Origin of the sequence: Eudoraea chungangensis (genome assembly GCF_029360665.1) — a bacterium.
Lineage (GTDB): Bacteria > Bacteroidota > Bacteroidia > Flavobacteriales > Flavobacteriaceae > Eudoraea > Eudoraea chungangensis.
Map to the genome: position 1 here is coordinate 403698 of NZ_JARDUB010000001.1, position 115343 is coordinate 519040.

The window sequence follows — 115343 nt, forward strand, 5'->3', positions numbered from 1 at the left end:
TAAAGAGATCCTGAAAAAAACACTAATCCAGTAATCATAAGCCAGTAAACTTTCGTTAATGACCTTGCGTCTATTTTTTTTACCATGGATAGACAAAGAAAAAAAAAGGCATGATACATCTGATATGTGTTCGCTGTTTTAAAAGTATCCAAAGACTGATCATTTAAGAGGTCTTTAAGTGAATGAGCCCCGAATGCTCCAATCATAACAGCGGTACCTCCCAGCACAATTCCTGTTAAGAAAATTGTTTTGTTCATAACTTAAACAGTCATATTTAATGTAAATGTAACAATTTGATACCTTAGCCACCATAAATTGGTTTAATTAAATAATTCGAATGCGGAGAAATATATTGGTCATTGGAGCAGGGAAATCTACTTCCTACCTACAGGACTACCTGCTTAACAAAGCTTCTGAAGAAAATCTAGAAGTAACTATTGGAGATTTAAAGCCTGATTCTATTCCAAGCAAAACAAAAAATCATCCGGCATGCAAAGTAATTACTTTAGATATCAATAATGATTCACAGCGAGAAGTAGCAATTCAAAATGCTCATATCGTAATATCTATGCTCCCTGCCAGGTTTCATTCTAAAGTGGCGCATGACTGTCTTCGATACAACAAAAATCTCGTCACAGCTTCTTATATAAGTAGCGAGATGAGATCTCTAGACAAAGAGGTTCGTGAAAAAGGGCTTATTTTCATGAATGAAATTGGTCTAGACCCGGGGATAGACCATATGAGTGCGATGCAGATAATCAATAACATTAGGAGTCAGGGTGGTAAAATGTTGTTGTTCGAGTCCTTTACTGGAGGTTTAGTAGCCCCTGAATCTGACAATAATCTCTGGAATTATAAATTTACCTGGAATCCCAGAAATGTTGTCTTAGCCGGACAAGGTGGCGCCGCTAAATTTATTCAGGAAGGTTCGTATAAATATATTCCCTATCAGAAGTTGTTTAGAAGGACGGAGTTTATGGATATAGATGGTTATGGCGTATTCGAGGCTTATGCCAATAGAGATTCTCTAAATTATAAAGAAGCATATGGTTTAAACGATGCGTTAACTCTATACAGAGGCACGATGAGGAGGGTTGGTTTTTCGAAAGCATGGAATATGTTTGTGCAATTGGGGATGACGGATGACAGTTATACTATCGAAAATTCAGAAAATATGTCATATAGAGAGTATATCAATTTGTTTTTGCCATACTCTCCAACAGATTCTGTAGAATTGAAACTTCGACATTATTTAAAGATTGATCAGGATGATATAATGTGGGGTAAATTATTAGAATTAAATCTATTTGATTCAACAAAAACAATTCCTCTAAAAAGCGCAACTCCGGCCCAAATGTTACAGTATATTTTAGAAGACAGCTGGACTATGGCCGCTGATGATAAGGATATGATTGTTATGTATCACAAACTGGGATACGAAGTTAACGGGGTTCAAAAACAAATAGACTCAAACATGGTGGTCATTGGTGAAAACCAAAATTATACAGCCATGGCCAAAACCGTTGGGTTACCTGTAGCCATTGCAACCTTGCTAATTCTCAATAAGAAAATAACCACGGCTGGTGTGCAAATACCAATTGCGGAGGAGGTCTATAAGCCAATTTTAAGGGAACTGGCAAATAATGGTATCATCTTTAAAGAATATGAAGTACCCTATCTTGGTTATAATCCCGATTCGGTAGCTGGCTAAAGGGCTATTATTGGTATCTTTAGCTTTAATCTTAATTAATACCATGAAATCTTCCAAACAAAATGTGAAAATTGACGGAATCGATAAAAAGATTTTACGCTATTTGATTCAAGATGCCAGAAGACCAATTCTAGAGATAGCAAGAAACATAGGTATTTCTGGAGCCGCAATTCACCAGCGATTGAGAAAATTAGAAAAATCTGGCTTGCTTGTTGGTTCTAATTTTGTGATAAACCCAAAGGTCTTGGGGTATACTACTATGGCATATATAGGGATCTTTTTGGATAAAGCCATGAGTAACCCGTCTGCTGTTAAGCAATTAGAAAAAATTCCAGAAATTTTGGAATGTCATTATACCACCGGTAATTGGTCTATTCTGATAAAGGTTCTTTGCAAGGATAACGAACACCTTATGTTTTTGTTGAATAAAAAAATACAACAAATAGAAGGGGTATCCAGAACAGAAACATTTATCTCTTTAGAACAACAAATAAACAGACAAATATCAATTTAAAGACCTTAAAGAGTAGCAAAGGTGCTTAGTCTCTGCCTCCAAATACTTGCAAGCCCCAGTAAACAAGAGTAGCCAAAGAACCAATAGCTGCAACTAAATAAGTTCTCGCAGCCCATTTTAAAGAGTCTTCTGAACCTGCATATTCTTCTTGGGTAACTATGCTTTTTGCCTTGAGCCATTTTAATGCCCTGTTACTAGCATCATACTCTACAGGAAGTGTAATAAAACTAAATAAGGTAGCAAAACCCATCATTACCAGACCTGCAATTGCTACATAATATCCAAAGCCAACCCCCGCGGCGGCACCTAACATTAGCCCTCCAAATACGATCCAGGTAGACATGCCTGAAGTAATACTAACTACCGGAACTAATTTAGACCTCAGACTTAACCATTCATAAGCTTGCGCATGTTGTACAGCGTGCCCACACTCATGTGCCGCTACTGCAGCAGAAGCTGCATTTCTCTGACTATATACTCCTTCACTAAGGTTTACCGTTTTATTTTTAGGATTATAGTGGTCGGTTAGCATTCCTGCAGTGGAGACAACCTTTACATCACGAATTCCATGATCGGCCAACATCTTTTCTGCAATCTCTGCTCCACTCATCCCATTACTCAAATGAACTTTGGAATAGTACTTAAACTTACTTTTTAACTTATTGCTTACAAACCAGCTAACCAAAGCAATCGCTCCAATTAGAACATAATACGTCATCATAATATTTATACTTTTACTAACAATATAGCAAAAATTCGGCCAACTTTTTCTGACGATATATAACTGACAAAAAAGTGTTTTTTTGGCTATAAGGTCTTAAAAGCTTCCCGTATTTCTTTATAAACCACCTTCCCCTTAACAATATTAAGTCCTTTATTAAGGGAATCATCTATTTCACAAGCCTTTTCCCACCCCAGGTTTGCGAGTTTTAGAATATATGGCAGGGTTACATTGGTCAGGGCCATTGTAGAAGTATGTGGCACCGCTCCCGGCATATTGGTTACACAATAGTGAACCACGTCATTTATTATAAAAATAGGATCTTCATGTGTAGTAGGTCTTGTGGTTTCTATACAACCTCCCTGATCTACTGCTACGTCTACTATAACCGTCCCAGAACGCATATCCTTCAACATATCTCTGCTTATGAGCTTTGGGGCCTTCGAGCCTTTAAGTAAAACCCCCCCGATTATTAAATCGTGTGATTTGATATGTCTGCGAATATTATACTCGTTAGAATATTCCGTGACAACATGACTTGGCAATACGTCATTAATATGACGAAGGCGTTTCATATTAATATCCAATATGGTGACATGCGCGCCTAAACCAGCTGCCATTTTTGCAGCCTGCGTCCCTACCACGCCTGCTCCCAAAACCAAAACCCTACCAGGAGCAACTCCGGGAACACCTCCTAATAATACTCCCCGACCTTTTACTGGTTTCTCTAAAAATTTTGCTCCTTGTTGTATTGCCATTCTACCTGCAACTTCGGACATTGGGGTTAAAAGGGGTAAGGTTCCGTCTGCATCTTCCACCGTTTCGTATGCAATACAGACAGCCTTACTGGCTAGCATTGCTTGGGTTAGTTCTTCACTTGAAGCAAAATGAAAATAAGTAAAGATTAGCTGGTCTTTTTGAACATAGTTGTATTCTTCTCTAATTGGTTCCTTGACCTTTACAATCATCTCGGACATGGCATAGACCTGACCAATTGTATCCAAAATGACAGCACCGACAATCTTATAATCATTATCAGAAAACCCACTGCCTTCTCCGGCTCCAGTTTGTATATAGACGGTATGACCAAATTTTGTTAGTTCAAAGACTCCCGCGGGAGTCATCCCAACCCTACTTTCATTATTCTTTATTTCTTTTGGAACTCCGATAATCATTTGTTGAAACTTTAGCAATTAAAGCCAAAATTGTCACTAAAATTAGAGCCGACAAAAAAATCAGACTAAAAATTAAAAATCAATAAGAAATAAAATGATAAATAGCAGCTTTCTATGTTTTATTACCCTACTATGTTTACAATTTTACCAGGAACAACAATGACTCTTTTTGGAACTCGACCTTGTAACTGATCTATGGTTTTTTGATGCTTCATTACAGCGTCCTCAATTTGCTCTTTATTCATACTTAAGGGTAACTCAATAACAAAGCGCATTTTACCATTAAAGGATACTGGGTACTGTTTATTGTCCTCTACTAAATGTGAGGCTATAAATTCTGGAAAAGAGGCATATGCTATAGATTCTTGATGTCCCAATTTATTCCATAATTCCTCGGCCAAATGAGGAGCATAGGGAGAAATTAAGATGCTCAGAGGCTCCAGAATACTTCTATGACATATTTTCAGAGAAGAGAGTTCATTTACACAGATCATAAAAGTTGAAACTGAGGTGTTAAAAGAAAAATGTTCAATGTCTTCTTCTATTTTCTTAATGGTCTTATGCAAAGTTTTTAGAGCTTCCTTAGGGGGTTCATCATCAGAGACATAAAACTGCCCATCCGAGCCAGAATGAAATAGTCTCCATAATTTTTTCAAAAAAGAATATACTCCAGAGATACCAGCTGTATTCCAAGGTTTGGCTTGCTCTATAGGGCCTAAGAACATTTCATATAGTCTTAGGGCATCTGCACCATATTCTTCACAAATTTCGTCTGGGTTGACCACATTATATTTTGATTTAGACATTTTTTCGACTTCTCTGCCAACGATATATTTCCCATTTTCTAATTCTATTTCAGCTTTAGCAAATTCAGGTCTCCAATTTCTAAATGCTTCTACGTTAAGCTCGTCAGAAGAATTTACAAAAGACACATCCACATGAATTGGAATAACCTCCTTATCCTTTACTAGCCCTTTAGACAAAAATTTATTTGTATTAACTTCCCGGTAAACGAAGGCACTTGTACCTAGAATCATTCCTTGATTTATAAGCTTTACAGCGTATTCTTTGTGCGGAACAATGCCCAGATCAAACAAAAACTTCTGCCAGAAACGCGAATACAATAAATGCCCTGTTGCATGTTCAACACCTCCAATATATAGGTCTACTTGCTGCCAGTACGCAATGGCTTCCTTTGAAAAAATAGCATCATTATTCTTAGGATCCATATATCGATTAAAATACTGCGAACTCCCCGCCCATCCCGGCATGGTATTTAGTTCTAATGGGAAGATAGTCTCTTCATCAATGAGCTTATTGTCCACAACCGTTTCTGTACTTGTATTCCAAGCCCAAACTGTTGCATTCCCTAAAGGAGGCTCCCCTGTTTCTGTAGGCAAATACTTCTCCACTTCCGGTAATTCAATAGGAAGACAATCTTCGGGAACCATATTTGGCATTCCATTTACATAGTAAACCGGAAAAGGTTCTCCCCAGTATCGCTGTCTGCTAAAAACTGCGTCTCTAAGTCGATAATTTACTTTTCCTTTTCCCTGCTCGATGGCCTCTAATTCCTCAATTACTTTTTTAGTTGCCTGCTTAAAGGCTAATCCATCTAAGAAAGAAGAATTTACTAAGGTAGTTTTGCCCTTTTCTGCATAGGCTTCTTCAGAAATATCTACTTCGTTGAAAATATTGGGGATAGGAATATCAAAGTTCTTTGCAAACTCAAAATCTCTTTGATCACCACATGGCACAGACATAACTGCCCCAGTTCCATAACCTGCAAGCACATAATCTCCAATCCAGATAGGAATACATTCCTTGGTAAAAGGATGAATGGCATATGCTCCGGTAAAAACCCCACTAATTCTTTTTACATCAGACATTCTATCCCGTTCGGATCTTTTGGCGCTGACGGCAATATACTCTCTAACCTCTTCTTCCCGATCGGCAGTGGTTAGTTGAAGAACCAAATCGTGTTCTGGAGCCAAAGTCATAAAGCTCACACCAAATATCGTATCTGGGCGAGTAGTAAATACGTTAATGGGCAAAGATTGTGTTTGTTTCGCAGTTGGTTTTGTATAAAAGGTGACTGATGCTCCCACAGATCTTCCTATCCAATTAGTCTGTGCGTCTTTTAAGGATTGGGGCCAATCTACTAAAGATAAATCATCGAGCAATCGCTGCGCAAAAGCAGTAATTCGCATGCTCCATTGAGTCATTTTTTTTCGAACCACCGGAAAACCTCCACGCTCGGAAACCCCATTTATTATTTCATCATTAGCTAAAACTGTTCCTAGCTTGGGACACCAATTAACCTCTGTGTCTGCCAGATAAGTTAAACGATATTTGAGTAATAATTGCTGCTGTTGCTGCGAACTCATTTCCTTCCAGGTTTTGGCAGATATAATTGGTGTATTCTCGTCGGAACAGGCATTTACCATACTGTTTCCTTCTTCTTTAAAGACATCTATCAACTCTTGTATAGGTCTAGCAGAATCTTTGTCTTTATCATACCAAGAGTTAAAAAGTTGAATAAAAATCCATTGGGTCCATTTATAGTACTGTGGGTTTGAAGTTCTTACTTCTCTGTCCCAATCAAAGGAAAATCCCAGTTTGTCTAATTGCTCTCTATATCTTTTAATGTTGGTTTCCGTAGTAATGGCAGGATGCTGTCCTGTCTGAATTGCATATTGTTCAGCAGGCAGACCAAAAGAATCATAACCCATAGGATGTAATACATTAAAGCCCTTGTGCCTTTTATATCTGGCGTAAATGTCACTGGCTATATAACCCAGAGGGTGACCAACATGTAAACCTGCACCAGAGGGATAAGGAAACATATCTAGGACATAAAACTTAGATTTTTCTGAACCGGTAACAGCTTTAAAAGTGCCTTTTTCTGCCCAATACGCATGCCATTTTGATTCAATTTCCTTAAAATTGTAATTCATTGTTTTTGTTTAAAATCCATGTGGCGCAAAAATAAGTTTATTCAATTTACTTTCCTATTTTTACGCATCCTTATACCGATATGAGCAAGTCTTTTGAAAGATATCAGAAAAGAAAACTAATTACCTCCTATTTCTCAGTGGTACTTAGTATTAGCTTGGTTCTTTTTTTGTTAGGTGTTTTAGGCATGTTAGTCTTAAACACCAAAAAATTAGCCGATCATTTTAAAGAGCAAATAAGAATATCAGTGTTTTTAAAAGACAACGCCAAGCAAGTAGAGGTAGATCAGTTACAAAATAGTCTGTTACTTTCAGACTATACTAAGTCTGCTGAGTATGTATCTAAAGATGAGGCAGCACAAATTCACAGCGAAGAAATTGGGGAAAACTTTTTAGACTTTTTAGGATATAACCCTCTAAAAAATTCTATAGACATTTCTCTAAAGGCCGATTTTGTTTCTTCGGAAAAGGTAGAAGAAATAGCGTTGGAATTGCAAAGCAGAGATTATGTTGAAGAAGTAAGTTATGATAAACCACTTATTTCCCTTCTCACTAAAAATGTTAAACGTATTTCGTTTTGGATTTTGACTGCCAGTGCCATTTTCACTCTTATTGCTGTTCTATTAATTAACAGTTCTATTCGTCTGTCTATCTACTCTAAGCGATTTATCATTAAAACCATGCAAATGGTAGGAGCTACAAAAAGGTTTATTCGCGGGCCTTTTATTTGGACTAATATTAAGCTAGGAATTCTAGGTGCTTTTTTTGCGCTAATTGCTCTGGGGGTGTTTTTATACTATCTAAATCTTAATTTCCCTGAATTAAATATTTTCCAAGACCAAGTGGTTTTAGCCATTATTTTCGCTGGTGTTTTAGCCTTAGGCGTTCTAATTTCATTTATTAGCACCTATTTTGCAACACAGAGATTCCTGAATCTTAGAACAGACGATTTATATTATTAAATTTGCATATGAGTTTAAAACAAAAAAATAAAAATTCTAAGCAATCACAAGCCGAATTTATTTTTCAAAAAAAGAATTACCTCTTTATGTTTATTGGCCTTGGCTTAATAGCTCTCGGCTTTATTTTAATGAGCGGAGGAGGAAGTGATGACCCTAATGTTTTTAATCCAGACATTTATAACTTTCGAAGAATTCGCCTGGCACCTACCTTAGTACTAATTGGTTTGGCGGTTGAAGTTTATGCCATCTTGTTAAACCCACATAAGAAAGAGAACAGTTAATTGGAAATAATTGACGCCATTATATTGGGAATTATACAAGGGCTCACTGAATTCCTGCCGGTTTCATCCAGCGGTCATTTGGAATTGGGAAAGGCCATCTTAGGTGACCAGTCTATTCCTGAAGAGAGTTTGTTGTTTACCGTGGTTTTACACTTTGCTACCGCCCTAAGTACAATAGTGGTATTTCGAAAAGATGTCAAAGAAATTTTGGTTGGCCTTTTTCAGTTTAAATGGAATGAACAGACGAAATTTAGTTTAAAGATTGTTATATCGATGATTCCCGCGGCATTGGTTGGTCTGATATTCGAAAAAGAACTGGAAAGTTTCTTTGGTGGAAATGTAGCCTTCGTTGGCTATATGCTATTAATTACTGCCCTCTTACTTTATTTAGCAGACAAGGCCAAAGAAACACAAAAAAGTGTGAGTTATTTAAATGCCTTTGTTATAGGTGTTTCTCAGGCCATTGCCATTTTACCCGGTATTTCCCGGAGCGGCGCAACGATTTCTACATCAGTACTTCTAGGAGTAGACAAAACTAAGGCAGCCAGGTTTTCCTTTTTAATGGTTGTTCCTTTGATTATTGGAAAGATGGCTAAAGATATATTAGGAGGAGAAATACATTTCCAATCAGATCAGTCTATTGCCATGGGAGCCGGTTTTCTTTCTGCCTTTTTTGCAGGTTTAGTGGCATGTACCTGGATGATTCAGCTGGTAAAAAAGAGTAAATTAAGCTATTTCGCTATCTATTGTTTTATCGTTGGTTGCATTGCTATCGGATTTGGCCTGTGGGCATAGATATTACGTACTAAATAATTTAAAATGGCTCCATACAGCCAAGAAGAAATCTTAAACGGCCAATTACTTTTAATTGATAAGCCTTTACAATGGACTTCCTTTCAGGCAGTAAACTCAATTAAATGGGCCATTCGCAAAAAGTTTGATTTAAAAAAAGTTAAAATTGGCCACGCCGGAACCCTTGATCCACTAGCCTCTGGGTTATTATTGGTATGTGTTGGGAAATACACTAAGAGAATAAGTGAGTTTCAAGGGCTCCCCAAGGAATATACCGGTACAATTACCCTAGGTGGCACAACACCATCCTATGACCTGGAAACTGAAGTAAACGAAGTCTTCAGAACCGATCATATAACCCAAGACTTAATAATCAAGACCACGGAACATTTTATTGGCGTTATCACACAAAAACCTCCCATCTATTCTGCATTAAAAAAAGATGGAAAACGCCTGTATGAATATGCCAGAAAAGGAGAGACAGCCGACATTTCATTAAGGAAGGTCCAAATATTTGAATTTGAAATCATTAAGGTTGAACTTCCTAATATTGATTTTCGAATTCGCTGCAGCAAGGGAACTTATATTAGAACAATAGCACATGATTTTGGAATTGCCCTAGAGTCTGGCGCACATTTGTCGGCCCTAAGAAGAACCAAAATAGGTGATTATAACGTAAATAAAGCCATGGCACCTAGTGTGTTTAATGAACTTTTATAAAAATCAACTTATGGTCTAAGTTAGTTTTTTATAATATTTAGCAAAATTCAAGGTTATAAGCATATGCAACTAAATAGAAGTCAATTGTCTTTTATAATAACTTTCTTCTCCCTGTCTATTGTGGTGCTCCTATTGTATAGTATACAGTTAGGTTCTGAAGAGAAAGAAGAATATGTTATTGAAATGAGTTTGGCGGACGAAGATCTTCAAAAGATTTTAGAAGAGTTAGATAAGCAAGAGGAGTTGGCAAATGCAGACCCAATTAAGAGTCATATGGCCTTCAATGAAACAGCCAAGTCTCAATTAGAAGAGCCTGAGCCATTAAAAACCTTAGAAGAGCTTTTAGAAGAAAAAGAACAGTCACTTAGTGAGGAAGACTTTCAGGAGTACTTAAACTCTGAATCCGGATATGCAGCCAGTTTAAAAGAGTTAGCACAGAAAAGGGAAGAAAAGAAACAGCTTCTGGAAGAAATAGAATCTAACAAAAAAGAGTTTACAAATCACTTGGAAAAACGTAAAACTTCTATCTCTTTTTCTTTAATAAACCGACGCAACTACCAGTTGCCCCCTCCAATATATACTTGTATTGAAGGAGGTAAAGTGGTTATAAACATCCAGGTAAATAGTTCGGGAAATGTGGTTAATGCAGATTTCAATGCAAAAAGTTCAAATACATCCAATGGATGCCTTGTAGAAAATGCAATTACGTATGCCTACAAAGCCAAATTTAGCTCAGACATAAAAAGCAATCAAAAAGGAACTATAACCTATTTATTTCAAGGAAAGTAGATTTTCAAGATCACACCAAATATTCTGTCCTTTATCCTTATTATACCATAGCTGTAATTCTTCCTTAAATTCCGCAGTTAAACTTCCGTTAGATAATTTGAATGTACGCGCCATTTCTGTAGCCTTGCTAGGTCGTGGACCCCAAGTACCTAAAACATCCATATTCGACGGATTAAGCATTATTAGCTTTGGGATAGAGTGAGCCCCGTCGGTATGGAAATATTTCATGAGTCTTTCGTTTTCGTCTCTTAGAACAATTTTTAAACTAATATTATCATTATTCTCAGCAAGTTTGTTCATAATAGGTAGACTGGGCGCCGCGTCTCCACACCAACTTTCCGTAATTACCAAAAATAGAACAGAGTGCTCTGCGTTAAAAAGGGCCTTATCTGCATCTACTGGAGTTTTAAAGGTCTTATCCCAACGCTTCATTCTCCTGCTATTTAAACGTGTATATTCTACCAAGCTGGGTTTTTGTTCCGGGCCAGTTGTTTTTCCTTGGGTTGCTAAATTGTGCACCAGACTACTATAATCACCATAGTTATAAGAATTCTTCAAGGCATCGGATATAATAGCTTTTTGAATAGTTTCTTCTTTGATATTTTTCATAAATCTTATGTCGGAAAAGAATAGATAAACATACAACTGCACTAAAAATTGAAAATATAAGAAGGTATATTCGCTATATAGTCCTTTTTTTAATCATTCCACCTCTGGTATCATTAATACTATTCATCACTACAAAGGCATTCGAATCTATTTTTGCTAATTCATTATTTAGCTTACTAATTTCCAGACGGGTAATAACCGTATAAATAACTTCGTATTTATTATGCTTTCCTAGATTTGAATAGCCGCCACGCGCATCGTAAATTGTAAGACCCCTCCCGAGCTTCTCTGTTATCATAACCCTGATATCTTCACTCTTTTCTGAAATAATGGTTACCCCTGTATACTCTTCTATTCCGTCTACCACAAAATCGAGTGTTTTAGAAGCCGCCAGATAGGTGAGCATAGAGTATAAGGCTGCCTCAATAGAGAGCATATAAGCCGCAGCCAAAAAGATTAGAATATTAATAATAATAATAACATCCCCTATTTTGGATCCGATTCTTTTACTAAGAAAAATTGCAAGCACCTCGGTACCATCTAAGACGCCGCCACCTCTAATGGAAAGACCAATACCCGCACCTAAGAAGAACCCTCCAAATACAGCAACTAAAAGTTTATCCTGAGTGATTTCAGGAAATTCTATCAGTGCCAAGGTAAGAGCGAGTGCCAAGATTGCGAGGGTAGCTTTGATTGTAAAAACTCTGCCAATAACTCTATATCCCAAAATTAAAAACGGAATATTAACCAGTATTATCAGAGCGTATAATGGCAGGTTAGATGTTTCGGTTATTAGGAGGGAAATTCCTGTTACTCCCCCATCAATAAACCTATTTGGCAGCAAGAAACTCTCTAGCCCGAATGCAGCTGAAAAAACACCTATGATTAAAAAGAATAGGTCTCTAAACCAAAACTTTAAATATACTTTACCTGTTTCTTCATCTTTCATTATACCAGACTATTGTATTATTGCTATAGATTTTCAGGATTAATAGCGAGGCTTCGGAATAGTTTTGCCTTAGCTGCTAAGAATTTATTCTGTACTTCATTTTGTTTCAATTCACTATCAATTAATTTACTTTCTCTACTAATTATTAAGAATAAAGAACTTTCCCCAAAATCAAATTTTCTCTCCTCTGCAGCTAGGAGGGTATTATAGTCGCTAACTATATCTTTAATTAAAGAGTTTTGCACCTGATAGGAGTCTAATGCCGAGTATATTGCCAGAACCTTATTCCTGATTTCAATTTGTGCATTGTCCAATTCAAATTGGGTATCGTTTAGTTTAAACTTTGCGAGTTTTAGGTCTCCGCGTTCCTTTCGCAAAAAGAGTGGAAATCGAAAGTTTATTCCCCCTTTATACTGGTTAGTTTCATACGAATTGATGAATTCCGGGGTCTCGGTTAGAAAATTATATTCTAAATCAATCCTCGGGAGCAATTTATTGGCTTTTAGTTTTTTATCGACTTCTAATCCCGCCAGTTTAAAACCAAGGGATTTTATTTTAGGATGATTCTCTAAAGAAAAACTGTCCAGTGGTTTGCCCATTATTTCTAAAGTAATATCTACTTCTTTGTTAATCCTAATATTAGGAATAACATTGGGCTGAAGCTCTACAGGGATATTATCTTCCATCCATAAAAAACTAGAAAGCTCCAACGCCTTGTTAGTTAAGTCTACCTTAGCTTGTTCGTAACTCAATTGCCTATCTTGGAAAGCAATTTTTGCTTCCACAACATCAATGGAAGCTATATCTCCAGCTTCGGCACTTCGTCTGATTCCTTCCAACCTATTATTTGCATTGTCTACAAAACTCTCATATACTTTCTTGTTTCGATAGGCCTGTAACCAATCGAAATAGGCCACAGAAGCATTAAAAAGGATTTCATTCACCAGCAAGTCTCTGTCCGCGATAGTCTGCTCTTTAAAGTATTTTGCTCGTTTTAAAGTCGCCATTCTCTCATTAATCCAAATTCCTTGTAAGACCGAAACAGAAACACCTGCACTAAATAAGCCGTCTTCTGGTAAAAACTGATCCGGATTTAGAAATTCTCCTTCATTCTGTTCAAAACTACCTTTCAGTTCAATTCCATACCAGGTAGGTATTTTAAAGGTGGCATTTAGGCGATCGTAATATTCAATCCCTTTAAATTGCTTCCTGTCGTAGTCTACTTCAATCTTAGGATCGAACCCCCCTCTTGATCGCATGAGATTTGCTTGTCCTATGCCAATTTGCAACTCCGCCTGCCGGGCAATGGGATGGTACTTTTTTACATATCCCAAAAACTCATTAAAACTTAAAACCAAGGTATCATTTACCTGAGCACTCAAGGAAATAGCACAAAAAAGAATAAGTAAGAAGCAGGATCTTTTCATATTACTTTTTCTTAGATTTTGCCATATCAGCATTGGGTTGGTAGTAGTTCGGAGGGAATCCGTTTAGTTGTCGCCAAAGCTCAAACCAAATAGGAACGTCTTCCAATAAAGCTATGGTATATGCACCGGAACCCACCCTTAAGTCTTTTGGCCATTGGTGATCATTTGCATCAGGAGCTAAGAGTATCCTGTACTTTCCATTATCACTTATAAACGTTTCAATTGCTACCACCTTGCCCCCATACGTTCCATAAGACACGTTTGGCCATCCACTAAAAACAATAGCGGGCCAACCGTCAAACTGTATTCTAACTTCTTCCCCCAAATGCATAAGGGGCAAATCAATTGGTCTTACAAAAGTTTCTACCGCCATCTCATAATCGGCAGGCATAATTCCCACAAGCTGCTCTCCTTCTTTAAAAGTTTCACCAACGCCAGTTTTGATTGCTTTGTTTATAAAACCATTTTGAGGCGCCTTGATGTAATACATATCATTCCGCATCGAATAGTTAGTGAACTCGTTTTCGAGCTTGGTTACCTGGGCTTCAGAATCAAATTGATTGGATTGAGCCGTAAACATATCACTTTCTGCTTTTGAGATTTTGTCTGTATACTCTGCACGAACCCTGTTAATTTCTACTTCGGCATTGATTACTTCATTCCTCGCTGCCAAGAGTTTATTTTCTTGTGAAATGAGTTTCGCCTGGGTCTCTTGAAGTTTTAATCTTTTCCCTTCTACATCTGTAACAGATTTTAGACCTTCATTTTCTAGTTGCAATACACGTCTGTATTGTCTCTGAGCGATCGTAATATTCGTTTTTGCAGCCTCCAGATCTATACTGTCACTCTCTACTTTTAAATGGGCCTGTAGTAACTTATTTCTTGCCTGCTCTAACTTCAAGGTCCTCTCTGTACCTAAAGCCTGTATTTGGTTATTAAGTGCTTTTACCTTTCCCTCATAGGAGGTTACCGCGCTAGATTTGGCCCTGATTTGTTGCCCCGTTCTCTCCACTAAGTTGGGATCGAAGTACTCATTCTTTATTTCTGAAATAAAAAGTATCGTATCCCCCTTACTCACGTAATCGCCCTCTTTTACATACCATTTTTCTATTCTTCCGGGGATAGGAGATTGTATGGTTTGAGGTCTTTGATCGGGTTTTAAAGTAGTTAAAAATCCACTCCCTGAGACATTTTGAGTCCATGGCAAAAAGAGTACAATAAAACCTATAATTGCAAAAATCAAAAGAAACCGATTAAAGTGTTTATAATACTTCGTATGAAAAACCTTCTCGGACGAACTAAAACCACTCAGATCAACTTTCTGATTTAGTTTATTGGGTGAAATGTTTAGCATGACTTCTAACTTTGATTTTTTATTTTGCCTTTCTCCATGGTTAAAATAGTAGTACATTTTTGCTCCCACAACGGATTCTGACTCACAACTACCAGTGCCCAGGGATTATTTCTATCGGCCAAGAACTCCATTATTTCTTTGATTTCTCCTGAATTGAAATGATCCAAAGGGTCTTTGAGAATTAACATTTTGGGCTTTTTTACAATACTCCGCGCCAAAACAATTTTTTTAGAAACCACATAAGGGATTTGCTGCCCCTCAGGATATAGCATGGTATTTAATCCATTTGGCTGGTTCTTAACAAAGTCGATCAGACCCGTTTTCTCCAAAGCCCAGTAAACCTCCTCTTCCTTAATGGTTTTATCGCCGAAAGTAATGTTCTCTAATATACTTCCTTCAAAAGGAGATTCCTCCAGAAGAGACTTTCCTATATGCGAGCGGTAATAATTTAAATTAATGGTTTTTAGGGATACATTGTTCACATAGATATTTCCCTTGTCCGGTTCAATAATACCCGCAATTAATCTTAATAGAGTTGATTTTCCAGATCCAGAACTTCCTTGGATTAATATGGTACATCCGGGTGTAATGGTTAGAGATAACTCATCTATAATCTGCTTTTCTCTTCCTGGGACATTATAGCTCACCTCGTCTAACTCCACGGTAAATGCTTCATCAGATTTAAAAGGCCTTTCTCCATCCTGGGGTTCTAATTCCTTGTCTACCACCTGTCCTAACTTTTCCAAAGAAGTTAACAAATCATAGAAGGTTTCCAGTCCAAGTATTAACTTCTCAACAGAACTTATTACCAATAGGATAATGATCTCTGCAGCCACAAACTGCCCAATATTCATTTCCTGATTCAGGACCAATATTCCGCCAATGAGTAAAAGACCTACTGTAACCAAAACCTTAAATCCAATCATTTGGATAAACTGAATGACTAAAATTTTAAAATGACTTTCCCGTGCGTCAAGGTATTTGGCCACAAGTACATCATTCTTGCTCATGGCCAGATTAGATTTGCCAGAGAGTTTAAAACTTACAATGGACCTGGCGATTTCTTGAATCCAATGGGCTACCTTATATTTATTTTTAGACTCTTCGAGGCTAGTCTCAAGCCCTCGTTGTGCTGTAAACTTAAAAACAATGTATATTAGGAGTAAGAGTAAAATACCATAAATAATAAAAAAAGGATGGTAAAAAGACAGAAGCAGTAGTCCTAGAATAATTTGTAAAAGCGCTGCAGGAAAATCAATCAATATTTTTGATAGACCTTTTTGAACATTTAGAGTGTCAAAAAAGCGATTGGCCAATTCTGGCGGGTAATAGTTCAGTAGCTCACCCATCTTAATTTTAGGAAATCTATAAACAAATTCAAAAGAAGATCGGGTAAATATTTTTTGCTGAACATTCTCGATAATTCGAATTTGCATAAGCTGCAGTATTCCCCCAAAAGCTACTCCTAGAGTAACTAAGACAACCAGTATAATCCATGAAGTACTTACCTGTGCTCCTTGAATCAGATTTATAATAGCCTGAATTCCCAAAGGAAGGGAGAGGTTAACTACTCCAGCAAAAATAGCGTAGTAAAAGACCTGCAATATGTCTTTTTTGTCCAGCTTTAGTAGGCCCAGTAAACGTTGCCAGGCAGTAAGTATGTTTTTCGACATAGGTTTTAGTCTTTTAAAGCATGAAATACCAAGTGCTTGAAATATTCTGTAGGAGTATTCTTGGCGGTGCAGTTGGTTAAAGAATTAAAGTGGTCCATTAAGAAGTACTGATGCAGGGCCCCTTCCAAGAGACTACTTGCAAGACTCGATGGGTAAGGATAAGACGGATTTACGTCTGTCATCATGGTGCTCATCCGGTTAACAAGTCTTTTGTAAATCACAAAATAACCATCTTTGTTTTCCTGATCCACTTCTTTTGTTAAATAAGATTTGGAATATTCGTTAATCACAATTTTGTTTAACATCACCTCGTCTATGTGCGTGAAGGCAGTGTCAATTTCAGTGGCTCTGGTCATTATTTCAATAGCCCTATCCAGTTTTGCACTGGGATCAGGAATACTGTTGGTGGCAAATACAAGTTGATACTCTAGCCATCCCCAATACCATGAAGCCAAATAAAGCAAGAGCTTATGCTTATTTTCGAAATATCTGTATATGGAACTTTCGTTGCTTCCTATCTCTGTCCCCAGTTTTTTGAAAGTAAAACTTTCGAAACCAATTTCATGGATCATGATTATACTTTCTTTGATAATTCTCTTCCCAAGATTAGAGGATTCGGGATCTTTAACATAGAGTTTATCATTTATTGATATTCTGACCGATTGCAATAATTTCTCCATAGGTTGATTCTTAAAATTTGTCAAATATAATAGTATTACTATCATATAATAATAGTTTAACTTTATTTTAACGATGTTTTACTACTTTTTATGCGCTACAATCTTATATTTGTTGAAAGTGATGCACAAAAGATCTCTTAAACATGAAAAGATTAGGTATGATATTAACGTTTATTCTGCTAAGCTTCTCCATCAAAGGGCAGCAAAGTATCGTAGCCGTTAGCACCTATGATTTTGGGTATTTACAACCATTACAGGTTATGCATAATGATGTTGCGTTGAAAAATATGCCTCGTATCAAAAACATTACACTTCCAAACGATTTATTTACTTCTATTTATAGAAAAGGAAGTGTTGAGCGAACTATAAATATATATGGTCAATCTTTGATTATTGAAAGCGCAGAAGTACAAAACAATGGAAGAATACATTTGATTCTAAGAAGAGAAGATGGCCGGGATTTCTATAATTTATATCCAATGGTTAAAGCGGAACTTATACGGGAAAATATTAATAATACTAAACCAATTCCCAGCCTTTGAAAAAGAAAATAAAATAAGCTCATACACGGCACCGACAACTCTTAATCTGACTTCTTTAAGTGTTTACTGTTCTCATTTGTCGGTGCCTTCTTCTTTAAATCCCCTGGCTTATGATTGTACTCCATATTATTTCAGAGCAAGAGAAACAGGCCCAAAGTATCATAGAAATACTCTTAACTAAAAGCTTACTTCTAGATGCAATGCTTTCCAAAAAAGAAATCTATACACTCAATAAGTTTACCAAAAAAATCACCGCCAATCAATACTTTTTGATTGTAGGACAGACTAAAGCTTTGCTTTTCAATGAAATTAATGAGGTACTCAAAACTAACTTCACAAGTTCCATGCCTGTGTTTTATGCCATGCCCATTATCTATATGGATGATAATCAGATTAAAAACATCAAGAAAAATATACAGTTTGTCTAAGAAATTTTCAATATTTAAACATATCCTTATCTTTAGTTAAATATGAAAAATGAATAGGGTGTTGAAGCGCTGCGGATGGTCTGAAGGTGACCCGCTATATGAAGCTTATCATGACAAAGAATGGGGGGTACCAGTAAAAGAGGACTCCATCTTATTTGAATTCTTAATTCTCGAAACATTTCAGGCTGGCCTGAGTTGGATAACCATTCTTAAAAAACGAGAGAATTTTAGAACTGCTTTTGACCGTTTTGACTACCATAAAATTGCCCGATATGAAGATGAAAAAATTAAAGAATTACTTCAAAATGCGGGAATAGTTAGAAATAAATTAAAAATACGAGCCACTATATCTAATGCACAAGCTTTTTTAAAGGTTCAAGAAGAGTTTGGGAGTTTTAGTAATTACATATGGGGCTTTGTAAATAATAATCCTGTGAAAAATGCCATCAGTAATTATAAAGAAGGACCCTCAAAAACAATTCTTTCCGATACAGTAAGTAAGGATCTTAAAAAAAGAGGTTTCAAATTTGTAGGGAGCACAGTTATTTATGCCTATATGCAGGCTACTGGGATGGTAAATGACCATGAAACAAGTTGTTTTAGATATGAAGAAGTATAAGTTATTGACCGTAATCCTGACCCTTGCACTATCAACAAATATTGCTAATGGGCAATATCAGTATGAACGTGAACATCGAATAAAGAAATGCCAATTCCCTTCAAATGCACATACATTTCTAGAAGATAAGCTGAAAGGTCCAAAAAATATGCGTTTCTATGGAGAAAAGGACAGTCTAAAGGTAAGTTATGAAGCCAAATTCAAAATAGACAAGCTGAACTACAGTATCGAATTTGATGAAAAAGGAGAACCAGAAGATATAGAGATTCTCATAAAAGAGGTAGACGTTCCTAATGACTCCTGGTCCAATATTACTAGTTATTTAGAGCAGGAAGACTTCGAGAAGTACAAAGTAAAAATAATTCAACAGCAGTATGTATCCATGACTCAAGAGTCTGTAGACAAAACCCTCAATGATGCCTTTCAAAATCTCTTACTACCCACGGTTAATTACAAATTAATGGTTCGTGGGAAAAAGGAAAATGGCAACGAAGATTATAATTACTGGTTCTCGGCAGATGGTAATTTTATTGAGTCGAAAAAGTCTTTACCATTTAACTATGCCCACGTTTTATACTAAAGTTAATGTTGATTAAATTAAGGAGTTTTATTCTCTAAAACCCTTATAAATTCTGCTCTAGAAATTTCTTCTGCCCCGAGACTCTCTAAATGCGCACTGTGTTGCTGACAATCTATAAAACTATATTGCTTGTCTTCTAACTCCTGAGCCAACTTTATCAATGCAAATTTCGACGCATTTGATTTAATTGAAAACATACTTTCACCACAAAATACATTACCCAAGTCTACCCCATATAGACCACCTACAAGAGCTTCATTTTCCCATACCTCGTAGCTTTTTGCATAACCCGTTTCATGCAATTTATAATATGCCTTTTCTATTCCCGTAGTAATCCAACTTCCTTCCTGCCCTTTTCTCTTAATTGAGGCACAGGCCCTTACTACTTCCTTAAAAGCAGTGTTAAAGCTAAGTCTAAACCTATTTTGTGACAAAAGCTTTCGCATACTTTTAGATATTCTTATTTTCTCTGGAAATAAAACGGTTCTTGGATCTGGGCTCCACCATAAGATAAAAGAGTCGTCATTAAACCACGGGAAAATCCCCAACTTATAAGCCAATAGAATGCGTTCCGGCGATAAGTCGCCCCCAACTGCAAGCAACCCGTCTTTAGTTGCCTGACTTATTGGTGGAAACACTAACTCTTCGGTTAGCAAGGTGATTTTACTTCCGTTATTGTCCAAATACAAAAAGCTTAATCTTAATAAAAAGAGGCTTAGAACTTATCTAGTTAGTCCTTAAAAGGGCAAATCGTCATGATCCTCCTCATTAATGTCATCTGCAGGAGCAAATGCTTCCATAGGTGGTACAGGCGGCATTTGCCCTACAGTTGTGTCTCCTTGTATCGCCTCAATACGCCAGCCCTGAATAGAGTTGAAATACTTCACTTCCCCTTGGGGATTAGTCCATTCTCGACCACGAAGATTAATACTAATTTTAACCTCCTGCCCAACAGAATAATTGTTTAATAAGTCGCACTTATCCTGTACAAACTCTACCATGATATGTTGAGGATATTGTTCTTCTGTAGTTACTACCACTTCTCGCTTTCTGAAACCGTTGTTGCCAAATGTTTTAGTCTCATCTATTAATTTAATCTTTCCTTGAATTTCCATCTATTCGTCTATTTAGTAAAAGTACAATCCACGCGGAATGTACATCATTATTATTTAAAAATTCTCTCGCCTTTAATACGATCTTCTCAGTATTTCCCTTTTGTAATAAAAGAGCTAGTTCAGCATCTAGCTGTACAAAATTTTCTAACTCCTCCTCAGCAGGGATTTTAGCAATATTACCCAATTTACCTAAATCATTGCCATCTAACAACTCTAAAGTTTTAATATCTTCAGGAATAGTATCAATTCCTATTCCCAGCTTAGAATTGGGCTTAGGCACTTCAAACATGGCCTCTTTTGCCCTGCAATACCAATTTGCCCCCATTCGGGCCACTTGGTCTATTCTAGCTAAATCCAAGCCGCTTTCTTCATCAAGTACAGCTTTATGTATATGGAATTTAACAACTTCAGCAAATACCAAATTTCCTGCACCTCCATCTTTTCCCAAAGCCTCCACCTTAGTGACAACACACTCAAACTGTACCGGGGATTCTGCCACCCTAAATGGTTTTACCATATCCGAAGCTAACATTGTTAATCCTGCTTTTTCAAACTCATTTACTCCAGTTTCATACTCCGTACTTGCCAAGGACATTTGTTGTACCATGGCATAATTAACAATATTTATTACAACTTCTTTAACCTCAAAAACGTTCTCCAAAGTGTCTTTGGTTGTATTGTTTCGAACCCTTCGCGCCGGAGAAAAAATTAATATCGGAGGATTAGCGCTAAAAACATTAAAAAAACTAAATGGGGCAAGATTTGGTTTACCATTAATATCAATAGTACTTGCAAAGGCAATAGGCCTGGGAGCAACAGTCCCCAATAGATACGAATGCAAGACTGCCGTTGGCATATCTTTAGGACTAAAGGTTTGCGTTTTAGACATTAAACAAAGGTAACTAAAATGCATTCTATTTAAAACAATTAGCATCCCATTCAACACAACATTTTCGTGCTAATTCTGTTATCTTTAATGCCAATTAAAGAAGGAATGAACTTAAATTCCCAAAAAAAGACAACTAATTTTATTTTATTGATAGCATCTTTCGTTATCGTAAGTCTAATTCTGTGGAATACTAATAGTTTTTTTAAGAATTTTAAGGAAGAAGAGAGACACAAAATGGAAATTTGGGCTACAGCCCAATCGGAACTACTTCAATCTTCGGAAGACAGAGATCTGGGCAATCTTCATGTAAAAATATTTCAGAATAACACTTCCACTCCCATGATTCTGGAGAACATAGATGGCTCCTTAAGAACCAATAATTTCCCTGAGGATAAAGTTTCTGATAGTCTTTATATACTTAAGCAAATAGAGGTATTTAAAAGAGAAAACACCCCAATCAATATAGACTACAAGGGAGAACATTTAGCCACCCTGTATTATGGGAATTCCGAGGTGCTAAATAAGTTAAAATATTATCCTATTGCCTTATTACTTATTATATTTCTTTTTGCAGCGGTTATTTTCTTTTTCTTTAAAACTAACAAAGCCTCTGAGCAAAACAAACTTTGGGCAGGCATGGCTAAGGAAACAGCACATCAGATTGGAACGCCATTAACATCTCTGTTGGGGTGGAATGAATTATTAAAAGCAGAAAATATAAATTCTGAAATTACAAAGGAGATTGAAAAGGATATAAATAGATTACAAAATATAACGGATAGATTTTCTAAAATTGGGTCTCTCCCAAAATTAGAAGAGCAAGACATAGTACAAGAAACCCGAAATGCCTTTGAATATCTTAAACTGAGAAGTTCTCAACTAATCAATTTTAGTTTTACCTCTCATATAAACGAATTACCTGTTCAGCTTAATAGTTCTTTATACAATTGGACCATAGAAAATCTCGTGAAAAACGGTATCGATGCAATGAAAGGAAAAGGAAATATAGCTATAGAAATTATTCCTGACGGTAAATATGTAAATATTTTGGTGGCGGATACAGGACATGGGATAGCAAGAAGCGATTTCAATTCTATTTTTAATCCTGGTGTCACTTCGAAAAAGCGAGGTTGGGGCTTGGGTCTGTCATTAGTTCGAAGAATAATTGAAGAATATCACAAAGGGAAAATAAAGGTGCTTTCTTCAACAAAGGAGGGAACCATAATGCAAATAACCCTAAAAAAGAGCGATTAGTTATGTCTGAGGAAAAGCTTATTAAAATTAAGGAAGCCGAAATCACTAATAACTGCCCTGAGTGTTTTAATCAGGATATGACGCTGTCCTTTTTTCAAAAACACCTTTATACCACTTTTTATCACAAAATAACGAATGATATTAGTCATCAGCTACTTTGTAATACTTGCAATAGTCTCATATATCCAGTAAATTGGACGGAAGACATTGAGAGGATTTTTGAATATTATCAGAAAATGCTTAGTCCGGAACCTAAAAAAACAGTTTATTCTTGGGTATTCTACCTACTATTGTTTATCCCAATTGTCCTAATAGGGATATTGGCTTATCTACTTAATGCGGGAATTATATAAACTCTGCTTTAATCTTATTTGCGATTTCTGTAAACTCCTTTTCCTGCAAAGCAACTTTATTTTGAAAAGTAGCATTCGCCATAGAGTTTAAGGGAATAAGATGAACGTGTACATGGGGTACTTCCAAACCAATAACACTAAAACCAATCCTTTTACAGCTAACTGCTTTCTCTAATGCAAGGGCTACTCTGCGAGAAAATGCCATTAGCCTCAGATAGAGGGACTCATCCATATCCGTAATTTTGTCAATTTCTAACTTGGGAATACAAAGCGTATGTCCTTTAGCATTGGGATTAATATCTAGAAATGCCAGGAAATCTTGATCTTCCGCAACTACATAAGCAGGTATATCACCAGAAATAATCTTACTAAAAATGGTTGCCATAATATCTTGAATAAAAAAATCCCATCAATAAGACAGGATTAAATATACAAATATTCATATTCTTTATCTGCTTATCTCTAGAATGTCGAATTTCAGAGTGCCGTTAGGAACGCTTATTTCTGCAACATCTCCCACCTCTTTTCCTAACAAACCTTTACCAATAGGAGAAGTAACAGAGATTTTACCAGATTTTAAATCTGCCTCACTTTCGGCTACCAAGGTGTAGGTCATTGTCATGCCATTCTTTTGGTTTTTAAGCTTTACGGTCGATAAAACCAAAACCTTTGTATCGTCTAATTGAGACTCATCTATCAATCTGGCATTTGCAAGTGTTTCTTCTAACTTTGCAATTTTAAGTTCTAACAAACCTTGTGCTTCTTTAGCTGCATCGTATTCAGCATTTTCCGACAAATCTCCCTTATCTCTAGCCTCTGCTATTGCCTGTGAAGCATTTGGTCTTTCTATATCTCTCAACTGATTGAGTTCCTCTTTTAATCTTTGGAGTCCATCTTTGGTATAATACGAAACCTTACTCATAATGATATACTTTTTAGATCGATCTTTACTTTCTTTACTTTCTTTACTCTTAAACAATTAATCCCACCAAAGGTGGGATTAGTATAAACATCCATTCTGATTTAACTAGCTTATTATTAGAACATTAAATAGGATACTATCTCAAAATGAGGTTTAACTAATAGGAAAATCCCCTTTTTTAAAGAGGATTTAACGCAAAGATACATAAATTTTGTTCAATTTTGTCATTGTAATTCAATGACTAGATTGGAATGAAAAGACTTTTATACGCCTTCAGCCTAATATTAATCCTGGCATGCAGTAATGACGAAGGCAATAGAAACCCGTATATACAGGAGGTAGGATTTCGTTTTGAGATGAACTTAAATTTGCCCCTATATAGCCCCCTGACAAATATCGGCAACGCCATATATGTAGGCAACCAAGGAGTAGGCGTTCGTGGTGCTTTTGTTATGAAATCTGGCTTTGATCAATATATTGCATGGGAAGCGAGCTGCCCAAACCATCCACCTAATAATTGCTCAACAATGGATCTAAACGGACAAACCGTTACCTGTTCATGTGAGGGTTATGAATACAATTTATTTAACGGGCAACAGGCCAACAGACCAGATGATGGCCAACAGTACTATGATTTACTGTTTTACCAAACCTCCTTTAACAACAATACTGTGGTAATATCTAACTAAGATTTACCTCTGTTTCCATTAGTTTTCACTCTTAAAAGTTAAGCGTAGCTCCCAACAAAAAATTAATTGTAGCCTGGGGGTAATAACCTGCTCCTTCTATGGTAACTATATTTCCGGGATTGGTAAAGTCATCATCATAGGTAAAAAAGTAACCATTAGATACATATTTAGCATTGAAAATATTATTTACTAGTCCGTTAATTACTATACTTTTTATAAATGAGTTGGTTTCAATCACGTACTGAATATTAAAATCGGTTTGCGTATAGTCTTCCAGCAATGATCCTTCTGAATCAATATTCCCCATATATTGCTCTCCTACATATTTAGTCAATAATGACATACTTAACTCCCTAAAAGGTTTAAACGTAAACCTATTGCCAAATACAATTTCTGGAGAAAAAGAAATGTTTGTATTTCCTAGGTCTTGCAATACGCCGTCTCTCTGAAATACAAAATCTATATTTTTGTTACTACTAAGGGCAATATTCGGTTGAAGTTCAAATTTCTGCCCCAAACTTATCTGAGCATCAATTTCTAGTCCCAGACGAAAGCTATCTCCGACATTTGCGCGTAATGGAGCACCAACATCATTTAGTTCTCCTGTTAGCACCAACTGATCTTTGTATCGCATATAATACAAATTAGAATTTAATTGTACCGAAGGACTTATATACCTCCAGCCCAACTCAAAATCGTATAGTGTTTCTGGTTTAGGACTACCGTTTTCATAGTCATTTCGATTGGGCTCCCTGTTGGCAACAGCAAAAGAAAAGTACAAATTGTTATTCGTGTTAAGATCGTATGTGACCCCCATTTTTGGATTAAAAAAGTTAAAGGTGTCATCTACTATTCCCGTTTCCTCTCCATTGGCTGTATAACCCACATTTCTATATTGAAGATCTCCGAATAGTCTCCATTTTGCAGTTAAATCATAATATAGTTTTCCGAAAAAATTAAAATCTGTCTTTCTCGAATTATCGTCATAATATCTATCACGTATCATACTATTAGAAGCGTAACGGGCCCAAATAACCTCTCCAAAATGATCTCCTTCATAAATATTATACCCACCGCCTAGAATAACTTTAAATGCGTCTTTTTCATAGTTCGCCGAGAATACCGTCCCATAAAATTCATTATCGAGCCATCTTCTTCTAATTAGATCTGTAGTGTTTATCAGTTCTCCATTAACAATTAGAGGAGTAAATCCATAGGTCTCAAAATCGTCATCTTCTCTAAACTGTTCAAAATAACCCCTTCCCTTGGTATAGTGCAAAGAAAGGCTAGTTCGCCAATTTGGCGTCAGCGTCTCATTCCAATGTAACTGAAAATGATTCTGTTTATAGTTGTCTTCCTCTCTATCATAAAACTGAACATTGCCGGCCTCATCGGTATATTGACCAGCTGGGTTGAAGGTTCTATCCGAAGCTAAAGTTTCCGCATCAATCCCAAACCAAGATTGATAGGTTATCTCGTGACCCCCAAATATAATTGCTTTGATTAAGGTATTATCATCTACATAACTTCCTTGAAGAAAGTAAGAGTCTAACTCTGAACTAGCCCTGTCTATATAACCGTCGGAGGTAATCCTAGAGAGTCTACCGGAAATTTCAACATGGTCATTCAACAGACCAGTACTAAATTTAAGATTAGATCTAAAGGTATTAAAACTCCCAAAAGAACTTGCAATTTGCCCATAGGCCTCTTCAGAAGTAGCATCCGTTAAAATATTTAAACTGGCACCAAAAGCTCCAGCACCATTTGTAGATGTTCCTACTCCTCTTTGCAATTGAAGGTCCTCTGTGGAAGAAGCAAAATCTGGTAGATTTACCCAAAAGGTTCCATGAGATTCTGAGTCATTGTAAGGAATCCCGTTTATCGTAACATTTACTCTAGTTGCGTCGCTACCTCTTACCCTTATTCCGGTATAGCCTATTCCTGCTCCCGCATCTGAGGTAGAAACAACGGCCGGCAAGAAATTAAGCAATACAGGAATGTCCTGACCCAAATTCCTTGGCTGCAATTCTTCCTTGGTAAGATTAGAAAAAGTGACAGGCGATTCCTGGGTTACCCTTACGGCTGAGACAAGAACTTCATCCAAGACAATTTTTTTTGCTGTAGTAGTGTCTTGCTCCTTGTTCTGGGCCATTACTGAAAAATTCAAAAGCAAGGCAAATACAATTATAAAATACTTCATTCGTAAAGTGTTTACGAATAAAAGGGGCCCTATTCATATAAAAATTGAAAATGCATTTCCTAAGTCACGGAAATTCCAAATGGTGACTTTCACCTCCCTTGGCAGCATTACCTGCCCAGGTTCCTTGGGTATAATCTCAGCTTTTTCTTCCTGATAAACCTTGTTACTAGGAAGATCCAGCACCCCTTTGAGACAAGACAAAATTACAATAGCCTAAGAACAAATCATAGCAAATACGAAAAAAAAACTAAGTCGTTGCCTGATGAGCCGGTTTAAGCAAATCGTTCACTGTTTTTACAGGATTAAAGGTAATGAGTGGTACCTCAATAAAAATAGTATTCCAAAATGCCATTGCACCATTCCACAGTCCTGGTAATTCTAGTGCCTTGAGGTCCTTACCGTCTTTTGTTTTTTGTGTTATAAAACCCTGTTTTGTATCTACAAAATTTAATAAATTATACTTTTCTCCTTTGTAATTCTTTATCCCACAAACCAAATCTACCGGATTAAAGTGGGTTGCTCCCTTAAAAATAGACAACTGGTTCTCATTCTCTAAATTTACTTGCGCAGATTCTACGATTTGAAGAGAAATATGGTCATGTGTATCCTTAATCCAAAAAGGTCCGCCTCCAGGTTCACCTTCATTTTTGACCATTCCACAGACCCTGATAGGTCTATTGATTTTGTCTTTTAAAATTTCAATCTGATCTGACAAGGTAAAACCGGAGAAATTTTCCACAAAGCAAACATTTAATTTATTTTCTAGAAAGTTCATAATTTCTACTAAATCATCTCCATTAATATTGCCTTCCTCTAAAAGTGCTGCAAATTTAAAAGCCTGCTGCTGAAGCTTTAAAAGCAACCCTCCTAATACTTTCTTACTTCTACTAATCTCAGAAGCGAAACGAGAAACAACAACATTATCTACATTTTTAATAAAAACAATGTCCGCATCCAATTCATTTAAATTTTCAATGAGTGCCCCATGGCCACCAGGTCTAAAAAGCATGGAATTATCATCATTTCTAAAAAATTCATTTTCCAGGGTAACGGCAACCGTATCAGTAGATGATTTTTGAAAGGAATAAGAGACCTTAAACTGTGTTCCAGTCTTCTCCGAAACTTTTGGAGCTATTTCTCTAATTGCATTTTCAAATAGCGAAACATGTTGTTCGGAAATTGTAAAATGCAATATGGCATTATTACCCACTTCAACATAGTCAGAAGCTTCTTTTAAATGCTCTTCAAAAGGGGTGGCGCTATGATCCGAATACTGGTGAAAAGGCAACATTCCCTTTGGATAAAAACCATAATTCAATCCTTGAGGATAAAGCATTTCACTCACAAAGGCATATAATTTAGCGCCCTCGGATAATCCGGAAGTATACTTTTCTCCAAGCCTGTCTAGAACAAGCTTATAAAAAGGAAACCTTTCGGCACCTGCGTGAAACTTAGAAATCTCACTATTTTCAGGTTTTTCAAGATATGTGGAAAGATCCTCCTCCTCGGGCTTATAATCTTCTAAAAAATTAAAAAGTGCTTTGAACATTCTAGAGGCGGCACCAGAAGCAGGCACAAATTTTATAATATTTAGACGTTCTTTAAAGGAATCATAATAATCAATCACGGCTGCCTCATAATCCGCATCGGCTTTGACTATACCATCAGAAATAACTGCTGGTCTTTTCAGCGTAACAAAGGGAATCCCCTCTTTGAACATCTCCGTTTGTTTTTTTATCTTTTCAATTGAAATCTTCTTTTCTTCTAAAAGGAGTATGTCATTTTCGGTTAAATGGATCATCTTTTCAATAATTTATCAATTGCTGTAATAGCTGTTTTTCTTCTTTTTTCTTTATTTCCTTGTAGTATTAGATATTCTTTACCGTTCTCTTCTAAGGAATTCCTAAAATGTTGAAACATTTTTTCTCTTTCCAAGGGTTTGTCACGAAGGTCATCCTTTTCCCATGGAATATCAATAGATGTTAATAAATAAAGGTCATATGAATTTAACAAAGCGTACTTTTCCAAAAGGGGATCACAAAATCCCAGGTAATAGGCCTCAGAATATACTTTAGTTTCTAAAAGATCGGTGTCACAAATTAGTAATTCTTTAGAGGATTCAGTAAGGATGTTTTCAGAATCAATCTGCCCTATAGCAATAGGAATTAGGTCATGAGGTTCACATGGTTTTGCCTCCTTATCCCATTTATCTTGCAGGTAGGTTCTGGCATATTCGGGAACCCAGTTGGTATTATAATAAGCAGCTAACTCTTTTGAAAGCGTAGTTTTCCCAGTAGATTCTGGTCCAAATAAAACTACCTTAACAAGCTTACTGGGCTTTTGTCTAAGTTTTTCTTCCATTCCATATAACCATAAATAGCGATTATTGTAAACAAAAAGTATTGCAAAGAACTGAAAACTAATCCTTTGTACAAATATAAGGGAACGGAGATAATATCTCCAATAATCCAGAAAACCCAATTCTCTAACTTCTTCTTGGCCATCAACCACATTCCAACGAAAAATATTGCCGTGGTAATAGTATCTACATAGGCTGTCCAACTATTGAATTTGTCAAAAACAAAATAGACAAATCCCACAAAGAAAAGCGTGCCAACAAACAACAGCATTCCCCAGTTTTGCTCTTTAGCACTGCAAGTGGTAATAGGTATATAATGTTTTTTGTCTACTTTTCTAGTCCAATAATACCACCCTACAATACTCATAATAAAGTAGTAAGCATTGATAAGCATGTCTCCCAATAAACCAAAAAGCCAGAGAATATAAACAAAAATACCCGTGCTAATAATTCCTGTAGGGAAGACTAGTATATTTTCTTTTTTAGCGTACCAAACACTTAAAAATCCAAAGAAGACTGCGATTAACTCCAGTATAATCAAATACGTTTCCGTATCCTGGTATTGCGCAAAAATCCAATCAAAAATGTGGCTCATAATCACTGCGATCGGTTTTAACTATTTTCATATACAATAAACCTGCTTCCATTAATTCCAGAGATTCTTTTATTTCTCCTTGTAATAGATTCATAACCTCATCATATTCTCCAAAGATTTGTGTACTCAGCGGGTTTTCTAAAACTTCAAAACCAGAAGACCTTAATTTCTTTATAAAATTTATAATATGAGGTTCGTAATCTTTCTGAAGTGGGGTAAGGGTTAATTCAACGGATATATTCATAGGAATAGTTTTTTTAGAGTTTTTTTATTTAGCAGATTTTCAAAACTTTGTAAGGCATAAACACAGGTAAATCCATCAAACTCAAAAAAATAAATAAAATAAGAGGCTTGGTTTTTACCATACTTTATATAAGCCGTAGTGTCTTTCTTTTGCTCCATGTTAAAGTCGGCAATAAATATGTTCTTTAAAAAACTCAATCCCGACGTAGCGTAAATTTTATAAAGTGACTCTTTAGCACCCCATAATATGGTAAGCTTCCTAACAAAATTCTGCTCATTGGGTATTTTTCCTTGAACAGTAAAAGTTGTAAACTTATGTGCAATTCTTAGAATTTTTGATCTTTGTTTTTCAATATCAATTCCTACCTCTTGTTTATAACTTACAATAATCCCAGTATACTGAAAAGAATGGCTGATAGATATATGCCCCCCATCCCGAAGGTGTGGTTTTCCTGAAGAATCATAAAAAAGATCCCCATCGGAGTACCCTGCTAAGGCCAGCAAATGTCTTATACTCAGGTAGGCTCTTCTATGCATTTCCGATTTCATCCCTTTTAGTCTATGATCCGAGCCGATTGAAAGTACCAAGTCTTTCTTCAGCTCGAATTCCGCCTCATCGACCTTCCAAACATATAATTTGACCTGGGGAGTTACTGTTATAGTTTTGTAAAGAGGCATGGGATTTATAGAGTTATATGTACCTTTGCACTTTGTAAGATGCCTTTGTTATACTTGAGGCGAAAGTAAAAATAAAAAGTTATGGGAACCAATACAATAGCATACATTCCTTATAAAGTTAAAGATATTACACTTGCGGCTTGGGGAAGAAAAGAAATAGAGCTTGCCGAAGCAGAAATGCCAGGATTGATGGCATTACGTGAAGAATATAAAGAAGAGCAGCCCTTAAAGGGAGCGCGGATAGCAGGTTGTCTTCATATGACAATTCAAACCGCCGTTTTAATAGAGACTCTTACAGCCCTTGGAGCCCAGGTTACTTGGAGTTCCTGTAATATATTTTCAACACAAGATCATGCCGCTGCCGCAATTGCTGCAACAGGAGTCCCTGTATATGCTTGGAAGGGTATGAATGAAGAAGAGTTTAATTGGTGTATTGAACAGACACTATTTTTTGGAGAAGAGCGCGAACCGCTGAATATGATTTTAGATGATGGTGGGGATCTGACCAATATGGTTTTAGACAACTATTCTGAGTTGACCGCTGAAATAAAAGGTTTATCTGAAGAAACTACTACAGGGGTACACAGACTTTACGAGCGTTTTAAGAATGGTGTTCTTCCAATGCCTGCAATTAACGTTAACGATTCCGTGACAAAGTCAAAGTTCGATAACAAATACGGTTGCAAAGAAAGTGCTGTAGATGCGATTCGAAGAGCAACAGACACCATGTTAGCTGGAAAAAGAGTAGTTGTTGCCGGCTATGGAGATGTAGGCAAAGGTACCGCAGCTTCTTTTAGAGGTGCCGGCGCCATTGTTACGGTAACTGAAATAGATCCAATTTGTGCACTACAGGCGTGTATGGATGGTTATGAGGTAAAAAAACTAGAAACAGTAGTGGGTAAGGCAGATATAATCATAACAGCTACAGGGAATAAGGATATTATTAGAGCTGAACACTTTAAAGCAATGAAAGACAAGGCCATTGTCTGCAATATTGGCCACTTCGACAATGAAATTGATATGGCGTGGTTAAATGACAATTTCGGAAATTCGAAAGATGAAATTAAACCTCAGGTAGATAAGTATACTGTAAACGGCAAGGATCTCATTGTCTTGGCGGAAGGAAGGCTGGTTAATTTAGGCTGCGCCACTGGTCACCCAAGTTTTGTGATGAGTAATTCTTTTACTAATCAGACCCTAGCACAAATAGAGCTATGGAACAATAGTGCTAACTATGAAAACAAAGTATATATGTTACCTAAGCATTTAGATGAAAAAGTGGCTAAGCTGCATTTATCTAGATTAGGAGCGGAGTTAACCGACTTAAAAGAGGATCAGGCTTCTTATATTGGTGTTGAAGTAAACGGCCCCTATAAACCGGAGTATTACCGATACTAGCGCTTAATTAATAAAATAATAAAAGCCCATTATGTAGAACATAATGGGCTTTTTAATTCTTGTAAGTATTTCGGTTCTCTATGCCTCAAAAGGCTCGATAGAAACATAAGACTTTCCACCGGCTTTCTTTTGAAACTTAACTAAACCATCAACTTTGGCATGTAATGTATGATCTTTACCTATGTATACATTATTTCCAGGGTTGTGTTTAGTACCACGTTGTCTAACGATTATATTTCCAGCAATAGCCGCTTGTCCACCAAAAATCTTAACTCCTAATCGTTTCGATTCTGATTCTCTACCGTTTTTAGAACTACCTACACCTTTCTTATGTGCCATGATATTATATTTTAATGAGGATAAACTCTCATTGTTAGTATTCTACTATTTGTTAAGTGCTTCTATAAGATCTGCTTTTTTCATTGAGGAAATTCCTGTAATTCCTTTCTCTTTAGCTAGGTCTTTTAATTCAGCTACTGTCTTTTTACTTAAATCAACAGAGGCCTTTGCTACTTCTTTCTTTACTTCTACTTTAGCTTTAGGAGCTTCTTTTACAGCAGGAGTCTCTTTTACTTTGGCAGCTTCTTTTTTGGCTGGCTTTTCTGTTTTCTTTTTAGCTCCTTTGGCAACAATATTTTCAATAACCAATTCAGTTAAATACTGTCTGTGACCATTTTTCTTTCTGTAGCCTTTACGTCTTTTTTTCTTAAAAACAATGACTTTATCTCCCTTGAGATGTTTAACGACTTTAGCCTCTACAGCGGCTCCGTCGATAGCTGGGGCGCCAATAGTTACATTACCCCCATCTTCTAATAAAAGAACATTAGGAAAAGATACTTTTTTTCCTTCATCTTCTTGAAGACGGTGAACATATACTTTTTGGTCTTTCGCAACCTTAAATTGCTGCCCTGCTATTTCTACAATTGCATACATAGCGTATCTGTTAATTAATTTTATTCCTTTTTATTGGATTATTTACCCCGAGACACTTTAGAGGTGGCTTAGGCGGGTGCAAATATACTGCTAAATTGCGAAAACACAAGTGTTTTTTTATGCAAACTAATTTTTATTGGAATGTTTTGAAGTCTTAAATAGTTGCATAAAAGTTAAGGTGAGCACCAGAGTTGTTGCAAAGCCCATTATGGCTACTGTAAAAAATACAATTCCCTCGAAACTTTTAGAGCCATTTGACCAGGTATAAGACAACTGGTTTAAGAAGTCTGTATTCAGCTCTGTGGCGTATAAGGCAAAGAAAAAGGTAAATATAAGTGTAGCAACACCACCAGTTATGAGTCCGGCCTTAAATCCAAGTCCATAATTAAAGGCAAACTTTTCTTGTAGGCGATAATACTTAATAGCCTCGTAAATACCAAAACCAGTGATAATTCCATTAAAGAGACTAAAGAAGATATTGGTATGTAAATTAAAAAGTGATAAAATTAAGAAATAAGCGATAAGACATCCGCTAGTGGCAATACCAAAACGTATGGGAAGTGCAAGAGGTTTCATACAAAAAAGTTTTTTTGGTGTTCTAATAAAATAAGAAATAATGCTTAAATATTGTATAAATTCTTGTTAAAGAATAAGACTTTTTCCTAGCAAAAGAGCAAAAAAAATTATCTTGACCCCATTACCAATTACCTTTAATGATATTTAATTTCAAAACCTTTTTTATGAAGAGAAAAATAGTATCACTCCTTTTGTTCCTATTAGCCGTTTTATCTATTAGGTCCCAACAAGTTGAGTATGAAGAGTACGATCTAGACAATGGCCTACATGTAATACTTCATCAGGACAATACGGCCCCAGTGGTAATTACTTCTGTCATGTATCATGTTGGTGGAAAAGACCGAACAGAAGGCAGAACCGGGTTTGCACACTTTTTTGAACACCTTCTTTTCGAAGGGACAGAAAATATAGGTAAAGGGAAATGGTTTGAAATTGTCTCCTCTCATGGCGGACAGGTAAATGCAAATACTAGTCAAGACAGAACTTATTATTATGAACTATTCCCTTCTAATAATCTGCAATTGGGATTATGGATGGAGTCTGAAAGAATGCTGCATCCTATCATAGATCAAATAGGGATTGACACACAACAAGAGGTGGTTAAAGAGGAAAAAAGACTTCGATATGACAACTCGCCATATGGTCAATTATGGCCTTCTCTTGGGAAAAGCCTTTTTAAAGTACACCCCTACAAAGATCCTAATATTGGTTATATGAAGGATTTGGATGCTGCCACTTTGGAAGACGTAACAGCCTACAATAAAAAATATTATGTGCCAAATAATGCCGTTTTAGTGGTGGCTGGAGATATAGATATTACTGAGGCTAAAAATTTGATTAAAGACTATTTTGGTCCAATTCCTAAAGGAGAAGATATAGTGAGAAACTATCCCAAAGAAACAGACATTAGCCTGGAAGAAAGGGCAACAGTCTATGATGCAAATATTCAAGTCCCCTTAGCGGGAATAGCCTATAGGATTCCAGGTTTCAGAGAAAGAGATGCTTATGTATTAGATATGATATCGACCTATTTAAGTGATGGGAAGAGCTCTAAATTATACAAAAAAATGGTGGATGATCAAAAACAGGCCCTACAAGTGGGCGCATATAATGTAGGACAAGAAGATTACGGCATGTACCTTGTTTTTGCTATTCCTGTTGGAGAAGTAACCGTGGATCAATTAATTGTTGAAATGGAAGAGGAAGTGAATAAAATGCGTACAGAGCTTATTACGGAAAAAGATTATCAAAAACTTCAAAATAAATTCGAGAACTCTTTTGTAAATGCCAACTCGAGTATCGCCGGTATTGCCAACTCCTTGGCTCGAAATTATCTTTTGTATCACGACACTTCTCTTATAAACAAGGAGATTGATATTTATAGATCCATAACAAGAGAAGAAATTCAATCTGTTGCAGAAAAGCATTTAAAATCTAATCAAAGAGTAATTCTTGAATATTTACCAAAAGAGAAATTAGACAACTAATTAAGATGAAAATATTTTATACAATAATTTTAAGCACATTTATACTTACTTCCCTAAGCGCACAAGTAAATAGGAGTATTATGCCTGCTCCAGGACCCAGTCCGGAAATTAATTTAGAAGAGCCACAACAATTTGTTTTAGACAACGGACTTAGAGTTATGGTAGTGGAAAATCATAAACTACCGCGTGTCTCCATGCAGCTTGCCATAGATAATCCTCCGATAGCAGAAGGAAATAAGGCCGGAGTTACGAGTTTAGCCGGAAGCCTCTTGGGCAATGGTTCTTTATCTATCCCCAAAGATGAATTTAACGAGGAAGTAGACTATTTAGGGGCAAGTATAAGCTTTAGTCTACGAGGTGCCTATGCCAGTACACTATCCAAATATTTCCCTCGGATATTAGAATTAATGGCAGATGCCGCGATTAATCCAAATTTCACGGAAGATGAATTTTCCAAGGAGAAGGCAAAGTTAATTACAAACTTAAAAGCACAAGAAAAAGACGTATCTGCCATTGCTTCGAGAGTTCAAAATGTATTGGCCTACGGGAAAGTGCACCCCTACGGCGAATATATAACAGAAGAAACTATTAACAATGTAACTTTCATAGATGCGAAACAATATTATACAGACCTGTTTGTACCTGAAAATGCATACTTGGTTATTATTGGAGATGTTGATTTTGACAATGTAAAAGCCTTGGTTAGTACCTATTTTAATGATTGGGTTAAAGCATCCCCACCTTCTTTAAGCTATTCCAGACCGCGAAATACGCAATATACCCAGATTGATTTTGTAGATGTTCCGAATGCGGTTCAGTCAGAAATCTATGTTCAGAATCTGGTGGATTTGGAAATGAAAGATCCCGATTATTTATCCGCAAAATTGGCAAATAGAATTCTTGGTGCTTCTGGGGCGGGAAGATTTCATCAAAATTTAAGAGAAGACAAAGCCTATACTTATGCCGCCTATTCTCAACTTAGTGACGACAAATATGCTCCGGGTAGATTTGGTGCCACCGCTAGTGTGCGTAATGTGGTAACAGATAGTGCCGTTGTAGAATTTTTAAAAGAGTTCAATAGAATTGTCAAGGAACCTGTAACTGAAAAAGAATTAGAAAATGTAAAGGCCGAATATATAGGTAGTTTTGTGATGGCTTTGGAAAAACCCTCCACAATTGCCCGTTATGCGCTAAATATTGAAACAGAAAATCTGCCTAAAGACTTTTATAAGACTTACTTGGAGCGCATAGATGCGATTACCATTGAGGACGTAGAAAAGGCTGCTAAGAAGTATTTTAAAGTAAATAACGCACGAATAGTAATTGTTGGAAAAGGCAGTGAAGTCGTGGAAAATCTTGAAAAGATTACCTATAACGGCAAGGCTTTGCCGGTAAATTACTATGACAAATACGGGAATCCTGTTGCCAAACCGAACTATGATGTAATTTTACCTGAGGGAGTAACTATTAAATCTGTGGTAGACCATTATTTAGAGGCTGTGGGGGGCAGGGAAGAAGTAGCAAATATTACTTCTTATTTGCTAAATGCTGAGGCCCAAACACAGGGTATGACCCTAGAACTAAATGTTAAAAAGACCAATAAGGATCAGTTTATGCAGGACATTAAAATGATGGGGAATTCTATGCAAAAGCAGGTGGTTAATGGGGATAAGGGTTATATGACAGCACAAGGACAACGTAAGGATCTAAGTACCGAAGAACTCGCTAAAATAAAAAGTGAGTCCTCTACTTTTCCAGAATTAAATTATACGGATCAAACGGTAAGTTTAGAAGGCATGGAAATGATTGAAGGCAAAAATGCCTATAAACTAAAAGTTTCTGACGAAAAAGTTTCATATTATGACGCTGAAAGTGGCCTAAAAGTTAAAGATGTAACGGTAGTGCAGACTCAAGGTCAAACTATTGAATCTACAGTAGAATATAAAGACTACAAGGAAGTCTCGGGAATACTTTTCCCTTTTCTTTTATTACAAAATGCAGGCCCACAAACTTTTGAATTTCTCGTTAAAGAGATTAAATTAAATGAAGGAGTTACAGATTCTGATTTTGAATAGACCGTTTAACTGAGAACAAAAAAACCCGCCAAATGGTGGGTTTTTTTGTTCCTGAGGTATACTTTTCTATCCTATTTTTCGGATGGTTGCTTCTCCTAAAACAAGGCCCTTATCTACATCAGGGTCTCCCTCGAACTCAATATCTGCCTCTCCGTAAGAAGTCACCTTTAATTTATCCGATACCCTTACCCTAAACTCACTTTCTCCAAAGGCGGTAATTTTAGTAAAGGAATTTTTCATCTGTAGAGTATTTACTTCGCTTTCCCCATAAGCCTTATATTTTTGTTGACTTACAGATCCGGATTCAATCTCCAAATAGCTCTCCCCGTAAATACTTACATCCAGGTTTTGTAAAGACATTTCATTGAAAAAAACATTCGATTCGCCATAAATAGTTAACTCAAATTCCTGTTGCTCTATTGGACTAACTCCTCTTATGGTTTCTTCGCCTCTAACGGATAACTTTCGTATATTCTTATAAGTGATACTGGCTCTTACCATGGTTCCAGAATATATATCATGTTTTCCAGACCATTCCTCATTATGTATTTTTTTAGACTTTGTATAGGTCTTAGCATCATCTAAATAGACCTTCAACGTGCCATTTACGACTTCCACATTTATTTTGTCTCTTGGAACTTCCGCATCTTCAATAATCACCATTTCTTCTTCTCCTTCTTGAAGCACTACTTCTATATGAGGGCTAATTATTATTTTGTTAAATGAAGCAACAGAGATAGTTGCCGACTGTGCTGATATTTGTATGACTCCTACAAAGAGCAGAGCTAATAATACTAGTGGTGTTTTCATTTTTTTCATATCATATACTATTATGGGTTATTTCTTCTTTCCTAAAGAGAAATACTTTTGCTGTTTGTTACAGTTGTCGACTTTATTTTAATCTATTCCTGTTAATTAGGTAAACTCCTAACAAAATTAAGAAAGCAGCCAGCAATTGTTTAAATACAAATTTCTCTCCGTCCAAAAGCCCCCAAAAAATTCCAACTAAGGGTATCAAATACGTCACTGAAACTGAAAAAACCGCTGAGGAGATTTGAATTAACTTGTTAAACATCACTTTGGCTAAACAGGTCCCGAGAGCAACAAGAATCAATACATAGCCCAACGAACTGACAAAAAAATCTCCTTGTATAACCTCTACCTGAAAAAAGCCAGAGAAAATTAACACAATTACAGCGGGAAGAAACATAACGGAAAAGTTCCCAACGGCTATAGTAAGAGGACTGAGTGTTTTGAGTTTTGTCTTAATAATGTTGGCATTAAAAGCATAGCCCACGGTGGCCAAAACTACCAAAAGGGCATACCAATAATTCTGAGATGGATTTATTGCTCCTCCTATTAAGATTAATAGTAAGGCTCCTAAAAGTCCGAATATTACCCCAAATATTTGCTTTTTAGAAAAGATGGTGTTGAAAAAAAGAAAACCCACGATAATAGTAAACAGTGGAACCAAAGAATTGAGAATGGAGGCTATACTACTATCAATTTCTGTTTGGGCAAAAGCAAATAAAAAGACGGGGATAAAACTTCCTATTAAGCCAGAGATGGCAACCCACTTCCATTCTTTCCTACCAATATTACGCAGCGTCTTACCTCCAATTATAAAAAATACTACTGCACTAAGTACCACACGGACCGCACCTAACTGGAAAGGTGTAAACCCATTGAGGCCTTTTTTAATAAGTATGTAAGAGCTTCCCCAAATAAGGGAAAGTAAAAGTAAATAGAACCACTTTCTTTGTACATCGCTCATAGAAATTTTCTTGGTGCAAAAGTCGCTTATTTAATGAATATATTTTTTAATTAACTAATTTTACCAATCCTATAAAAAACATACTATGCGTTTTATAATACCCTTATTAGCATTTTTACTAATATCTACCCTAAGTTGTAAAGATGAGGTTAAAAAAAATGAGGTGAATCTTCAAATGAAAGAAGTCATGGCAATCCATGATGAGGTGATGCCAAAAATGTCTGAATTATCAACTTTGGTTGCTACCTTAAAAAGAAAAGCAGACTCAACCGCCAATGGAAAAGAATACAAAGACGCAATGGAAGACCTGCAGGATGCGCACAAAGAAATGATGGACTGGATGAAAGAGTTTGGAGATCGCTTTAATTATGACGAAATTCTTAATGGAGCATCCTTGAGCTCAGAAAAGAAAAAATGGTTGAAAGAGGAAAAAAAGAAAATTAAGAAGGTTAAAAAAGATATTCTAAAAAGCATTGAAAAGGCTAAAAAATTGCTTGAGTAATATTAAAAAGGAAGTTTTTTTAAATCAACATTCCCTCCTGAAATTATAATTCCCACCTTCTTATTTTTAAAGAATTCTTTTTCTTTTATAACAGCTGCAAAAGCCACGGCACTGGAAGGCTCAACTACTATTTTTAGTCGCTCCCATACCAGATGCATCGCTTCAATGATTTCGTTTTCGGTAACCCTGATTATGTCCTTTACGAATTTTTGAATAATTGGAAATGTCTGATCCCCTAAAACAGTTTTTAAGCCATCCGCTATGGTATTGGAGGTTATGTTAGATTCGATTTTTCCACTATGAAAGGATCTATAAGCATCATCTACCTCAAAAGGTTCTCCTCCTATTAAATCACATGAATAGGCAAAATGATGAATAGCCATAGCACTGCCGGCGATTAGTCCTCCCCCACCAATCGGTGCCACCATAACATTTAAATCCGGATGGTCTTCTAGCAATTCCATGGCAGCGGTACCTTGGCCAGTAATTACATTTAAGTCATTCGAGGGATGAATAAAAACTGCAGCCTTGTCCTCGACTATCTTTTTAGCAGTACTGATTCTCGCTTCCATAGTTGGTTCACACAAAACAATGTTTCCTCCGTAATACGCAACGGCCTCTCGTTTTACTAAAGGAGCATTTGATGGCATCACTATATGGGCTTGCACCCCGTGGCTTTTGCCCGCCAGTGATAAGGCTTGTGCAAAATTACCTGATGAATGTGTAACTACTCCTTTCTTGCGCTCCGCATCAGAAAGCAACATAATGGCATTTGTTGCACCCCTGATTTTATAAGCGCCCATCTTTTGAAAGTTTTCACATTTAAAATAAAGATCGGCACCAATTAATTCGTTTAATATTTTAGAACTAAGTATTGGGGTTCTATGAATAAAGGGCTTTATTCTATTATGGCACAGTAACAATTCTTTTTTTTGCTTCAAAGGTAGAATAATGTTATTTAGTTGCTTCTTCTTGGTTCCAGCGCAGGGTTTCCATAATAGTCCGGATATCTTTCTGTAGATACACTGCTGCTGGATAAATGGAATCGTAATTTGGTTTTACTTGGAAATAAACAGAACCCGTCACAAAGTGAGAAATACTATCCGTAAGATAGAACTGAGCCTGTGACGCAGCATCACCTTCAACCTCATAGTACATTCCATAAACCTTGTTCTCCTTATTAATGAAAGGTTGCTCCGTTATATTATCAGCTTTTACGACATGTTCATAAGAGAGTTTTTGTGCATCACTGAGAAGTTCCGTCAAATTATCTCTCACTTCTTTATAGGTGATAAATATTGTTCCTTTTAACATTGGGTAGTCTAGGGTAAGACTAAGATTTTCAGCTTCAGTGGGTTTGGACAAGGCATTGTACCGAAAACTATACATTTGGGAATTGTAATCATCCTGAACTGCTGAAGGATATTCTAATCTGAGCATGGCCTTTGGCTTTGGCAAAGATTCTTCAGCACATGAAATAAAAAGAATAAGGCCAAAGAGAAAAAATAGAGAATTACGAATTTTCATGTGGCAAAGTAACTTTTATTTGTTTTAATCTTTTTTTGTCTAGGCTTTCCACGATAAACTGGTAGCCATTAAATGAGACTACCTCTCCTCTTTTCGGAAAGCTACCCGCAATTTCCAAGACAAAACCGGCTATAGTTTCGGATTCTCCTTTCTGTTGTTCAAAATCTTCCTCATCTTCAATTTTAGAAACCCTGTAGAATTCTTTAAGTGTAGTTTTTCCTTCGAAAACATAGGTATAATCGTCTAATTTTGAAAAAACGAGGTCCTCGTCATCAAACTCATCGCTTATATCACCAACAATTTCTTCTATCACATCTTCTAAGGTAACGATGCCCGAGGTACCGCCATACTCATCTACCACAATGGCCAGATGGTTTTTCTTATCTTGAAATTCTAACAATAAATCATCTAACTTCTTATTCTCCGGCACAAAGTAAGGTTCTCTAATTAAACTAAGCCAATTGAAAACCTTCCTTTCTATATATGGAAGAAGATCTTTAACATAGAGTACTCCTAATACATTGTCCATGTTTTCTGAGAATACCGGTATTCTTGAATAGCCATTTTTTTTGATCTCAGCAAGAACTTCTCCAAACTTCATTTCTTCACTTAATGCAAAAATATCTATTCTCGGACGCATTACCTGTTTGGTGTCTGTATTTCCAAAGGACACAATACCTTTTAATATTTTTTGCTCTTCTTTGGTTGTATCCCCTTCAGAGGTCAACTCTAATGCCTGGGATAAATGATCCACACTTAAATTAGATCTTTGTTTTCCTAGTTTATTGTATAAAAAAATAGTGACAGAACGCATTGGTCCGCTCAAAGGCGTAAAAATAAAATCTAGGAATTTCAGAGGATAAGCCATTAAAAGAGAAAATTGTAATCTATTCCTGTTGGCATAAATTTTTGGCAAAATCTCTCCAAACATTAAGATAAGAAATGTGGCTAACAAGACCTCTATTAAGAAACGAAGGGATACAAAACCAAAAATTAAATAATTTATATTGGAAAAAATAACATCCCCGATAGAATTAAAAAGTAATACAATCCCAATATTTATAGCATTATTAGCAATTAATATAGTAGCCAATAATTTTTTGGGTCTATCCAGTAAGCTAACCACTAGCTTCCCTTTGGAAATTTTTGAATCTTCTAATTCGTTCAATTCAGTTGTTGAGAGACCAAAAAAGGCCACCTCCGCACCAGAAATTAAAGCAGAACCTAAAAGTAAGAATAATAACAGTATGACTTTAACTATAAAAATGGCGTCTGTGGCCATTAAGCTAATAGACAAACTAAGGGGGTCAGGGTCCAAGGGTCAAACTTTACTTAATTAAATCAAAATGGCAAATCATCTTCCTGTTCCGAATTATCTGCTACCGTATTTTGAGTAGCTGCGGGTTTATCCGAATTGGCAACAGGATTTGTTGTTGGTTTAGACGGAGAGGCAGAACTAGACTGATTAGATTCATTTTTGGTAGAGAGAAATGTGAAATCCTGAACATGAACTTCTGTAGTATACTTCGTTATTCCATCTTCTCCCTGCCACTGTCTGTTTTTAAGCCTCCCTTCTACATATATCTTATCTCCTTTGCTCAAATATTTTTCACAAATTTCAGCCGCCTTATTTCTTAGGACGATATTGTGCCAATCCGTATTGGTTACTTTCTCTCCGGTCTGTCTGTTTGTGTAACTTTCATTGGTAGCTAAGGGAAACCTGCCAATACAGTTTCCTCCTTCAAAATAATGAAGTTTTACCTCATCCCCTAAATGCCCTATTAGCATTACTTTATTTAATGTTCCGCTCATAACTTCTTACTTAGGTCAAAAATACAAATTTTTAAACGTTTTTAGATAATCTCCGATTAAAACAGGTACTGGGTAAGTTTCTATTTCTTGCATAGAAATTCCATCCTTTAAGGGTTCGGATGAACGAACTACCCAAAACTTAGTGTTTAGGTTTTGATGGGATAATTTATGGATAATTGACTTATTCTTTTTTTCGTAAACTAACTCCGCTTCCTCCACTTTTAAAATATCCACTAATTTCTTACTTACTTCTGCACTTTCCAATTCTTTCTCAGACTCCAAAAGAGGAAATTCGTATAAATTTTGCCAAATATCTTTTTTGGTCCTTTTGTTTAAGAGAATATTTCTATTATCATCCATAACGACCAAATAGTTAAAATAACGCGTTCTGATTTTATTCTTTCTTATCTTTTTTGGGTAATCCAAAACTCTGTTGGTCTGGTAGGCCAAACAACTGTTTTGCAAAGGACAAGTACCACATTTGGGCTTTTTTGGCGCACAATGTAAGGCCCCGAACTCCATTATTCCTTGGTTGTAGTCTCTGACATCCGTTGTACTCATTAATTCCCTGGCCAAACCTTTATAAAGACCTAAGGCTTTAGAATCATTGATAGGCATATCAATCGCTCTAAATCGAGATAGCACCCTGTAGACATTGCCATCTACTACAGGTTCTGGCTTATTAAAGCTAATAGAAGCTATAGCACTTGCCGTATAATCTCCTATCCCTTTTAACTTAATAAGTCCCTCGTAATCTTCCGGAAACATCCCATCTAAATTATCTACAATGTATTGAGCTGTCCAGTGCAAGTTTCTCGCTCTAGAATAATAACCAAGTCCTTGCCATAACTTTAACACTTCCTGCTCCTCGGCGTTTGCCAAATCATATATAGAAGGAAAGCTTTCGACAAATTTTTCATAATAAGGAATTCCCTGTGCAACCTTTGTCTGTTGTAACATGATTTCAGACAACCATATTCGGTATGGATCATTGGTATTACGCCATGGTAGAGGTCTCTTGTTTTCAGAATACCACTGAAGAATTTTTTTTGAAAACAACATCTAAAAAATACTAAGTGCCAAAAGTAAGAGTTTATATACTTAAAATTAGCCCATTAAAGGGAAAGAATCAATTTAATTTATATATTTGCAAGCTTGAAAAACTTACAGAAAACTAAAATAGTAAAATGACGAAAGCGGATATTGTTTCGAAAATCTCAGAAAAACTGGGAATAGAAAAAGGAGATGTACAAGCAACTGTTGAGACTTTTATGGAAGAAGTAAAAACCTCATTGGAAAATGGAGATAATGTTTATCTAAGAGGTTTTGGCAGTTTTATAATTAAAACAAGAGCAGAAAAAACTGGTAGGAATATTTCCAAAAATACTACCATTAAAATTCCTGCCCATAACATTCCGGCATTTAAACCTGCGAAGGTTTTTGTTGAAGGAGTAAAGAGCAACGTTCAAGTAAAATAATAACATCAACAAAAAGTAGAATTTCATGCCGAGTGGTAAAAAAAGAAAAAGACATAAGGTAGCTACCCACAAAAGAAAGAAAAGAAGGAGAGCTAACCGCCATAAGAAAAAGTAGTTCTAGAACTACTTTTTCATTTTAAACGTTCATTGACATAGAAATTCATTATAAGAATTTCAACGGGTTTATACAACCTGTAAAGACTATTGTTTAATCAATCCATCTAAGGAATAGATGGATATAAATTCAATCAGGTGAATAAAGAATTAATCGTAAGATCCAATTCTGATGCCGTTGATTTTGCCTTATTAAATGATGGAAAACTCATAGAACTTCACAAAGAGGAAGGAGACAACAATTTTAACGTCGGTGATATATTGTACGCCAAGGTTAGAAAACCTGTCACTGGCTTAAATGCTGCTTTTGTGAATGTAGGATATGAAAAAGATGCATTTCTGCATTATCATGACCTTGGACCTCAACTATCAACCATGTTGAAGTTTATAAAACTTGTGAGTACTGGGAAACTAAGAGATTATTCCCTGAAAAATTTTCCATCAGAGAAAGACATTGATAAAAATGGCAGCATAAATAATGTTATCAAAGCAAATCAATCTCTTTTAGTGCAAATTGTTAAAGAGCCCATTTCTACTAAAGGTCCCCGAATTAGTTCCGAATTATCATTGGCAGGTCGCTATTTGGTAATGGTTCCATTTTCAGAGAGAGTGTCTGTTTCCCAAAAAATTGGGAGTAACGAAGAAAAAGACCGACTGAAAAGGTTAGTAAAAAGTATTAAACCCAAAGGGTTTGGGGTTATAATTAGGACAGTTGCAGAAGGCAAAAAAGTAGCGGAATTAGACAAAGATCTTCAAAACTTGCTGAACAAATGGACAGCAATGTGTAAGAAATTGTATAAAGCGCAGGCCCCATCGAAAGTCTTGGTGGAGCTAAACAGAGCGTCATCCATATTAAGAGATGTCTTTAACGACTCTTTTACAGGCATATTCGTAGACGACGAAACGCTTTATGAACAGATTAAAGACTATGTGCAAGAAATTGCACCCTCGAAAGAATCTATTGTTAAGTTGTATAACTCTAATGTCCCTATTTTTGAAAAATTTGGTATAGATAGGCAAATAAAAACGTCGTTTGGAAGAACGGCATCCATGAGTAAAGGAGCCTATCTCGTTATTGAACACACCGAAGCATTACATGTAATAGATGTAAACAGTGGTAATCGTTCTAATAAAGCTAAAAATCAAGAAGACACTGCACTCGAAGTTAACTTACTTGCCGCTTCAGAAATAGCACGGCAACTAAGGTTACGGGATATGGGAGGAATTATCGTAGTTGATTTTATCGATATGGTAAAAGCAGATCACAGGAGAAAACTTTTTGATCATCTAAGAGATGAGATGAAAGACGATAGAGCCAAACACAAAATATTACCTCCGAGTAAGTTTGGACTTATACAAATTACAAGACAGAGGGTTAGACCGGAAATGAATATTAAAACCACCGAAACTAACCCAAGTGGAAACGACAAAGAAGTTGAAGCTCCTATAGTTCTATTAGAGAAAATAAACGTAGATCTTGAGAGAATCCTGAAAAAGGCCTCAAAAGATAAAGGGATTGTTTTAAATACCCATCCATTTATCGCTGCGTATTTAACTAAAGGATTTCCATCCCAACGTTCTAAATGGTTTATGGAGCATAAAAAGTGGATTAAGATTCAACCAAGAGATGCCTATCAATATCTCGAATATCGTTTTAAAGATAAAGAGGGGAAAGCCCTTTAAGACAAAAAGCGACTTCTATATAGAAGTCGCTTTTTTTTTGCCCAATTTTTAGCATTAGGTTAAGACGGTATAGCAATGATACCGACTATAAAATTTCTTTTTTTAATATTTGTTATTTTAGCCTAGCTTTAAATTACCACTATTTATGTGTAGATATACTTTCTGGATATTAGGGGCATGTCTTATGCTTGTTTTATCTTGTAATACTTCAAAAGACAAAATAGACTTACAAAAAATTATTGATGGCTCTCCACGAATTGAAGGCAAAACGTCCTATTTAAACTCTCCTTACGTTAGCGCAGGTGACAGACTCTACATGGTAGGGCATCAAAATGGAACTTTTCCTGAAATTGGCTGGCATATCCAAGGTGAAATGGGAGGTATATGGAATCATCCGATTAAGCTTATGGATGGATTCGATGTGTCGCTCAGCTGGAACGATAAGACCATGGCTTTAGATAGCGCAACACAATTTATAAATTTCCCATTTGCAAACAAACATCTTTATCCAGGAATTGGTCCGGATAAACAACTTACCTTGGAAAGATTTCAATTTGTACCAGATAGTACGCAAGGGATAGCAGTACAATACAAAATTGAAAATAATTCTGAGGAACCTCAAGAATTTGAGTTTATTTTTGACGGACATACCGAGCTTATGCCTGTTTGGCTTGGCGAAAGAACGGGGATGATCAACGGTATTGATCTGGGGAGTTTTATACAAGAAGAATCTATATGGCATTTTAAAGATTCCCTCAATCAATGGCATGCCATTTTTGGTGCTAATAGAGCAAGTATAAGTAATGAGTTATTAGAAAGTCCTTATTCGGGGAAAGGAAAAACCGGAAGACTAGTTTATCGTTTTTATTTGGAGCCCAAAGAAGTAGATTACATTAATTTTACCATAGCTGGCTCCTATCATTCGCTAGAAAATGCCCAGCAAACCTTTAATAAAATTGCTAGTAAATCTGACACCCTGCTACTAGAAAAGAAAAGGCGATATAAAACGTTAGCAGATAGATCTAAGCTTACTATTCCCGATAAAAAACTACAAGAAACTTTCGAATGGTTAAAGTATAATTGTGATTGGCTTATTAGAGATGTTCCGGAAATAGGTAGGGCTATTGGTGCCGGCATACCGGACTATCCTTGGTGGTTTGGTGTAGATAGCGAATACGCATTACAGGGATATATGGCCATTGGGCAACGAGATGTTGTTTTAAGTACAATTCACCTAATCGATTCTGTCTCCATGGCAGTGAATGGCAATGGTAAAATACTTCACGAAATGTCTACCAATGGCATTGTTTTTAATCCCGGAAATATCAATGAGACTCCTCAATTTGCATCCCTTATTTGGAGTATATACCTATGGAATGGTGACAAAACCTTTTTGGAAAAGTATTTTCCAACGGTAAGGCAAGGGTTAGAGTGGCTGTTAAAAGAAAATGATGCAAATAAAAACCTTTTTCCCGATGGTTTTGGAATGATGGAAATTCATGGTTTAGATAGCGAAATGATTGATGTTGCGTCTTACAGCTACAAAGCATTTAGAGATGCCTCGGAAATGGCTAAAGAATTAAATGAACTAGAATTAGCACAGGAATATAGCAATCTAGCTACAATCTTGAGAGAACGAATAAATGCTTCTTTTTGGTCCCCAAAGTTTGCTTCATATGCAGATTTTTTAGGAACGGATAAGCAGGCACTTCATCTAATTGAAGATGCAATTATTAGAGCGGATACTCTAAATAAGCCATGGGCCATTTCGGAACTGTTGGAAACCAAAAAGACAATTCTTAATAATCCAAAAAAACAGCTAAGTCCTTTTGTAGTGCACCACAATTGGGTTGTAAATACTCCAATGGAAGTTGGACTTGCCGATAAAGAAAAGGCCCTAAAAGCACTCACAACTGCCGAAAAGTTTATTAATCCCTTTGGAGTTTTTGTTACTGGAATAGATAGAGATGAATCTGCCGGTTCAGATGAAGGAACTTTTAAAGGGAGTAAGGTTTTCTCCTATACCGGTGCTGTAATGACCTTACCAACAGGTGTTCTTGCAATAGCAGAAAATGAATATGGCAGACCAGACAGGGCCTTGAATTATTTGAATCGTATTACAAGAACCTTTAGTTATGCTCTGCCAGGCAGCATGTACGAAGTTTCTCCAGACTATGGTATGATAGCACAGGCTTGGAATATCTATAGTTATGCCATTCCCATTGTTAAACAATTTTTTGGCATATATCCAAAAGCTTCGGAAAAGAAAATACGTATAAAACCTCAAATGCCAAGCAGTTGGGAGAACGCCACATTAGAAAACGTGCAAATAGCCGACAATTCTATCTCTGTATATCATTTTTCAGACCTTAATTCAAAACACCTTAGGATAACCCAAACTAACAAGGATTGGACTTTGGAGATTATCCTTCCCAAAATAAAGGGTCGCTTATACAAATCGTCTGGAAGAGAGGATAAATGGTTAACAACCCCTGACGAAGTTATTCTAACTACAAAAAGTACCGAAGTTAAGATTGACTTTATTGAAGAATAGAACTTAATCTTATATTTAACTATGAAGGTGCAAACCAAATCCTACACCCTAGAAGAGGCGAAAAGAAATCTCGAACGTTATTGCGCGTATCAGGAACGTTGTCATCAGGAAGTTATCCAGAAACTTAAATCAATGGGGATGATTTCGGAGGTTATAGACGTTGTTACCGTTCATTTAATTGAGCACAATTTTTTAAATGAAGAACGTTTCGCCAGGAATTATACAAGAGGTAAATTCAAAATTAAAAATTGGGGTAGAATAAGGATTAAATCAGAACTCAAAAAAAGAAATATAGGAGACAGAATAATCAACCTGGCCCTAACAGAGATTACCGAAGAAGACTATTTAAGGAAACTCGAGGAAATCAGTAAAAAGAAGTTGCTCGGACTCTCAGAATACAATAAGCTTGTACGTAAAAAAAAGCTTCAAAACTTTTTAGTCTATCGCGGGTGGGAAAACGATTTAGTCTATTCTAGTATTAATAAACTCCTTGGTTGATAGCTAAAGAGTAAGAACATAATAATTCTAATTGTTGTGAATATTATACTATTTCGTAACTTTGCAACTGCAAAAACTGCTCTAAATGAAACCAAAAGTTACAACTGAATTTCAACATGGCAAGGCGCAAATTTTTAAAAATCCCTTTTTAGAAAGTCTTACAAAAACAAATCCTACACAAAATATTATTGTCTATGGTATCACCATAATTGGCATGCTTCTTTTGGCCAATTTTAAAATAGGTCTTTCTGTATTTATGATAGCAGGCCTCTTTGTTGGTGGAATGTTCTTTTGGACTTTCGCTGAGTATATGCTTCATCGATTTGTTTTTCACTGGGTGACCGAAGCAAAATGGTCACAGCGATTCCACTTTATAATGCATGGCTCGCATCATCATTATCCGCGAGATGAAGAACGCTTGTTGATGCCTCCTGTGCCAGGGTTAATAATGGCGAGCATTTTATTTCTGTTCTTCTTCGGCATCTTCTGGGTACTGGGTATTCCTGACTTAACCTTTGGTTTCTTTCCAGGATTTTTTACCGGTTATTTAATGTATTCTTTTGTTCATAGAGCAACGCATATTATGAGACCTCCAAAAAGGTTTAAAAATTTATGGCAGCACCATAGCCTGCATCACTACAGATACCCAGATAAGGCGTTTGGGGTATCGAATACTTTGTGGGATAGAGTTTTTGGCACTATGCCTCCAGCTAACAAAGCCAAGGGAAAAAAACAAGAAATAGCTTAATTCTAAGCCTGTTTTTTTTATTTAATAGCTTTCATTCTTTCAAAGGGTTTATCTCTGTCAAACAGATAGCGATAGGTTGTGTGAATTTTACATATTTCCCCACCTACTTGCTTAACAACAATAATCATTTTCCGATTGAAGTCTCCAATACCATTTATTTCTATAACCTCGTAGCGGTTAGACAGACTCTTGGCCATGTTATGAAAGGCATGAATAAGTCCTCCGTCTAATCCTTTCCCTTGATGTTCCGGTACCACGCCAAAAACAAATCCAAGCATTTTTTTATTCTTCTTTCTAAACTTATGCCACGCAAATTTTGCAATCCCAATGGCATTAAGCTTTCCGTTTACATGCTTAAACCACTGATTTACTTCTGGGATATTAATGTAAAATGCTACAGGCTCTCCCTTGTAATATGCAAACCAAATGATCTTTTCATCTAAAATTGGTTTAAGCTTATTCATTAAAGCATGCCCTTGTTCTCTAGTAATTGCTGTTACTCCTTCATGATTCACCCAAGCCCTATTATACATGTCAATAATGCTATTGGTCTGTTCCAAGAAACGGTCTTTTTTAAAGTGATCAAATGTGTAATCTGGATTGCGATTAATTAAATCTGCTTTACGCTGAAGCCTGGGATTAACATCATCTTTTATTGGTCTTAGAAAGGTATAGTACTCAAAGTATGTCTCAAAGCCGTATTTTTCAAAAAGTTTCTTATAATAAGGGAAGTTATAATTACACTGATAGTTTGGCTCCAAATCGTAGCCCTTTGTTAATAGACCCCACCATTTATCCCTAGCTCCAAAATTTACCGGGCCGTCCATATACGCTGCTCCCTTGGCATTTAACCACTTTTTACTGGAATCAAATAAGGCGTTAGCTGCTGCTTCTTCATCAATACATTCAAAAAACCCAATACCGCCGGAAGGATCCACCCCCGTATTCTTAGATTCTCTTAAAAGGACAAAGGCGGCAATACGGCCTATAACTTCATTATTTCTTACGAGCAACCACCTAATACAATCTCCTTTTTCATAAAAGCTATTTTTTTTTGGATCAAATATTTCCGCAATTTCTGTGTCTAATGGACGGATATAGTTTTTTTCCTTAGCATAAAGCTTCACTGGGAACTCTATAAATCGAACAGAATCTCGTTTATTTTTTACTTCTACAAGGGTCATCAAAAAATTCTTTTTGGTTGGGAACTAATATGACGTAATAAACGTCTGGTCTTACTGTTTTTGACTTAAAGTTGCCTGTTTGTTTGTATGATAGCTTTTTCGTTTTTCTTATCAATCCAGGCTTGCCCTTTTATCCTGCGCATTATATTATCAAAATGGCGCATAACAAAAACATTGTAAATGGCTTTGGATAGATTGACCGGATTTCTGGCAATTCCTCGAAGGCTCATCGAAAATCCAGGGCTAACATATTTCATATAGTGCCAATATCCTTCAGGAATATAAAGTACTTCTCCATGGCTGAGATGCGTCTTATATCCTTTTGCTTTCTTTAAAGCAGGCCATTTATTGTAATCTGGATTAGAGAAATCTATACTCTCATGCGTAATCAATGAGTGTGGGACTTTATAAATAAACTTTGTTTGATCCTGTGAAAAAAGAATACACTCTTTTCTTCCCTCGAAATGAAAATGAAATATATTGGCCAAGTCTATGTCGTAATGCATAAAAGTATGAGAGTTGTAACCTCCAAAAAAAAGCATAGGCAGCTTCTTCATCAACTTTATTCCAAAATCTGGATAATTGTAATCTTTTTGCAATACAGGAGCCTCTTTGAGAAGGTTCCATAAAAAGATGCGGTATTTAGTAGGTTTAGCTAATAAAAGGTCTATATAATCAGACATTTTCATTTTGCTATGTGGCTCGTTAAATCCATCCTTATAATCTACAGGTCTGTCATCATACAAGGGCACGGTAATGTCTCCGACCTTATCTTTAATATATTCAAAATTCCACTTAGAATATGCTGGCCAATCCTTTATTGATTCTTCCAAGACTACTGGAACCTGAGGTTTAAAGAAATTTTCTCTAAATTCTTTTTTAGTTATAGTTTTAACTCTTTTAATCTCTTTTAAATCCAACTTGAAAGGGATACGTTAAATTGTCCTTATTTATAAAACCCACTAATTTAAGAAAAAGAAATGTTTATGTAGATCGATTTAATTTAGAACTCTCCTTTGCCTTTTCATTTCTTTCAATTTTATGGCCCGGTCTAGTCCATTTTGGAACTTCTCCAATAGGTTCTAACTGAGAATCTTCAGCTTCAACTGTTTCTGGCTGAGGAGTCTTAATAAATGGTTTCTGCGGTATTAGACCTAACTCTTTAAACATCTCCATATCTTCATGAACATCAGGATTAGGAGTAGTTAAGAGTTTATCTCCTGCAAATATAGAATTAGCACCAGCGAAAAAACACATAGCCTGACCTTCTCTGGTCATACTAGTTCTCCCTGCAGATAATCTCACCTGAGTTTTGGGCATCACAATTCTAGTCGTAGCAACCATTCTTATCATGTCCCAAATAGGAATAGGTTTAAAGTTTTCCATAGGTGTCCCTTCTACAGGAACAAGGGCATTAATTGGTACGGATTCAGGTTGGGGGTTTAGGGTAGACAGTGAAACTAACATACCCGCCCTATCTTCCAAACTTTCTCCCATACCGATAATTCCTCCACTACATACCGTTACATTACTCTTACGCACATTTTCAATGGTTTTGATTCTATCGTCAAAAGCCCTTGTAGAAATAACATCTTTATAGTACTCTTCAGAAGTATCTAAATTATGATTATACGCATAAAGTCCTGCTTCTGCTAAACGCTGTGCTTGGTTTTCGGTCAGCATCCCTAAGGTACAGCAGACTTCCATATCCAATTTATTGATGGTTCGCACCATTTCTAAAACTTGCTCAAATTCTGGTCCGTCCTTTACATTTCGCCAAGCAGCACCCATACAAACTCTTGAACTCCCTGATGCCTTGGCCCGGAGGGCCTGTGCTTTTACTTGCGGCACAGACATAAGCTCATTCCCTTCAATATCTGTGTGATAGCGAGCCGCCTGCGGGCAGTATCCACAGTCTTCAGGGCATCCACCAGTTTTAATGGAAAGTAAGGTTGAGACCTGCACAGAATTAGGATCATGATATTTCCTATGTATAGTGGCTGCCTCATACAAAAGTTCCATTAATGGCTTTTGGTAGATATCTAGAATTTCTTGTTTGTTCCAGTTATGTCTTTCTAACATGCTCGACATGGTTTTTATGTTTTTCAAAAATACTCTTAAATCTATTAAAAAATAATATCCAGGCCATAATTTCATCGGGCGTTGAATATCTTTAGCCAGCCTAAATGGCCTTAATAACAACACTTACGGCATTCCCACCAAATCCAACCGCATTAATTAATATTCTGTTCAATCTAGCTGGTTCTGATGTCCGATTTAGATAAGGAACTTTAAAAAAATGTTGATGTTTAATCATCATTATTGCCATATCCAGGCTTAAAATTCCGGAGGCACCAAATGTATGTCCAACTTTCCATTTGTTAGAAGTTAATGCAGGTAAATCTTTGCCGAATATTGCTTCAATAGCCTTGTATTCTGCCATGTCGCCTTTTATAGTGCCAGGGGCATGCATCACTATACAGTCTATAGAACTGGCATCAATATCTTTCAGTGCCATTGACATTGAATCCTGAATACATTTTGCATTTGCAGATAAGGACGTCCCATGAGACAATAATTCTGTGGCATATCCTACGCCCTCAACAATTGCCAAAGTATTCTTTGTAATGCCCAATTCCAAACAGGCTACCCCTGCTCCTTCACCCAATACCATGGAATTTACTTCTTTTTCTAAATCTAAGGCCTTACAAGGATACTCCGCTCCGGCGAAAGGAGAATAAATCTTCAATGCTTGCATCTGGGCAATGGTAAAAGGAGTAAGAGGAGCCTCTGTACCGCCAATCAGAAACCTATCTGCCATGCCACTTCTAAGCCATGCCACGCCGTTTAGAAGGGCATGTAATGCGGACGAGCAGGTAATAGAATGAGATATGTTAGGGCCCTTACTCCCTAAGTCGTGTGCTATCCAGGAAGAAATATTTCCTAACGTAGTGGTGGGTGATGTAAAAACGGAGGCCCTATTAGAATTTCGATATTGAAATAAATACTTTTCAAACAACTCTGTAGCCCCTCTAGAAGAACCCATATTTATACCAAATTCTGCAGAGGCGTCCCATTCGGCCTTCTCTACTGCCTTCCTAGCAACAAGGATTCCCAATAGTACCGTCCTATCCAAGTTTCGATATTTTGGATGGCTCGCTCTTAGATTTAATACACTATTATCCAGCGACTTGGGTAATTTTGATACGGGGATAAGCTTGTTTAAAACTTCTTGTTCACTTAAACAGTGTTTTTCATTAGAATAACTATTCCAAACATCTTCCCTCTTAAAGCCTAGGGAAGAAATTGTTGCTATCGAACTAACTGTTATTGGATCTTGCAAAGTCCTTTTTTTTGTAAAAATAAGTTTATGCTTTTATATTTCACAAGAACCTAACTAATTAGTACCAAAGTGGGCTAGAGCTTTAGTAATTACCTCATAGATTTTATTTAATTCCTCTTCCGAAATAGTAAAAGGGGGAAGAACATATATTGTATTTCCTAAAGGCCTAAGAAAAACTCCATTCTTCATAAAAAATTGATACAATTTATCCCGTAAATTACCATATCTAGACATTGGAAGACTCAAGTCTAAAGCCAAAATTATTCCACATTGACGACTAGATTCTATGGCAGGATGAGAACCTAGTTTACCTATAAAATCTTCATGTTGTTGTATAATTCTCTTAATATTGCCTTGTATGGTTTTGGAATTTAACAACTCTATGCCCGCCAGTGCGGCAGTACAGGCAAGTGGGTTTGCAGTATAGGTATGTCCGTGGAAAAACCCTTTTGCCACTTCATCATGATAAAAGGCTTCAAATATGATTTGCGTACATGAGGTAGCAGCCATTGGCATTAAACCGGCAGTAAGTGCTTTTGAAAGACAGATAATGTCTGGTTTTACAAGCATATAATCCGATGCAAAATTTTTACCTGTCTTTCCGAAGCCTGTCATTACTTCATCTGCTATTAAGAGCACGTCATTAGCCTTGAGCAGGCTTAGTATTTTATCCAAGGCTGTAGCCTCATAAATCTTCATACCTGCCGCACCTTGTACTAATGGTTCGTATATAAACCCAGCGATGTCTTTTTCTAGAATTAGGGCTTGTAATTCCTTTAAGATTAAATCAATATTATTCAAATTTGGGATAGGTATTCGCTCTACATCTATAAAGAATTCTTCAAATGGACCATTGTAAACAGACAATCCTGAGACAGACATGGCGCCAAAAGTATCTCCGTGAAACCCTTCTTCAAAGGCCAACAGCACATTGTTTTTTCTGCCTAAATTATGATGGTATTGCAAGGCCATTTTAATACCAATCTCAGTGGAAGTAGAACCATTGTCTGAAAAAAATATCTTACTCTGGTTTTTAGGAAGAATTTTCAATAATTCTTCGGAAAGCCTAACCGCTGGTTCATGTGTAAAGCCTGTGAAAACAACATGATCTAACTTTTGCATTTGGCCATAAACCCTCTCGGTAATACTAGGGTTGCAATGCCCATACATTGCCGTATACCAGGAAGCTATACCGTCTATATATTGCTTTCCATTCTCGTCGTAAAGTACAGATCCAGATGCCCTGACAATTCCACGCATATCTGGGTTCCTCTTATGCTGAGTTAATGGATGCCAAATATGCTTTTTATCTCTTTTACTTATGCTAGTCATTCTCGATGTACGGTTGTCTATTATATTTAGGCTAATATTACAAGTGTTATTCTAGTAAAAGTTTCTTAAGCGCGGGGCTAAATTCTGCAGCGTATTTGCTTATTACTTTTCGATCAAAACCTTCTTCCTCCCTAATTCTTCCTAACATTTTTACCCTCGTCTTGGACAAAATTATAGATTCAGTAGTGGAGTGTGGTTCTCCGCTAAAGACTAAAGATACTCTAAAGCCTTGATTCAATAAGGTGTCTAAAGTTAGTAGGGTGTGGTTAATACTTCCAAGATAGTGTCTAGAAACCACAATTACCTGATAATCTGGCTTTATGAGATCAAAAATAGTATCCGTGTTATTTAGGGGAACTAACAATCCGCCTGCTCCCTCTATAACAAGTGTATTGCGAGTTTCTGGTGCCTGAATTTTCTCTAAATCTATTTCAATTCCATCTATTTCGGCCGCTGCATGGGGGCTCATTGGCGTTTTTAACGCATAACTACTTGGATGAATAACAGCCGTATCACTGCTGATAAGATCGTGAACTTTATGACTGTCCGTGTAGTGTAAATCTCCAGCCTGTATGGGCTTCCAATAATCCGCTCCTAATGCCTCCACAATAATAGAGGAGGCAATAGTTTTTCCTACTTCAGTGGAAATTCCAGTTACAAAAATACGTTTCATGGAGTGGTTGGTTTGGTTATCATTTGGCATTGCAAGCATCTGTACTTTTTAGGCTCTAAGAATGGAAATAGTTTAAAAAATAAGCCTTTTCTGGCATAATAAACTTCTGATCTTTGTGCCTTGCAATTTGGGCAGCTTATTAATTTTCCATTGTTGTCCTGAGCATAACTTCGTATAGAATCATAAATATTCATCGCCTTTTCGCGGTCTTTTGAATAGACTTGTAATTTTACTCCGCCAATGGCCTGACTTATCAATGGATCTGTATTTATAGTATTTTCGTCTTTTAAGAACACAGGAATACCCTCCGATTCAAGCTTTAGCTTAATAATCTGTACGTCGGCTGGAAATTCAAACGCCCCGATTGTAAAAAACTCCTGTTTCATTATATAACTTTTGACAATTCCAAAAGGACGGTCTCTATCTCCTTTTGTGTATTAAAACTATGTAAACAAAAACGGAGGCGCTCTAAACCTTTAGGAACTGTTGGGTACAAAATAGGTCTAACATCAAAGCCCTTTGTTTTCAAATGATTAGATACTTTCCTTACTTTTAAATTTCCAGAGATTACACAAGACTGAATGGCCGAAGCACTAGATAAAAAAGATTCTTCCAATTTAAAATTACAAATCTGTTTCTGAAAATAAGTTATGTTGTTAAAGAGTGTTTTACGCCTTTCCTGTCCTGCATTTGTTTGGAGGAAGTCTATAGCAGAAACAATATTTAGAATGGTATGAGCAGGAAGAGCTGTAGTATAAATAAAACTTCTTGAGAAATTAACCAGATATGATTTCAAATTTCCAGTTCCTAGTACAGCAGCACCATGATTTCCGAGAGCTTTACCGAAGGTAATCACTACTGCAAAAATATTATCAATTAATCCAAATTCTGTTATCTTACCTAAGCCACTTGAGCCATAAAGTCCAAATGCATGGGCCTCGTCCACAACAAGTCTACAACTATATTTATTACATAACACAACTAGGTCTTTCAAATTTGGATTATCGCCATCCATTGAAAAAACAGATTCAGTGACAACGTATAGTTCTCCACCATCATAGCGTTTTTCAATTTGGCGAAGTATTAGACTTTCAAGATGATCCAGGTCATTATGCCGGAAAGGATAGTTCTTTGCCTTCCCCAAACTAAGACCATCCCTTATACTTGCATGTACATAAGCATCATATAAAACAATATCCTCCCTCTGGGGTATTGAGGAAAAAAGTCCAATATTCGCGTCATAGCCAGAATTATATATTAATGCAGCTTCTACCTTAAACACTTTTGCTAAATACTCTTCTGAACTTGTATATAGGTTATTATTACCGCTCAATAGTCTAGAACCAGTAGAACCCATTTGACTTTCTATTGGATGATCAACATTTAAGCTTTTGTGAAAAGAGTCCCAAGATTTAGCCAATCCCAGGTAGTCATTAGAGCTAAAATCTGTCAATTTATGCACATCAGTTAGCTCACGAAATGCTCCATTATCTTTCCGCTTTTGCAACTTCTCTTCTAATTTTCTGGGAAGATTAACCATAAAACAAAGGTACTACATACACCAATTAAATAGTAACCTTGCTTTAATAAACTGTGGTCTTCGTATACCTTATCCTATCTGGGTCACCAGCAAAATTTTCTACTAAAAAAAGCCATGCATAAATGCATGGCTTTGGACTTATACTTGTTGTCTATTAATCTGCTAAAACTATGAGCTTGTTATCATTGAGCTCAATGGTGCCACTTTTAATAGGTAAACTAACTTTACCTTCTGCATCTTTTGTAAACTTGTCTGCATGAAGCTCATCCAGCTCAATATTTCCTTGAATTTTTACCAGCCCATCCTGCAAAAGTGAGACAATGGGAGCGTGATTTTGAAGCATTTGAAATTCACCATTAACCCCTGGAACCGTTACCGATTCTACCTCACCAGAAAATAAAGTAGCCTCTGGAGATACAATTTCTAAATACATAATTTACCTTTAAATTAAGCTTCCGCTAACATTTTCTCACCTGCCTCAATGGCCTCTTCTATTGTTCCTTTAAGGTTAAAAGCCGACTCTGGAAGATGGTCTAATTCCCCATCCATTATCATATTAAACCCTTTAATAGTTTCCTTAATATCTACCAATACTCCTGGAATCCCAGTAAATTGCTCTGCAACATGGAAAGGTTGTGAAAGGAAACGCTGTACTCTCCTTGCTCTACCAACCGCTAATTTATCTTCTTCTGAAAGCTCTTCCATTCCAAGAATAGCAATAATATCTTGTAATTCTTTATAATGCTGAAGTAACTCCTTTACTCTTTGGGCACAACCGTAATGATCTTTTCCTAATATTTCAGGTGTAAGAATCCTCGAGGTAGAATCTAATGGATCAACCGCAGGGTAAATACCTAATTCGGCAATTTTTCTAGAAAGAACCGTTGTTGCATCAAGGTGAGCAAAGGTCGTGGCCGGTGCAGGATCCGTTAAATCATCAGCAGGAACATACACCGCCTGAACAGAAGTAATAGAACCTCTCTTAGTTGAAGTAATCCTTTCTTGCATGGTTCCCATTTCAGTTGCCAAGGTTGGTTGGTATCCTACCGCAGACGGCATCCTCCCTAAAAGCGCAGAAACCTCTGAACCTGCCTGTGTAAATCTAAATATATTATCCACAAAGAAAAGAACATCTTTTCCTTGTCCTTCCCCTGCTCCATCTCTAAAATATTCTGCAATGGTAAGTCCCGAAAGGGCAACTCTTGCTCTGGCACCAGGAGGTTCATTCATTTGTCCGAAAACAAAAGTTGCCTTCGACTCTTTCATGGCTTTCTTATCTACTTTAGATAAATCCCATCCTCCTTCTTCCATTGAATGAAGAAAGTCGTCTCCATACTTAATAATACCAGATTCTAACATTTCACGCAAAAGGTCATTCCCTTCTCTTGTACGCTCACCTACACCAGCAAAGACTGAAAGTCCACCGTGTCCCTTGGCAATATTATTAATAAGTTCCTGAATCAATACTGTTTTACCTACACCGGCACCGCCAAATAATCCAATCTTACCACCTTTTGCATAAGGCTCTATAAGATCAATAACTTTGATTCCAGTAAATAACACTTCTGTGGAAGTTGATAAATCTTCAAATTTTGGAGCCTCTCTGTGAATAGGCAATCCATTTTTTCCATCCTTGGCTAAGGTCCCTAAACCATCAATTGGATCACCAATTACATTAAAAAGACGGCCGTATATATCATCTCCTACAGGCATCTGAATAGCGTTTCCTGTAGCCGTTACTTCAGTTCCTCTGCTTAATCCATCTGTTGAATCCATGGAGATAGCTCTTACCGTATTTTCTCCGATATGTGATTGCACTTCAAGAACCAAAATGGTACCGTCGCTCTTTTTAATCTCAAGCGAATCATAGATTTTAGGTAAATCCGAAACTACGTCAAATTCTACATCAATAACAGGTCCAATAATCTGAGATACCTTGCCTTTTTGTTTAGCCATTATTCAATTATTTTATATTTTTTATTTAAGCCTTATTTAGAGAACTAAAATCTATAATTAGATTGGTTTTTCCGGCTGCAAAGATATGGTATTCCATTTGAAATAAGAATGGAATTTGGCTATTTTTTGACATAAAAAAAGGCGCCCACAAAATGGCGCCTTTGTATTGTTCCACAAATACTTAGATCATGGATTAATAGCCCAGGATATATAATATATAGCTCCTACCGCACCTGTTCCAATAGCAGAAAAGTATTCATCCCCCAGAATATTGGATCCCCCTATTTTAAATACAGAATTTATTCCAGGTACTGCGTAGTTCATCTGAAAATCAAAGACGGTATAAGAAGGGAGCTGCCCGTCTGCAAATGTCGCTTCCCACAAGTAGGTATCGCTCCATCTATAATTTATATTAAAACCAAAATTTTCGAAGAGTTCCGGATTTCCAAAACTAGCTTTTACTCTATGGTTAGGAGTATTGAAAAAAGTTCTAAAATCGGGAAACTCATCTCTGTCAAAATCAAAATCGGTATAGGTATAATTGGCACCTAAATTGAAATTTCCAAAAATTCTGAAATCTAATCCTATAGTTGCTCCCCAAGACTGAATGTCTACCGGAGCATTTGTATAGGTCTGATAACGAAAGGCGTCACCATTTTGTAGGGCTAATAAAGAAAGTGTTCCATCCCCAGCTTCTCCGTAAAATGGCACTAGTACATCTACGTTAGAGATGAAATTCTTATACTTATTATAGTACGTACTTAAATCAACACTAAGTTTTCCCAATTGCGCTCTATATCCAGCTTCAAAGGCAGTAATTTCTTCTGGTTTTACCAAAGGTGTGTTTACGGCAGTTGGATTGCCAATATCCACAGAATTCTCGGCAAAGGCATTTTCATAGGCGGCCCTTCCAACTATATCTACAGATTCTCTGCCAGTTAATGCTCTGCCCGCATCAGACAAAGTAAAAGTTCTAACATCTCTATCCAGATTATCCGGAGCAGAACCTACAAGTATTGAACGTCCCGTGTCCAAACCAATAAAAAGATCCTGGGTTGTGGGGTTTCTAAACCCTTGTTGTACAGAAACTCTAATATTGTGATTTCTTTTCTCTCCGGCAGTATAGGCGACTGTTAATCTGGGAGAAAAGAATCCATCAAAAAATTGGTTCTTATCATAACGCACAGAGCCGGTTAATTTTAAGCGCTCGTCTAATAATTCTTTTTGAATTTGCAAATAGGCCCCAAACTCATTATACGATATTGGACCGTCAAAATCCGTAAAGATAGTTCCCTGAGAGTTTAATACATATTCCCTAAAGGACCCTCCCACCTGAAGATCAAAAACCTCCTTTGTTATATGGCTAAAATTGTAATTGGCATCTACATGTCTAAATTTTGTATTGTCAATAAACTTAGACCCTGTCGTAAGATCTCCATCGGCCGTAACTCTGTTAAACGCATTTTCAAATTCTGGAGTACCGGGAATTAGCCTGCCTGTATCTGCAGTTTGTCTGGCGAAAGCATGGGCCTCCTCTTCTCCAAGCATAATTCCTGTACCTACGCCTAATCTACCACCAATATACGCCTCAGCATATTCTGTAAACCATTGGGTATCCCCTTTCCAAGATCTGTTTATATTGATAGCCGTAAATCTTGTATCATACGAGTCTCCAGAATTCTCTGAGGTAATATATCCTCTTAAGAAAAAGTTATTATTTCTTATTTCTAATTTATGTTGCTGAAGAATAAAATTCTTTACAGAATACCTACTTGCACCCTGGTATATAGTATTTCCCCTACCTACACGACCGTTATAAACAATCTCAAAATCATTGGCAAATGGTCTGTAATAAAGTGAAAAATCACTTTTAACACTCTGCGCATTATAATTCGCTAAAACTGCCTCCTCATAGCCCGTTCTGGTAACAAAGGCGGAACCAACTGTTCCCGATGGAAGTCCTGCTGCTGCGTCAAAGTTGAGTAGTGTTCCAACTTCATCGCCATAGACGTTTAATCCGTCGTAGTCTGGATTCACTCTGGTAGCTCCCGGGTTGGCCAAATCTTCTACACTATTTGCATGCCAATCCTCTCCCTGCAGGAAGGAAAAATTAGCTTTTATAGCAAACTTTTCACTAAAGGCGTGTGCAAATCGAATCCCAAAATCATAATATGCATTATCCCCAGCTGCTTGTTGAGAAGTAATTCCAGTTTTAAAATAAGCACTTATTCCTTGAAAGTCGAAAGGACTTTTACTGCGCATAAACAAAATTCCATTAAAAGCACCGGCACCATATAAGGCAGAAGACGCTCCTGGCAGTATCTCAACACTTTGCACTTCCAGCTCTGACATACCAACTAGATTTCCCAGTACAAAGTTTAATCCGGGTGCGGTGTTGTCCATTCCATCTACTAACTGCATAAACCTATTGTTTGCAAATGTTGCAAACCCCCTGGTATTAATAGACTGAAAAGTTAAACTATTGGTGTTAATATCCACCCCTTTAAGATTCTGCAGTCCTCCATAAAAAGATTCTGCTGTGGTATTTTTAATATCCCTGAGGCCAAATCTTTCTACGGAAACAGGAGATTCAAAAATTCGTTCCGGTGTTCTAGAGGCTCCAATAACAACTTCGTCTAGCATGGTTTGTGATTCCATGAGAACGATATTAAAGGTTTGACTCTGTTGTGTAACCTCTTCTAAATAATCCGTATAACCAATACTAGAAATATTAATTTGAAAGGGGGGAACCTCATCTGTTTGGAGATTAAAATTACCATCGAAATCACTAACTGTACCAATGGCTTTTCCTACAATTACAATGTTAGCCCCAAGAATTGGGCTTCCATTTTCATCAACTATCTTCCCGTTTAAGGTGGTTTGGGCAAAAGATCCTATCCCAGTTAAAACACAGAAGAATAAAACAAGCTTTCTCATTCTGTAACTATATTTATAAGTTCTAAGTACCGGCAAGATACCTAAATTTTTAAAGTGAGAATGCAAATATGAAAAAAATTATGCATGCATAATACTTTTTTAATAAAAAAAGGAGGGTAGATTTCGTAATTTCATATTTATTAAGTAGTTAAGTGTATTTCTATGATCAAAATTGGACTAATAGGGGGAATAGGACCTGAATCAACTATAAAATACTATCAACTTATTATTAAACGATTTAGAGAATTAAGTAATAATAAAAGCTATCCTGAAATTATTATTAGCAGTATTGACATGACACGGATGCTAAAGTATATCTCCGAAAATAATGAGAAAGCTTTCATACGATTTATGAAAGAAAGAATAGACACATTAAAAAAAACTGGAGTTGAAAAAATATTTATATGCTCCAATACTCCTCATGTCTTTTTTGATAATCTACAAAATCAGGTGGATATGAAACTAGTATCTATTGTTGAAGAAACTATAAACCACATAGAATCATTAAAATTGAAAAGATGTGGTCTAATTGGCACCAAGTTTACAATGTCTAAGGGCTTTTACTCTAAAAAAAGCGAAACTAGAAATATCCATATAGTTGTTCCCAACGAAATTGAACAAGATACTATCCATGATATTTACATGAATGAATTAGTATTTAATAACCCCAATAAAAAATCAAAAGAGACCATTCTTAAAATTATCGATAGAATGAAAAATAAAGAGAGGATTGAGGGTATAATTTTAGGAGGGACAGAACTATCCTTAATTTTAGACCAAACGGATTTTGACGAAATCAAAGTTTTAGATACTTGTCTTATCCATGTTGAGTCTATTGTAAAGGAATTAATATAAGATTTTGGGAGGTGTTATCTTTTTAAGTTTACTCATTATTGAGAAATCTAAGTGACTCAATATAAGGAATTGAAAAAGCTAGTCTCTACCACTAAGAAGGTAAAAAACAGATTAAGTGATAGCTTGCTCTACCTACCAAGCTATTCTACCGTCACAGATTTGGCTAAATTCCTAGGCTGATCCACATTACATCCTCGCATAACTGCTATATGATAAGACAATAGTTGTAACGGGATAGTAGTCAATAGAGGGGTTAGACATTCGAGGGTTTCTGGTACTTCAATCACATGATCTGCCAATTCCCTTACCTGTTCATCTCCTTCCGTTACGATAGCAATTATTTTTCCCTTTCTGGATTTTATTTCTTGAATGTTGCTGACAACTTTCTCGTAATGCCCATTATTAGTTGCTATAACTATTACCGGCATTTGTTCGTCAATCAAGGCAATTGGGCCATGTTTCATTTCAGCAGCGGGATAGCCCTCTGCGTGTATATAGCTAATTTCTTTAAGCTTTAAAGCTCCCTCAAGAGCAACTGGAAAATTATATCCTCTTCCTAGATAAAGACAGTTATCGGAATCTTTATACTCCTCTGAAATTATTTCCACCAAAGAATTAGATTCTAAGGCTACCTCTACTTTAGAAGGAATATTCTCTAACTCTGAAAGTATCTCATGGTACTTAGAATCGGAGAAAGCACCTTTCTCTTTTGCCAGTTTTAAAGCAATAAGGCTTAAAATAGTAATCTGTGTAGTAAAGGCTTTGGTAGAGGCAACTCCAATTTCCGGTCCAGCATGAGTATAGGCCCCTGCATGTGTTTCTCTGGCAATGGAAGAACCTACCACATTGCAGACACCAAAGACATATGCACCCCTTTCTTTAGCCAATTTAATGGCCGCAAGCGTATCGGCAGTCTCTCCAGATTGTGAAATGGCAATTACCACATCTTTGTCCGTAATTACGGGGTTCCTATATCGGAATTCAGAGGCATATTCCACTTCAACAGGTATCCGAGCAAGATCCTCAAAAATGTATTCTGCAACTAAGCCCGCGTGCCAGGAAGTTCCACAGGCAACAATAATTATTCTTTGAGCGTTCAGAAATCTTTCAATATTTTGATCTATTCCAGCCATTTTTATTATTCCCTGCTCTACCCTTAATCTACCTCTATAGGTGTCTTTAATGGCACTAGGCTGTTCATAAATCTCTTTTAGCATGAAATGATCGTACATGCCCTTTTCTATTTCTTCAAGATTCATTTGTAACTCCTGAACCAATGGATAAGCAATGGCATCATCTTGAATCTTTCTTAATTTTATCTCTTTTCCAAGACGAATTATTGCCATTTCTTGGTCCTGTAAATAGACAGCATTGTTAGTGAACTCTATGAAAGGTGAGGCATCGGAAGCTATAAAAAACTCTTGCTGCCCTATTCCAATGGCCAAAGGACTTCCAAGCTTGGCAACGACAATTTCATCAGGCTTATTTCTGTCGAACACAGCAATGGCATAAGCACCAACCACCTGATTTAAAGCTATCTGCACTGCCTTTCCTAATAAAACATTCTCCTTCTTTTTAACCTCTTCAATAAGGTTAACTAAGACCTCAGTATCCGTATCAGAACTAAAAACATATCCTCTTTTAGACAATTCCTTTTTAATGGTCTCATAATTTTCAATAATTCCATTGTGTATAATTACAAGATCTCCTGAATTGGAATAATGCGGATGTGAATTGGTGTCGTTTGGTATACCATGGGTAGCCCATCTGGTATGACCAATTCCTAAGGTCCCTTCTAAAGAAATACTATTCTCTGATTTTGATTTAAGATCTATAACCTTGCCCTTAGTTTTAGCAAGATTAATTTGATTTCCATCATATAAGGCAATTCCTGCACTGTCATAGCCTCTGTACTCGAGTCTTTGCAGACCTTTCATTATAATTGGATATGCCTCTCTATGCCCTATATAACCTACTATTCCACACATAATTGTTCGATTAGATTTTCCTTAAATCAATGCAAATTTAAAAGAAGAAAATGAAGAATCCACTTTTAATAGGTTATATAACGACAAAATCCTTTGTATGGTATGCCTTTTTAATTGGGCTCCGTGTAAATTATTTCTAATTGAAGCTTCTGATTTTCTTCCGCCCCAGAAACATTACTTCCAATTAACACGGTACTTAAGGGAGTAATTGTGGCGTTTACAGGAAGGTCTTGTTCTTTATTTTCTAAAACAGCATTCTTAGTTTGAATAAAAGACAAATCTGCTGAAACAGTAAGACCCAAAGTAGCATTTGTAGAATCTCTTATAATAATGTCGTTAATGTAGTCCGTTATTTTAAGCTTATACTGAACCCCTTTATCCCCTTCCTTCTCCAAAGATCCCCCGTAGTTCAGATTTATTCTTGTAGGAATATCCGCAGCACTAACCACATTTAAATCGTAAAGTGGCGTATTTGTTTCTGTGTTATACAGATAAAGAAAAGGAGGTTCGTCTGTAACACCTGTTCTATCTAAAGTTTCCCTGTCTACATAGAATATAAGGTTTGCTTCATTTACAATCCAATTATTCTCCTTTATCTGATTGATTATAGATTCCCCGTTATTTGTTTCAAATAGCGCTATTTCTGCAAAGGTTCCGGAACCTCCTTTTAAGAATATTCTACTAGCATTTTGATCTGTGTCTAGTTGATCCAAAACCTCAGGAGGATAATTCTCATTTACAAAAGTGTTTACGGCATTTCCATCAAAAGTACCGAAGGCAGAGGTTGCCGTAATAAAAGTTAAGCCGTAATCCGCTTCTTCCTTTACAATTTCGCCATTCTCTATCTTATCGTAGTCATAGTTGATATTTATCCGGGCCGAAGACATATCAAGCAGCAATAGAATATCCGAAGAAATAGGATTAACAGTCAAATAAAGTCCTCGTAAAAATTCTCGAAAATTTGCCTGACTCAGGAGCTCTACACTTCCTTCTTTATCTAAAATATTCTCTTGAAAAAAATCGGAATCTAAAACCACACGTATCCCTGGTTGAATTCTATCTGGTTCTCCTTCAGATTCATCCGCTTCTGTATCTGGATCGTCTTCTGCCGGAATCAATATCTCTTCATCACTAATTAATACCTCCCCGTCAAATAAGACGTCCGATACAAATTCTGGTGAAAATACTTGAGAAGAATAATACTCCTGTGATTCTAAAAATCCAGCATCAGGGTCAAGGTCGCGTAAGAAGAAGGTTGAACGTTCGACTTTTAAGTTAAAGGGCACGTCACGATCTCCATAAATACTATCCAAATCTACACGTCGTGGAAACCTGTTTACTATTGTCTCCGGATCATCAATATCATTTATACCGTCGTTATCCGTATCTTCATTTAAGGGATCTAGTCCAAGGGCTCTCTCATCGCTATCACTTAGCCCATCTCCGTCACTATCACTTGTAGGATCATTGGGATCTACATCAAACTCATCGGGAACACCATCTAAATCAGCATCGCCATTAGGGTTTTGAAGATATGGAATATATAGGATTACTTCGTTTACCGTTTCATTCTCATCGAGGGTATTAGGATTGCCATCACTAGCCGAGTTATCTTCTTGTCTTTGGGAGTAAAGGCCAAAAGTTGGATTCCCCGCTCCATTTAATAGGCCTACTTGAGAATTAATTGCCGCCGTTGTTTTACCATACAAAGGATCATTATACACCCCTACTTGATAAATGGGTAATTTGTTAGTCTCGTTGGCAACTACGTTCTTATTAAATGCAAAAACATCAAAGAATTCCCTTCCTGTAATAAATGGATCATCCCCTATTACTCCACGTCCTAGGGTAGTGATTTCTTCATCACAAGAAACATTAAATAACAAAAGGATACTAATAAGGGCGAGAAACTCCCTTTTAAAGCAAATTCTCATTGGGATTATTTTAAAACTTCAGTGCTGTAAAAGTTGGCATATGCTTCTTCAAATTCCTGCAAAGAAACATAAGGCAAGAGAGGTTTTTCTAGGTTGGCAATATAACTGCTCAAGTCTTCTGTAACATCTTCGGCGGCTAAAATAATGGCATCCGAAAAATCTACAGCTACTTTTAACAAATTATTATAGTTAGGGTCTTCCAGATGCTTTACATTTTCTTCTGAAATACCATCAAATATTACTTTCTTTTTTAAGCTAGTATCAAGCTGTCCTTCAAAGCCTTTTGAATAAACGGAAGTGACAATTTTACTATCCGCGAATAATGGCTCATCCGCATAGTAACTCTTTAAATATAAAGGAACCAGAGAGGCCATCCACCCGTGAACATGAATTATATCCGGAGACCAGTTTAGTTTCTTTACCGTTTCCACTACGCCCTTGGCAAAAAATATCGCTCTCTCGTCGTTATCTGGAAACATTACGCCATTTTCATCCGTAAATGTCGCCTTACGTTTAAAATATTCCTCGTTGTCAATAAAATAAACCTGAATACGCTCTCTAGGAATAGATGCGACCTTAATAATTAATGGCATATCCATGTCATTAATTACTAGGTTCATCCCTGACAGTCTTATCACCTCATGTAATTGATGTCTTCGTTCATTTATGTTCCCATATCTTGGCATAAATATCCTAATCTGGCCTTTATTACTATTGACCATCCTAGGTGTTTCATACGACATTAAGGAGACTTCATTCTCTGGTAAGTAGGGTACTAATTCAGAAGATACAAACAATATCTTTTTCCCATTCATAAAAACTGTATTTTGTTTATCGGCAAAACGTAGCTGCAAAATTACAAAAATTCTAAAGAATAGCCGTAATTATAGTAAGTTTGCCTGCTTTAAATTAAAATCATGGTATTATTCCATAACAAATCGGAACTTCAAATACACTTAAAAAACAAGTGCAGAGATGCAGGGAAAATTGCATTAGTTCCCACTATGGGGGCACTACACAAAGGTCATCTCTCCTTAGTAACAAAGGGAATTCAAGAAAATAGAACGGTGGTAGTAAGTATATTTATCAATCCTACGCAATTTGATAAAAGAGAAGATTTAGAAAAATATCCCAGTACCTTAAAGAAAGACTTGGAGCTGTTGGCTACGGTTTCCGAGAAACTAATTGTTTTTGCTCCATCAGTATCAGAAATGTATCCTGACGAAGTTTCAACAAAATCATACAATTTTGATGGTCTTGAAGATCTGATGGAAGGAAGTTTTAGAAAAAATCATTTTAATGGAGTAGCTACGGTTGTAGAAAAATTGTTCAGAATTATTGAACCAGACAGAGCCTATTTTGGAGAGAAAGACTTTCAGCAATTGGCAATTATTAAAAAATTGGTAAAAGGTGTCAATTTATCCGTTGAAGTCATTGGCTGTCCAATTGTCAGAGAAGGAAATGGTCTTGCCATGAGTTCCAGGAATAATAGGCTTTCCAAGGAGAATAGGGCCATAGCCGGATTTATATATTCAACACTTGAGACTGCCAAAAATCTCTTTGGCACGAAAAGTGCCTTATACATAACAGATTGGGTTAAAAAAGAGTTTTTGAAGCACTCTGAATTTAGCTTGGAATACTTTGAAATTGCAGATGAAGTAAATTTACGCCCAATTAAAAAGAGACAGGATAAAATAAAGTACAGGGCATTTATCGCTGTTTATCTCCAAGAAGTAAGACTAATTGACAACATGCCCGTGAATTAATTAAATTTGCCAGATGCAGATAGAAGTTGTAAAATCGAAAATACATAGGGTAAAAGTTACCGGTGCGGACCTTAATTATATAGGAAGTATTACCATAGATGAAGATCTTATGGATGCCGCCAATATTATTCAAGGGGAAAAGGTTCAAATCGTCAACAATAACAATGGCGAACGATTAGAGACCTATGTTATTCCAGGTCCGCGAGGTTCTGGAGAATTAACGCTTAATGGAGCAGCCGCCAGAAAAGTGGCAGTTGGTGACATTTTGATACTTATAACATATGCCAGAATGGATATTGAAGAAGCCAAAGTTTTTAATCCGGCCCTGGTATTCCCAGATGAGCAAACTAACTTATTAAAATAGATTTGAATCTAAATTTTCGCAAACTATTAAAAACACTAATTCCAATTGGTTTGGGAGTTTTTTTAGTTTGGTATTCCTATTACAATACCTCTCCAGAAGACAGAAAGCAAATACTTACATATATCACCGAGGTAGATCTGCTTTGGGTAGGCATTTCAATATTAATAGGTATTTTTAGTCATATTTCAAGAGCCATTCGATGGAATTACCTGCTTGAACCTTTAGGTTACTCCCCTAAAATAAGCAACAATATCTTTATTATTCTAATGGCCTATTTTGCCAATCTTGGGATTCCCAGGTCCGGGGAAATACTCCGGGCAACGGCTCTGAGCACTTATGAAAATGTTCCATTTCAAAAAGGGTTTGGCACCATTGTAACAGAAAGAGTTATTGATTTAATAATGCTCCTTTTGATAATCTTCATCGCTCTAATCTCTCAAACGGATATCATTCTTAGCTTCCTTGAGCAAAAAGGATTTGGTTTAGGAACTACCATAGTTTTTTTGATAATCGGTTTTCTGGGACTTTTCCTATCTATCATGGTGCTAAGGCAGTCTAATACTAAACTTGCCTTAAAAATGAAAGGGTTTCTCAAAGGCCTGCTAGATGGAATTCTGAGTATTTTTAAGATGAAGCATAAAATTGCGTTTATTCTGCATACCCTTTTTATTTGGCTAGCCTACGTACTTATGTTTTGGGTTGTTAAGTATACCGTGCCGGAAACAATTGAACTGAGCTTTGGTGAGATTCTGGTAGCTTTCGTAGCGGGAGCTTTTGCCATGTCGACAACAAATGGTGGAATTGGACTGTATCCAATCGCCGTAAGTAAGTCTTTATCTATTTATGGCATAAGTGCAGCTGCGGGAAATGCCTTCGGTTGGATTATGTGGATAGCTCAGACTATTATGGTAGTAGTTTTTGGTGCAATATCTTTCCTATTGTTGCCGTTATTGAACAGGAATAAGTAGTTGTATCTATTTCCTAATCTTTAACTATGAAGCGTTTTTCAATTCTATTATTTTGTCTTTTTTGTATCCTTGGCGTAAACGGGCAAATTACTCAGGAAATTTTTGAATCTTTTAAATTACAAGAGAGAAGAGATGTAAAATATTATATCCCGGAGGATTATAATCCTGATAAAAAATACCCTCTTGTTGTTGTCTTGGATGCTGAATATTTGTTTGATCAGGTAGTAGCTACTTCAAAGTTTTATAGCGAATTTCAAGGGACACCAGAAACCATAATAGTAGGAGTTTACCAGGGCAAAAATGATTTGAGATGGGAAGATTGTGCCTTCGAAGAAAACTCAGGTCTTCCGTCAGAAAAGGGGAAAGCCTTTTATGAATTCTTGGGCATGGAACTTATGCCATATCTTAAAACAACTTACAATACAGCCCCCTTTAATATTTTTATCGGTTATGATATAACGGCTAATTTTGGGAATTACTTTTTGTTTAAGGAAAAATCCTTATTTCATGCTTTTATAAGTATTTCGCCCTATCTGGCAACAGATATGGAAACTAGAGTGCCAGCCAGACTAAACGATATCGATCAACAACTTTTCTATCATCTGATTGTAGGAGGTGATAAGGACGATAGCCGAGAAGAAATTCTGGCAATGAATAAAAACATAAAATCCCTAGACAAAAAAGGTTTAACCTATCATTTTGACGAATTCCCGTCTGCCAATGATGTTTCCGTTGCAACCTATGGCATTGGCAAATCATGGGGAAATATGTTTGGGATATTTCAACCTATAAGCCCTAAAGAATACAAAGAGAAAATACTCACTTCCGATGAACCCGCTTTTAAATATTTAGAAGACAAGTACAACGCTATAGAAGATCTCTTTGGATTTCGAAAGGAGGTAGAATTAAATGACATCATGGCCATATACGCTGCCTGTAGAAAAAAAGATGATTATGAATCTTTAAAACCTCTTTCTGATCTTTGTAAAGAAGAATACCCTGAGACTATGCTTGGGTTTTACTTTGAAGGAGAGTATTATGAAGAATTAGGAGAAGGTAAGAAAGCATTGCGCACCTTTGAAAAGGCATTTGGCATGAAGGAGATAGACTTTCTAACGAAAGAAATGGCCTTGGAAAAAATGGATGCCCTTAAGGCCGACTTTGGATTCTAAAAACCAAAGAAATTATTTCTGCGGTATTATCCGGGCAAATTTTTGTTTTTACACTCCTGCACAATATCTTTAGCCACTTCCAACTTCTAGTGGCATGGCTAAATCAAAAACTACTTTTTTTTGTCAAAATTGCGGAACACAATACGCTAAGTGGGTGGGGCAATGTAGTGCATGCAAAGAATGGAATACGGTAGTTGAAGAAGTAATTCAAAAAGATGAGAAAGCGGCATGGAAGATAGAATCTGCATCCTCAACTCAAATTGCCAAGCCTGTTCTTCTTAGTGATATTAGTACCTCAAAAGAGTATCGTTTAAACATTGGCAATATTGAATTTAATAGGGTGCTTGGAGGAGGATTGGTTCCTGGCTCTGTAATCCTTTTGGGTGGGGAACCTGGTATTGGCAAAAGTACTTTAGTACTCCAAATTGCGCTTCACCTCAATTTACGGACTCTGTATGTTTCTGGGGAAGAAAGTGAAAAGCAAATTAAAATGCGGGCCGAGCGTATTTTTCCAAATAACAAGACATGCTATATTCTTACAGAAACTAAGACGCAAAACATCTTTAAACAAATTAAGGAAATAGCACCCGATTTTTTGGTAATTGATTCCATACAGACGCTTCATTCGGATTATATAGAATCCTCTGCAGGTAGTATTTCACAAATACGAGAATGTACTGCAGAATTAATTCAGTTTGCCAAAGCAACAAATACCCCAATACTCCTAATAGGACATATTACCAAAGAAGGAAATATTGCAGGCCCAAAAATTTTGGAGCATATGGTAGATACGGTACTGCAATTTGAAGGAGACAGAAACTACGTTTATAGAATCCTAAGGTCTTTAAAAAATAGATTTGGATCTACCTCTGAGCTAGGAATATTTGAAATGCAGGGTGATGGTCTTAGAGAAGTGAATAACCCGTCAGAGCTACTTTTGTCTAAGAACGACACAAGTTTAAGTGGAACAGCTGTAGCTTCAACTCTTGAAGGAATGAGACCTCTAATGATTGAAATACAGGCTCTTGTTAGTACGGCGGTCTATGGCACCCCCCAGAGATCAACTACCGGATATCATGCCAAAAGACTCAATATGCTACTTGCTGTTCTCGAGAAAAGGGCCGGCTTTAAGTTAGCCGCGAAAGATGTTTTCCTAAATATTACCGGCGGAATCTCCGTAGATGATCCTGCCATAGATTTGGCCGTAATAGCAGCCATATTATCTAGTAATGCGGATATTTCAATAGAAAAAGATATATGCTTTGCTGCTGAAATAGGCCTTGCCGGTGAATTGCGACCTGTACAAAGAGTTGAACAAAGAATTCTCGAAGCAGAAAAGTTGGGCTTCTCAGAAATTTATATTTCAAAAAACAACAAGATATCCCTTAAAAATAGTAAGATCAAAGTTGTTCTTTTATCGAAAATCGAAGAAGTTATCGCCAAACTGTTTTAGTTTTTAGTAATCTAATTGTGTTCACTATGGTGCAGGGTTTGGAAAAAGCTCATGTATTTTATTAATTTCTCCTAGAAGATCTTCCCCTAATTCTATTTGAATACTACCAATATTTTCTTTTAGCTGTTCCATGTTTGTTGCACCAATAATATTACTGCTTAAAAAAGGCCTAGAATTAACAAAAGCCAAGGCCATTTGAGTCAGTGACATTTGGTTTTCCTGGGCTAAGTCAAAATACATTTGCGTGGCTTTCTTTGCGTTTACACTGCTGTATCGTTTATAATTAGGAAAGAGTGTAATTCGACCATTTGCCGGTTTTAAACCTCCCAAATACTTTCCGCTTAAGACACCAAATCCTAATGGTGAATATGCCAATAAACCTATTTTTTCTCGTATTGCAATTTCCGAAAGACCTACTTCAAAAAGTCGATTTAATAAGCTATATGGATTTTGAATAGTAATCATTCGGGGTAAACTCTTATGCACCTTACTTTCTTCTAAAAATCTCATGGTGCCCCAAGGCGTCTCATTAGATAATCCTACATGTCTTATTTTACCTTCTTCTACTAAATCTCTTAATGCTTCCAGTACCTGATGAATATTGTCCTTCCAAAAATCAGAGAGGTCGTGTGTATACCCCCTTACTCCAAAAAAATTGGTAGAACGCTCGGGCCAGTGTAATTGGTACAAGTCAATATAGTCTGTTTGAAGTCTTTTCAAACTCCCTTCAACAGCTTCAATTAAAGATTCTTTTCTAAAACCAGTAGTTCTGATAAACTTGGCGAAATCTGCCTTTCCAGCTATTTTAGAAGCGAGAACGATCTTTTCTCTATTTCCCGTTTTTTTAAACCATGACCCAATAATTTTTTCCGTGACAGCAAATCTATCTGGATGAGGAGGTATTGGATACAATTCTGCCGTATCAAAAAAATTAACCCCTTGATCTAAAGCATAGTCCATTTGTAAATGACCCTCTTGCTCTGTATTTTGTCTACCCCAGGTCATAGTACCCAAGCATATTTTACTTACTTCTAACTCGGTATGCGGCAACTTTGAATATATCATTTATATGCTCTATTTAATTTGCTTTTACATTTTTTCTAGGGCTCTATTTCTACCAAAATTGGACAATGGTCACTGTGTTTTGCTTCCGAAAGGATTGCGGATCGGACTAACTTTTTTTCTAAGGTAGTACTTACCAAGGCGTAGTCTAATCGCCACCCCTTATTATTATTTCTTGAATTTGCCCTATAACTCCACCACGTATACTGATGTGGTTCACCATTAAAATATCTAAAACTGTCAATAAAGCCACTCTCCATAAAATCGCCTATCCATTGTCTCTCGACAGGAAGGAATCCCGAAACATTTTTATTTCTTACCGGATCGTGAATATCTATTGAAGTATGACAAATATTATAATCTCCACAAATCACTAAATTGGGTCTTGTCTCTCTTAAGTGATCTATATACTCCCGTAAATCTGCCATATACTGCAGCTTAAAATCGAGCCTTGCTAAATTAGTCCCAGAAGGCAAATACATACTCATGACGGAAATATCTTTGAAATCTATTCTTAGATTTCTTCCTTCAAAGTCCATATAAGAAATCCCGGTGCCAAACTCTATATGCTGTGGTTCTTTCTTTGATAAGATTGCCACCCCGCTATAGCCTTTTTTTTGAGCGCTGTACCAATAGTGATAAGGAAATCCTATTTCTTCAAAAAGAGAAAGGTCTAATTGTTCTTTTTGTGCCTTGATTTCTTGTAAACAAACTACATCTGGATCCACGATAGTAAGCCATTCCAAAAATCCTTTTTTGATCGCTGCACGAATACCATTAACGTTATATGAGATTATTTTCAAGAATGTCAGTTTTCATCAAAAATAGTAAATGTTTTATGCTTAATAAATTGAACCTCCCCCCTTTTGCAAAACATTTTATTTTAGTAATCCAAATATGATTATTTTTGGACGGAATTTTATTGCATGAGACTTACCGTCGTTTTCCTTCTAAGCATCTGTTATTCTTTTTTTGTAAATGGGCAGGGCAATCCAACAGATTCTGTCACCTATCTAAATGAGGTAATAATTTACAATCCCGTAAAGGCTAATAAAGTATTGGGTATTATTCCATCTACTATCATCCGGGAAAAAGCTTTTCAAAATCACAGTCCAATTGATTTAGCCTCATCTATTAATCAAGTTTCCGGAGTCTACTTGTTATCCGGAGCTCTTAACACCAATAGAATTACAATTAGAGGGGTAGGTGCCAGAACTCCTTTTGGAACGGACAAGTTACGTCTATATTTTATGGGCATACCTGTAACCAATGGAACAGGTTTTTCTACGATAGAAGCTTATGATTTAGAAAATTTAGGGTCAATTGAAGTAATTAAAGGTCCCAAAGGAATTCCATATGGATCCAATCTGGGCGGAGCTATTTTATTGGATTCTAAGGGAAATGCCGGATTAAATGAAACCATTTTAGACAACAATTTAACAGTTGGTTCTTATGGAATGCTTAAAGACAATCTGAGCTTCAGGCATAGTGAAGAAAAAATGGATTTACAATTGCGTTATAATCATTTGGATACCGATGGCTATAGAGAGAATAATCGATTTGAAAGAGATGGGGTTTTACTCTCTTCTACCTTTCACCTAGACAATAAAAGCAAATTGAATTTTTTAATTAATTACATTGACTATACCGCTCAAATACCAAGTTCTTTAGGTATAACAGATTTTACGGAAAATCCTAAACAAGCGGCATCCAACTGGAAGGAAGCCCAAGGCTTTGAAGCAAATAAATACAGTCTTTTTGGAGTTTCATATTCCAATAAATTTACCCCAAAGCTTGAGAACACCACTAGTTTATTTTATACCTATCTAGACAAATACGAAGCCAGACCCTTTAATATTTTAGATGAAATTACCAACGGATATGGCTTTAGAACTCAATTCTTAGGAACATTTTTTTTCAATGAAAAGAAGGCAACTTACCTATTCGGCGGAGAGCTCTACAAGGATGAATACAATTGGAAAACTTTTGAAAATCTATATAGGGATAATAATGGTAATGGAAGTTTACAAGGCTCACAGCTTAGTGACAATAAAGAATTTAGAAGACAGTTTAATGCCTTTGCCTCCCTTATGATGCCGTTATCCACCAAATTTAAAGTACAACTAGGGTTCAATATAAATAAAACACACTACGATTTTAATGATAATTTTAATATCGGGGACCTAAACAAATCGGCAGAGCGAGATTTTAATGTATTATTTCTCCCAAGCCTCGATTTAACTTACGAACTTGGTAATGGTAGTTCTATCTACGGGAATGTTAGTAGGGGGTTTTCAAATCCAAGTTTAGAAGAAACTCTTACTCCAGATGGCCTGATAAATCCCGATATAGAACAGGAAAAAGGTCTGAATTATGAAATTGGTACCAAATTATTTCTATTTAGGTCTAAATTATGGTTAAATCTTAGTCTTTTTCGAATGAATATTCAAGACCTATTGGTTGCAGAAAGAGTTGGCGAAGACCAATTCATTGGGCGCAATGCTGGTAAGACAAAACATCAGGGGATAGAACTAGATGCTAACTATACTTTCGATGTATCACAATCTTTAAAGCTTATGCCTTTTCTTAGCTATACCTATTCGGATCATAGCTTTGTAGAATACATTATTGATGAGGATACTGATTTTTCAGGCAACCCACTTACAGGCGTACCTAAAAACAGAGTCAATGCTGGTTTAAGACTAGAGTATACAGACCACTTTTATTGGAATACTACGTATCAGTACGTAGACGGAATCCCTTTAACCGACGCCAATACCTTGTATAGCGAACCATATAATTTAGTAAATACAAGACTAGGCTATAAAAATAAAATATCGGAGAAATTATCTTTTTCTGTAGACTTTGGCGTAAACAATATTTTTAATATTAATTACGCTCAATCCGTTTTAATTAATGCCAATTCTTTTGGCGGTGCAGAACCCAGATACTACTACCCTGGTAATGATCGCAACTATTATTCAAGTTTGGGTCTGTCTTATAATTTTTAAGCTGAGAATTCTATTCTGCTAATGCTTTAAGCCAGTTTTTGCTGTCAACAGCATCTTTTATAGTTTCATTAAGCAGGTCTATTGGCACTCTTTTTTGTTCCATTGAGTCCCGATATCTAATGGTCACCGAATTATCGGTCAGAGAATCGTGGTCCACGGTTATGCAAAATGGGGTCCCTAAGGCATCTTGCCTTCTATATCGTCGCCCTATTGCATCTTTCTCATCATAGACTACGTTATAATCCCATTTAAGAATAGCCATGATTTTATGGGCTAGTTCTGGAAGCCCATCCTTTTTTACTAATGGTAACACTGCCGCTTTATTTGGTGCTAAAACAGCCGGTATTTTTAATACCGTTCTCGTAGTACCATTTTCCAGTTCTTCTTCCTGATAAGCATTAGAGAGTACTGCTAAAAACATCCTATCGACCCCAATAGATGTTTCTACAACATAGGGTACATAGCTTTTGTTTAGTGCTGGATCAAAATATTGAAGCTTCTTCCCAGAATATTCTTCATGACTGCTTAAATCAAAATCTGTTCTGGAATGAATACCTTCTAACTCTTTAAATCCAAAGGGAAACCTAAACTCTATGTCTGATGCCGCATCTGCGTAATGAGCCAATTTTTCATGATCATGAAACCTATAATTTTCTTGCCCCATCCCCAAAGATAAATGCCATTTCATGCGCATCTCTTTCCATCGCTCATACCATTCTTTTTGTGTCCCAGGTGTGATAAAAAATTGCATTTCCATTTGTTCAAACTCTCTCATTCTAAAAATAAATTGTCGGGCTACAATTTCGTTTCGGAATGCCTTTCCTATTTGGGCAATCCCAAAAGGTATTTTAAGGCGTCCTGATTTTTGAACATTAAGAAAGTTTACAAAAATTCCCTGTGCGGTTTCCGGTCTCAAATACAAGTCGGTTGAATGTTCTGCAGAAGCACCTAGTTTAGTCCCAAACATTAGATTAAACTGTTTAACATCGGTCCAGTTTTTTGAACCGGATAAGGGGCAGGCAATTTCCAACTCTTCAATTAAGGCTTTTACATCAGCCAAATCTTCGTTTTCTAAAGATTTTCCTAATCTCTTTAATATACTTTGTCCTTTTTCTTTATAGCCTAAGACTCTCTGATTGGTTGCGAGGAATTGATCTTCATCGAACGAATCGCCAAATCGTTTACTGGCCTTCGCAACTTCCTTCTCAATTTTTGCGTCTAATTTCCCCACATAATCCTCCACGAGTACATCTGCTCTATATCTTTTCTTCGAGTCCTTATTATCAATTAATGGATCATTAAATGCATCGACGTGTCCGGAGGCCTTCCAGATGGTGGGATGCATAAAAATAGCAGAGTCTATTCCCACTATATTCTCGTGTAATTGCACCATTGCTTTCCACCAATAATCCTTTATATTTTTCTTTAATTCGGCTCCATTTTGTGTATAATCATAAACCGCTCCTAGCCCGTCATAGATTTCACTAGATTGCACCACATAACCATATTCTTTGGCATGGGAGATCACTTTTTTGAAGATATCTTCCTTATTTGTCATTTGGCAAAAATAGGATATTCTAGTATTTATTAATTACCGAAGTTGAAATAAAATAATAAGATAGTCCGAAGTTCTATTTGAGATTAAACTCTGCCGAAGACAATAGTTTTTCATCTTCAAAAACATTTAGGGTATATCTGCCTGGCAACAGTGAACCTTTAGGTATTGTTATAAAATCGCAAACGCTAAATTCTTCTCCTGTACAGATCAATTCAACTCGTTTACTATAGGTATTACCGTTAACTGAGATGATATTTGCATTGTCTTCAATTACCATCATATTTGGATCTAAGAACTGTAAATAAAGTACCTTCTCTTGGTCTTTACAACTTGGGTCTGCCAATATGGTTACACATCCTCTGACCTTTTCAATAATTGAAGCCTTAGTGGTTTTTATTGGCTTACTGTTTCTAATTCTAAATCCACTACCTTCCGAATGCTCTAGTTTTAGATAGCTCTTGATTCTCAATTCTTTTTGCAATTCCTTGTTTTTGGCTCGCAGCAAAGCCTCCGTTTCCTCTAAGGAGCTACTTTTACCTCTTAGATCATCTATGATTTTTCTAGTATCTTCATATTTTTCGGAAAGAAGCATATTATTATACTTCAAGTAATTATTGCTGAGAACAAGGCTATCATTTTTAGCCTCCAATATCCGCAATTCCCTTTTGTACTGTTTTAACTTAGTAACTGTAAAGTTTAAGCGACCAACCGAATCGAGTAATTCCTGTATTCTAAAGCGAGAATCTTGAAGGTCAATCTCATTTACTTCATTAAGAGCAGACAGTCTGTCTACCTCAGCTTTCATGATAGTCAAATCTTTTACTAATAGGCCTTTTTCTTCCTCTAAATAAGTTATTTGAGACTGAGATTGTACATGACTGTAATAAAAGGCAATAAGTATACCAAAAATAACCGCAACTAAGGCGGCTAGTATTATTTTATAGTTGAATTTATTATCTTGAATAGTCATTCAAAAAGGCTAAGTAATTACTATTAAGTTTATACAAGATTTGAATTTCTCTAAGCTATCAAATATAGTAAATGATATCAATGCTGTGCTCCTGCCACGGCTGTGTTTTGGATGTAATGCTCGATTATATCGAGGAGAGCAGCATCTTTGTGCATTTTGTCGAAACCAAATACCCCTTACCGACTACGATTATGTGGTAGAAAATGCAGTTGATCGGATTTTTTATGGCAGAATCGATATTAAAAAGGCCTCTTCGTTTCTGTTTTACATGGAAAAAGGAATTACAAAAAACATCATACATCATTTGAAGTATAATAATCAGCCTGTTATCGGGGACTTTTTAGGCACTTGGTACGGTCAAATATTACAACAGACCAAACAGTTACAAAATATTGATTATGTTATCCCGGTGCCGCTACACAGAAGTAAGCTAAAAAAAAGAGGGTACAACCAAGTAGATTCCTTTGGAAAAAGAATAGCACAATCCTTACAAAGCCGATTTCTAAGTACTTGCTTGGTAAAAACAGCCAATACAAAAACACAGACAAAAAAGGGGCGGTTTTTCAGATCAAAGTATACCTCTGATCTTTATAAAATAATAGACAAAGAGGTGCTTTCTAATAAAAGTGTATTACTTGTTGATGATGTAATTACCACAGGTGCCACAATTGAGGCTTGTGCAAAAGCACTTGATAAAGTAAAAAACATTAAAATTTATATATTAACAATGGCAGTGGTTCCATAATTTCAGAATTCTTGAAATTAGTTGTTTCTTTACCAAATATTATGACCAGATGACAATAATAAGGCGGGTATTATCCCTACTTTTTCTTGTATTAGCTATTTTCGTTTTTCTTCAGTGCGCAAGGCGTGGTACCCCTTCAGGGGGGCCTAAAGATATAACACCGCCAGTATTGATTAAAACAGAACCGCTAAACTTATCTACCGATTTCAAGGATAAAAAAATCCGATTGTACTTTGATGAATATGTCAGGCTTGAAGACGTTCAAAACCAACTCATTGTTTCGCCTCCATTAAAATATAACCCACAGATTTCACCACAAGGTGTGGCAAGCAAGGTCATTGAGATTCAAATTAAAGACACTTTGGAGGAAAATACTACTTATACGATAAATTTTGGCCAGAGCATTGTTGACAATAACGAAGGGAATCCAAACAGATTTTTGACCTATGTTTTTTCCACTGGTTCTTATATAGATTCTCTTAGCGTATCCGGTGTTGTAAAGGATGCCTTTAATCGAGAGGCGGACGACTTTGTAAGTATTTTACTTTATGAGATAGATACAACGTATACCGATTCTACTGTTTATAAAAGGCCTCCTAATTATATTACAAATACTCTAGATAGCACCAATATTTTCACCTTGAGGTATTTAAAAGAAGGGCGTTATGCGATGATTGCTATAAAAGATAATGGCAAAAACAATATTTTCGATCAGACAGAAGATAAGATAGGCTTTATACAAGATACCGTTGTCCTGCCTGCGGATACCGTTTATCTTTTAAATCTGTTTAAAGAAATTCCAAACTATAGTGTACCACCACCAACCTATGCCGCTGCAAACAAAATAATATTTGGATATTACGGGGAAGAGGAAAAACTTACTATTACCCCCTTGAGTAGTATTCCCGATAGTATTGAAACCTTAGTTGCTAAAGTTCCGGAAAAGGACACCCTGAATTTTTGGTTTACTCCTTTTGAAGTAGATTCCCTTATTTTTGAGGTATACAATGAACAAGAGAATGTTAGAGACACCTTTACCGTAAAAACTAGAAAACTTCTTTCTGATTCGCTAATGCTCTACCCTAGTCATCGGCGGGAATTGAACTTTCAGGATGATTTTTCGATTACCTCTAGTATTCCAATAAAGGCAGTAGATTCTAGCAAGATAGTTTTCTTTAATAAAGACAGTGTAAATATACCCTACAGTATATCTTTAGACAGTCTTATGAACAAGATAGATTTTGACTTTGCGAAAGAGCCCAATGAAACCTACTCCCTAGAATTATACCCTAATATTGTTAAGGATATTTTTGGCAACACTAATGATACCATAGCCTATCGTTTAAGTACTGGTGGCCTAGCAGACTTTGGTAATCTTCGACTCAACTTAGAAGGAGATGTAAGTTATCCCATGCTAATACAATTAACAGATAAAGATGGTAAGTTGTATCGTGAAGTTTACTTAACGGAAGGGAATTTAGTTGAATTTAATACCATAAAACCCGATCAATATTATGTTAGGGTAATTTTCGATAATAACGCTAATAAAAAATGGGACACCGGGAGTTATCTTCTGAAAAAGCAACCAGAGAGAGTAGCTTATTATCCCCTCCAAATTGAAGTTAGAGCTAACTGGGAACTAGAGCAAACCTTTAGCATTAACAAAAATTAAATCCATCTCGATCTTCCAAAAAGCGAAACCTATTTCTGGTATCCTGCAAATACTTAAGATTTATTGAAGTGATAATTATTTCTTTTTCTTCAGAATAAGCAACTTTTTTCCCTAGGGGGTCATAAAGCCCTGTATGCCCTGGATATAAATGCCCATTGGTATCCTCTCCGATTCGGTTAACACCAATGGTATAACACATGTTTTCAATGGCACGTGCTCTAAGTAAAGTATCCCATGCTTCAATTCTTGGTTTGGGCCAATTTGCTACATAGAGAAGAACATCGTAGTCTCCTCTGTACCTAGACCAAACAGGAAATCTTAGGTCGTAACAAATAAAAGGACAAATTTTAAATCCCTTATATGAAATTACAACTCTTTCTTTTCCAGAAGAATAGTGTTCATTTTCACCTGCATACGTAAATGTGTGTTTTTTGTCATAGGTAAAAAAGCTTTGGTCCGGAAAGACAAAAAACAACCTATTATAGAATTCGTTATTATCCCTGTACAGGATACTTCCTACTACCGCTGCGTTTAATTTTTGTGCATGATCCTTCATCCAACTCAGACTTCGTTCACCTTCCTGACTATTTATTCCATCCGGATTCATGGTAAAACCTGTTGTAAACATTTCTGGCAAAACAACAAGATCTGCTTTCCCGGACAAATCGTTTAAAAGCCTGCTAAAATTTTTTCGATTTATTTCAGGTTTTTCCCAAACTAATTCGGTTTGTATTAAGGCAAGTCTCAGATCTGTTCCCATATGGTAAATATTAGGCCTCCTTCAAAATATTAATTAAGGCAGGGGCTCCCTTTAACTTAGCGTTCTCGTAAGCCGTATAACCCTTTTGATCTCTTATAGAAGTATCTGCACCAGCTGCCAATAAAAGCTTTGCAATTTCTAAATGTCCAAAGGAAGCAGCATAAATTAATGCAGTAGCTCCCATATTATTTCTACAATTAAGCTCTGCACCCTTTTCGATAAGTTTTCGAACAATGGCCTCATAACCTTTAAAACTGCTCCCCATAATGGCCGTATTTCCGGAGGTGTCTTTTGAGTCTATATCTGCGTTATTCTCGAGTAAAAAGCTAACAATTTCTAATTGGTCAAAATAGGCCGCCATGATGATAGGAGTAAAACCTCGATCGTTCGGCATATTTACACGCATTGGCGTCTCTTTTAATAACTTTTTTACTTCTGCTATATTGCCAGTTCTAATTGCTGCAAACAAGCTTTCCTTTTCTTCCCGCATAGAAATTAACTTTATTAAAAAACACAATGAAGGTAATAAAAATAGGGCATACCCAAGGGCTATATTCCAATCTTCAAAATTCCACGGTTAGTTCGAACAAAAATCCTGTATAATTATTGTCGAAATAGGAATTTCAGATTGCTAATTACTATTCCATAATTGGAAGAGACTATTGGTATAATCAAAAATCTTAAGGCAAAAACAGCTGCAGACTTTGGGTTATTTAATATTTCTAATGGCGATTACCAGGATTGTAATCCTCTGGAGAGAAAAGTCTGCCGTTATTCGTATATGGAACGTCATTGTCGTTATAAATCTCCCATTCTTCAAAGACATATATCGAATTTGCTTGTGTTATTTCAACTTTTCGTAGGGCCTTGCCATTCTCAAAATCATGGTTAGTTTGGGACCCATCTTCACCAACTAAGCCAAATCTGTCGATAACTTTTCCAAAAGGATCTACTAACTCAAAATTGTCATCGCCATTCGAATCGGCAGGCCCGTTTGCACTTATTTCTAAATCTGCCATTTTTCCATAAACATTTAAAAATTCTACTGCATTGGAGGTTAAAACAAGCGCTTTTCGAGAGGCAATAACCAAACCTGTTAATGCTACTTCTTTACTTATTTGCAGATTATCATTGGTATATCGCCTTAAAAACCATCCATCTAAATTAATATCTATAGAATCATGATTATATAATTCAATAAAACGTGCAGCTATGTTGTTATAAGGATCTGCAATTTCGGATATTAATACGCTATTGGAGCTTTGCAGAGGTTCAGTTTTTAAACAACTTTCATTTTTAAAATTAATATCACTGGTATCCTGTACTATCAGACGATATGTTTTACCCTTCTTTGTTAAAACTCCCGTAATACTTCCATTTCCTTTTGGTAAAGAATAATTGTAAAATTTAGAATAGCCGCTATTTATTAGTTGTAGTGTATTCCCTTCACAGTCTGATAATGTTCTTATGGTCTCTTCCTCTAAAAGTGCATAAGGCAATTCCTTTTCTTCATTAATTACCTCTAAACCATCCAAGCTAATAAGAGTACCCAGCATAGTATCCTCTAGTTCCGAAAAATTTGTTTTTTGAGCAATAAGCCTTACCTCATTATCACAATCTAACAGCACATGATTAAAAAGAACAGAGGACGGTAGCCTACCCACGTTTATATTACCAAAGGAATTTAAGGCCCCTCCTATTTTAAATAAATCCCCTTGTTTGTCGAAATATAATCCTTTTAACTTTATTAAGACCTTACTTCCTTTGGGAAAGAATAAATATGAATCTTGAAGGTCTATATCAACTTTGATTCCAATTTTTGGCCTATGAGGGTGGTCCTGAACATATAATGAACGAAAGACATTCCCGTGTTTATCTGATGAAATTACAAATCCTTCAATAACCAGTTCTTCAGTGATTTCTATTGGTTCCCCATGGTATAAATTCCCAAAATCGACCATTGAAATATTCGACTCTATATTCAATTCACAATACTTTTCATAAGGGATTTCTTTCATTTCCTTAGAACAAGAAGGTAGCAGACTTACCATTCCTATTGAAAAAACTGAAGCAACTAGAGATATTCTCACAAGACTTCTTTTATTCCATGATTTCCTTTTTAATCGAAGCATCATAGACTAATTGAAAAATTAATAAAAAAGGTTCGTCCAAATCCATACCAATATTTAGGGCCAAACGAAGGCCTGTCGCTTTTAGTATCACTTAAAAATTGTCCATAGTTACCATTTCTACTCTGCTCAAAACCACCACTTCTAAAGGACGTGTCCAGAAGATTATTTACACTGACAAAAACACTAACATATTTTCCGTCTAAAAGCCAGGATTTGCCTCCGACAAGATTAATCATATAAACCTCTTCTAAGACCTCTTGATTCAAAAATTCTTTTACCCTATCTTGATTTATATTTTCAAACCTATTTCCGGTTTCAGGATTTATGAAAAAGCTGTTTGTCCTGTTTATTAATGATATTCCAGAATAATTTTTAGCAAAAAAATTAGCCTTGAGATTTATCCACCAATATTTAGGACTTCTATATTCTAGGCTACAGGAAAGCGCCGTTTGTGGGCCTGTCGGAATCTTATATCCTTTAAGATCAACTTTCCCTAAGTCTTTGTTCCCGTATGAAGAAACTATTTCCTGATTATTACCAAAAGTGTCGAAGTTAATGGAAAGATTGGGGTCATTGGCGTAAACATGCTTCCCAAAAGCCATGGCCACAGAAGTAGTTACATCAGAAGAAAGCTTATATCTTAAGCCTAATTCCAGACCCATTTGCAATTTGTCGTGGTTTGTTAATACTTCTTGAACAAAGTCGGAACCAAGACCGCTATCTACATAATAAAAACTAACATTCGTTAAATTTTGATACCTTGTATAATATCCGGTAATTCTTCCCATTAAGGATGGAAATCGAAAAAAGTAATTAAAATCTATGCTCCTTACTTTTTCCGATTTCAAGGGCTCTATGCTCTTATTGTTTTCTCTTGGGTTTACAAATACGTTCTTAAGAATTGGAGCTCTTAATGTATTAATTCCGTTAATGTTTAGCCATTGCCTCCCATTAATAAAATAGGTTATTCCAAATTTTCCGGAAGGATTCCGAAATTCGATCTTTTCACTCTCTCCCTCAGAATCTTGTAGATAACGTTCGTTCTGGTACCTGCCAAATCTCTGATAGTTTCTCCAATTATAATTACCGCTTACAAAGACAAGCCATTTTTTGTAACTCCATCTTAATTGCGAAAAAAGGTCTAAATTCTGGGAATTGAAATCAAAACTATAGTTAAATATATCCCCCTCCACTTTTTCTGGCTTTCCGTTAAGATCATTACTAGAATTTGAAAATGGATCTCTATCTATATGATACTTAGCACCCATTAAATCAGATATTTCAGCATAATTATGAGCCATATATTTTTCGTAACTCACACCAGCATCTAGTACTAAACCATTATCACCTGTATAATTCCAAACCTTATTAATTCTAATGACAGAATTACGATTAGTATCGTGGTAGAATATATATGAAGCCCTTTTTCTACCTAAGATTGGGCTGTTTGCACGATATAATCTATTCCATGCTAACTGAGGTGCCGAAACAAAACCCTTTTCTGCAATTTGTGCATTTTCAAAACTTGCGCCAATTGGGCTATTTACAAAAAAGCTGGGTAAATTTCTATAGTATACAGGGTCTGGATTTGGTGCATTATAGTAGCCTAATCTACTTTGCTTTACATATCCAAATTGATGGGAAGCTGCTAAATTCAATGTTAGTTTACCAAAAGAAGAAGTATAATTTAATATTATAAAAGGTTCTTTTATTAGTCTCTCTCTTGAAGAACGGATTCTATTATTTTGATACCCCCAATAAGGATTATACCGGCCTCCTAATAAATTATATACTTCCTCAGTTATGGCAGCTCTACTCCCTTTTTTACTATTTACCACAAAAGATGTTATACATAGTGAAGAATCAGATCCCAGCGGCAGTTCTATTGATCCGAACAGGGAGGAAGAATCGAAGAAAGTTCCATCAACATAGCCCTTGTATGCATATCTTTTAGATGCTGAAAAGGAATATGCCAGACGGTCACTATAGTGTTTTGTATAAGTGCCCATTATTCTTCCTGAATAAGTCCGATTAGAGATAGACGAGGATAGCCTAAGACCTGCTCTTAACAATGAAGGTCTTGTATCGAACTGTGTGGTTCCTTGAAGGCCCCCAAAAGTATGAGAGGATGGTTGTAGCCCTATAGAAAACAATCTATTTCTAATAACATCATTTAATCCCCCCCAGTTATTCCATTCAGGTCTTCCATTAGTTAGCTTGTTCATCCGGACACCATTTATTAGGACCATATTCTCACGTGAATCGTATCCTCTTACACGAAAATAAAGTTGCCCAAAATCAAATGCAGCGGCATTTAAATAAATATCTTTTGTTGCCGATAGAACCCCAAAAGACTCATTATCCATATCATTATCCAAAAGTTGTGCTTCTGTTAATACAATGCTATTATCTTCTAAACCAACAACACTGCTATTTTCAATTCGTATTTCTCCAAGGTCAATAGACTTTCCCTCAAGAATTAGGGGCAGTCGTTTACTTTTATATCCCTTAGAAGAAATATGGAGTATTTTATTACCTTCTTCTTTTGTCCTTATACTAAACCTTCCTTCTTTATTGGTAAAAGATGTTGAGGCTGTGCCCTCTAACGAAATCCTTACTTTTTGAACCAATACCGTACCGCTTTGGTCTTTGACAGCGCCATCTATATTCATTTCTTGAGCAAAGACTTGTACAAAACTTAAAATGATCCATCCCTGTATTACCCGTTTAGAATAGGATTTAGAAATAAGATTAAAATTTTTGCTAGGTGGTATAAATTCCATGATATGCATTAAAAAAGTGTTGAAAATACTTTCAGTAATTGCAAAAAGCCTGCGGAAATTGAGATTACATTTCTAAAAAGAAAAAGATGAAAAAAGCCACTTTAATTCTAATTCTACTTCTCAAGATAAATTCTACTTATTCCCAGGAAACTTCCTCCTATTCAATCTATACCGTTGCTTTTTATAACGTAGAAAATCTATTCGATACGATTGACGACCCAAGAAGCCAGGATGATCAGATGACTCCTACTGGAACTTACCATTGGAATAGTAAAAAATACAATCAGAAAATTGAAAATATAGCTAGAGTTATTTCCCGTATAGGCAATGATATTGCACAAAAGCCTCCAGATATAATAGGTTTGTGTGAAGTAGAAAACTACAGTGTTCTTAGTGACCTTGTAAACCATCCGGAACTAAATCTATATGGCTATGAAATTGTCCACGAAGACTCTCCAGACGACAGAGGAATAGATGTAGCACTATTATACAGACGAAATAGCTTTAATCCAACTTCTTTTAAGAGTCACCGACTTTTACTATTCGATGAATTCAACCAAAGAAATTTTACCCGAGACCAACTTATTGTTGGAGGTTTTATTGAAAATGAAGAACTCTTTGTAATAATCAATCATTGGCCTTCAAGAAGAGGAGGACAAAGTAGCAGTAAACTTTACAGAAAGGCCGCAGCGCGCCTCAACCGAAGACTTATAGATTCTGTTTCAAAAATCAATCCAAGTGGTAAAATTCTAAGTATGGGTGACCTAAATGACAACCCAATTGATGTAAGCATAAAACACAACCTAACTTCTACCACCAATAGAATACAAGGGGAGAGAGATCTAATTAATCCAATGGAAGAACTATTTGCAAAAGGCAAGGGTTCATTGGCTTATAGAGATGAATGGCATCTTTTTGACCAAATACTTTGCTCTGAAAATTTAATAAACTTTGAATTAGGAACCCTAAGTCTTTGGAAGGCACAAATATATAAGGAGCCATATTTAATTACACGCAAAGGCGTCTATAAAGGGTATCCCAAAAGAACATATGTAGGCGGCAAATATACAGGGGGGTATAGCGATCATTTCCCCGTGTATCTTCTCCTATTAAAGAAAAAAGAATAAAGTCTAATCTAAAGACTCCAAGCGGATATTTTTCCAACGAACTCTGATACCACCACCATCGTGTATTTGCAGTGCTATGGAACCCTCACCTTCTCCGATTTTCTCATCCGTAATGGTCACCATTTCATGACCATTAAGCCAAGATGTAAGTTTATCTCCCTGGACTTTTATTTTCATTGTATTCCATTCACCTTCTTTGAGAAATTCTTCTTTCTCGGCCTCTGGCTTAATTAGCCAGCCCCTTCCATAAGACTCATAAACTCCGCCTGTATGCTTTCCTTTAGGAGCAACTTCTACCTGCCATCCACTTACTTTTGTGCCCTCTATGGTAGACCTGATAAAGACGCCGCTATTGCCGTCTGCTTCCTGAAAGAAATCAAAAGTAAGTATGAAGTCCTTGTAGTATGCCTCCGTTGCCAAATAACCGTATTCTTTATCTGGACCACTTTCTGATATAAGATTGCCATCTTCCACATACCATTTCTCTGTCCCATAGATTGTCCACCCCTCTAAACTCTTTCCATCAAACAATTCTTGCTGCTGTCCAGTGAGAGTAAGACAGCCAATAAAAAGGGCTATGCCCGTAATAAACTTCATATACTTAATTTTTAATTAAACCATTGTCCCCAAGGGATTCTACTGAGAATTAATACCAGTCCAAGACCATAAAAAATAGCAATACTTTTAAACTTACCCTTAGCATCTAAGAACTTTTTATGGCGGCTCCATCCTATGGTTATTAATGCAATAGCTATAATATTAATTAGGGGATGCTCTACAGCCAAAAGTCTCGCGGCAGAATTCATGCCGCCCATTCCGAGCTCCTGAATTGCATTAAGCCCGCTTGGGGAAGTAAAAAAAAGAGCCAGACCTATTAAAAGTTGAATATGTGCCAAGATTAATGTGAAAAGACATAGCCTCAGGTCTTTGTGCATAGTAAACATACGGTTGCTCAATAAGCCAGTTATAGCATTAGCCACTGCCAAAAAAAGCAGTAACAAAACAATATAGGCTAGATAAGAATGAATACTTTGAATAATTTCCATGGTCTGTTATTTGCCTCTAAAAATACACAATTCTATTTACAAAAACCCCAACATTGCTGTTAGGGTCTAAACTTGATCCATTTGTTGTAAATACCATATTATTTAAGACTTATAGACACGAAGTAAATTTGTTGTTGAAGAATCATGTTCCCCAATACTATTTGTCTTAATCTCTTGAAGAATAGTACTTGCAAGTTGTTTTCCCAGTTCTACTCCCCATTGATCAAAACTATATATATTCCATATCACCCCTTGTACAAATATTTTGTGTTCGTACATGGCAATTAACATCCCTAGCGTTCGAGGAGTTAATTTTTCAATAAGAATTGTATTTGTAGGTTTATTGCCCTGAAATACTTTAAAAGGAAGAAGCTCTTTTATTTCCTTTTCTTGCATGCCTTTTTCAAGGAGTTCTACCTTGACTTCTTCTGCATTTTTACCATTTAGAAGCGCCTCTGTTTGTGCAAAAAAGTTAGCCATTAACTTATCATGGTGATCGGAGTCTCCATGAAGAGATTTTTTAAAACCTATAAAGTCTGCCGGGATAATTTTAGTTCCCTGATGGATTAACTGAAAAAAGGCATGTTGGGCATTTGTGCCAGGTTCTCCCCAAATTATTGTTCCGGTTTCGTAGTCCACAATTTCCCCATCTCTTCCGGCACTTTTTCCATTACTTTCCATGATTCCCTGCTGCAAATAGGCAGAAAACCTATTCAAGTATTGGCTATAAGGAATTATCGCCTCCGTTTCTGCCTCAAAAAAATTATTGTACCATATACTCAATAGAGCTAGAATAACAGGGATATTTGTCTCAAAATCTTCTGTTCTAAAATGTGTATCCATTTCATTAGCTCCACCCAAAAGTTCTTCGAAATTATCATATCCAATTGCGAGGGCAATAGACAATCCTACAGCGCTCCACAAGGAAAAACGTCCGCCAACCCAATCCCACATTGGGAAAACGTTTTCTTCTTGAATTCCAAATTCTGAAATCTTCTCTGTATTGGTAGACACTGCTGCAAAATGCTTGGCAATATCACTTTCTTTCGCAGATTGAAGAAACCATTTTCGTATTGTAGTTGCATTACTCAAAGTCTCTTGCGTTGTGAAAGTCTTAGATACAATTACAAAAAGAGTGGTTTCCGGATTTAAATCCTTTATAACCTCATTTACGTGGTCCCCATCTACATTGCTTACGAAATGTATTTGTAATTGGTTTTTGTAAAACTTTAAGGCTTCAGTGACCATTAGTGGACCCAAGTCCGAGCCTCCAATACCTATGTTTACTATGTCTGTAAAAGGCTTACCAGAATATCCTCTCTTTTTTGCAGAAATAACACTATTAGAAAAATCTCTAATCTTATTCTTTACGGCAAAAATTTCAGGCATAATATTCTCGCCATCTACCATAACACTATCGCCTTCTTTGCCTCTTAAGGCTGTATGCAAGACTGCTCTTCCTTCCGTTTCATTTATTATATCCCCGGTAAAGACCTTTTCAATGGCATCTTTTAGACTTACTTCCTTAGCCAAATCCAAAAGAAGGGAAAGTGTTTTATCCGTGATACGGTTTTTAGAGAAGTCTACCAGAAAATCTTTGTAGCTCAGGGTAAGGTCTGGACCCCTCTTCGGGTCTGTTTGGAACAATTCCCGAAGATGAGATGTATTAATTTCATTATAATGATTCTCTAAGGACTTCCATGCAGTAGTGTTCTTAGGGTTATTTCTATTTAAAGACATTTAGATTAATTCAGTGTTAAAAGGTCTCCCCCCGGTTTTTCCGGAAATTCAATACAATCTAGTTGTACTTTCTGGGGACCAATATACTGAAAATAGTCTTGTCTAATGTCTTCGGGAAGTGGTTCTGCTGCAGGAAGTTTCTCTTTAAATGGGTCTACTTGTCTGCCATTTTTCCAAAATCTATAACAAACATGTGGTCCTCCGGTATTTCCGGTCATTCCTACCCAACCAATTACATCCCCTTGTCTTACAAATTCACCTCGCTTTACTTTCTGCTTTTTCATATGCAGGTATTGGGTACTATAGGTTCCGTTATGTCTAATTTTTACATATTTGCCATTACCTCCTTTTCGGGTAGACTCCGTGACCGTTCCATCGGCAGTAGCCATAATTGGGGTGCCTACAGGGGCCGCATAATCTGTGCCTCTATGAGGTCTTACTTTATACCCGTAGTATCTTATTCTTCTTTTGAGATTATATCTCGAAGAAATTCTACTAAATTTTACAGGTGCTCTTAAAAAAGTTCTCCGCAAGTTATTTGCTTCATCGTCAAAATAATCTACAATATTTTTTAAAGAATCTGATTCATATGCAAAAGCGTATAGTGGTGTTCCATTATGTTCAAAATAGGCAGCCTCTATAGGCTCAGCACCAGCGTATATAGTATCATTAATATATCTTTCCTTATAGATAACCTTAAATTTATCTCCCTTTTGTAATCTAAAGAAATCAATTGTCCATGCGTAGATGTCTGAGAGATTATTGGTAACATTGTAGTCTATTCCTTGATCCAATATTGCTTCTGAGAGTGAACTTTCAATAACTCCGGCGGCTTCTCTCATCACGTATTTAACTTGTTTTTTCTCTTTATATACCGAGACAGAATCCCGAAAGTCAACAACGGTATAATTAATTAGATCATTTTGGTATACAAAGACTTCGGCTTTTTCTAGAGAATCCTTAGACTTTAGAATCAAATAAGGAGTGCCAACTCTAATTCTTCTTACATCAAAAGTGTCGCGATATTTTTCAGACACTTTTGCAATTTTTGGATAGTCAACATTGTTATTCTGCATTAACTTCCCAAAACTATCCCCTTTGCGCACAGTATCTTGGGTAACAATGAAGTTTTCTAGGGTAAATCCATATTGCTTTTCAGGCAAAATAATCTGTGTAATGGCTTTTTCTTCCTTAGAATTTTCGGTACTTTTTTGGTTTTCTTGTTTGCAAGCTATTATGAAAACTAAGCTTAAGAATGTGCCCCAAAATTTATGCATAATCAGTTTTTACTTTTTTCAGGATTAAAGTGGTGGTCTACCCACTCTTTCCCCCAATTACTTAATTCATCTTTTGAATACAAATTTGGAAAAAACACAACATGCTGGAAACTTGGAGGTAAATATTCCTTCCAATTAGTTCCTCCGGTGGCCTCAATAGAAGTATTATCTTGGTTTAGATAGCGATGGGCAGATCCCAAATGCATCAAAGGCCAGTTTATGTTTGCGTTTATATCCATAACTTTTAACGCATCAATAAGCGCTTTATTATGCCTGCTCTTTTCAGGCATATCTAAATACTTATGATATATTGTATTCTTTTCTAATTGTTTAGCCGTACGTATAAAACGCGGCGTATATCTATATTCAAATTGCTTTAATGTAAGCGTCTTTTCCCCAGTGCGTAAATCTGTAGCTCCCTTCTTCCAATAAATTTTTTCATAAAGAGTTTCAATACTATCATTTTCAGTATATTTTCCTTCCTCCGAAACATGCACAAGATTTTCCAGGGGGGTGGCGTATAGTTCTATCATCCTATATTGTGCAGATTGAAATCCGCTTGCTGGTAGAAGAGCCATGCGATACTGAAGGAACTGCTCTCTTTCCATTCCCCGTATCATAATACTAAAAGAAGAAATTAATGCTTTGTAGTAATTATTTATTCGGTTTAGTTTTTCAATGAAAAAGCTTTCCTTTTGGGATTTATCATCTACTATCTGTTTCTCTTCATGCAGAATAAGCTTAAAATACAGTTCTGTAATTTGATGATACATGATGAAGATTTCTTCATCTGGAAAGTGGGTTCGAGGAACCTGCAGACTTAGAAGAGTGTCTAAGTGGATATAGTCCCAGTACGTAAGATATCTTTGGTATAGCAAGCCGTCCAAATAGGAGCTAATATCTTGCCCTGAATCTTTGTATTTTTCCTGAAGTTTTAAAATTTGGGATTCAATTCGACCCTTATCTTCCATAGTACCCTTAATCCATTATGATCTGAAACTGGTGGGTTAGTCCGTTAAATCCGTCTAGATCAGCTGTAATTGCTCCTATAACAAGATCAGCTTTTATTCTTATTGGGATTTTATTCCTGTCGTTAGACACCCAAAGTGCCAAACTCTCTTGCTCCTTAAAAACTCTCCCTGATTGAACAAGAGGAATAAACTTCAAACATTCCACTTTGCCAAATTTAGTTTTAAGAATCTCTTTACCCAAATACTTTAGCTTAAAATTAAAAATCCCGTCATCGTCATACAGAACTTTTAACTTAAGGGATTCCCCTTCCACCAAATCAGTAAAGTCGTAGTTATTCCTTAAATAATAAAAAGCGGAGATAAGGTCTTGGACGCTGTCCTCAACCTTAAAATTCATTTGTTTGTTATTTTTTTTGTCATTTAATACGGCTACTTCTTTATTATGGTCAAAATTAATCTCCACATCTTTTGTATAACCGCCTTCATATATTTTTCTGACAAATCGATATGGTTTTCCATCTTTCTTGTCAAAATAGCTTTCATAGGTGTCGTCTACCTTAAAAAAAATGCTGGCAAAACCAGTCGTCTTCCCTTTACCAACCACATGATATACGGGAATACTATCTACCGTATCTGATTTCAGATGTAAGGTAGCATAGCTGGCATTTAAGATCCCATAATGCACTCTAAACTTTAGCCATTCTCCTGGCTTAAAAGCAGTTTTATCTTTCGGCACTGAGGTTTCGTCCGCAAAAGATTCCAGAGAGGCGTACTGTCCACTTAAGGAAAAAGTAACAACTATTACGATAAAAAGGATAAATCTTTTCATAACCTCTATTCTATTCAAAAATATCAAAAAGCAATAAGACTAAATTGCTATTAACATTATCTTAAACAAAAATTATTCCAAAGTATTGTATAAAATACGGATAAGCTCCACATTTTTAGCCTGCTACGATGCTTCATACTTCTTTCGTATACAGACATAGTTTAGTTTTAAAATAAACCCAACTTAAAAGGAATTCTTGTAGGTATATACAAAAAAAAGCCCCGATGAGCATCGGGGCTTTTCCTAAATAACCAACCAAACTTTAAATTATGAAAAACCAATACTTAAAGTTATAAGGGAACCACCCCTTATTTGATATCAAATTTAATGCAATTAGTATTTTTAGAAAAGGTTTTAACTTTCTTTAACTAGTGCCTTAACAATAATTAATACTTTGGCCATTGAATTTGGCAATACATTAAGAAAATAGACTCTTATAATGTGCCTCTGGCTTCCTGTTCTCTTTCAATTGCCTCAAACAATGCCTTAAAATTTCCTTTGCCAAAAGACTTGGCTCCTTTTCTTTGGATTATTTCAATAAACATTGTTGGTCTATCCAGAACAGGCTTGGTAAATATTTGTAATAAGTATCCTTCATCATCTCGATCAATTAAGATTCCAAGCTCTTTAAGTGGTTCTAATTCTTCGTCTATTTCACCCACTCTATCTAAAACATCGTCATAATAACTGGAAGGTACTGTTAAAAATTCTACCCCTCTATCTCTTAAACCCGATACGGTCTCAATTATGTTATTTGTCGCCATGGCCATATGCTGTACCCCAGCCCCATTGTAAAACTGAATATACTCCTCTATTTGAGATTTCTTTCGCCCATCTGCAGGTTCGTTAATAGGAAATTTAATTCTGCCATTACCATTACTCATCACCTTGCTCATCAAAGCAGTGTAGTCTGTAGAAATATCTTTGTCATCAAAGGATACTAATTGGGCAAACCCCATAACCTTGGCATAAAATTCACACCATTTATTCATTTCATTCCACCCAACATTACCCACCATATGATCAATATATCTCAGTCCAACTGATGTTGGTTGATATCTTGGATTCCAACTCGAATAACCTGGCAGAAATACCCCGTGATAATCTTTTCTCTCAACAAAAAGATGTACCGTTTCTCCATAGGTATGGATTCCGGAAATAACCGCCCTACCGTCCTCATCTTCTAAAACTTCTGGCGTCATATAACTCTCGGCTCCTCTGCTCGTAGTTTCCCTATAACTACTTGCAGAATCTGCAACCCATAAAGCAATAGCCTTAACTCCATCACCATGAGCATCTACATGCCTGTTTATTTCGCCTCCTGCAACCAAGGATGAGGTTAATACCAATCTAATTTTGTCTTGTTGTATTACGTAGGAAACTCTGTCTTTTAATCCAGTTTCAAGGCCTGCGTAGGCCAATGGTTGAAATCCCCATGCCGACATATAATAATAGGCTGCCTGTTTTGCATTCCCTACATAAAGTTCCACATAGTCGGTTCCTAATAACGGAAGAAAATCTTTGGCCTCAGGGTTTTCTTTTGGTAATTCTATAGATTCGTTTTCTTGTATTTTCATGATTTGTCAAATTGATTTTATGATATAATATTCGTATTAAATGCTAATTTTCTACTCAGCCTTACGTATTACCACATTGCTCTTAAATGAGCAGATATATCAATCCTGTGCATAAAAATATTGTTTTGTAGGGGCCAAATATCGGAAAAATACCCCTAATTAGTTACAAAAACATTTAAAGTCTATGTAGCTTAGAACCAAAATCCTAGGCTAAAAAAAACATTCCCGTCATTTAATTCGGGAGACCAAGAATACATCACATTAACAGGGCCAAAAAATGATTCCCAACCATAGCTCAATCCGTAGCCCGAATAGTCGGGAAGGGTAAACCACTCCCCTGTTCTAAAAAGATCATCTTCCACATTGGCAAAATTAACGGTAAACATCAAATGGTGTTTTCTAACAAACTCATAGTCCAGACGACCGTATGCCTTTACATAGCTATTACCCGGTAGGCTTAAAAAATCATACCCAACAAAAGGTACAAAATTATTAATTAGTTCATTCCCATATCCACCTAAAACAAAGTCTAAGGCTTTCACTTCGGAAATCCCAAGCTTAAAGCCCCCACCCGTTTCTAAATTTAAGGACAGATTTCTAACTATGGGAAATGCCCCTCCCATTCTTGCTTTGGCAATTGAAAATTCCTTAAAATTATTATTGTAATCTGAAGAGAATAGATAAAGATGAAAATCTCCATCAAAAAAGAGCCCCTTAGTTGGGAAATAACGATCGTTATAGGTATCCAGGATTAACTTACCATACGAGCTGTAATAATTACTATTTTCGAAGTAGATTCTCCCATTATTCCCGGTTGGCACTTCAGGAAGACTATCAATAAATGTCCTGGTACTGTATTTTAATAATTTGTGTTCAACACCTACAATAAAAGCAAATTCTTCTTTTAAAACAGTTTGCAAATAAACCTGGTTTGTAAAGTCAGAAACATTTAAATTAATCTCATTTATGTTATCGTCTTGTAGGGTTCTGAAATTAGATTGAATCACATCAAAATTAATTTCATAATCAAAGACATTTAGTTGAGAATTAATTCCAAAACTCCAATAAGAGCCTTTGTCTAAATAATACTGAAAATTATACCGAATATTATCTCCTAATGCAAAATCTATTGATGCGACATCATCCTTGAAAAAAAGATTTTTCTTTGTTAAGTTAATTAGTGCCGCCGTTTTATATAAATCATCGTAGTGAACGGCAATTCTTAAAAAAGCCTTATTGGGATTCTCTATTAGTTTAAGAACTAAATCCTCCCCGTCAATCCCTGAGGAAAGCCTATATCTAATAGACTTAAAGTTATTCGTTGCCGCTAGATTGCTAATCCCCTGCTGTAACTTTGCAAAAGTAGTCCTAGCTGGTAAATTAAGACGTAGCTTTCCTTTTATATAAGCTCTTGAATAATTTACATTCCCCTCAAGGACTAGGTGGTTAATAGTAATAGAATCATTCTCCTTTATTGTATTAACTTCCGAATTTGACTTACGCTGTACACCAGCAACTTTTTGTAATTCTTTTAGTTTTTCTTTAGCCGCCAATTCGCCGCTAGAAATAATTGGATCCTTCATGTCAAAATCCATTACGGAAAAATCGTCTATTTCTGGTTTAATATAAATATCTGTTAGGCCCACTTTAGACTTCATATCGTCTACCGTCCTAAAATTATTTATTTGTAATAATATATCTGTAGCAGAATTGAGTTCTTCTCTATCTCTTAGTTTATGCTGCACATCTACCCCAATAATTAAATCGGCACCCAGAGCTTTTACTTCATCTATGGGGTAGTTATTAAGAACTCCCCCGTCAATTAAAATGGCTCCATCAATCTCAGCAGGTTCAAATAGGGAGGGAAAGGTTCCACTAGCCATAACTGCTTCTGGCAAATACCCTCTATTCAAAATCACCTGCTGACCTTTTTCCATATCCGTTGCCATACAGAAAAAGGAGATGGGGAGATCTTCAAAATTCTCAACATCTCTCACATGATACAACAGGCGAACTAATTCGTTATATATTGATTGACCTCTGCTGATAGACTGCGGAAACGATATTTTAAATTTATCGAAAGGCAGGCTTAAGGCATATCTCTCAGAATCTTCCTTTTCGTAAAAAGTCATGGCCCCTCTAGGCAAATTATCCTGAATCAAAGTATTAAAATCAGCCTTTCTAAAAATAGAATCCAATTCCGACGCCGTATATCCTGAGGCATATAATGCCCCGACTATGGCACCCATGCTTGTTCCTCCTATATAGTCGATCTGAATTCCAGCCTCTTCGATAACCTTCAACGCCCCAATATGAGCCATTCCCTTTGCTCCACCACCACTAAGAACCAGGCCTACTTTGACCGACTTTTTATCCGGTAACTCCTGAGAAAACAACCCTACATACCCAAATAAAAAAAACAGCAAAAATGTTGTTTTCAAAGAATTCTTCCTAAGGTTTATTCTAGTGAAATTTTTCATAAATTTTCTTTGCCATTACCTTTCCGGTTACCTCTGAAAGTTCTTCCAAAGAAGCTTTTTTAATTCTCTTAACTGATTTGAACTTTTTCAACAATTCTGTGGCTGTTTTTTCTCCTATTCCCTTTATACTTTCTATTTCTGAAGAAATAGCACTTTTACTCCTCTTATTTCTATGATGTGTAATTCCAAATCTATGTGCCTCATTTCTAAGTTGTTGAATAATTTTTAAAGATTCTGATTTTTTATCGAGGTATAGAGGAATAGGATCTTCTGGAAAATATATTTCTTCTAGTCGTTTGGCTATTCCAACTATCGCAGTTTTTCCTCTTAAACCCAATATATCCAGGCTCTTCAATGCCGATGACAACTGACCTTTTCCTCCATCAATAACAATTAATTGTGGCAGACTGGCCTCCTCTTCTAAAAGCCTTCTATACCTTCGATGAACAACTTCTTCCATTGACTTATAATCATCCGGCCCCTCTACTGTTTTTATATTGTAATGCCTGTAATCCTTTTTAGATGGTTTTCCGTCTTTAAAAACCACGCAGGCTGCCACTGGATTACTCCCTTGTATATTTGAATTATCAAAACATTCTATATGTCTAGGCTCTTCAGATAGTCTTAGGTCTGTTTTCATCTGAGCCATTATTCTATTGATATGTCTATCCGGGTCTATGATTTTAATTTGCTTAAAACGTTCTTGTCTATAGAATTTGGCATTTCTTTCAGAGAGTTCAACCAATTTTTTCTTGTCACCAAGTTTAGGAACTATTACACTTATTTGAGAGGGAAGGGTACAGTCAAAGGGTAAAAAAACCTTTTTAGAAGCAGAATTAAACCTCATTCTCAATTCCACGATGGCGAGCTCTAGTAAATCCCGATCAGATTCTTGTAATTTCTTCTTTATTTCGATAGTATGCGATCTCACAATAGAACCGTGAGATAATTGTAAAAAGTTCACATAGGCAAATTCATTGTCCGAAATAATGCTAAAAACATCAACGTCATTAATTTTAGGATTTACAATGGTAGATTTGGCTTGATAATTTTGAAGAATGTCTATTTTCTCTTTAATCAATTGTGCCTCTTCATACTTCATATTGTCGGCAAGACCTTGCATTTGTCCTTTAAAATAATGCAATGAAGATTTGAAATTTCCTTTTATAATTTCTCTTATATCCTTTATTTGTTGATTATACTCTTCTACCGATTGTAAATTAACACAAGGGCCTTTGCAATTTCCCAGATGATATTCTAAACATAATTTATACTTCCCTGCATCGATTTTTTCTTGAGACAGATCGTAATTACAGGTTCTTAATGGATAAACACTTCTTATTAGTTCCAGAAGAACTTTTACCGTTTTCATACTGGTATAGGGGCCAAAATATTCCGAACCATCTTTAATTAATTTACGGGTTGGGAAAACTCTTGGAAATCTTTCATTTTTAATACAAATCCAGGGATAGGACTTGTCGTCTTTTAGAAGCACATTATATCTAGGCTGGCGTTCCTTTATTAAATTACTCTCTAATAACAGCGCATCGGATTCCGTTTTTACCACAATGTGTTTAATACTGTCAATCTTCTTAACCATTACGCGGGTCTTCCCATTGGGGTGGGTTTTCGTAAAGTAAGAACTAACTCGTTTCTTTAAGTTTTTTGCTTTTCCAACATACAATATTTTATCTTCCCTATCAAAGAACTGATAAACACCAGGACTAGTAGGTAGTGTATTTATTTTTACAGATAAGGATATGTCTGTCATAGATAATTTGCCAAGTCAATGAATGATGAATAGCTAAGACTTAATACAAAATTAAATTAGTCATTTTACAACTCCTATCAAAGTTTAAGGTCTATTCAAAAAACGGGCCGTAATTTACCTTTCCTTAACATCAATAATTTGTGTTATTGGTTTAGTTTTTTTTGTACCTTTTTATCGCTTACGAAGCCCTTAATTTTAGAAGGTATTCTTCCAAACAATTTATTAAACCTGTCATGAAATTGTAATATTAATGTTAAGAATATTATAAAAATCATGTATTTCATCGATAAAAGTGCGCTCTTTATGGAGCTAAAAAGATATTTTTATTTATCTTTATGTCGTAAATTTAAACGACTACATGGAAAATTATATCATCACTCTAGGTTTATACCTTGGTCTGATGCTATTTATTAGAATATATTTTGCAGTTGCAGCAAAAGACTAGTTTTAAGATAATAGTTCCCCACACTTCAGACAAGTTTAATCGTTTTATATGCTAAAAGAAAAGCTTCGATTAAACCATAAAATTTTAAGAGAGCGACTTTCGCTGACAGAAATATCAGAAAAGAGTTTAGAAATTTCTAACCTCCTTTTAGACTTGCCTATCTGGCATTTTTCTTACTTCCATATATTTTTAACTATCCCTGATCAAAGAGAGGTAGACACGAGTTTTGTCCTAAGTATTCTTCAAGGAAGAGACAAGAATGTCATCATCCCAAAAATGTCTAAAAACAACGACTTAGATCATTATTTGTTAACAGATAGCACAATTATTAGGCCAAATAAATGGAATGTCCCGGAACCTGAAGATGGTATAGAAGTATTACCAACGAAAATAGAAGTTGTTTTTATTCCTCTTTTAGCCTTTGATAAAAACGGTAATAGGGTAGGCTACGGAAAGGGATATTATGATAAATTCCTAAAAGAATGTAAAGCAGATGTTATCAAGATAGGGCTTTCTATGTTCGAGGCTGTGGATCAAATTCAAGATATCAATGATCATGACATTCCACTAAATTATTGTATTACTCCAACACGCTCCTACAGGTTTTAACATCAATCTGTACTATTGCCAAAAGCCTTTTTATTAAAAACTAATAAAACGCCAACACCAGTGCTTATAGCGGTATCTGCCACGTTAAAAACAGGTTCAAAAAAGCGAAAGTTATTGCCCCCAACAAATGGCACCCATTTGGGCCAATTACTATCAATAAGAGGAAAATATAGCATATCTACTACTTTTCCATAAAACAGACTACCGTAAGGTTCATCCGAAAATAAGGTTGCTACCTGGTTGTAACTCTCGTTAAAAATAGTGCCATAAAATAAAGAATCGATGATATTACCCAAGGCCCCTGCAAAAATAAGCGATACAGCAAATACCAACGTACTTGTGGCATTCTTTTTTATAATATCATAAAGCCAATAGCCAATACCAACGATAGCAAATAATCTAAAAACAGTAAGTACCAACTTACCTGTTCTGTCGGAAATAGGTAAGACATCACTTAGTTTTGCTCCCCAGGCCGCTCCCTCATTCTCAATAAACAAAATTTTAAACCAAGAAAATACCTCAGTTGCCTCTCCTAATTGAAAATGTGTCTTGATATATATTTTACTAATCTGATCTACCAGTAAGACTAGTAGAATAATTAGCATGGAACGCTTAAAATTCATTATTGTAGAAATAGTTCGGGCAAAAATAGGGATTATTAAGGCAACTCTAAGACAGAATTACCAATTTAACCTGGTAAAGTAATAACCAATCTTTTTATTTCTGCATATTCTTGGCTTCAATACTTAGGGTAGCATGAGGCACTAATTTAAGACGCTCTTTATTAATCAGCTTTCCTGTAACTCTGCAAATTCCATAGGTCTTATTTTCTATTCTTAAAAGAGCATTCTTAAGGTCTCTGATAAACTTCTCTTGTCTAATTGCCAACTGAGTGTTCGCCTCTTTACTCATGGTTTCTGAACCTTCCTCAAAAGCTTTAAAAGTTGGGGATGTATCATCGGTTCCATTATTACCGTCATTCATGTACGAACTTTTTAGAAGGTCTAAATGACTCTTGGCTTTCTCTATTTTCTCTTCAATGAGGGCTTTGAATTCTGCCAATTCCTTATCTGAATATCTAATTTTTAAATCGTCTCCCATAATGTTAATGTTTTTGAACTGCCAATTTAGTGTTGACTTCGTCAAAAGAGATAGCCACGCCATCTTCCATTATTTCTTCGAAGTTTAATTCAGAAGTCAGGGTCTCATTTTTTATATACTTGAGATTATTCCTAACCGCTTTTTCCACTAAACCGTCTTTAAGTATTCTAATATCTATTTTATCTGTTACATCAAAACCAGAATCTTTTCTTATGTTTTGAATTCTATTAACCAATTCTCTAGCAATACCCTCTTCCCTTAAACTCTCATCAATTGTTATGTCTAAGGCAACCGTTAAGGGGCCCTGAGTTGCAACCAACCATCCTTCAATATCTTGAGAAGTTATCTCTACATCCTCTAACTGTAAGATAATACTTTTATTTTCTAATTCAAGTGATATTTCTCCATTGGATTCAATTTTTTGGATGTCTTTTTGATCCAATTTACCTACAGCTATACCAATTGCCTTCATGTATTTTCCGTACCGAGGACCCAACACCTTAAAATTAGGTTTTATACGTTTCACCAATATCCCAGAAGCATCATCTATTAGGTTAATCTCCTTAACATTTACCTCTGTTTTAATAAGATCTGCAACCGCCTCTATTTCTGCCCTTTGCGCTTGGTCTAATACAGGTATCATAATTTTTTGAAGGGGCTGTCTAACTTTGATTCTTTCTTTTTGTCTGATGGAGAGTACCAGGGAAGAAATAATCTGAGCCTTCTGCATTTTACTCTCTAAATCCTTATTTATTAGATGTGTTTCCACTTTGGGAAATGCTGCCAAGTGCACGCTTTCAAACTCCTCCTTTTTGGTGGTCTTTATTAAGTCTATGTAAAGGCGGTCCATAATAAATGGCGCTATTGGAGCGCCTAATTTAGCTATTGTAAGCAGGCAAGTGTACAGTGTTTGATAAGCGGAAATTTTATCCTCCTGATAGTCTCCTTTCCAAAAACGTCTTCTGCTTAAACGCACATACCAATTACTTAAATTCTCTTGAACAAAATAAGCAATTGCCCTTGCGGCCTTGGTAGGCTCATAACTTTCGTAAGCCTGTTCAACAACTTTTATCAGACTGTTTAATTCAGACAATATCCAAAGGTCAATTTCTGGCCTCTTTTGCTCCGGAATATTTTCTTCAGTATAATTAAAGTGGTCAATATTCGCATATAAGGAAAAGAACGAATAGGTATTGTAAAGAGTCCCAAAAAACTTTCTTTTTACCTCATCTATTCCTTCTAAGTCAAACTTAAGATTGTCCCAAGGGTTAGCATTAGATATGAGATACCATCTTGTAGCATCTGGTCCGTATTCCTCTAAAGTCTTCCATGGATCTATGGCATTCCCAAGTCTTTTAGACATTTTCTTTCCTTCTTTGTCTAAAACTAAGCCATTGGAGACCACATTTTTGTAGGAAACGTTATCAAATACCATTGTAGCAATAGCGTGTAAGGTATAAAACCATCCTCTTGTTTGATCTACCCCTTCTGCAATAAAATCTGCAGGAAAAGTAATCCCTTTATCTATTAAATCCTTATTTTCAAATGGATAATGCCATTGTGCGTAGGGCATAGAGCCACTGTCAAACCAGACGTCAATAAGATCAGTTTCTCTTCTCATTTCCTTTCCAGAGTCTGATACTAATACAATCTGATCCACCACATTTTTGTGAAGGTCTATTTGATTATAATTCAGATCGCTCATGTCATTTGGATCAAAAGTGGAAAAAATATCTTCGGACATAAAGCCTTTAGAGACTGCTTTTGACATTTCCGATTTTAACTCCTCAACAGAACCGATAATAATTTCTTCTTTCCCATCTTCCGTTCTCCATATAGGAAGTGGAATTCCCCAAAACCTGGATCGGCTTAGGTTCCAGTCGTTGGCACTTGCCAACCAGTTTCCAAATCTTCCTTCTCCTGTATTTTTTGGTTTCCAATTAATGGTTTGGTTTAACGCAAACATTCTATCTCTGACATCGGTGATTTTAATAAACCATGAATCTAATGGATAATATAAAATCGGTTTATCCGTCCTCCAACAATTTGGATAAGAATGCAGATACTTTTCTACCTTAAAAGCTTTATTCTCTTCTTTTAACTCTATAGCAATCTCAACATCTACAGATCTCTCTGGGGCTTCTCCCTCTTCGTAATATTCATTTTTAACATATTTCCCAGACAAAGAACCCATCCCCTGTCTAAACCTGCCTTGCAAATCGACCAATGGAACTGGATTGTTATTAGCGTCTAAAACCAACATAGGTGGAATAGGGGGATTTGCCTGCATAGCAACCTGCATATCATCGGCACCAAATGTAGGAGCAGTATGGACTATACCGGTTCCATCTTCTGTGGTTACAAAATCCCCTCCAATTACTCTAAACGCATTTTGGGCATTTTCATATGGCGTAGCATAAGTTAAAAGCTGTTCATATTCGGCACCGATAAGTGCCTTTCCTTTACAACTTCCCAAAACTTGATATGGGATCTTCTTATCTGATGTAGAATAATTCTTTACCTCATCTATAGATTTTACTTCTACATATTTACCCGCAAACTGTTTTGAAAGTAAACTTTTTGCAAGTAAAACTGTAATAGGTTCATAGGTATATTGATTAAAGGTCTTTACCCAAACATAGTCTATTTTTGCCCCAACTGTCAGGGCTGTATTGGAAGGAAGTGTCCAGGGTGTAGTGGTCCATGCTAGGAAGAACAATTCTCCTTCCACCTCTTTTAAAAATTCAGGTAATGATTCTTTCTTTGCCTTAAACTGAGCGGTAACCGTTGTATCTGTTATATCCTGGTATGTTCCCGGCATATTTAGCTCATGAGAACTCAATCCCGTTCCAGCCTTTGGAGAATACGGCTGAATGGTATATCCTTTATAAATTAAATTCTTATTGTATATCTGCTTTAATAACCACCAAACAGATTCAATATATTTTGGTTTGTAGGTAATGTAGGGGTCTTCCATGTCTACCCAATACCCGATTTTTTCTGTTAAATCGTTCCATGCATTTGTATAACGCATTACGGCTTTCTTACAAGCCTCGTTATAGTCCTCAACAGATATCTTTACCCCAATATCTTCCTTTGTAATACCTAAGTCTTTTTCAACTCCAAGCTCTATTGGCAACCCATGTGTATCCCATCCGGCTTTTCGTTTTACCTGATATCCCTTCATGGTTTTATATCTTGGAAAGATATCCTTAATGGTTCTGGCCATAACATGATGAATCCCAGGCATACCATTTGCCGAAGGAGGACCTTCATAAACAACATAATTAGGCTTCCCCTCGCGAAGAGCAATACTTTTTTCAAAAATTTGCTGGGATTTCCAAAACTCCAGAACATCCGTTCCAATTTTAGCCAAATCTAATCCCTTATATTCTGCAAATTTCATACTAACGTTTTACTTTAGAATAAATTAAGGCTGCAAAATTAAGAAATTAGAATGATATTTTGGTTTAAATATTGAAATGTATAACCTACACATTAAAGAAATATTTAAGCAACATATTTCCCCATTATAAAAGATTTGACAGAAGTCGTTTACTAAACCGTTATGTGGGATCTAAAATCGTAAATTCAGTCCCCCAATAATATTTATTCCAGGGGCTACAATACCGGAAGAATAAGGCCGGTATCTCTGATTTGTTAAATTCTCAATAGTAAAGTTAAACCGCAAGGAATTACTCATTTGAAACTGTGATCTAAGATTCAAGGTGTACCAAGAAGGAGAATAAGGGTTGCCGTTATTGTCTTTTGCATAAATATAATCTTTACTTAATTCTGAAAGAGCCAAATCTTCGAAAGAAATTTCGCCATTATAATTTACAAAAAGATCGGTTTTAAAGCGTTGGTTACGCCATATAATATGGAAGTCTCCAAAAGTTGGAGCTACATGTCTCACCGGGCTTTTAACCTCATCGCTATCTATTTCTGTTCCCTCAGTAAAAGTTATATTTGATGCCAAGGAAAACTGATCATTTAAAAAAGCCTCAAAACCAAATTCTAATCCATATAAATAGGCTCTTGATGCATTCTGAATAGCCTGAACATTGCTTAATACACCATTGTATACAATTTGACTAACTCCATTATATTCGTAATCTCGCCTAACCAATGCATTAGACAGGTAGGTATAATAGGTAGCAGCCTTTAAGACCAGGACATCGTTAAAATTTTTTCTAACTCCCAATTCAATGTTATAGGCATATTCTGGTTCTAAACTAGGATTGGGGACTACTACAGATCCAGGTTCAGAATCAAAAATCTTTCCAATATCATCAATATTAGGAGCCCTAAAACCTGTAGAACCATTAAGTGTAATTTGTAAGTCTGCTTTTGGCAACCAACTAAAACCCAAACTACCGGTCAGTGCTCCGTTATTTAAATCAGCATTATCAAATGGAAAATCAAAATACGTTTTATCAAAGGTTGCATCAATCCAAATATGGCTATACCTAAGTCCGCCCATCCACGTGAAATTTGGTTTGGACTTTAATTCTGCGTTTAAATAAGCCGCAAGGGACTGCCATGTAGATCCGTCCGGATATCTAGAGGCATAACCTTGTAAATCATCTGTTTCAATATTTAGTTGCTGGCCTTTAGAGCCTACAAGGTTAAAAACGTATTCCGTTCCATAGTAAAGCCGTAAGTTGCCCATCTTCTTATTCTCAAAATCTATATTAAAAGAAAAAGCATCTACATTTTCTTGCGTAGTATACCTAATGGGATCTCCAAAAGTCCTGTCGTTTCTACTCTCTTTAAAATTTTGATATGCCGTAGTAATTTTTAAACCATCATAAAATTTACCTCTCCCATTGTGATTTATTTGCAAATTTGACATAAACCACTTCTGTGGACCATAAAACCATTCTGCAGACCTAAGACCTGTATTGTCTTCATTTGGTCTTATTAGTCTATCGTAGCGAGAAAACTCTGAAGTAGTACTATAAAAAACACCTAAATCATAAGCCCAATTAGTATTTGGTCTGTAAGATATTTTTTGCATAAAATTCACCTGATTATAACCCGTTGGTATTTGTATTTGAGGATTATCGTTTGGTACAAGTACATCTGTATTATCTATTCTAGCAGCATACTCTCTTCTTAAATAAGCGTTAGGTCCGTGTTTGCCCATTTTCAAGTCGGCAAAATCGCTATAAGAAGCACTGGTTAAAAATGCCCATTTTTTAGTCCCCAGTTGGATATCAAAATGCCCGGTGTTTTCATTGTTTGCAGAAGCGTATCTATACACTAGGTTTCCAGATAAAAGAAGACTATCCATTTCCGAATAGGCCGGTTTCTTACTTATAAAATTCATTACCCCTCCAATGGCATCGCTACCATAAATTACAGATCCGGGACCAAATATTACTTCGGTATTCCTAATACTAAAAGGGTCTATTGAAATTATATTCTGAATATTACCTCCTCTAAAAATCGCATTGTTCATTCGAACACCATCTATTGAGGTTAGGAGCCTATTTGTAGAAAACCCTCTGATCATGGGGCTCCCACCTCCCAACTGACTTTTTTGAACAAATATTTGACCACTGTTACTTAACAAATCTGCAGCAGTTTGAGGGTTCGTAAAAGCAATGCTTTGGGAACTAATGGAAAGTATTTTCTGAGGCACATCTTTTTTTTGCTGTTCCCACTTTGAAACCGACATTACTACCTCTTCCAGTTGTTCTCTTTTTAGCGATAAGAAAACGGTTTTTCCCCTTTTTAAAAACGATTCTTTTGTTCCATTTTTAGTTTGGTAACTGAGGTGTCTTATATGGAGCCTGTCTGAATCGGAAAACACCGACAAATCGCATACCCCGTCAATATCCGATAGACTGGTTTGCGATTGATCTGCGTTTAAGACTACCGCATTAATGACTGGTTCTGAAGTTTCTCCATCTAATATTGTTATTTTTTGGGCAGATGCAATACTTCCCAAAAGGAATAGTACTAGGAATAAAATTCCCCTATGTCTATTATCTAAAAACTTCATTTAAAACAGCGAGAGATCTGGGTTTTTTAAAACCGTCCAAATGTACTTCAAAAAAGAGAATGATTGCTTTTAATAGTTCTCCCCTTTTGCCTTTATCGATTGCAATTGTATGCATAACATCAAATTTTGTGCCTAAAAAAATCTTAAACAACTCTAAAATGTCTCCAGTCAAATATGGTTTAGAACCGGGGAATACTACAAAAGCTCCTTCATGCAAATCAAAATAATCGTAGTTCATATTAGAAGTCTCTGGATAAAAGCCTAAATATCTCGTTAGTTCAATTAAAAAGAAGATATGGAAATTTGGTATAGTATTATGTGAATCTAACCACTGGAAGGTGGTTTCCAAGTAGGTATACAAATCACTGTTTTGTTCTTCTTCATAAATGCTATTTGAAAGCATTTCCGCTAAAAATAAAACGATTGCATTTTTGGAAGGACTACTGTATATGGTCAGATAATGATAGTTAATTCTTGCCTCCGTAATTCGCTCTAGAGTTCCTTTGTCTTTGTGAATCGCAGATATTTCTAATTGTGTTAACGGTTGAAAATAGGACGGTTTAAGCTTGCCCTTTCTTGAACTTAATACTCCTTTTAACATATAGGATTTTATCCCACTGGTATAGGTAAAAGCCTTAACAATTAAAGAACTTTCTCCATACTTAATGGAAGATAGAACAAGGGCCTTGGTTTTAATTTGCATTAGTCGGAAAATGAGAAACCAAATATATAAGGAATTAATAAGATGCATAACAATAAAAAAGGGTTGGTAACAACACCAACCCTTTAAAACCTTAATAGAATACTCTTAAATTACTCCTTGGGCTAACATAGCGTCTGCCACTTTTACAAAACCGGCTATATTAGCTCCTTTCACATAGTTGCAATAGCCATCTGCCTCCTTCCCATATTCAATACATGAATCATGGATATCCTCCATAATTCCTTTTAGTCTTTCATCTACCTCTTTTCTTGTCCAGCTAATTCTAAGCGAATTCTGTGACATCTCTAAACCTGAAGTTGCCACCCCACCAGCATTAGACGCTTTTCCAGGTGCGAAAAGCACTTTGGAATCATGAAAATGATGTATAGCCTCCGGTGTAGAAGGCATATTTGCTCCTTCCGCAATACACATACATCCATTAGACACCAATACTTCGGCGTCGTCTCCATCCAGTTCATTCTGAGTAGCACAAGGGAGTGCTATATCACATTTTACACTCCAAGGTCTTTCGCCTTTATGATAAGTAGCAGAACTATACTTCTCTGCATATTCTGAAATTCTACCTCGTCTATTATTCTTCAAATCCATTACAAAAGCCAGTTTCTCATCATCAATTCCGTCTTTATCATAAATATATCCGCCAGAATCAGAAAGGGTTAAAACCTTACCTCCAAGTTGTAATACCTTTTCAGCTGCAAATTGTGCCACATTTCCTGAACCGGAAACTACTACGTTCATACCTTCTATTTTCTTATCCATAGTTTTAAGCATACTCTCTGCAAAATATACCGTTCCGTAACCAGTTGCCTCTGGGCGAATTTTAGAGCCTCCCCAAGAAAGGCCCTTACCTGTAAGTACTCCTGTAAACTCATTACGAATCTTTTTGTACATCCCAAAAAGAAATCCAATTTCACGTGCACCAACGCCAATGTCCCCTGCAGGTACATCTGTGTTCGGACCAATGTGCCTACACAGTTCAGTCATAAAGGAATGGCAGAAACGCATTACTTCATCATCCGATTTTCCTTTTGGATCAAAATCAGACCCTCCTTTACCACCACCCATAGGAAGAGTGGTTAGGCTATTTTTAAATACTTGTTCAAAAGCCAGGAACTTAAGAATACTTGCATTTACGGATGGATGAAATCGAAGTCCCCCTTTATAGGGGCCAATAGCCGAATTCATTTGAATTCTATATCCTCTATTGACATGAATTTCTCCCTGATCATCTACCCAAGCCACCCTAAAAGATATGAGTCGCTCTGGTTCTACCATTCTAAGTAGTATGTTTTTCCCGTAATATATATCGTGTTTTACAATATAAGGAATAACCGTATCGGCCACTTCCTGAACCGCCTGAATAAACTCTGGTTCATGTCCATTTCGGGTTTTAACCTCCTGCATAAATGCTTCAATACTTGTGTTCATATAGCTATAATTTACTTAGGTATTTTATTGATTTAAAAAATTAAAGGCAAAATTATATCTTTTATGTAATTAAATGGTGCTTTTTTTTAAAATATGATAATTTTATCCAATTGCCTGCTCCAAGTCCGCGATTAGATCGGTCACATCTTCTATCCCTACGCTCAGACGAATTAGAGAATCTACTACCCCACTTTTTTCTCTCTCCTTTTTTGGGATACTGGCATGTGTCATACTAGCGGGATGTCCTGCAAGGCTTTCAACTCCTCCTAGAGACTCTGCAAGCGTAAATACTTGTAGTTTTTCAACAATTTTTACAGCTTCGTTGAAATTACTTCCCTTGGGTATAAAAGAAAGCATTCCGCCATAAAAACTCATTTGTTTCGAAGCCACAAGATGGCTGGGGTGTGTCTTAAAACCCGGCCAAAAAACCCGTTCGATCTTCGGATTTTCGTTAAGGAAAGTTGCAATTTTTTCAGCATTTTCACAATGTCTCTGCATCCTGACGTGTAAGGTCTTTATCCCTCTCAAAATAAGGAAACTATCCATCGGTCCGCAGACAGCCCCACTAGCATTTTGTATAAAGTATAATTTATCTGCTAAGTCCTTGTCCTTTACAATAAGAGCTCCTGCAACAACATCACTATGTCCTCCAAGATATTTAGTTGCGGAGTGCATTACTATATCCGCTCCAAAGTCTAACGGCTTTTGAAGGTATGGTGTGGCAAAGGTATTATCCACGGCCAATAATATATGGTGCTTTTTTGCCAACGTATTCACAGCCTCCATATCAATAACATTCATCATTGGATTAGTTGGAGTTTCAACCCATATAAGCTTGGTCTTAGCTGTAATTTTTTCTTCAATTTTATTTACATCCTGCATCCCTACAAAATGAAAAACTATGCCATACTTTTCAAATATTTGCTTAAAAAGACGGTAACTACCTCCGTATAAATCGTTAGTTGAAACCACTTCGTCACCGGGATTCAAAAGTTTTATAACGGCATCCATGGCAGATAAGCCACTTGCAAACGCCAGACCGTAGTTCCCATTTTCAATACTTGCTAATGAATTCTCTAAGGCCGTCCGTGTAGGATTGGCACTTCTGGAATATTCAAAGCCCAAATGTTTTCCGGGGCTTGACTGGGCATAGGTTGAAGTCTGATATATTGGAGGCATTACAGATCCGTATGCCTTGTCCGGATGTTGTCCGCCATGTATAACTTTACTATTAAACTGTAGTTCTTTTTTACTCATAATTAGGAATTTGTTTAACAAATGTATTGCTATCTTTTGGAGAAACCAATGAAAGCTTAGATTTGCAATATCAATCTCACAAGAATATGAAAAAGGTCTGTCTTATAGTGTTTAGTGTAGTATTATTTTTTGGCTGTGAAAAACAAGATCGACTCGTTTTTGAGAATTACACTATCGAGAATGAGGATTGTGGTAATTGCCCTAAAATTTCCATTCAATACCCCTTAGCTTTAGGGCAAGATAAATTAAGTAAATCTATCAATATTGCTCTTAGTGAAGAAGTGATTGAAAAGCTTACCTATGATGATGATTTGTCACCAAAAAATGTGGAAGAGGCCATGCAGTCTTTCAGTAATAGTTTCCTCGAAATAAGAAGAGACTTCCCAGATACAGAAGCAGTGTGGGAAGCAACTATTGAAGGAAGTATTTCGAATCTTGATGAAAACTATTTAACAATACAATTAAAGACTTATATTTTTAGTGGAGGAGCTCACGGTTACCAGGCCACACAATTCCTAAATTTTGACCTGAAGCGTCAAATTGAAATAGATGCCAAAGAGATGTTAAGTAATCTAGATGGGTTTATTGGATTTGCTGAAAAGGAGTTTAGAATCCAAGAGAATATTCCCTTAGATCAAAATATCAATAGTACAGGATTTATGTTTCCGGAAGAACAATTTGTCTTGCCTGAAAACATGGGATACACCCCCAACGGCTTTTTAATGTGGTATAATCAATACGAAATTGCATCTTATGCAGATGGTCCCATAAGTATACTTCTTACCGAGGAGCAGATTAGCCCTTATCGTAAGAAGAATAATACAGCAAACTAAGAGAATGCATTAGGAGCTACTATTTTTTGTAATGAAAGTATAACTCCTAAATGTAGCCCCTCATGAAAAAGATTAAATGATAGGGCATCTTCAATACTTTTGATAGTTGTGCCTGTACTAGTGGTATAGGGCGAGTACTTTTTAAAAAGGCCATTGTCGAAATCCTCTTGCAACCATTGTGCAGTAGATAGTAGAAGTTTATTGATCATTTCCAAGTCTTCGCCAGTTGGAGCTTTTTTTGGTGTCGTACCCTTCTTATATGCTTCGATCAAAGAATCTTCAACTCGCATAACACTATTACTCAAATTGTAAACCAGGAGTTGTTGCGTAACAATTATATGAACTAAATTCCACCAAATATTATTGCGATATCCTTCAGGGATCTCGGCAAGTTCATCCAGAGTAAATCTATTTAAAATTCTGCTTAAGAGTTTTCTATTTTGTTGAGTAATTGCGATTAATTCTTTCAAGAAGTCTAATTTAAGTTACCTTTTACTGAGAAGTTAAAAATAGCACAAACTTTCAGAAGATTTTTATAAGAGTTATTCTATTTTTGAATACCATATACTTATATATGAAAAAAATATACTATTTGAGTACTTGTGATACCTGTAAGCGCATCTTAAATGAATTAGCGCCATTAAATGAATTTGAGTTTCAAGATATTAAAAGTGATCCCATAACAACCGAGCAATTAGAAGATTTAAAAGACAAATCAGGGAGTTATTTATCGCTGTTCAATAAAAGAGCTCGTCTTTATCGCGAGAGAAACTTAAATGTTGACCATTTAACAGAAAAAGACCTAAAGGCATTGCTCCTTGAGCATTATACTTTTTTAAAAAGACCTGTAATTCAAGTCGGAGCTTCTCTTTATGTTGGAAATAGCAAACATACTGTTGCTCTCGCCAAAGAAAAAATCCATTCTTGAGCAAGAGGACACTTGCAATACTCGCAGCACTTGGGGCTACTACTATATACGGCCTAAATCATACTATAGCCAAAGGAGTAATGCCCGCTTATATTTCGCCATTTGGGTTTATAATGGTTAGGGTTTTAGGAGCATCTATACTTTTCTGGGGAATATCGTTTTTTGGGCCAAAAGAGAAAATAGAGAGGAAAGATTGGGGTAGAATGATTCTTTGCAGTCTTTTTGGCATGGTCATAAATATGTTGGCCTTTTTTAAAGGATTGGATTTATCAACTCCTATAAACAGCTCTGTCTTAATAACCACCACCCCTATTATTGTTGTTGTTTTGTCTGCCATTCTAATTAAGGAAAAGGTGGTCCCCCTTAAAATTGCCGGAATATTAATTGGACTGGTAGGAGCCGTAGTCCTAATTTTATACGGGAATGAAATAAGAAGTGATGCCCCAAACATTCCTCTTGGCAATTCACTTTTTCTGGTAAACTCTCTTTTTTATGGCCTTTATCTCATACTCGTAAAGAAACTTCTAGAAAAATATCACCCCTTTACACTGATGAAATGGCTGTTTCTGTTAGGCGTAATTTTTAATCTCCCAATTGCCCTGCCAGAGTTTTTGGAAGTATCATGGTCGGAATTACCCTTCGAGGCAATTTGGAGAATTGCCTATGTTATCGTAGGTACAACCTTTTGCACCTATCTTTTCAATATCTATGCTCTGACTCAGCTAAAAGCTTCTACCGTTAGTGCTTTTGTATATGTACAGCCCGTTATCGGAATATTGTTTGCTATAGTAAGCGGCAAAGACCATCTAACCGCCGTTAAAATAGGAGCTGCAGCCCTCGTTTTGTTGGGTGTTTATTTAGTAGGGTTAAAACCTAAAAGGCAAAGAATTAACAAAGACTAAATTCTGCTAATATCTATTAAACCTGTAGGTAATCTCACTGGCTTAGAGTTTTAAATCAATCGGCCTTTTATTATACCTTCGTGTATCTTGTTTAGTTAAAGTTCTATAGGTTGCCGCCTTATCCATATGTTGAAATTTACACATAATATCTTCGGGTAAGGGTGCAAGCTTTCTAGTTTTACTATCGATCCATG

General features: G+C 36.3%; 108 protein-coding genes (2 of these 108 cut by a window edge). 37 read left to right on the forward strand and 71 right to left on the reverse strand.

Annotated features, from left to right (window positions below):
* Positions 1–257 carry the 5' portion of a DUF423 domain-containing protein gene (locus tag PXG98_RS01750; protein ID WP_276388679.1) on the reverse strand. Its footprint begins 136 nt before the window's first position, so only the first 257 of its 393 coding nucleotides appear in the window; it begins with the start codon at positions 255–257; its stop codon lies off the left edge, out of view.
* Between the two features lie 80 nt (positions 258–337).
* On the opposite strand from PXG98_RS01750, the gene PXG98_RS01755 reads away from it, so the two are divergent.
* Both PXG98_RS01755 and PXG98_RS01760 read left to right on the forward strand, forming a co-directional pair.
* On the forward strand, positions 338–1711 hold the full coding sequence (locus tag PXG98_RS01755; RefSeq protein WP_276388680.1) for a saccharopine dehydrogenase family protein: 1374 nt from the start codon (positions 338–340) through the stop codon (positions 1709–1711).
* A 43-nt stretch (positions 1712–1754) separates the two neighbouring features.
* Entirely contained in the window at positions 1755–2225 is a 471-nt protein-coding gene (locus PXG98_RS01760; RefSeq protein ID WP_276388681.1) for an Lrp/AsnC ligand binding domain-containing protein, read from the forward strand.
* A 25-nt stretch (positions 2226–2250) separates the two neighbouring features.
* Here the strand turns inward: PXG98_RS01760 and PXG98_RS01765 are convergent, their stop codons facing one another.
* The 3 genes from PXG98_RS01765 to leuS all read right to left on the reverse strand — a co-directional run bounded on the left by PXG98_RS01765 (position 2251) and on the right by leuS (position 7078).
* Complete coding sequence (locus PXG98_RS01765; protein ID WP_276388682.1) at positions 2251–2946, reverse strand: zinc metallopeptidase; 696 nt, start codon at positions 2944–2946, stop codon at positions 2251–2253.
* 86 nt (positions 2947–3032) lie between these two features.
* Positions 3033–4121: an alanine dehydrogenase gene (ald, locus tag PXG98_RS01770; protein ID WP_276388683.1), complete on the reverse strand. Its 1089-nt coding sequence runs from the start codon at positions 4119–4121 to the stop codon at positions 3033–3035.
* A gap of 122 nt (positions 4122–4243) precedes the next feature.
* A complete protein-coding gene (leuS, locus tag PXG98_RS01775) occupies positions 4244–7078 on the reverse strand; it encodes a leucine--tRNA ligase (RefSeq protein ID WP_276388684.1) in 2835 nt (944 codons plus the stop codon).
* An 80-nt stretch (positions 7079–7158) separates the two neighbouring features.
* Here leuS and PXG98_RS01780 point away from each other — a divergent pair, with 80 nt between their 5' ends.
* The 5 genes from PXG98_RS01780 (at position 7159) to PXG98_RS01800 (ending at position 10619) form a co-directional block, all read left to right on the forward strand.
* Positions 7159–8037, forward strand: coding sequence for a cell division protein FtsX (locus PXG98_RS01780; protein ID WP_276388685.1), 879 nt, complete (start codon positions 7159–7161; stop codon positions 8035–8037).
* 8 nt (positions 8038–8045) lie between these two features.
* Positions 8046–8318, forward strand: coding sequence for a DUF3098 domain-containing protein (locus PXG98_RS01785; RefSeq protein WP_276388686.1), 273 nt, complete (start codon positions 8046–8048; stop codon positions 8316–8318).
* Entirely contained in the window at positions 8319–9113 is a 795-nt protein-coding gene (locus PXG98_RS01790; protein WP_276388687.1) for an undecaprenyl-diphosphate phosphatase, read from the forward strand.
* Between the two features lie 24 nt (positions 9114–9137).
* A complete protein-coding gene (truB, locus tag PXG98_RS01795) occupies positions 9138–9830 on the forward strand; it encodes a tRNA pseudouridine(55) synthase TruB (protein WP_276388688.1) in 693 nt (230 codons plus the stop codon).
* Positions 9831–9914: 84 nt separating this feature from the next.
* Positions 9915–10619, forward strand: coding sequence for a hypothetical protein (locus tag PXG98_RS01800; protein ID WP_338150218.1), 705 nt, complete (start codon positions 9915–9917; stop codon positions 10617–10619).
* On the opposite strand, the gene PXG98_RS01805 is transcribed toward PXG98_RS01800, so the two are convergent.
* The 6 genes from PXG98_RS01805 to PXG98_RS01830 all read right to left on the reverse strand — a co-directional run bounded on the left by PXG98_RS01805 (position 10602) and on the right by PXG98_RS01830 (position 17311).
* Complete coding sequence (locus tag PXG98_RS01805; protein ID WP_276388690.1) at positions 10602–11228, reverse strand: thioredoxin family protein; 627 nt, start codon at positions 11226–11228, stop codon at positions 10602–10604. The two genes, PXG98_RS01800 and PXG98_RS01805, sit on opposite strands and share 18 nt — an antisense overlap.
* 73 nt (positions 11229–11301) lie before the next feature.
* Positions 11302–12177 (reverse strand): YitT family protein, encoded by an 876-nt coding sequence (locus PXG98_RS01810; protein WP_276388691.1) that lies wholly within the window; start codon positions 12175–12177, stop codon positions 11302–11304.
* 23 nt (positions 12178–12200) lie between these two features.
* On the reverse strand, positions 12201–13604 hold the full coding sequence (locus PXG98_RS01815) for a TolC family protein (protein WP_276388692.1): 1404 nt from the start codon (positions 13602–13604) through the stop codon (positions 12201–12203).
* 1 nt (position 13605) lies between these two features.
* Complete coding sequence (locus PXG98_RS01820; RefSeq protein ID WP_276388693.1) at positions 13606–14958, reverse strand: HlyD family secretion protein; 1353 nt, start codon at positions 14956–14958, stop codon at positions 13606–13608.
* A gap of 5 nt (positions 14959–14963) precedes the next feature.
* Complete coding sequence (locus tag PXG98_RS01825; RefSeq protein ID WP_276388694.1) at positions 14964–16631, reverse strand: peptidase domain-containing ABC transporter; 1668 nt, start codon at positions 16629–16631, stop codon at positions 14964–14966.
* A gap of 5 nt (positions 16632–16636) precedes the next feature.
* Positions 16637–17311: a TetR/AcrR family transcriptional regulator gene (locus tag PXG98_RS01830; RefSeq protein WP_276388695.1), complete on the reverse strand. Its 675-nt coding sequence runs from the start codon at positions 17309–17311 to the stop codon at positions 16637–16639.
* Between the two features lie 158 nt (positions 17312–17469).
* On the opposite strand from PXG98_RS01830, the gene PXG98_RS01835 reads away from it, so the two are divergent.
* The 4 genes from PXG98_RS01835 (at position 17470) to PXG98_RS01850 (ending at position 19480) form a co-directional block, all read left to right on the forward strand.
* The gene (locus tag PXG98_RS01835; RefSeq protein WP_276388696.1) at positions 17470–17853 is read left to right on the forward strand and encodes a hypothetical protein; all 384 of its coding nucleotides are present in this window, start codon (positions 17470–17472) and stop codon (positions 17851–17853) included.
* A gap of 110 nt (positions 17854–17963) precedes the next feature.
* The gene (locus PXG98_RS01840) at positions 17964–18281 is read left to right on the forward strand and encodes a hypothetical protein (RefSeq protein ID WP_276388697.1); all 318 of its coding nucleotides are present in this window, start codon (positions 17964–17966) and stop codon (positions 18279–18281) included.
* A 49-nt stretch (positions 18282–18330) separates the two neighbouring features.
* Positions 18331–18900, forward strand: coding sequence for a DNA-3-methyladenine glycosylase I (locus tag PXG98_RS01845; protein WP_276388698.1), 570 nt, complete (start codon positions 18331–18333; stop codon positions 18898–18900).
* Complete coding sequence (locus PXG98_RS01850) at positions 18887–19480, forward strand: hypothetical protein (RefSeq protein ID WP_276388699.1); 594 nt, start codon at positions 18887–18889, stop codon at positions 19478–19480. The genes PXG98_RS01845 and PXG98_RS01850 overlap by 14 nt, the downstream gene beginning before the upstream one ends.
* A gap of 17 nt (positions 19481–19497) precedes the next feature.
* Here PXG98_RS01850 and aat read toward each other — a convergent pair whose 3' ends face one another.
* From aat to PXG98_RS01865, 3 genes are read right to left on the reverse strand one after another with little or no spacing between them, the layout of a single operon-like run.
* Positions 19498–20163 (reverse strand): leucyl/phenylalanyl-tRNA--protein transferase, encoded by a 666-nt coding sequence (gene aat, locus PXG98_RS01855; RefSeq protein WP_420909529.1) that lies wholly within the window; start codon positions 20161–20163, stop codon positions 19498–19500.
* 54 nt (positions 20164–20217) lie between these two features.
* A complete protein-coding gene (locus PXG98_RS01860) occupies positions 20218–20595 on the reverse strand; it encodes a DUF3127 domain-containing protein (protein WP_276388700.1) in 378 nt (125 codons plus the stop codon).
* Positions 20573–21484, reverse strand: a complete 912-nt coding sequence (locus PXG98_RS01865; RefSeq protein ID WP_276388701.1) for a flavin reductase family protein — start codon at positions 21482–21484, stop codon at positions 20573–20575. The genes PXG98_RS01860 and PXG98_RS01865 overlap by 23 nt, the downstream gene beginning before the upstream one ends.
* 105 nt (positions 21485–21589) lie before the next feature.
* Between PXG98_RS01865 and PXG98_RS01870 the strand changes: the two genes are divergently transcribed.
* A complete protein-coding gene (locus PXG98_RS01870; RefSeq protein ID WP_276388702.1) occupies positions 21590–22738 on the forward strand; it encodes a sensor histidine kinase in 1149 nt (382 codons plus the stop codon).
* Positions 22739–22740: 2 nt separating this feature from the next.
* Positions 22741–23091, forward strand: a complete 351-nt coding sequence (locus PXG98_RS01875; protein WP_276388703.1) for a hypothetical protein — start codon at positions 22741–22743, stop codon at positions 23089–23091.
* Here PXG98_RS01875 and PXG98_RS01880 read toward each other — a convergent pair.
* On the reverse strand, positions 23084–23476 hold the full coding sequence (locus tag PXG98_RS01880; protein ID WP_276388704.1) for an HIT family protein: 393 nt from the start codon (positions 23474–23476) through the stop codon (positions 23084–23086). The genes PXG98_RS01875 and PXG98_RS01880 overlap by 8 nt on opposite strands.
* A gap of 63 nt (positions 23477–23539) precedes the next feature.
* On the reverse strand, positions 23540–24013 hold the full coding sequence (gene greA / locus PXG98_RS01885; protein WP_276388705.1) for a transcription elongation factor GreA: 474 nt from the start codon (positions 24011–24013) through the stop codon (positions 23540–23542).
* A 251-nt stretch (positions 24014–24264) separates the two neighbouring features.
* Between greA and PXG98_RS01890 the strand changes: the two genes are divergently transcribed.
* Positions 24265–24702, forward strand: a complete 438-nt coding sequence (locus PXG98_RS01890) for a Rieske (2Fe-2S) protein (protein ID WP_276388706.1) — start codon at positions 24265–24267, stop codon at positions 24700–24702.
* Positions 24703–24733: 31 nt separating this feature from the next.
* Here PXG98_RS01890 and PXG98_RS01895 read toward each other — a convergent pair whose 3' ends face one another.
* The 6 genes from PXG98_RS01895 to PXG98_RS01920 form a co-directional block, all read right to left on the reverse strand.
* On the reverse strand, positions 24734–26902 hold the full coding sequence (locus tag PXG98_RS01895) for a TonB-dependent receptor (RefSeq protein ID WP_276388707.1): 2169 nt from the start codon (positions 26900–26902) through the stop codon (positions 24734–24736).
* 247 nt (positions 26903–27149) lie between these two features.
* Positions 27150–28703 carry a DUF4301 family protein gene (locus PXG98_RS01900; protein WP_276388708.1) on the reverse strand — a complete coding sequence of 518 codons (1554 nt, stop codon included), beginning with the start codon at positions 28701–28703 and terminating at the stop codon, positions 27150–27152.
* A complete protein-coding gene (locus PXG98_RS01905; protein WP_276388709.1) occupies positions 28700–29263 on the reverse strand; it encodes an ATP-binding protein in 564 nt (187 codons plus the stop codon). The genes PXG98_RS01900 and PXG98_RS01905 overlap by 4 nt, the downstream gene beginning before the upstream one ends.
* Entirely contained in the window at positions 29218–29856 is a 639-nt protein-coding gene (pnuC, locus tag PXG98_RS01910) for a nicotinamide riboside transporter PnuC (RefSeq protein WP_276388710.1), read from the reverse strand. The genes PXG98_RS01905 and pnuC overlap by 46 nt, the downstream gene beginning before the upstream one ends.
* A complete protein-coding gene (locus PXG98_RS01915) occupies positions 29840–30100 on the reverse strand; it encodes a thiamine-binding protein (RefSeq protein ID WP_276388711.1) in 261 nt (86 codons plus the stop codon). Before PXG98_RS01915 ends, pnuC begins: the two co-directional genes overlap by 17 nt.
* Positions 30097–30777 (reverse strand): 4'-phosphopantetheinyl transferase family protein, encoded by a 681-nt coding sequence (locus PXG98_RS01920; RefSeq protein ID WP_276388712.1) that lies wholly within the window; start codon positions 30775–30777, stop codon positions 30097–30099. The genes PXG98_RS01915 and PXG98_RS01920 overlap by 4 nt, the downstream gene beginning before the upstream one ends.
* 81 nt (positions 30778–30858) lie before the next feature.
* Between PXG98_RS01920 and ahcY the strand changes: the two genes are divergently transcribed.
* A complete protein-coding gene (gene ahcY, locus PXG98_RS01925; RefSeq protein ID WP_276388713.1) occupies positions 30859–32175 on the forward strand; it encodes an adenosylhomocysteinase in 1317 nt (438 codons plus the stop codon).
* Positions 32176–32253: 78 nt separating this feature from the next.
* Here ahcY and rpmA read toward each other — a convergent pair whose 3' ends face one another.
* From rpmA to PXG98_RS01940, 3 genes are all read right to left on the reverse strand, one after another.
* Positions 32254–32514, reverse strand: coding sequence for a 50S ribosomal protein L27 (gene rpmA, locus PXG98_RS01930; RefSeq protein WP_276388714.1), 261 nt, complete (start codon positions 32512–32514; stop codon positions 32254–32256).
* A 45-nt stretch (positions 32515–32559) separates the two neighbouring features.
* On the reverse strand, positions 32560–33108 hold the full coding sequence (gene rplU, locus PXG98_RS01935; protein ID WP_276388715.1) for a 50S ribosomal protein L21: 549 nt from the start codon (positions 33106–33108) through the stop codon (positions 32560–32562).
* 126 nt (positions 33109–33234) lie between these two features.
* A complete protein-coding gene (locus PXG98_RS01940; protein WP_276388716.1) occupies positions 33235–33684 on the reverse strand; it encodes a DUF4199 domain-containing protein in 450 nt (149 codons plus the stop codon).
* A gap of 164 nt (positions 33685–33848) precedes the next feature.
* On the opposite strand from PXG98_RS01940, the gene PXG98_RS01945 reads away from it, so the two are divergent.
* Together PXG98_RS01945 and PXG98_RS01950 are read left to right on the forward strand one after the other, a co-directional pair.
* On the forward strand, positions 33849–35171 hold the full coding sequence (locus tag PXG98_RS01945; protein ID WP_276388717.1) for a M16 family metallopeptidase: 1323 nt from the start codon (positions 33849–33851) through the stop codon (positions 35169–35171).
* A 5-nt stretch (positions 35172–35176) separates the two neighbouring features.
* A complete protein-coding gene (locus tag PXG98_RS01950; protein ID WP_276388718.1) occupies positions 35177–37246 on the forward strand; it encodes a M16 family metallopeptidase in 2070 nt (689 codons plus the stop codon).
* A 66-nt stretch (positions 37247–37312) separates the two neighbouring features.
* Here the strand turns inward: PXG98_RS01950 and PXG98_RS01955 are convergent, their stop codons facing one another.
* Complete coding sequence (locus tag PXG98_RS01955; protein ID WP_276388719.1) at positions 37313–38065, reverse strand: head GIN domain-containing protein; 753 nt, start codon at positions 38063–38065, stop codon at positions 37313–37315.
* A 73-nt stretch (positions 38066–38138) separates the two neighbouring features.
* Entirely contained in the window at positions 38139–39020 is an 882-nt protein-coding gene (locus PXG98_RS01960; protein ID WP_276388720.1) for a DMT family transporter, read from the reverse strand.
* 85 nt (positions 39021–39105) lie between these two features.
* Between PXG98_RS01960 and PXG98_RS01965 the strand changes: the two genes are divergently transcribed.
* Positions 39106–39522, forward strand: a complete 417-nt coding sequence (locus PXG98_RS01965; RefSeq protein WP_276388721.1) for a hypothetical protein — start codon at positions 39106–39108, stop codon at positions 39520–39522.
* Between the two features lie 2 nt (positions 39523–39524).
* Here the strand turns inward: PXG98_RS01965 and PXG98_RS01970 are convergent, their stop codons facing one another.
* From PXG98_RS01970 to mutY, 5 genes are read right to left on the reverse strand one after another with little or no spacing between them, the layout of a single operon-like run.
* On the reverse strand, positions 39525–40463 hold the full coding sequence (locus PXG98_RS01970; protein ID WP_277612676.1) for a pyridoxal-phosphate dependent enzyme: 939 nt from the start codon (positions 40461–40463) through the stop codon (positions 39525–39527).
* A 13-nt stretch (positions 40464–40476) separates the two neighbouring features.
* On the reverse strand, positions 40477–41049 hold the full coding sequence (gene gldD, locus PXG98_RS01975; RefSeq protein WP_276388722.1) for a gliding motility lipoprotein GldD: 573 nt from the start codon (positions 41047–41049) through the stop codon (positions 40477–40479).
* Positions 41036–42367, reverse strand: coding sequence for a gliding motility-associated protein GldE (locus PXG98_RS01980; RefSeq protein WP_276388723.1), 1332 nt, complete (start codon positions 42365–42367; stop codon positions 41036–41038). The genes gldD and PXG98_RS01980 overlap by 14 nt, the downstream gene beginning before the upstream one ends.
* A 23-nt stretch (positions 42368–42390) precedes the next feature.
* Positions 42391–42861, reverse strand: coding sequence for a single-stranded DNA-binding protein (locus PXG98_RS01985; RefSeq protein ID WP_276388724.1), 471 nt, complete (start codon positions 42859–42861; stop codon positions 42391–42393).
* A 15-nt stretch (positions 42862–42876) separates the two neighbouring features.
* Positions 42877–43923: an A/G-specific adenine glycosylase gene (gene mutY, locus PXG98_RS01990; RefSeq protein ID WP_276388725.1), complete on the reverse strand. Its 1047-nt coding sequence runs from the start codon at positions 43921–43923 to the stop codon at positions 42877–42879.
* A gap of 125 nt (positions 43924–44048) precedes the next feature.
* Between mutY and PXG98_RS01995 the strand changes: the two genes are divergently transcribed.
* The 5 genes from PXG98_RS01995 to PXG98_RS02015 all read left to right on the forward strand — a co-directional run bounded on the left by PXG98_RS01995 (position 44049) and on the right by PXG98_RS02015 (position 49936).
* Positions 44049–44339 carry an HU family DNA-binding protein gene (locus PXG98_RS01995; protein ID WP_276388726.1) on the forward strand — a complete coding sequence of 97 codons (291 nt, stop codon included), beginning with the start codon at positions 44049–44051 and terminating at the stop codon, positions 44337–44339.
* A gap of 252 nt (positions 44340–44591) precedes the next feature.
* Complete coding sequence (locus PXG98_RS02000; protein ID WP_276388727.1) at positions 44592–46136, forward strand: ribonuclease E/G; 1545 nt, start codon at positions 44592–44594, stop codon at positions 46134–46136.
* A gap of 145 nt (positions 46137–46281) precedes the next feature.
* Positions 46282–48690 carry an alpha-L-rhamnosidase-related protein gene (locus PXG98_RS02005; protein WP_276388728.1) on the forward strand — a complete coding sequence of 803 codons (2409 nt, stop codon included), beginning with the start codon at positions 46282–46284 and terminating at the stop codon, positions 48688–48690.
* Positions 48691–48711: 21 nt separating this feature from the next.
* Entirely contained in the window at positions 48712–49188 is a 477-nt protein-coding gene (locus tag PXG98_RS02010; RefSeq protein WP_276388729.1) for a regulatory protein RecX, read from the forward strand.
* 85 nt (positions 49189–49273) lie between these two features.
* Positions 49274–49936, forward strand: coding sequence for a sterol desaturase family protein (locus tag PXG98_RS02015; RefSeq protein ID WP_276388730.1), 663 nt, complete (start codon positions 49274–49276; stop codon positions 49934–49936).
* Between the two features lie 17 nt (positions 49937–49953).
* On the opposite strand, the gene PXG98_RS02020 is transcribed toward PXG98_RS02015, so the two are convergent.
* From PXG98_RS02020 to PXG98_RS02070, 11 genes are all read right to left on the reverse strand, one after another.
* Positions 49954–51120 carry a hypothetical protein gene (locus tag PXG98_RS02020; protein ID WP_276389253.1) on the reverse strand — a complete coding sequence of 389 codons (1167 nt, stop codon included), beginning with the start codon at positions 51118–51120 and terminating at the stop codon, positions 49954–49956.
* Positions 51121–51185: 65 nt separating this feature from the next.
* Entirely contained in the window at positions 51186–52040 is an 855-nt protein-coding gene (locus tag PXG98_RS02025) for a cupin-like domain-containing protein (protein ID WP_276388731.1), read from the reverse strand.
* 64 nt (positions 52041–52104) lie between these two features.
* Positions 52105–53202 (reverse strand): biotin synthase BioB, encoded by a 1098-nt coding sequence (bioB, locus tag PXG98_RS02030; protein ID WP_420909544.1) that lies wholly within the window; start codon positions 53200–53202, stop codon positions 52105–52107.
* Between the two features lie 100 nt (positions 53203–53302).
* Positions 53303–54463, reverse strand: coding sequence for a beta-ketoacyl synthase N-terminal-like domain-containing protein (locus tag PXG98_RS02035; RefSeq protein ID WP_276388732.1), 1161 nt, complete (start codon positions 54461–54463; stop codon positions 53303–53305).
* Between the two features lie 54 nt (positions 54464–54517).
* Positions 54518–55795 (reverse strand): adenosylmethionine--8-amino-7-oxononanoate transaminase, encoded by a 1278-nt coding sequence (gene bioA, locus PXG98_RS02040; protein ID WP_276388733.1) that lies wholly within the window; start codon positions 55793–55795, stop codon positions 54518–54520.
* A gap of 46 nt (positions 55796–55841) precedes the next feature.
* Complete coding sequence (gene bioD / locus PXG98_RS02045) at positions 55842–56468, reverse strand: dethiobiotin synthase (RefSeq protein ID WP_276388734.1); 627 nt, start codon at positions 56466–56468, stop codon at positions 55842–55844.
* Positions 56465–56854, reverse strand: a complete 390-nt coding sequence (locus tag PXG98_RS02050) for a putative signal transducing protein (RefSeq protein WP_276388735.1) — start codon at positions 56852–56854, stop codon at positions 56465–56467. Before PXG98_RS02050 ends, bioD begins: the two co-directional genes overlap by 4 nt.
* Entirely contained in the window at positions 56854–58008 is a 1155-nt protein-coding gene (locus tag PXG98_RS02055; protein ID WP_276388736.1) for an aminotransferase class I/II-fold pyridoxal phosphate-dependent enzyme, read from the reverse strand. The genes PXG98_RS02050 and PXG98_RS02055 overlap by 1 nt, the downstream gene beginning before the upstream one ends.
* A gap of 154 nt (positions 58009–58162) precedes the next feature.
* The gene (locus PXG98_RS02060) at positions 58163–58441 is read right to left on the reverse strand and encodes a F0F1 ATP synthase subunit delta/epsilon (RefSeq protein ID WP_276388737.1); all 279 of its coding nucleotides are present in this window, start codon (positions 58439–58441) and stop codon (positions 58163–58165) included.
* 14 nt (positions 58442–58455) lie between these two features.
* A complete protein-coding gene (gene atpD / locus PXG98_RS02065) occupies positions 58456–59964 on the reverse strand; it encodes a F0F1 ATP synthase subunit beta (protein ID WP_276388738.1) in 1509 nt (502 codons plus the stop codon).
* Between the two features lie 186 nt (positions 59965–60150).
* Positions 60151–62901 carry a TonB-dependent receptor gene (locus PXG98_RS02070; RefSeq protein ID WP_276388739.1) on the reverse strand — a complete coding sequence of 917 codons (2751 nt, stop codon included), beginning with the start codon at positions 62899–62901 and terminating at the stop codon, positions 60151–60153.
* Positions 62902–63063: 162 nt separating this feature from the next.
* Here PXG98_RS02070 and PXG98_RS02075 point away from each other — a divergent pair, with 162 nt between their 5' ends.
* Positions 63064–63756 carry an aspartate/glutamate racemase family protein gene (locus tag PXG98_RS02075; protein ID WP_276388740.1) on the forward strand — a complete coding sequence of 231 codons (693 nt, stop codon included), beginning with the start codon at positions 63064–63066 and terminating at the stop codon, positions 63754–63756.
* A 140-nt stretch (positions 63757–63896) separates the two neighbouring features.
* On the opposite strand, the gene glmS is transcribed toward PXG98_RS02075, so the two are convergent.
* The 3 genes from glmS to PXG98_RS02090 form a co-directional block, all read right to left on the reverse strand.
* Entirely contained in the window at positions 63897–65744 is a 1848-nt protein-coding gene (glmS, locus tag PXG98_RS02080) for a glutamine--fructose-6-phosphate transaminase (isomerizing) (protein WP_276388741.1), read from the reverse strand.
* A gap of 110 nt (positions 65745–65854) precedes the next feature.
* On the reverse strand, positions 65855–67678 hold the full coding sequence (locus PXG98_RS02085; protein ID WP_276388742.1) for a DUF4270 family protein: 1824 nt from the start codon (positions 67676–67678) through the stop codon (positions 65855–65857).
* 5 nt (positions 67679–67683) lie between these two features.
* Positions 67684–68493 carry a glycogen/starch synthase gene (locus PXG98_RS02090; protein ID WP_276388743.1) on the reverse strand — a complete coding sequence of 270 codons (810 nt, stop codon included), beginning with the start codon at positions 68491–68493 and terminating at the stop codon, positions 67684–67686.
* A 102-nt stretch (positions 68494–68595) separates the two neighbouring features.
* On the opposite strand from PXG98_RS02090, the gene panC reads away from it, so the two are divergent.
* The 5 genes from panC to radA all read left to right on the forward strand — a co-directional run bounded on the left by panC (position 68596) and on the right by radA (position 73401).
* Positions 68596–69444 (forward strand): pantoate--beta-alanine ligase, encoded by an 849-nt coding sequence (panC, locus tag PXG98_RS02095; RefSeq protein ID WP_276388744.1) that lies wholly within the window; start codon positions 68596–68598, stop codon positions 69442–69444.
* A gap of 13 nt (positions 69445–69457) precedes the next feature.
* The gene (gene panD, locus PXG98_RS02100) at positions 69458–69808 is read left to right on the forward strand and encodes an aspartate 1-decarboxylase (protein ID WP_276388745.1); all 351 of its coding nucleotides are present in this window, start codon (positions 69458–69460) and stop codon (positions 69806–69808) included.
* Between the two features lie 2 nt (positions 69809–69810).
* Positions 69811–70776: a lysylphosphatidylglycerol synthase transmembrane domain-containing protein gene (locus PXG98_RS02105; RefSeq protein WP_276388746.1), complete on the forward strand. Its 966-nt coding sequence runs from the start codon at positions 69811–69813 to the stop codon at positions 70774–70776.
* Between the two features lie 26 nt (positions 70777–70802).
* Positions 70803–71948 (forward strand): alpha/beta hydrolase, encoded by a 1146-nt coding sequence (locus tag PXG98_RS02110; protein ID WP_276388747.1) that lies wholly within the window; start codon positions 70803–70805, stop codon positions 71946–71948.
* Positions 71949–72042: 94 nt separating this feature from the next.
* A complete protein-coding gene (gene radA / locus PXG98_RS02115; RefSeq protein WP_276388748.1) occupies positions 72043–73401 on the forward strand; it encodes a DNA repair protein RadA in 1359 nt (452 codons plus the stop codon).
* A gap of 24 nt (positions 73402–73425) precedes the next feature.
* Here radA and PXG98_RS02120 read toward each other — a convergent pair whose 3' ends face one another.
* Both PXG98_RS02120 and PXG98_RS02125 read right to left on the reverse strand, forming a co-directional pair.
* On the reverse strand, positions 73426–74466 hold the full coding sequence (locus PXG98_RS02120) for an aldo/keto reductase (RefSeq protein ID WP_276388749.1): 1041 nt from the start codon (positions 74464–74466) through the stop codon (positions 73426–73428).
* Between the two features lie 35 nt (positions 74467–74501).
* On the reverse strand, positions 74502–75266 hold the full coding sequence (locus PXG98_RS02125; protein ID WP_276388750.1) for an exodeoxyribonuclease III: 765 nt from the start codon (positions 75264–75266) through the stop codon (positions 74502–74504).
* Between the two features lie 123 nt (positions 75267–75389).
* Here PXG98_RS02125 and PXG98_RS02130 point away from each other — a divergent pair, with 123 nt between their 5' ends.
* A complete protein-coding gene (locus PXG98_RS02130) occupies positions 75390–77474 on the forward strand; it encodes a TonB-dependent receptor family protein (RefSeq protein WP_276388751.1) in 2085 nt (694 codons plus the stop codon).
* 10 nt (positions 77475–77484) lie between these two features.
* Here PXG98_RS02130 and PXG98_RS02135 read toward each other — a convergent pair whose 3' ends face one another.
* Positions 77485–79032 (reverse strand): glycine--tRNA ligase, encoded by a 1548-nt coding sequence (locus PXG98_RS02135; protein WP_276388752.1) that lies wholly within the window; start codon positions 79030–79032, stop codon positions 77485–77487.
* A gap of 73 nt (positions 79033–79105) precedes the next feature.
* Entirely contained in the window at positions 79106–80002 is an 897-nt protein-coding gene (locus tag PXG98_RS02140) for a hypothetical protein (RefSeq protein WP_276388753.1), read from the reverse strand.
* Between the two features lie 40 nt (positions 80003–80042).
* Here PXG98_RS02140 and PXG98_RS02145 point away from each other — a divergent pair, with 40 nt between their 5' ends.
* The gene (locus tag PXG98_RS02145; RefSeq protein WP_276388754.1) at positions 80043–80747 is read left to right on the forward strand and encodes a ComF family protein; all 705 of its coding nucleotides are present in this window, start codon (positions 80043–80045) and stop codon (positions 80745–80747) included.
* Positions 80748–80796: 49 nt separating this feature from the next.
* Complete coding sequence (locus PXG98_RS02150) at positions 80797–82419, forward strand: Ig-like domain-containing domain (RefSeq protein WP_276388755.1); 1623 nt, start codon at positions 80797–80799, stop codon at positions 82417–82419.
* Here PXG98_RS02150 and PXG98_RS02155 read toward each other — a convergent pair.
* From PXG98_RS02155 to PXG98_RS02170, 4 genes are all read right to left on the reverse strand, one after another.
* The gene (locus tag PXG98_RS02155; RefSeq protein WP_276388756.1) at positions 82406–83179 is read right to left on the reverse strand and encodes an amidohydrolase; all 774 of its coding nucleotides are present in this window, start codon (positions 83177–83179) and stop codon (positions 82406–82408) included. The genes PXG98_RS02150 and PXG98_RS02155 overlap by 14 nt on opposite strands.
* 10 nt (positions 83180–83189) lie before the next feature.
* A complete protein-coding gene (locus tag PXG98_RS02160; RefSeq protein ID WP_276388757.1) occupies positions 83190–83669 on the reverse strand; it encodes an ankyrin repeat domain-containing protein in 480 nt (159 codons plus the stop codon).
* Positions 83670–83901: 232 nt separating this feature from the next.
* The gene (locus tag PXG98_RS02165) at positions 83902–85269 is read right to left on the reverse strand and encodes a DUF5689 domain-containing protein (protein ID WP_276388758.1); all 1368 of its coding nucleotides are present in this window, start codon (positions 85267–85269) and stop codon (positions 83902–83904) included.
* Between the two features lie 41 nt (positions 85270–85310).
* On the reverse strand, positions 85311–88094 hold the full coding sequence (locus PXG98_RS02170; protein WP_276388759.1) for a TonB-dependent receptor: 2784 nt from the start codon (positions 88092–88094) through the stop codon (positions 85311–85313).
* An 86-nt stretch (positions 88095–88180) separates the two neighbouring features.
* On the opposite strand from PXG98_RS02170, the gene PXG98_RS02175 reads away from it, so the two are divergent.
* Positions 88181–89221 carry an endonuclease/exonuclease/phosphatase family protein gene (locus PXG98_RS02175; protein WP_276388760.1) on the forward strand — a complete coding sequence of 347 codons (1041 nt, stop codon included), beginning with the start codon at positions 88181–88183 and terminating at the stop codon, positions 89219–89221.
* A 3-nt stretch (positions 89222–89224) separates the two neighbouring features.
* On the opposite strand, the gene PXG98_RS02180 is transcribed toward PXG98_RS02175, so the two are convergent.
* From PXG98_RS02180 to uvrC, 9 genes are all read right to left on the reverse strand, one after another.
* Positions 89225–89818 (reverse strand): 3-keto-disaccharide hydrolase, encoded by a 594-nt coding sequence (locus PXG98_RS02180; RefSeq protein ID WP_276388761.1) that lies wholly within the window; start codon positions 89816–89818, stop codon positions 89225–89227.
* Positions 89819–89829: 11 nt separating this feature from the next.
* Positions 89830–90267 (reverse strand): hypothetical protein, encoded by a 438-nt coding sequence (locus PXG98_RS02185; RefSeq protein ID WP_276388762.1) that lies wholly within the window; start codon positions 90265–90267, stop codon positions 89830–89832.
* Positions 90268–90369: 102 nt separating this feature from the next.
* The gene (gene pgi, locus PXG98_RS02190; protein ID WP_276388763.1) at positions 90370–92007 is read right to left on the reverse strand and encodes a glucose-6-phosphate isomerase; all 1638 of its coding nucleotides are present in this window, start codon (positions 92005–92007) and stop codon (positions 90370–90372) included.
* Between the two features lie 5 nt (positions 92008–92012).
* On the reverse strand, positions 92013–93284 hold the full coding sequence (locus PXG98_RS02195) for a peptidoglycan DD-metalloendopeptidase family protein (protein ID WP_276388764.1): 1272 nt from the start codon (positions 93282–93284) through the stop codon (positions 92013–92015).
* Positions 93285–93286: 2 nt separating this feature from the next.
* Positions 93287–94255: a tryptophan 2,3-dioxygenase family protein gene (locus PXG98_RS02200; RefSeq protein WP_276388765.1), complete on the reverse strand. Its 969-nt coding sequence runs from the start codon at positions 94253–94255 to the stop codon at positions 93287–93289.
* Positions 94256–94262: 7 nt separating this feature from the next.
* Positions 94263–95084: a DUF3108 domain-containing protein gene (locus PXG98_RS02205; RefSeq protein ID WP_276388766.1), complete on the reverse strand. Its 822-nt coding sequence runs from the start codon at positions 95082–95084 to the stop codon at positions 94263–94265.
* Positions 95085–95518: 434 nt separating this feature from the next.
* Positions 95519–96661 (reverse strand): 4-hydroxyphenylpyruvate dioxygenase, encoded by a 1143-nt coding sequence (gene hppD, locus PXG98_RS02210; protein ID WP_276388767.1) that lies wholly within the window; start codon positions 96659–96661, stop codon positions 95519–95521.
* Between the two features lie 191 nt (positions 96662–96852).
* Positions 96853–99141 carry a patatin-like phospholipase family protein gene (locus PXG98_RS02215; RefSeq protein WP_420909536.1) on the reverse strand — a complete coding sequence of 763 codons (2289 nt, stop codon included), beginning with the start codon at positions 99139–99141 and terminating at the stop codon, positions 96853–96855.
* Positions 99125–100912 (reverse strand): excinuclease ABC subunit UvrC, encoded by a 1788-nt coding sequence (gene uvrC, locus PXG98_RS02220; protein ID WP_276388769.1) that lies wholly within the window; start codon positions 100910–100912, stop codon positions 99125–99127. The genes PXG98_RS02215 and uvrC overlap by 17 nt, the downstream gene beginning before the upstream one ends.
* A gap of 493 nt (positions 100913–101405) precedes the next feature.
* Here uvrC and PXG98_RS02225 point away from each other — a divergent pair, with 493 nt between their 5' ends.
* On the forward strand, positions 101406–101966 hold the full coding sequence (locus PXG98_RS02225) for a 5-formyltetrahydrofolate cyclo-ligase (RefSeq protein WP_276388770.1): 561 nt from the start codon (positions 101406–101408) through the stop codon (positions 101964–101966).
* Between the two features lie 2 nt (positions 101967–101968).
* Here PXG98_RS02225 and PXG98_RS02230 read toward each other — a convergent pair whose 3' ends face one another.
* The 7 genes from PXG98_RS02230 to PXG98_RS02260 all read right to left on the reverse strand — a co-directional run bounded on the left by PXG98_RS02230 (position 101969) and on the right by PXG98_RS02260 (position 112486).
* A complete protein-coding gene (locus PXG98_RS02230; RefSeq protein WP_276388771.1) occupies positions 101969–102589 on the reverse strand; it encodes a lipoprotein signal peptidase in 621 nt (206 codons plus the stop codon).
* A gap of 94 nt (positions 102590–102683) precedes the next feature.
* The gene (locus tag PXG98_RS02235; RefSeq protein ID WP_276388772.1) at positions 102684–103067 is read right to left on the reverse strand and encodes a TraR/DksA family transcriptional regulator; all 384 of its coding nucleotides are present in this window, start codon (positions 103065–103067) and stop codon (positions 102684–102686) included.
* A 4-nt stretch (positions 103068–103071) separates the two neighbouring features.
* Positions 103072–106473, reverse strand: a complete 3402-nt coding sequence (gene ileS, locus PXG98_RS02240; protein WP_276388773.1) for an isoleucine--tRNA ligase — start codon at positions 106471–106473, stop codon at positions 103072–103074.
* Between the two features lie 171 nt (positions 106474–106644).
* Positions 106645–109077: a TonB-dependent receptor plug domain-containing protein gene (locus PXG98_RS02245; protein WP_276388774.1), complete on the reverse strand. Its 2433-nt coding sequence runs from the start codon at positions 109075–109077 to the stop codon at positions 106645–106647.
* The gene (gene recO, locus PXG98_RS02250; RefSeq protein ID WP_276388775.1) at positions 109061–109780 is read right to left on the reverse strand and encodes a DNA repair protein RecO; all 720 of its coding nucleotides are present in this window, start codon (positions 109778–109780) and stop codon (positions 109061–109063) included. The genes PXG98_RS02245 and recO overlap by 17 nt, the downstream gene beginning before the upstream one ends.
* 105 nt (positions 109781–109885) lie before the next feature.
* Entirely contained in the window at positions 109886–111229 is a 1344-nt protein-coding gene (gene gdhA / locus PXG98_RS02255; protein WP_276388776.1) for an NADP-specific glutamate dehydrogenase, read from the reverse strand.
* 102 nt (positions 111230–111331) lie between these two features.
* Positions 111332–112486, reverse strand: a complete 1155-nt coding sequence (locus PXG98_RS02260) for a cystathionine gamma-synthase (protein ID WP_276388777.1) — start codon at positions 112484–112486, stop codon at positions 111332–111334.
* Positions 112487–112572: 86 nt separating this feature from the next.
* Here PXG98_RS02260 and PXG98_RS02265 point away from each other — a divergent pair, with 86 nt between their 5' ends.
* On the forward strand, positions 112573–113319 hold the full coding sequence (locus PXG98_RS02265; RefSeq protein ID WP_276388778.1) for a DUF3298 and DUF4163 domain-containing protein: 747 nt from the start codon (positions 112573–112575) through the stop codon (positions 113317–113319).
* On the opposite strand, the gene PXG98_RS02270 is transcribed toward PXG98_RS02265, so the two are convergent.
* Positions 113316–113789: a DinB family protein gene (locus PXG98_RS02270; protein ID WP_276388779.1), complete on the reverse strand. Its 474-nt coding sequence runs from the start codon at positions 113787–113789 to the stop codon at positions 113316–113318. The two genes, PXG98_RS02265 and PXG98_RS02270, sit on opposite strands and share 4 nt — an antisense overlap.
* A gap of 104 nt (positions 113790–113893) precedes the next feature.
* On the opposite strand from PXG98_RS02270, the gene PXG98_RS02275 reads away from it, so the two are divergent.
* Positions 113894–114247: an arsenate reductase family protein gene (locus PXG98_RS02275; protein ID WP_276388780.1), complete on the forward strand. Its 354-nt coding sequence runs from the start codon at positions 113894–113896 to the stop codon at positions 114245–114247.
* On the forward strand, positions 114244–115149 hold the full coding sequence (locus PXG98_RS02280) for a DMT family transporter (RefSeq protein ID WP_276388781.1): 906 nt from the start codon (positions 114244–114246) through the stop codon (positions 115147–115149). The genes PXG98_RS02275 and PXG98_RS02280 overlap by 4 nt, the downstream gene beginning before the upstream one ends.
* A 42-nt stretch (positions 115150–115191) precedes the next feature.
* Here the strand turns inward: PXG98_RS02280 and PXG98_RS02285 are convergent, their stop codons facing one another.
* Positions 115192–115343: the 3' end of an acyl-CoA thioesterase gene (locus PXG98_RS02285; RefSeq protein WP_276388782.1), read on the reverse strand. It continues 331 nt past the right edge of the window; 152 of the gene's 483 nt are visible here — the last part of the coding sequence; its start codon lies off the right edge, out of view; it ends in the stop codon at positions 115192–115194.

What these genes read in the sequence shown, in the direction of transcription:
- PXG98_RS01810 (WP_276388691.1), bottom strand. Translation starts at nt 12,177, where the DNA reads ATGAAAGATGAAGAAACAGGTAAAGTATATTTAAAGTTTTGGTTTAGA.
- PXG98_RS02170 (WP_276388759.1), bottom strand. Translation starts at nt 88,094, where the DNA reads ATGGAATTTATACCACCTAGCAAAAATTTTAATCTTATTTCTAAATCC.
- PXG98_RS02265 (WP_276388778.1), top strand. Translation starts at nt 112,573, where the DNA reads ATGAAAAAGGTCTGTCTTATAGTGTTTAGTGTAGTATTATTTTTTGGC.
- PXG98_RS01915 (WP_276388711.1), bottom strand. Translation starts at nt 30,100, where the DNA reads ATGAATATATCCGTTGAATTAACCCTTACCCCACTTCAGAAAGATTAC.
- PXG98_RS02140 (WP_276388753.1), bottom strand. Translation starts at nt 80,002, where the DNA reads ATGACTATTCAAGATAATAAATTCAACTATAAAATAATACTAGCCGCC.
- PXG98_RS01905 (WP_276388709.1), bottom strand. Translation starts at nt 29,263, where the DNA reads ATGGAAGAAAAACTTAGACAAAAGCCCAGTAAGCTTGTTAAGGTAGTT.
- PXG98_RS01780 (WP_276388685.1), top strand. Translation starts at nt 7,159, where the DNA reads ATGAGCAAGTCTTTTGAAAGATATCAGAAAAGAAAACTAATTACCTCC.
- PXG98_RS01830 (WP_276388695.1), bottom strand. Translation starts at nt 17,311, where the DNA reads ATGGAGAAATTATTGCAATCGGTCAGAATATCAATAAATGATAAACTC.
- PXG98_RS01945 (WP_276388717.1), top strand. Translation starts at nt 33,849, where the DNA reads ATGAAGAGAAAAATAGTATCACTCCTTTTGTTCCTATTAGCCGTTTTA.
- ileS (WP_276388773.1), bottom strand. Translation starts at nt 106,473, where the DNA reads ATGAAATTTGCAGAATATAAGGGATTAGATTTGGCTAAAATTGGAACG.
- gdhA (WP_276388776.1), bottom strand. Translation starts at nt 111,229, where the DNA reads ATGAACACAAGTATTGAAGCATTTATGCAGGAGGTTAAAACCCGAAAT.
- PXG98_RS02245 (WP_276388774.1), bottom strand. Translation starts at nt 109,077, where the DNA reads ATGAAGTTTTTAGATAATAGACATAGGGGAATTTTATTCCTAGTACTA.
- PXG98_RS02215 (WP_420909536.1), bottom strand. Translation starts at nt 99,141, where the DNA reads ATGAAAAATTTCACTAGAATAAACCTTAGGAAGAATTCTTTGAAAACA.
- bioB (WP_420909544.1), bottom strand. Translation starts at nt 53,202, where the DNA reads ATGTTAGAAAGACATAACTGGAACAAACAAGAAATTCTAGATATCTAC.
- pgi (WP_276388763.1), bottom strand. Translation starts at nt 92,007, where the DNA reads ATGTCTTTAAATAGAAATAACCCTAAGAACACTACTGCATGGAAGTCC.
- PXG98_RS01765 (WP_276388682.1), bottom strand. Translation starts at nt 2,946, where the DNA reads ATGATGACGTATTATGTTCTAATTGGAGCGATTGCTTTGGTTAGCTGG.
- PXG98_RS01850 (WP_276388699.1), top strand. Translation starts at nt 18,887, where the DNA reads ATGAAGAAGTATAAGTTATTGACCGTAATCCTGACCCTTGCACTATCA.
- radA (WP_276388748.1), top strand. Translation starts at nt 72,043, where the DNA reads ATGGCTAAATCAAAAACTACTTTTTTTTGTCAAAATTGCGGAACACAA.
- PXG98_RS01870 (WP_276388702.1), top strand. Translation starts at nt 21,590, where the DNA reads ATGAACTTAAATTCCCAAAAAAAGACAACTAATTTTATTTTATTGATA.
- glmS (WP_276388741.1), bottom strand. Translation starts at nt 65,744, where the DNA reads ATGTGTGGAATAGTAGGTTATATAGGGCATAGAGAGGCATATCCAATT.
- PXG98_RS01890 (WP_276388706.1), top strand. Translation starts at nt 24,265, where the DNA reads ATGAAAAGACTTTTATACGCCTTCAGCCTAATATTAATCCTGGCATGC.
- PXG98_RS02160 (WP_276388757.1), bottom strand. Translation starts at nt 83,669, where the DNA reads ATGCGGGAAGAAAAGGAAAGCTTGTTTGCAGCAATTAGAACTGGCAAT.
- PXG98_RS01825 (WP_276388694.1), bottom strand. Translation starts at nt 16,631, where the DNA reads ATGTCGAAAAACATACTTACTGCCTGGCAACGTTTACTGGGCCTACTA.
- PXG98_RS02110 (WP_276388747.1), top strand. Translation starts at nt 70,803, where the DNA reads ATGAAGCGTTTTTCAATTCTATTATTTTGTCTTTTTTGTATCCTTGGC.
- PXG98_RS01880 (WP_276388704.1), bottom strand. Translation starts at nt 23,476, where the DNA reads ATGGCAACCATTTTTAGTAAGATTATTTCTGGTGATATACCTGCTTAT.
- gldD (WP_276388722.1), bottom strand. Translation starts at nt 41,049, where the DNA reads ATGAAAATTCGTAATTCTCTATTTTTTCTCTTTGGCCTTATTCTTTTT.
- PXG98_RS02070 (WP_276388739.1), bottom strand. Translation starts at nt 62,901, where the DNA reads ATGAGAAAGCTTGTTTTATTCTTCTGTGTTTTAACTGGGATAGGATCT.
- PXG98_RS02015 (WP_276388730.1), top strand. Translation starts at nt 49,274, where the DNA reads ATGAAACCAAAAGTTACAACTGAATTTCAACATGGCAAGGCGCAAATT.
- PXG98_RS02205 (WP_276388766.1), bottom strand. Translation starts at nt 95,084, where the DNA reads ATGAAAAGATTTATCCTTTTTATCGTAATAGTTGTTACTTTTTCCTTA.
- leuS (WP_276388684.1), bottom strand. Translation starts at nt 7,078, where the DNA reads ATGAATTACAATTTTAAGGAAATTGAATCAAAATGGCATGCGTATTGG.
- PXG98_RS02155 (WP_276388756.1), bottom strand. Translation starts at nt 83,179, where the DNA reads ATGGGAACAGATCTGAGACTTGCCTTAATACAAACCGAATTAGTTTGG.
- PXG98_RS01865 (WP_276388701.1), bottom strand. Translation starts at nt 21,484, where the DNA reads ATGTCTAAAACGCAAACCTTTAGTCCTAAAGATATGCCAACGGCAGTC.
- PXG98_RS02075 (WP_276388740.1), top strand. Translation starts at nt 63,064, where the DNA reads ATGATCAAAATTGGACTAATAGGGGGAATAGGACCTGAATCAACTATA.
- PXG98_RS02200 (WP_276388765.1), bottom strand. Translation starts at nt 94,255, where the DNA reads ATGGAAGATAAGGGTCGAATTGAATCCCAAATTTTAAAACTTCAGGAA.
- greA (WP_276388705.1), bottom strand. Translation starts at nt 24,013, where the DNA reads ATGAGTAAGGTTTCGTATTATACCAAAGATGGACTCCAAAGATTAAAA.
- PXG98_RS02180 (WP_276388761.1), bottom strand. Translation starts at nt 89,818, where the DNA reads ATGAAGTTTATTACGGGCATAGCCCTTTTTATTGGCTGTCTTACTCTC.
- PXG98_RS02055 (WP_276388736.1), bottom strand. Translation starts at nt 58,008, where the DNA reads ATGGTTAATCTTCCCAGAAAATTAGAAGAGAAGTTGCAAAAGCGGAAA.
- ald (WP_276388683.1), bottom strand. Translation starts at nt 4,121, where the DNA reads ATGATTATCGGAGTTCCAAAAGAAATAAAGAATAATGAAAGTAGGGTT.
- pnuC (WP_276388710.1), bottom strand. Translation starts at nt 29,856, where the DNA reads ATGAGCCACATTTTTGATTGGATTTTTGCGCAATACCAGGATACGGAA.
- PXG98_RS01845 (WP_276388698.1), top strand. Translation starts at nt 18,331, where the DNA reads ATGAATAGGGTGTTGAAGCGCTGCGGATGGTCTGAAGGTGACCCGCTA.
- PXG98_RS02005 (WP_276388728.1), top strand. Translation starts at nt 46,282, where the DNA reads ATGTGTAGATATACTTTCTGGATATTAGGGGCATGTCTTATGCTTGTT.
- panC (WP_276388744.1), top strand. Translation starts at nt 68,596, where the DNA reads ATGGTATTATTCCATAACAAATCGGAACTTCAAATACACTTAAAAAAC.
- PXG98_RS02010 (WP_276388729.1), top strand. Translation starts at nt 48,712, where the DNA reads ATGAAGGTGCAAACCAAATCCTACACCCTAGAAGAGGCGAAAAGAAAT.
- PXG98_RS02135 (WP_276388752.1), bottom strand. Translation starts at nt 79,032, where the DNA reads ATGACAAATAAGGAAGATATCTTCAAAAAAGTGATCTCCCATGCCAAA.
- PXG98_RS01950 (WP_276388718.1), top strand. Translation starts at nt 35,177, where the DNA reads ATGAAAATATTTTATACAATAATTTTAAGCACATTTATACTTACTTCC.
- PXG98_RS01900 (WP_276388708.1), bottom strand. Translation starts at nt 28,703, where the DNA reads ATGATCCATTTAACCGAAAATGACATACTCCTTTTAGAAGAAAAGAAG.
- panD (WP_276388745.1), top strand. Translation starts at nt 69,458, where the DNA reads ATGCAGATAGAAGTTGTAAAATCGAAAATACATAGGGTAAAAGTTACC.
- bioA (WP_276388733.1), bottom strand. Translation starts at nt 55,795, where the DNA reads ATGACTAGCATAAGTAAAAGAGATAAAAAGCATATTTGGCATCCATTA.
- PXG98_RS02260 (WP_276388777.1), bottom strand. Translation starts at nt 112,486, where the DNA reads ATGAGTAAAAAAGAACTACAGTTTAATAGTAAAGTTATACATGGCGGA.
- ahcY (WP_276388713.1), top strand. Translation starts at nt 30,859, where the DNA reads ATGGGAACCAATACAATAGCATACATTCCTTATAAAGTTAAAGATATT.
- PXG98_RS02050 (WP_276388735.1), bottom strand. Translation starts at nt 56,854, where the DNA reads ATGAAACAGGAGTTTTTTACAATCGGGGCGTTTGAATTTCCAGCCGAC.
- PXG98_RS02225 (WP_276388770.1), top strand. Translation starts at nt 101,406, where the DNA reads ATGCTAAAAGAAAAGCTTCGATTAAACCATAAAATTTTAAGAGAGCGA.
- recO (WP_276388775.1), bottom strand. Translation starts at nt 109,780, where the DNA reads ATGCAAATTAAAACCAAGGCCCTTGTTCTATCTTCCATTAAGTATGGA.
- PXG98_RS02150 (WP_276388755.1), top strand. Translation starts at nt 80,797, where the DNA reads ATGACAATAATAAGGCGGGTATTATCCCTACTTTTTCTTGTATTAGCT.
- PXG98_RS01955 (WP_276388719.1), bottom strand. Translation starts at nt 38,065, where the DNA reads ATGAAAAAAATGAAAACACCACTAGTATTATTAGCTCTGCTCTTTGTA.
- PXG98_RS01985 (WP_276388724.1), bottom strand. Translation starts at nt 42,861, where the DNA reads ATGAGCGGAACATTAAATAAAGTAATGCTAATAGGGCATTTAGGGGAT.
- PXG98_RS01815 (WP_276388692.1), bottom strand. Translation starts at nt 13,604, where the DNA reads ATGAAAAGATCCTGCTTCTTACTTATTCTTTTTTGTGCTATTTCCTTG.
- PXG98_RS01785 (WP_276388686.1), top strand. Translation starts at nt 8,046, where the DNA reads ATGAGTTTAAAACAAAAAAATAAAAATTCTAAGCAATCACAAGCCGAA.
- PXG98_RS02275 (WP_276388780.1), top strand. Translation starts at nt 113,894, where the DNA reads ATGAAAAAAATATACTATTTGAGTACTTGTGATACCTGTAAGCGCATC.
- rpmA (WP_276388714.1), bottom strand. Translation starts at nt 32,514, where the DNA reads ATGGCACATAAGAAAGGTGTAGGTAGTTCTAAAAACGGTAGAGAATCA.
- PXG98_RS01820 (WP_276388693.1), bottom strand. Translation starts at nt 14,958, where the DNA reads ATGCTAAACATTTCACCCAATAAACTAAATCAGAAAGTTGATCTGAGT.
- PXG98_RS01755 (WP_276388680.1), top strand. Translation starts at nt 338, where the DNA reads ATGCGGAGAAATATATTGGTCATTGGAGCAGGGAAATCTACTTCCTAC.
- PXG98_RS01995 (WP_276388726.1), top strand. Translation starts at nt 44,049, where the DNA reads ATGACGAAAGCGGATATTGTTTCGAAAATCTCAGAAAAACTGGGAATA.
- hppD (WP_276388767.1), bottom strand. Translation starts at nt 96,661, where the DNA reads ATGAAAATACAAGAAAACGAATCTATAGAATTACCAAAAGAAAACCCT.
- PXG98_RS02130 (WP_276388751.1), top strand. Translation starts at nt 75,390, where the DNA reads ATGAGACTTACCGTCGTTTTCCTTCTAAGCATCTGTTATTCTTTTTTT.
- PXG98_RS01860 (WP_276388700.1), bottom strand. Translation starts at nt 20,595, where the DNA reads ATGGAAATTCAAGGAAAGATTAAATTAATAGATGAGACTAAAACATTT.
- PXG98_RS02090 (WP_276388743.1), bottom strand. Translation starts at nt 68,493, where the DNA reads ATGAATGGGAAAAAGATATTGTTTGTATCTTCTGAATTAGTACCCTAC.
- PXG98_RS01940 (WP_276388716.1), bottom strand. Translation starts at nt 33,684, where the DNA reads ATGAAACCTCTTGCACTTCCCATACGTTTTGGTATTGCCACTAGCGGA.
- PXG98_RS02235 (WP_276388772.1), bottom strand. Translation starts at nt 103,067, where the DNA reads ATGGGAGACGATTTAAAAATTAGATATTCAGATAAGGAATTGGCAGAA.
- uvrC (WP_276388769.1), bottom strand. Translation starts at nt 100,912, where the DNA reads ATGACAGACATATCCTTATCTGTAAAAATAAATACACTACCTACTAGT.
- truB (WP_276388688.1), top strand. Translation starts at nt 9,138, where the DNA reads ATGGCTCCATACAGCCAAGAAGAAATCTTAAACGGCCAATTACTTTTA.
- PXG98_RS02020 (WP_276389253.1), bottom strand. Translation starts at nt 51,120, where the DNA reads ATGACCCTTGTAGAAGTAAAAAATAAACGAGATTCTGTTCGATTTATA.
- PXG98_RS02195 (WP_276388764.1), bottom strand. Translation starts at nt 93,284, where the DNA reads ATGCATAAATTTTGGGGCACATTCTTAAGCTTAGTTTTCATAATAGCT.
- PXG98_RS01760 (WP_276388681.1), top strand. Translation starts at nt 1,755, where the DNA reads ATGAAATCTTCCAAACAAAATGTGAAAATTGACGGAATCGATAAAAAG.
- PXG98_RS01835 (WP_276388696.1), top strand. Translation starts at nt 17,470, where the DNA reads ATGATATTAACGTTTATTCTGCTAAGCTTCTCCATCAAAGGGCAGCAA.
- PXG98_RS02230 (WP_276388771.1), bottom strand. Translation starts at nt 102,589, where the DNA reads ATGAATTTTAAGCGTTCCATGCTAATTATTCTACTAGTCTTACTGGTA.
- PXG98_RS01920 (WP_276388712.1), bottom strand. Translation starts at nt 30,777, where the DNA reads ATGCCTCTTTACAAAACTATAACAGTAACTCCCCAGGTCAAATTATAT.
- PXG98_RS02060 (WP_276388737.1), bottom strand. Translation starts at nt 58,441, where the DNA reads ATGTATTTAGAAATTGTATCTCCAGAGGCTACTTTATTTTCTGGTGAG.
- PXG98_RS01895 (WP_276388707.1), bottom strand. Translation starts at nt 26,902, where the DNA reads ATGAAGTATTTTATAATTGTATTTGCCTTGCTTTTGAATTTTTCAGTA.
- bioD (WP_276388734.1), bottom strand. Translation starts at nt 56,468, where the DNA reads ATGAAACGTATTTTTGTAACTGGAATTTCCACTGAAGTAGGAAAAACT.
- PXG98_RS01875 (WP_276388703.1), top strand. Translation starts at nt 22,741, where the DNA reads ATGTCTGAGGAAAAGCTTATTAAAATTAAGGAAGCCGAAATCACTAAT.
- PXG98_RS01840 (WP_276388697.1), top strand. Translation starts at nt 17,964, where the DNA reads ATGATTGTACTCCATATTATTTCAGAGCAAGAGAAACAGGCCCAAAGT.
- PXG98_RS02185 (WP_276388762.1), bottom strand. Translation starts at nt 90,267, where the DNA reads ATGGAAATTATTCAAAGTATTCATTCTTATCTAGCCTATATTGTTTTG.
- PXG98_RS01960 (WP_276388720.1), bottom strand. Translation starts at nt 39,020, where the DNA reads ATGAGCGATGTACAAAGAAAGTGGTTCTATTTACTTTTACTTTCCCTT.
- PXG98_RS02175 (WP_276388760.1), top strand. Translation starts at nt 88,181, where the DNA reads ATGAAAAAAGCCACTTTAATTCTAATTCTACTTCTCAAGATAAATTCT.
- atpD (WP_276388738.1), bottom strand. Translation starts at nt 59,964, where the DNA reads ATGGCTAAACAAAAAGGCAAGGTATCTCAGATTATTGGACCTGTTATT.
- mutY (WP_276388725.1), bottom strand. Translation starts at nt 43,923, where the DNA reads ATGTTGTTTTCAAAAAAAATTCTTCAGTGGTATTCTGAAAACAAGAGA.
- PXG98_RS02120 (WP_276388749.1), bottom strand. Translation starts at nt 74,466, where the DNA reads ATGATATATTCAAAGTTGCCGCATACCGAGTTAGAAGTAAGTAAAATA.
- PXG98_RS02085 (WP_276388742.1), bottom strand. Translation starts at nt 67,678, where the DNA reads ATGAGAATTTGCTTTAAAAGGGAGTTTCTCGCCCTTATTAGTATCCTT.
- rplU (WP_276388715.1), bottom strand. Translation starts at nt 33,108, where the DNA reads ATGTATGCAATTGTAGAAATAGCAGGGCAGCAATTTAAGGTTGCGAAA.
- PXG98_RS01805 (WP_276388690.1), bottom strand. Translation starts at nt 11,228, where the DNA reads ATGAAAAATATCAAAGAAGAAACTATTCAAAAAGCTATTATATCCGAT.
- PXG98_RS01965 (WP_276388721.1), top strand. Translation starts at nt 39,106, where the DNA reads ATGCGTTTTATAATACCCTTATTAGCATTTTTACTAATATCTACCCTA.